Origin of the sequence: Isoptericola halotolerans (assembly GCF_003003075.1) — a bacterium.
Classification (GTDB): domain Bacteria; phylum Actinomycetota; class Actinomycetes; order Actinomycetales; family Cellulomonadaceae; genus Isoptericola; species Isoptericola halotolerans_A.
In genome coordinates, this window is record NZ_PVTX01000008.1 from 1 (window position 1) to 115,343 (window position 115,343).

Consider the following 115,343-nt stretch of genomic DNA (forward strand, 5'->3'; position numbering starts at 1 on the left):
CGTCACCATCCCCGACGGCACCCCCGAAGGTGACTACACCGCCGCGGGCATCGACGACACCACCGGTCAGGAAGCAGACGCACCCCTGACCATCGATGGCGGCCTGGGCGGTGAGGAGCCCGGCGAGGAGACCATCACCGTCGAGCCCGACACTGCCGGGCCCGGCGACGACGTGACGGTCGACGGCGAGCAGTGGCCGCCGAACACGACCGTGACGGTCGAGCTCGTCGATCCGGACGGCGACGTCGTCGTCACGGTCGAGGTCGAGACCGACGAGAACGGGGACTTCACCACCCCGATCACGGTGCCGGACGACGCCGAGGCCGGCGACTACGTCGTGGAGGCCAGCGACGAGAACGAGAACTCGGCGGAGGACGACCTCGTCATCGAGACCGACGGCGCCGGCGACGGGGCAGACCGCGAGCTGGCGGCGGAGTTCTCGAAGGACCAGGTCCAGCGTGGCGAGGAGCAGGTCTTCACCGCCTCGGGCTTCGAGCCCGGCGAGGAGGTCCAGGCACGGATCAACTCCGAGCCGCTCAACCTCACGGTTCAGACCGCCGACGACGACGGCACCGTCAGCTGGACCTTCGTCGTCCCGGCCGACTTCGAGGTGGGCCCGCACACCGGGACCGCCACGAGCGTCGACGTCGGCGACTCGGTCGTCGCCTCGTTCGAGGTCTACCTGACGACGACCGGCCAGGTCGGCGGCAGTGACGGTGGCGGTGACGGCGGCGACGACGGCACCGCCACCGGCGGCTCGCCCACCATGAGCGGTGGCGGCGGCACGCTGCCCCGCACCGGTTCGGAGATCGCGACGTACCTTGCGCTCGCCTTCCTCCTGACGGGTGCAGGCGCGGTCGCGCTGCGGGTGTCCCGACGGCGTCCGCAGTCGGTGATCAGCGAGGTCTGATCGCTCGGCACGACGCACGAAGACCCGGCGCGAGACATCTCGCGCCGGGTCTTCGTGCGTGTGGCGGGATGGTCAACCCATCAGCCGACGCGGTGCAACCAGCGAACCGGCGCCCCGGCGCCCGCGTAGCGGAAGGCCTCGAGCTCGTCGTCCCACGCACTGCCCAGCACCAGGTCCATCGCGGCGCGCAGGGCGTGGGGGTCGTGGATGGACTCCATCGCGTTCCGGACACGGTCTTCCGGTACGACGACGTTGCCGTGCACGTCCGTCATGGCGTGGAACAGGCCGAGGTCCGGTGTGTGCGACCACCGGGCGCCGTCGGCACCATGGCTGGCGTCCTCGGTCACCTCGTAGCGGAGGTGGTCCCACCCCCGCAGGGCAGAGGCCAGCCGGGCACCCGTCCCCTGAGTGCCCTGCCAGGGGTACTCAGCACGGTAGAGCCCCCTCGCCGCCGGCTGGGGTGACCAGTCGAGCGACACCTCTCCGCCCAGCACGTTGCCTGCCGCCCACTCGAGGTGGGGGCAGAGCGCGCGTGGCGCAGAGTGCACGAACAGCACGCCACGAGTGATTGCGCCAGCCATCTTGTCCTCCCTGGGTTTCGAGGTCCGTCTTCCCCTACGTCCTCGACCACCATGAAGTTCCTGGTCAGCGCGTTGCACCGGCGTGTCGCATTGCGTTCTGGGTCACAGTCTGCCGGACGGTCCCCGTCGGTGCGAGGGGAATCCAGACATTTGAGGCACCTCAGAGGCGCTCGCGCAGCTCCCGCATGGCCTTCTTCCGCGTGCCGCGCTCGAGACGGTCCAGGTACAGCTTGCCGTCGAGGTGGTCGCACTCGTGCTGCAGGCAGCGGGCCATGAGCTCGGTCCCCTCGACCACGACAGGCTCACCGTCCAGGTCGATCCCCTCGACCCGGGCGTACCAGGCGCGCTCGGTCGGGTAGTACAGGCCAGGCACCGACAGGCAGCCTTCGTCGCCGTCCTGCGTCTCCTCCGACAGGGCGACGATCCGCGGGTTGAGCACATAACCGATCTCGTCGTCCACGTTCCAGGAGAACGCCCGCAGGTTCACACCGATCTGGTTGGCGGCCAAGCCGGCGCGCCCGTCGGCGTCGACGGTCTCGAGGAGGTCGTCGACGAGCCCACGGACCCGGTCGTCGATCGTCGTGATCTCGTCGCACGCCGTGCGCAGCACGGGGTCGGGCACCACCCGGATCTCTCGCATCGCCATGGGCGCCATTCTTCCATGTCAACGCCGTGGCCCAGGGCACGCCGGCGCCCGACGGCGGCACCTCGCACCGGCGGGTCGGGCCCGTTCCGGTAGGCTCGCGCCGCGCCCTGTTAGCTCAGCTGGTCAGAGCAGTCGACTCATAATCGATCGGTCGCGGGTTCAAGTCCCGCACGGGGCACGACGCCGCCACCGTGGTATCAGGAGCGCGCTGCTGAGGCTCCCTCGGGGTATGGACATCGCACGCTCCGTGCTCGTCCTCGACGACACCATCGACCTCGCCGAGCTGCGGGAGAACGCCCGCTGGTTGGGCCGGCAGCGCGTCGACGACGTCAAGGTCCACCTGCATGTGCTGACCGCTGACGAGGCGGCCGTGGCCGCGCACCGGATCCGGCGCACCACCAACGACTGCGGGTGCCGGTGGGGCGAGAGCCTGCTGGCCCTGACGGCCCTCGCGCTCTGGCTGGTGCCGGTCGCCACGGACGTCACCCGACCCGGCGTCCTCGGGTCGATCCTGCTCCTGCTCACCGCCGCCGTGGGCGGCAAGCTGGCCGGCCTCGCCGCGAGCCGGGCCCGACTCCGCTCCGAGCTGCGGCGGCTCGGCGCCCTGACCGGTCGAGGTGAGCTCGATGGCAGAGATCTGCCGTGACATCGACGAGTGGATCGAGGAAGAGGTCTCCCGTCCGATCGAGGAGTGGGAGGAGCGGCAGGAGGAACGGTGCCGCGAGGAGGAGTGCAACTGGTGGACCCTCTGCCTGAACAAGCTCTTCTGCTGGCTGGTGACGGTGGTGGTCAAGGTCGTCCGCTGGGCCCTGGTCACCGTGGGGCGGTGGGTGACCCGCACCGTGTGCACCGTGATCGCCATCGTCGTCGACCTGGTGGTGGCGGTCCTGACCGGTCTGTGGGACGTCGTCGCGGGGATCTTCACCTGGGACTGGGAGCGCGTGTGGGACGGCCTGGTGTCGATCGTGGGTGGCGTGATCGTGGCCGTCCTCGGGCTGCTGCGGGTGGTCTTCCTGGTGGACACCGTCGACTTCGTGCGCGAGGAGATCCAGGAGTCGCAGCTCCGTGACCACGTCCGCGGACTGCTGGCCCGCCGGTTCGCCCGGGACCCCGAGGCGCTCGCCGCGGCTCGCCGCGCCACGGGCGTCGACCACGGGGCGTTCGGGCTGCGCCTCCAGGGCCGCGCCACGCGGACCTTCGTCCGCTCCGACCGCATCGGACCCGACAGCGGCGTGCCGGAGCTGGTGCGCTGGCACGAGGACCCGTCGCTGGACATCGACGTCCGCGTGCTCGCCGGGTACGACAGCGAGGACTTCTGGAAGCGCGGGCGGCCGCAGGTCGTCGGGGCCGACGAGGGTCAGGTCGACGCCTACCTGCGGGATCGCGGTGGCCGCAGCTTCCGCATCTACCCGATGAGCGAGAGCACCCTGCGGCACAAGCTCTCCGTCTGCGCCGAACGGTCGCGCGAGCTGGGACTCATCTATCGCTTCACGGTGGACGAGCGCGAGGTCACCGACCCGGCCTACGTCGTCCTCACCGCCGGCCAGGACGACTACGACATCGACGTGCTGGGCCGGGTCAACGAGCGCGTCGACCCGGTGGGTGCGCGTCAGGACCTGCCGACGCCGCACGCCGGGACGGTCTTCGCGTACGAGGGGTCGCTCATCGGGCTGAGTGCACACCTCGACGACGCCACCGGCGTCGACGGCACCCCGTTCCCCGGGAGCTTCACGTCGGGTGTTTCCGTCCGTGACCGGGTTCCCGATCTCATCTACGAGTACGTCCTCGCCCACGAGCTCGGGCACTACTTCGGGCTGACGCACGTCGACGGCTATCACCGGATCATGTACACGGCCAACCCTGCCGCCGGAACCAAGGCGATCCGCTGGTGGACGCTGCCCTCCCTGCTCGTCCTCGAGCAGCAGCCCAAGTTCGTGCTGGACGAGGCCAAGGCGGTGTGGGACTACGTCGTCGCGGGCTTCCCGACGGAGGCGCTCACGACGCGTGCCCACTGACACGCGTCATGAGCACTCCGGTCGCCACTACTTCCTGAAGGCGTCCCGGACGTCGTCGCCGGCCTGCTTGAGGTTGGCCTTGGACTGGTCGGCCTCGCCCTCGGCCTGCAGCTGCTCGTCGTCCGACGCCTTGCCGGCGCCTTCCTTGATCTTGCCGGCGGCTTCTTCCGCCGCGTGCTTGGCCTTGTCGCCGATTCCCATGAGCGACCTCCTTCGTCGGGGGCTCCGACCATACGAGCGTGCGGCGCACGACGCACCCGGGCCGGGCCGGGCCCGGCCCGGCCTTACGAGTTCATCGTCGTGACCTTGTAGACCTCGCCGCCGCGGTCGTAGGTGGTCCACTCCCCCACCTTGCGGCCGTGGTCGAAGTGCCCGGAGCGCATCCGCGTCCCGTCCACGCGGAACCACTCCCAGTAGCCGTGGAGCTCGCCGTCCAGGAACTGGCCGGTGCCCCGGACGCTGCCGTCGCGGTGGTACTCGGTGTGCTCGACGAGTCCCGGCGCATCCTTGTCCCCGGAATGTTGCGGTGCCATGGGTCCATCGTGCCGCAGGTCGACCCCGCCCGAGCGCTAGCGTGGCCTCATGTTCTCGCGCCGACGTCAGCTCACCCCCGCCGCCCGCCGCGCCGTCCCTCTCGCGGGCGGCGAACGCCACCTGGCGGCGGCCGAGCTCGCCGACGGCGGACACGCCGTCGCCACGACGGCCGGCCTGGCGGTGCTCACGGACGACGTCGCACCCCGGCTGGCGCTGCGCCGCCCGTGGTGCGACGTCGACCGCGCGGCGTTCGACCCGGAGCGGTCGGTGCTGACGGTCGAGTGGGTCGACGCCGAACCCGACCTGCACCTGCGTCTGACCGACCCCACCGCGACGAACCTCCCCGCCGCGCTGCACGAGCGCGTCCTGTGGTCCGTGCTGCTGGCCGAGACGGTCGACGTGCCCGGCGGCCGCGTGCGGGTCGCGGTACGCCGTCGCCTCGACGGCTCGCTGTTCTCTCAGGCGCTCGCCGAGGAGGGCGTGGACCTGGCCCGTCCGGACGTCGCCGACGTGGTGAACGCCACCGAGTCCAACCTCCGCGGGGCGTGCGGACTACCCCTGTGAACCTGGTATTGTTTTTTCCGGTTCGCCGGTCGGCAGGAACGTCCACCAGGACGATCATCGACTCGGACCACGCGATCCCGCGTAGCTCAGCTGGCAGAGCATCCGACTGTTAATCGGACGGTCACTGGTTCAAGTCCAGTCGCGGGAGCACGAAGAGAGGCCCTGTCACCCGCAACGGGTGACAGGGCCTCTGCTGTGGGAGCACATCCCGGCGCCGACCTCTCCCCCGCGGAATACGGCACCACCGTCCGGCACTTGCCAGTGACGTGGCCACCAACACCTCTGTCGGACTCCGTTCCGAGCGCGGACCGATCCTCCTCGCCCTCATGCTCTCCACGGCGCTGGTCGCCCTGGACGCGACGATCATCGCCACCGCGTCGGCGACCATCGCGCGGGACCTGGGCGGGTTCGAGCAGCTCCCGTGGCTCTTCTCCACCTATCTCCTCGCCCAGGCGGTCGGGACGCCGCTGTCCGGCCGCCTGGCGGACGTCCTCGGCCGCAAGCGCATGATGCTGGCCGGTGTCGCGCTGTTCTTCCTCGGCTCCGTCCTCTGTGGTGCGGCCTGGTCGATGGGCGCGCTCATCGTGGGACGCGTCCTCCAGGGGCTCGGTGCGGGTGCCGTCATGCCGGCGTCGCTCACCATCGCGTCGGACATCTACACGCTCGAGGAGCGGGCCAAGACCCAGGGATACCTCGCGTCGGTGTGGGCGATCTCGTCGGTCGTCGGTCCCACGCTCGGTGGGGTGTTCTCCGAGTTCGTGAGCTGGCGCTGGATCTTCTTCGTCAACATCCCGTTGTGCGCGTTCGCCGCCTGGATGCTGGTGCGTCGCTACCACGAGTCGCCTCGCGAGGGCGCCCGCGAACCCATCGACTACCTCGGTGCGGCACTGCTGGCGAGCGGCAGCACCCTCCTGCTCCTCGGCCTGCTCGAGGGCGGCAGCGCGTGGCCGTGGGACTCCCCCGCATCGGTGGCGATCTTCGCCGGTTCCGCCGGTCTGCTGACCGGGTTCGTCCTGCGGGTCCGCCGCGCGCGGCACCCCATCGTGGACCTGTCCATCCTGCGCCGGCGCGTCGTCGCCGTCCCGTCCGCCGTCTCGCTGATGGTCGGCGTCATCGTGCTGGCCCTGTCCACCTACATCCCGATCTACGCGCAGGGCGTGCTCGGCGTCGGACCGCTGGTCGCCGGCTTCACGCTGGCGGCGATGATGGTCGGGTGGCCGCTGGCCGCCACCAACGCGGGCAGCGTCTACCTGCGCATCGGCTTCCGGCTGACGGCGATGATCGGCTCGTCGCTGGTGCTCACCGGGCTCGCGCTCGCCCTGCTGCTCGGTGCCTCGACGGCGGTCGTCGCCGTCGCCGGCGTGTGCTTCCTCGTCGGCGTGGGGATGGGGCTCACCGCCGTGCCGACGCTCATCGCCGCCCAGTCGTCGGCGTCGTTCTCCGAGCGTGGGGCGGTGACGGGGACCAACATGTTCGCCCGGTCCCTGGGCTCCGCCGTCGGCGTCGCGGTGTGCGGCGCGATCGTCAACTCCCGCACCACGGTGGGGGCCGACGGCGTCCCGGAGGGGCCCGGGCTCATGTCCGCGATGCACGTCGTCTTCATCCTGCTCGCGGTGTGCGCCGCGGTCCTCGTGGTCCTGGCCACCCTCATGCCCACGGACCGCCGGCAGGCGCGCGAACGCCGCGCGGGTGCGGCGGCGGACGCGGCCGCTCCGACCCGCGCGGCGTAGGGCGTCGGGAGGTCAGCCCGCCTCACGGGCGGCGCGCGCCGCACCGAGCTCGGAGGTCTCTCCCTCCGTCGACAGCTTGCCGGTGGCCGACTCGAGGTGCGCCCGCACGAACCAGTGGAACTGCTCGAGCTCGCCCAGGTGGCCGATCAGCATGTCGTTGGTGACGTCGTCGAGCTCCTCGGTCGCCTTCGCGGCCTCTCGGTGGGCAGTGATGACGCCCTGGTACACCTCGTCGAGGGCGCCGAGGTGCTCGATGGCCGTCGCCCGGCCGAGGTGGTAGTCCTCCCAGGTCCGCGACGCCACGAGCGCTCCCGGCGTGCCCAGGGGCTCTGCGCCGAGCGTCGCGATCCGTTCCGCGGTGGCGTCCGTCATGAGGCGCACGGCGTCCACCTGCGGGTCGAGCATCTCGTGCACCGCGATGAAGTGCGGCCCCACCACGTTCCAGTGGACGTGCTTGAGGGTCAGGTGCAGGTCGGTGAGCGAGTTCAACCGGTCCTGAAGGATCTCGGCGACCTTCGCGCCGTCCTCGGCCGTCAGCGACGGCACCGTGTAGGTGGGCACGTGCTTGGCAGCAGACATCAGCAGCTCCTTCTGTCGGGCGGTGTCGGGTGCGCCCATCGTGCCCACGTGTCCCGGTCGCCGCGACCGCACGGGTCTCACGCGCTGTCGCGCAGCTCCCGACGCTCCTTCTCGATCGCGACGAGCCGCTCGAAGGCTGACCGGTAGGCGTCGGCGTCCGCGGCGGGGTCGAGCCGCTGGACGCGGCTCTTGGCGTCGGCGATGCGGCGGGTCAGGCCCAGGTCGATGACCTTGCGCACGACGTCGGCCACGTAGGCCGCGATGACGTTCTCCCGGTCCTCGGGCACGGGGGCCACGGAGAGCTCGGTGACGAGCGGGCCGACGGCGTCACCCGCCTCCTCCACCACCGTCTCGACCCAGCGGCTCCCCCCGAGACCTCGACCCGTCCCGACACCGCCGGCCGCCCGGATCGCCGCGTGCACGGCCCGCCAGGCGGGCGTGGCGAACGCGTCCTCGTCCAGCCCGTCGAACGTGCCGGGGACGTGCTGCGGGTACTGCAGCGCCACCACGAGGGCCAGTCGCTCGATGCGCGCCACGGGGTCGCGCGGGTCCGGCGCGGTCACCAGCGGTGCGGCCGGGCCCGGCGCCGTGCCCGACGCCGGCCCCCCGTCGCGGGAGCCCCGCACGTCGCGCTCGTCCCGCCGTCGGGCCGGTCCGGGCCGTCCGGAGGCGCTGGCCACCTCGCGGCGGACCTCGTCCGGGTCGAGACCGATCCAGCGCGCCAGCGACCGGCTGTAGCCGAGCTGCATCGAGCGGTCGCGGATGCCCGCCACGAGCGGTGCCGCGGCTCGCAGCGCGCCGACCCGGCCCTCGACCGTCTCCAGGTCGTAGCCGTCCAGCGTGGTACGGATGACGAACTCGAACAGCGGCACGCGGCCGTCCACGAGGGACTTGACCGCCTCGGGACCGCGGGCCATGCGCAGGTCGCAGGGGTCCATGCCGCTCGGCTCGACGGCGACGAACGTCTGGGCGTGGAAGCGCTGGTCCTCGCCGAAGGCTCGCATCGCCGCCTTCTGCCCGGCCGCGTCGCCGTCGAAGGTGAAGATGATCTCGCCGCCCAGGGAGGCGCCCGAGGCGAGCTGGAGCCCGCCGCCGGCCGTGGTGTCGCCCAGGAGGCGCCGCACCACCTTGGCGTGGTCGCCGCCGAACGCGGTGCCGCACGTGGCCACGGCGACCTCGACGCCGGACAGGTGGGCCGCCATGACGTCGGTGTACCCCTCCACGATGACCACGCGCTTGGACTGCGCGATCGCGCGCTTGGCCAGGTCGATGCCGTACAGCACGTGCGCCTTCTTGTAGAGGCTGGTCTCCGGGGTGTTCAGGTACTTCGGGCCCTGGTCCTCGTCGAAGAGCTTGCGCGCTCCGAACCCGATGACCGCGCCGGTCACGTCGCGGATCGGCCAGACGAGCCGGCCGCGGAACCGGTCGTAGACGCCGCGCTGGCCCTGGCTCACGAGGCCGGACGCGATCAGCTCCGGCTGGGTGAAGCCGCGGCCCTGCAGGTGCCGCATCAGCGCGTCCCAGCCGGTGGGGGCGAACCCCAGGCCGAACGTCTCGGCGTCGGCGCGGCCGAAGCTGCGCTCGGCGAGGAACGCCCGTGCCGCCTGCGCGCCGGGGGCGAAGAGCTGGTCGGCGTAGAACTCCGCGGCGACCCGGTGGGCCTCGATCAGTCGCTGCCGGCGGCCGGGCTCCTCCCGGGGGCCGCGCTGGGCGGCACCTCCCGTGCGCGAGTCCTCGTAGCGCAGCTGGACGCCGACCCGGTCGGCGAGGTGCTCGACGGCGTCGGTGAAGCCCATGCCGTCGATCTTCTGCACGAACGAGATGACGTCACCGCCCTCGCCGCACCCGAAGCAGTGCCAGCGTCCGACGCCGGGCCGCACGTGGAACGACGGCGTGCGCTCGTCGTGGAAGGGGCACAGGCCCTTCATCGAGCCGACGCCGGCGGACTTGAGGGTGACGTGCGCCGAGACGATCTCCTCGATCCGTGCGCGCTCGCGTACCGCCTCGACGTCCTCCCGCTTGATCAGCCCAGCCACGCAGGGAGTCTATGCCCGCGGCAGGGCATCATCCTGCGGCCGTGCACAGAGGCGCCCCGTGCCGCCGTCAGGGCTTGCGGACCAGGCGGGCGTGCAGCTGCATCGCGGAGACGTCGGTGAGCGAGGCCACCTGGTCGACGACGACGCGCAGCCGGGCGTCGTCGTCGGCCGCCTCGGCCCAGTCCGCGGCGAAGGCCGGCTCAAGGGCGACCGGAGCCCGGTCCGCGAGCGCCGTGACGAGGTCGGCGACGATCTCGCGCTGCGCCCCGTAGACGGGCTCGGCCTCGCGCGGCGCCATGACGTAGGTGACGGCGACGCCCTTGAGGGCGAGGATCTCGTCGGCCGTCTCGTCCGGCACGACCAGCCGGGCGGAGTACCGGGTGAGCGGGCCGTCGCCGTAGACGTCTCGCGTGGCGCGCTGCGCCGCGCCGCTGAACCGGCCGATGAGCTGGCTGGTGGCGTCCTTCAGCGCGGCGAGCGACCCGCGCGACCCGTCGAAGTCGGTGACCAGGTAGCCGGTGTCCCGCAGCCGGCACAGGGCGGCGTCCAGCGCGTCGGGGTCGTGCCAACCGCCGTACCAGGAGCGCACGTGCTCGACGACGCGGGCACGCTCGGCCTCGTCGTCGAGCAGGCGCAGGTCCACCCGGCCGCCGACGACGGCGTCCTCGACGTCGTGCACCGAGTAGCTGATGTCGTCGGCCAGGTCCATCACCTGGGCCTCCATGCACCGCACTCCCCCGCGCGGCGCCCCTTGGCGCAGCCACGCGAACACCGGGGCGTCGTCCGGGTACACGCCGAACTTGTGGGTGGACCGCCCGTCGGGGCGCGGTGGCCCCTCGCCGAGCCGCCACGGGTACTTGACGCTGGCGTCCAGCGAGGCGCGGGTCAGGTTCAGGCCGCGCGGGGCGCCGTCGTCCGCGATGATCTTGGGCTCGAGCCGCGTCAGCAGGCGCAGCGTCTGCGCGTTGCCCTCGAACCCGCCGATGCCGGCCGCGATGTCCGCGAGCGCCCGCTCGCCGTTGTGGCCGAACGGCGGGTGGCCGAGGTCGTGCGTCAGGCAGGCGGTGTCCACGAGGTCCGGGTCGCAGCCCAGCGCGCGGCCCATCTCGCGGCCCACCTGGGCGACCTCCAGGGAGTGCGTCAGCCGGGTGCGCACGAAGTCGTCGCTGCCGGGGGTGAGCACCTGGGTCTTGGCGCCGAGGCGGCGCAGCCCCGAGGAGTGCACCACCCGCGCCCGGTCCCGCTCGAAGGGTGTGCGGTGCTTGGACTTGGCCGGCTCGGCCGCCCACCGCTCGGTGTCGGCGTCGGTGTACGACGCCGTGCCCTCCTCGCCCGGGGCCGGGCGGGGCTCGGTCCCGACGACGGTCGGGTCGAACGCGTCCTGCGAGAACGTCTGCACGCAGGTCAGCCTACCGAGCGGGACCGACGGACCTCAGAGCGCCAGCTGGCGGTAGACGCCGGTGCGCAGCTCCCGCTCCCAGGCGTCGTACTGCGGCATGCCCACGTCGCGTGCGACGGCCAGCTCCGCGTCGACGTCGTAGGGCACGCGGACGTGCTGCAGCCCGAACGGTGCGGGGCCGTCGGCGTCGGGGTCGCCCTCGAGGATCGCGTACGCCGGCGTGGGCTCGTCGAGCGGGTTGCCGACGCTGCCGGTGTTGAACAGCGTGCGCCCGCGCCGGGTCCGCTGGTAGGCCGCGTGCACGTCGCCGTAGCCGACCATGACGGGCTCCGGCCCCGGCCCGGTGAGCTCGGTGGCGGCGAACATGCCGTCGAACTCCTCCCGCGTGTGGTCCACGTGCACCCGGACGTGGACGCTGGTCGCCGAGGCGTGGAACAACCGGATGCGGCGCCCGGAGAGCAGCAGGTCGTGGCACAGGGGCTTGGCGGCGATCCGTTCGCGCTGCGCGGGGCGCAGCTCGTCGCGCCACCACACCATCTCGGGCGCTCCGTCGTCGGCGGTCTGCGGCAGGAAGTCGTCCCAGTTGCCGCGGACGTCGGCCTCGCACACCGCGGCGAGCCGGTCGACGACGGCGCTGCCACGCGGACCCTTGCCGGCGTCGTCCCCGAGGTTGACGATGCTCTCGATCCCTCGCGCCGCGATGTCCGTCAGGACCGCCTCGAGCGCGGTGAGGTTGCCGTGGACGTCGGAGATGATCGCGATCTGCTCGGTGGCCACGCCCCGATGCTGCCACAGACCGAGCCGGCTACGTCCGGTCGCCGCGCTCGAGCACGCCGCGCACGTAGGCGATCTGCGCGGCGTGCTCCAGGGAGTCGACCGCGACGCTGACCAGCCGGGCGCCGAGCGTCACCGGCGGGTCCCACGCCCGGTCGACCACCGTGTCCAGGTCTGCGTCGCTCAGGTCGGTGAGCACGTCGAGGGACTCGTTCTGCACGTCGTCGACGTAGCCCAGCAGCAGCGCCGCCGGCACCCGGACCTGCGCGACGTCGTCGGGCGTGTGCCCGTAGCCGGAGTCGTCCGCGGCGAAGGGGAGCCCGAACCGGTCGTCCCAACCCGCCGCGGTCCACACCTGCCCGCGGCCCACGGCGGCCGCCACCTGGAGGTCCTGGCCGCGGGCCAGGTGCCAGGCGAGCCAGGCGATCGAGTTCGCCCCGGGGTCGAGGCGCGTCGTCAGGGCGTCGTCGGAGAGCCTCTCGACGCCCCGGCGGACCGTCGGGCCGATCCGGGAGTACAGGTCCTGGAGCACGGCGACGTCGTTCATCGGTTCCTCCGTCCGGTGGTGCTGCTCGGGTGCTTCAGGTCGAGTGCATCAGGTCCGGCCGGATCAGGCGAGCCGGTGGACGGCGACCCCGGGCCCGTCGCCCGGCACCACGATGCCGTCGGTGGTGACACGCAGGCCGAGGCCGCCGTACAGCCGCTCGGGAGACGCGCCCGGCGCCAGGAGGTGGTGCGGCAGCACGGCGCCCTCCCACGGGCCGCGCGCCAGGACGACGAGCACGCGCTCGGTGGTCGACTCGCGCAGGAACACCACCGCGTCGTCGGCCACCACGGCCCACCGCATGCCGCCGCCCCGCAGGGCGGACGAGCCCCGCCGCACGGCGGACAGCCGCCGGTAGACGTCCAGCGTGGCCGTGTCCCAGCGCGGCCCGCCGCCGCGAGCGCCCTGGTCCCAGGCCATGGTGGTCCGCGCGTGCTCGCCGTTGTCGCCGGTGGCGCCGACCTCGTCGCCGGCGAACACCACCGGGGTGCCCGGGTAGGTGAACAGCAGCGTCGCGGCCACCTCGGCCGCCTCCGCGGAGCCGACGACGGTGCGCAGCCGCGGCGTGTCGTGCGAGCCGAGCAGGTTCCACTGCCGAGCGGTCACGGTCCACGGCACCGCCGAGTCGAACTCGCGCATCGTGGCCACCATCGCGTGGCCGGGCCGGCGCACGGCACCGACGGGGAGCCCGTGGGCGCCGGCCGGCGAGCCGTCCACCGCCAGCCACGACCAGGCGGGGCGGGTGAAGCCGGTGTAGTTCATGTTGGCGTGCCAGCCGTCGCCCTGGAGGTCCGCGGTCGCGTCGTGGAAGTGCTCCGCCACGAGCGCGCCGTCGGGGCGTGCACCGACGACGGCGGCACGCAGCTCGCGCGCGACGGCGTGCGCCCGGTCCGCGCTCCCCCACCGGCCGGTCATGTTGGCCACGTCGACACGCCACCCGTCGAGCCCGAACGGCTCGCGCAGGTACCGGGTGATCGGCGCGCCGTCGCCCGTCACCATGCGCCGCCAGGTCTCCGGCGCGGACCAGTCGAGCTTGGGCAGGGACCCGAACCCGAGCCAGGCGGCGTACCCCGTCCCGTCCGGCGCCGTCGCCACGTCCGGCCCGCCCGGCGGCGCCCACACGTACATCTCGTGCTCCGGGGCGGAGGGGTCGGCGAGCGCCCGGGCGAACCACTCGTGGCCCTCGCCGGTGTGGTTGGTGGTGATGTCCCCCATCAACCGCATCCCCCGGGCGTGGACCGCACGCGCGAGCCGGGCGTAGGCCGCGTCCCCGCCGAGCAGCGGGTCCACGCGGTCGAACGTCGAGGCGTCGTAACGGTGATTGGACCGGCCGGGGAACACCGGGGTGAGGTAGACGGTGCCGACCCCGAGGTCCGCCAGGTGGTCGAGGTGCGCCACGATGCCGTCGAGGTCGCCGCCGTAGAGCTGGGTGCCGGCCAGCACCCCGTCGCCCGCGGGCTCGTCGTCCCAGGCGGCCGGGACGGCCCAGTCCGGCACCGGACGGGACGACGCCTCGCCCGAGCGGGCGAACCGGTCGGGGAAGATCTGGTAGACCGGGCCGTCGGCCAGCCAGGCCGGCGCCGGGGCGTGCGTCGTGAGGCGGAAGCTGCCGGCGTCCGGGACGTCGCGGTCGTGCACGCCACGACCGTCCAGCCAGCGGTAGCCGCCCGGGGCGTCGAGGAGGAACCGGTAGGGCGTGACGGGGTTGTGCACCACGACGTCGGCGACGTAGTAGTCCTCGCCCGCCGTGCCGCCGTCGTGCCGCGCGGGCGTGAGGCGAGGCTCGCCGTCGCGCACGGACCGCAGCCAGACGTCCCGCACCCCCGATGCCTGGGGCACGCGGAGCCGGACGGGCACGGTGTCGCCGACGGCGGGGGTGCCCTCGGGCACGTGCAGGGCCGACCCGTCGTGGTGCGGCAGGTCGAGCAGGTGGGAAGCGTGGGTCATGCCATCCTCTCGGTCGGGGCCTCGCCGCCGACCGAGCCGTTCGACCGCGACGCTCAGCGGCGGCGGCGGCCGATCGCCCACCCGGCGGCGAGCGCGATCGCGATCCCGACGGCCTGTCCGCCGAGGATCGCCTTGTTCAGGTCGAGCACGGGCTGCCAGCGGGCTCCCTCCGCCGAGACGACGTAGACGCCGAGCGGCTTGACCTGGAGACCGTAACCGCCGCCACCGCCACCGCCCTCGCCCGAGCCCTCGCCGTGGGTCTCGCCACGGATCTCGCCCTGGGCGTCACCCGAGGCGTCGCCGGCGTCGGAACCGTCGCCGTCGTCCCCCGCACCGGAGCTCTCGGGGCGGGTGCCACGCTGGAAGGAGCGGGACCATCCGGCGAGGTGGCCCGAGCCCTTGCCCGTGCCGGTCCCCTGCCCGGAGCCGTGACCGGCGCCCGTGCCGGCACCGCCCCCGGAGCCGGTGCCGATCCCGCCCCAGACCTTCGCGACGGGGATGATGAGGTGACCTTGGTGCTCGTAGGGCTCCCCGTACGCGCGGCGCACGGAGAACGAGTCGTCGGCGGCGTCGGTGAGCCGCCCGAGATCCGGGGTGAAGCTGCGCGTGTCATCCGTCATGTGCTCAGGCTAGGGCCGGGGTGTGACCCACGCCATAGCCCGGCCCGATGTTCGTCAGCCCTTCACCGACCCGGCGGTCAGCCCGCCGACGATGTACTTCTGCAGGAACATGAACAGCGCGAGGATCGGGATCGTCGAGATCACCGCGCCTGCGGCGAAGAGTCCCCAGTTGGCCTCGAGCAGGCTGGACACCCACGAGTAGAGACCGACGGCGAGGGTCCAGTTCGACTCGGACTGCAGCAGCACGCGCGCGATGACGAACTCGCCGAAGGTGGCGATGATCGACAGCAGCGCCACGACGGCCAGGATCGGGGTGACCAGGCGCAGGATGATGGTCCAGTAGGTCTGGGCGTGCGTGGCGCCGTCGATCTTCGCGGCCTCGTCCAGCTCGCGCGGGATGGTGTTGAAGAACCCGTACATCAGGAACGTGTTCACGCCCAGCGCCCCGCCCAGGTACACGCAGACCAGCGCCACCTTCGAGTTGAGGCCGAGGGCAGGCACCACCTCGCCCAGGCTGATCAGCAGCAGGAAGATCGCCACGAAGGCGAGCATCTGCGGGAACATCTGCACGATCAGGAGCGTCGTCAGTCCGGCCCGGCGGCCCTGGAACCGGAACCGGCTGAACGCGTACGCCGCGGCGGCACCCATCAGCACGGTGCCGATCGCCGTCACCACGGCGACCTGCACCGAGTTGGCGAACCACGACCAGAACGCCGTGTCGGCCAGGGCGGCGTAGTTCGTCCCGGAGATCGTGTCGAAGAGCTGGTTCGAGCCGGTCAGCGTGCCGCCCGCGGACAGCGACGCCGAGAGGACGTAGACGATCGGGAAGACGGCGTAGACGATGAACACGACGCCGACGACGTGCCGCCAGCCGGTGTCGGCGAACCAGCGGCCCGCGCTGCGACGGCGGGCGGGCGCGGGTGCGCGGCGATCGGCCGCGCGGCCCTCGGAGAGCGTGGTGGCGGTCATGTCAGTTGATCTCCTCGAGCGAGCGGGTCCGCTTGAAGGCGATGGCCGAGATCGTCGCGATGATCACGAAGATGACGATGGACAGCGCGCTGGCGAGACCGAAGTTCTTCGGTGCGGAGCCGTCGAGCCCGGCCACCGAGTAGACCATCGTGATGAGGATGTCGGTGTGGCCCAACGGGACGGAGGCGTCGGCGAACCTCGGACCTCCCCCGGTGAGCATGTAGATCAGCGCGAAGTTGTTGAAGTTGAACGCAAAGCTCGAGATGAGCAGCGGCGTGGTCGAGACCAGCAGCAGCGGCATGGTCACCGACCGCCAGGTGCGCAGGCGCCCGGCACCGTCGATCTTCGCGGCCTCCAGCACGTCCGTGGGCAGCGACTGCAGCGCGCCGGTGCAGATGAGGAACATGTAGGGGAACCCGAGCCACAGGTTGACCGCGATGATCGAGAACTTCGCCAGCCACGGGTCGGTGAGCCACGGGACCGCGGCACCGCCCAGGAGCACCTGGTTGACGAACCCGAAGCTGCGGTTGAGCAGGCCGGACCACAGCAGCGGCGCCACGAAGCCCGGGATGGCGTACGGCAGGATCAGCAGCGTGCGGTAGATCTTGCGCCCGCGCAGGTGCGGGGCGTTGAACACCGTCGCCAGGAACATGCCGAGCAGGAACGTGGTGGCCACGGACAGGAAGGCGAACACGAAGGTCCACACGACGACCTGGAAGAACGGGCCGGCGTACCGGGAGTCGCTGAACGCCGTCGTGAAGTTGTCGAACCCGACGAACACGCGCCAGCCCACCTGGAGCGTGGAGCCGTCGGCGGCCTCGAACTGTCCCTCGTCGTTGGGCGTGTAGACGGTCCCCGTCGTGGTGTCCGTCATCGTGTCGGCGGCCTCGTCGTAGACGAGCGTCGGGGTGAACACGTACCCCGTGCGGGCGTCCTGCGTCCGGACCGACCCGTCGTTCGGGTCGTCGGAGAGGGGTACCCGCAGGTTGGTGACCTCGCCCTGCCGCTCGAGGATCTCCTGGCGGTCCAGGACCTCCCAGCCGTCGACGGCGGCGATGCGCCCCTCGGTGACGGTCGCCTCGACGGGGGCGAGCGCGTCGTCGGCGTCGCCCACCGCCGTCGTGCCGTCGGGCCGGACGACGGCGAAACCGAGGGCGTCGCCGTCGGTGACGACCGTCAGGGGCAGGCTGGGCGAACCCTCGACGCGGCGCTCGTTCTGCGTCAGCAGCGCGCTGATCGCGTCGTCCTTGGTCGAGTTGTGGCCGTCGCCGTAGTTCGTGAAGGCCACCCACCCGGTGTACGCGATGGTGAAGATCTGGAAGGTGAACAGGAAGATCAGGCCGGGCAGCACGTACTTCAGCGGCACGGTGCGCCGGGAGAAGTACACCCAGTTGGCCACCGCGAGCATGGCGACCATCGCGCCGAGCACGACCCACGACTCGGCGACCCACGCCGACCAGACGACGTAGGCGCCGAAGGCGTCCACGACCGCCATGAGGGCCAGCTTGACGAGGAAGCCGGGGCCGTAGCGGCCGGCCGGGGACTCGTCGGGACGGACCCGACGCTCCCTCGGAGCCTTCGGGGGGGTCGCGGCGTCGGCGCCCGGGTCCGGGCGGTCGACGGTGGCGCTCGTGGCGCCCGGGTGCTGCAGATCGGTCATCGCTGTGCCTTCCGAGGTCGCACGACGGGCCGTGGCGCGGTGCCACGGCCCGTCGGGTGCTGGTACGTCAGGAGCCGAGGGCTCCCTCGATGTCCGAGATCATCTTGTCCCAGGCCTCGGCCGGCTCGGCCTTGCCGGAGATGATGCTGGCCTCGGTGACACCCCAGAAGGCCCAGACCGAGCCCATCTCGGGGATGGAGGGCATCGGCACGGCCTCGGCACCGACCTCGCGGAAGCCCGCGACGATCGGGTCGGACGACGCGGCGTCGGCGGCAGCGGTCAGGGCCGGCGGGCGGCCACCCGCCTCGAAGAGCGCCGTCTGGGCCTCCTCGGTGGACAGGTAGTTGACCAGGAAGTCGTTGGCGAGCAGCGTGTTCTCGCTCTGGGAGCTGACGTAGAAGCCCTGCACGCCCACGAACGGCTGGGCGGCCTCGTCACCGGGGGCCGGGACGGGGTCGATCGCCAGGTCGAGGTCGGCGAACTGCTCGAGCATCCACGGCCCGCCCACGATGAAGGGCGACTCGCCGTTGGCGAACGCCTCGACCGCGATGTCGTAGGAGGTGTCGATGGTCAGGTTGCCGGCCTCGCCCTGGTCGGCGAGCCACTGGGCGTAGGCCTCGCCGGCGTCGCCACCCATGGCGAGCTCGGGCGAGTACGACCCGTCGGCGTTCTGCTCGAACACCGGGGCGCCGAACGACGTCTGGAACGGGTAGTAGGTGTACGGGTCACCGTTCTCGCCGTCCGACTGGATGAGGAACGGGAACTTCGTCCCGGCCTTCTCCCCGGCGGCGATCGCGTCGTCCCACGTGGCCGGGGCGGAGTCGGCCAGCTCGGTGTTGCGGATCAGGGCGACGTTCTCGATCGCGTAGGGCAGGCCGTAGACCTGCTCGTCCGCGGTGAACGCCTGGACGGCGACCTCCTCGAACTCGGCGGCCTTGTCGCCGAGCTCGACGGGTGCGACGACGCCGTTGGTGATGAGCTCACCGAGCCAGTCGTGGGCGCCGACGGTGACGTCGGGGCCCTCGCCCGTGGGGACCTGCGCCACGAAGTCGGCGCGGATGTCCTCGAAGGGCTTCAGGACGAGCTCGACCTCGGCGCCCGTCTCGGCCTCGAAGTCCTCGGCGGCGGCCTCGACCGCTGCCTGGCGCGTCTCGTCGACCCAGACCGTCAGGGCACCGCCGGCTGCGGCGGTCTCCTCGGCGGCCGACTCCTCGGTGGTGCCCTCGGGCGCCTCGCCGGTGTCGTCGGTCCCGCCGCACGCCGACAGGGCGAGGGTGGTGACCAGGGCGGAGGCAAGAAGGATGCTCCGTCGCATCGTGGTACTCCCAGCATCAGAAGGATGGCCCGACGGCTTGCATGCCGGTGGGCCCTGCTGGCGGAGAATCTAGGAGGTTCAGTCGCCTTTTGCAAGATCTTGCAATAACGTTCCTGCAACACAACGTACGAACTGGCGTCCACACGATGGTCGTCGAAGGACGAGGAGGTCCGTTGTCACTTACGATCGGCGGCGTGCGAACCCGACTGAGCGACCTGGCCGAGCAGGCCGGCGTCTCCACGGCAACGGTTTCGCGCGTGCTCAACGGCAAGCCGGGAGTCGCCAGCTCGACCCGGCAGGCGGTCCTGGCCGCCCTCGACGTGCTCGGCTACGAGCGGCCCACCGCCCTGCGCGGTCGCTCGGCCGGCCTCGTCGGCCTCGTCGTGCCCGAGCTCACCAACCCCGTCTTCCCCGCGTTCGCCCAGGCCGTCGAGTCGATCCTGGCACAACGCGGGTACACGCCGCTGCTCTGCACCCAGGCCCCCGGCGGCACCACGGAGGACGAGTACGTCTCCACGCTCGTGGACCACTCGGTCGACGGCATCGTCTTCATCTCCGGCCTGCACGCCGACACTCGGGCGGACCACACCCGCTACGAGCTGCTGCGCGGCCAGGGCATCCCCATCGTGCTCGTCAACGGCTACGCACCGGGGATCGACGCCCCGTTCGTCTCGCCCGACGACGCCGCCAGCATCGACGTCGCGGTCCAGCACCTGGTCTCGCTCGGCCACCGCCGGATCGGCCTGGCGATCGGACCCGAGCGGTACGTGCCCGCCCAGCGCAAGGTCGCAGCGTTCACGGCCGCGCTCGTGCGGCACGGGCTGGCCGACGACGAGACCGAGGCGCGCCGGCACGTCACCAGCACGCTCTACACCCTGGAAGGCGGCCAGGCCGCGGCCGCCGAGCTCTTCGCCTCCGACCACACCGCCGTCGTGTGCGGCTCGGACCTGATGGCGCTGGGCGTCGTCCGGGCCGCCCGGTCCCGCGGCCTGCGCGTCCCGCAGGACGTGTCGGTCGTCGGCTACGACGACGCCCCCCTGATCGCCTTCACCGACCCCCCGCTGACGACCGTGCGTCAGCCGGTCGAGGCGATGGCGCACGCCGCGGTCAGCGCCCTGCTCACCGAGATCGGTGGGGACCTGGCGCCACGCACCGAGCTGCTGTTCGCCCCCGAGCTGGTGGTGCGCGGCTCCACGGGCGTCGCCCCGCGCGCCTGAGTTTGCGGCCCTCGCAGCCACCACGCAGGCTGGTCTGCGAGCGCGACACGCCCGGGCGTGCTCCCGGCCAGCGTTGAAAACCTTGCAGCAAGGCATACACTCGACCGCCGTACCTACCGCCGACTCCTCGAGGACCCCCATGGCCACCACCGAGCCGACCACTCCGACACCTGCGCCGCTCGCCGCCGACGGCACCGTGCACGTCGGTTCCGACGCCGCCCGCGAGTGGTGGCGTGACGCCGTGATCTACCAGGTCTACCCGCGCTCGTTCGCCGACGGCGACGGCGACGGCATCGGTGACATCCCCGGCATCACGTCCCGGCTCGACCACCTGAAGACCCTCGGCGTCGACGCCGTGTGGCTCTCGCCGTTCTACCGGTCGCCGCAGAAGGACGCGGGGTACGACGTCGCCGACTACCGCGACGTCGACCCGCTGTTCGGCACCCTCGCCGACTTCGACGCGATGCTCGCCGGCGCCCACGACCGCGGCATGCGGGTCATCGTGGACCTCGTCCCGAACCACACCTCGGACCAGCACGCCTGGTTCCAGGAGGCGCTGGCCGCCGGTCCCGGCTCGGCGGCGCGCGAACGCTACATGTTCCGTGACGGCCGCGGGCCGGACGGCACCGAGCCCCCCAACAACTGGCAGTCGATCTTCGGCGGCGCCGCCTGGACGCGGGTCGACGACGGCCAGTGGTACCTGCACCTGTTCGACGCGTCCCAGCCCGACCTCGACTGGAACCACCCCGAGGTCCGTGCCGAGTTCGAGGACGTGCTGCGGTTCTGGCTCGACAAGGGCGTGGACGGCTTCCGCATCGACGTCGCCCACGGCATGGTCAAGGCCGACGGCCTGCCGGACTGGCACGGCCACGTCTCCATGGTCGAGGGCAGCGCCACCGAGGACGACCAGCCGGTCGACCCCGGCGCACCCGAGGACGGCTCCACCGGCGCCGGCAACCAGGGCCCGATGTTCGACCAGGACGGTGTCCACGAGATCTACCGGTCCTGGCACCGCGTGCTGGCCGAGTACGACGGCGACCGCTGCCTCGTGGCCGAGGCCTGGGTGGAGCCGCTCTCCCGCCTCGCCCGCTACGTGCGCCCGGACGAGATGCACCAGGCGTTCAACTTCTCCTTCCTGACCACCGCGTGGGACGCCGCCGCGCTGCGCCGGGTGATCGCGGCGTCGTACCGCGCCAACGACGAGGTGGGCGCGCCCACCACGTGGGTGCTGTCGAACCACGACGTGGTGCGCCACGCCACCCGCCTCGGGCTCCCGGAGGTGGGCGTGCGGCCCAACGGCGTCTTCGCGACCGACCCGCAGCCCGACGAGGCGCTGGGCCTGCGCCGTGCACGCGCCGCCTCGCTGCTCATGCTCGGCATGCCGGGCTCGGCGTACCTCTACCAGGGCGAGGAGCTCGGGCTGCCCGAGCACACGACCCTGCCGAACGAGGTGCGGCAGGACCCCGGACACTTCCGCACGGGAGGCGCCGAGGCCGGCCGTGACGGCTGCCGCGTGCCGCTGCCGTGGGAGGCCGACGCCCCGGGGTACGGGTTCGGGCCGACCGGCAAGACGTGGCTGCCCCAGCCGGAGTCCTACGAGCGCTACGCCGCCGACGTCCAGTACGGCGTGGCCGGCTCCACGTTTGAGCTGTACCGGGCGGCGCTGGCGACCCGCAGCACCGAGGGTCTCGGTCACGGCGGGCTGACCTGGCTCGAGGCCTGGTCCGACGCCCCGGACGTCGTGGCGTTCGTCAACCGCGGCGTCGCCGTCGTCGCCAACCTGGGCTCGACCCCGGTCCCGCTGCCGGGCACCGAGGTGCTCCTGGCGTCCGGCGACCTGGACGACGGCGCGATCCCGGCCGACACGACGGTCTGGCTGCGCGCCTGACGCTTCGCCCCGCGAGGTAGTGGCCCGCCCGGCGAGGTAGTGGCCCGTCCGCCGAGGTAGTGGTGCGCCACTACCTCGGCGGGCGGGCCACTACCTCGCGTGGGCTTCAGCCGCCGGAGACGCTCAGCTCGGCCTCGCGCAGCTTCGCCTCGAACTCGGCGTCGAGCTCCCGGGAGTCCAGCCAGCCGTACGGCAGGTGCGGCTTCTTGGGCGAGCCGGCGCGACCGCGCGGCCCCTCGGCGTCGGCCCCCGGATACCCGATCGTGAGGTCGAGCGCGTCGAGGTGCGCCCGCAGCTCCTCGAGCGAGGAGACCATCGCCAGCGCGCGACGCGTCTCGCCACCGACGGCGTAGCCCTTGAGGTACCAGGCCATGTGCTTGCGCAGGTCGCGCATGCCCTTGGACTCGTCACCGTCGTAGTAGTCGATCATCAGCTCGCCGTGGCGGTAGATCGTCTCGGCGACCTCGCGCAGACCGGGGCGCACGCGCTGGTCGGACCCGTTGAAGGCGGCGGCGAGGTCGGCGAACAGCCACGGGCGGCCCTGGCAGCCCCGGCCGACCACGACGCCGTCGGCACCGGTCTCGCGGACCATGCGCAGCGCGTCCTCGGCGGCCCAGATGTCGCCGTTGCCGAGCACGGGGACCGTGGTCACGGCCTCCTTGAGGCGGGCGATGGCCGACCAGTCGGCCGTGCCGGAGTAGTGCTCGGCGGCCGTGCGGGCGTGCAGCGCGACGGCGGCCACCCCGAGGGACTCGGCCGTCCGGCCGGCGTCCAGGTACGTCAGGTGGTCGTCGTCGATCCCCTTGCGCATCTTGACCGTCACCGGGACGCCGTACGGTTCGGCGGCGTCGACGGCGGCGCGGACGATGTCGGTGAAGAGCTGCTTCTTCCAGGGCAGCGCGGACCCGCCGCCCTTGCGGGTGACCTTGGGCACCGGGCAGCCGAAGTTGAGGTCGACGTGGTCCGCACGGTCCTCGCCGGCGATGATCTTCACCGCGGCGCCGACGGTCGCGGGGTCGACCCCGTAGACCTGCGCCGAGCGGGGGGTCTCGTCCTCGCCGAAGGTCACGATCCGCAGCGCCTCGGTGTTGCGCTCCACGAGCGCGCGGCTCGTGACCATCTCGGCGACGTACAGGCCCGGGTCGAAGCCCGTGGAGCGCCCGGCCTCGCGGCACAGCGTGCGGAAGGCACGGTTGGTGACGCCGGCCATCGGTGCCAGCACCACGGGCGTGCCCACGGTGATCGGCCCGATCTGCAGCGGGGGCAGCACGCGCGTGCCCGACGACGGAGCCTCGGTCGCGGAGGTGGGCTGCGGCGTCGTCGTGCTGACAGGTTCGAGCGTGGAAGTCACATCCGCCATTGTCGCAAACGCCCCGGGCCGGTACCGAGGGCTACAGCTTCACGACCGGCGTGACTCCGGTCACCGTGCGTTCGTCCTCCCAGCACTCGATGCCCACGACGCCCGGCAGCCGGTCGCGCGTGAAGACCGGGTCGATCCCCGAGCGGCGCTGCTCGAGGTAGTCCCCCAGCAGCTTCCACACCAGCCCGGACAGCAGGGCGATGGCCACGAGGTTCACCAGCGCCATGAGGCCCATGATGCCGTCGGCGGTGTTCCAGATCAGGTCCGACGAGGCGACCGAGCCGCCGAGGATCGCCAGCACCACCAGGGTGCGGTAGCCCTGCAGCACGCGGCGGGACCCGGTGATGAACTCGATGTTGGACTCGCCGTAGTAGTAGTTGCCGAGGATCGAGCTGAACGCGAGCAGGAAGATGATCACGGTCAGCAGGCCGTTGGCCCAGGTACCGAGGCTGGCCACGAGCGCCTCCTGCGTCAGCGTGATGCCCGGGGCGGCGTTCGCCAGGTCCGGGTTGGTGACGAGGATGATGAACGCCGTCACCGAGCACACGACGAAGGTGTCGAAGTAGACGCCCAACGACTGCACCAGGCCCTGCTTCACCGGGTGGGTGACCGCCGCCGTCGCGCCGGCGTTCGGGGCGGAGCCGAGGCCCGCCTCGTTGGAGAACATGCCGCGCTTGACGCCCTGCATGATCACGGTGCCCAACGTGGCCCCGAGCACCTCGTTGAACCCGAACGCGTCGCTGACGATGGTCGCGACGACGTCCGGGACGCGATCGGCGTTCAGCGCGACCACCACCAGACCCGTGAGGAGGTAGAGCAGCGCCATCGCCGGCACCACCGCCTGCGTGACGTGCGCGATCCGGCGCACACCGCCGAAGATCACCAGGCCCGTGAGGATCGCCAGCACGATGCCGACGCCCCACGCGAGCGTGCCCCCGGACTCGACCCCGGCGGTGGAGGCCACCGTGGCGGTGATGGTGTTGGCCTGCAGGGACGAGAAGGCGAAGGGGAAGCAGAGGATCAGGATGACCGCGAACAGGATGCCCATCCAGCGGGCCCGGAGCCCGCGCTGCATGTAGTACGCCGGGCCGCCGCGGAAGCCGTCCGCGTCGCGCGTCTTGAAGAGCTGGGCCAGCGAGGACTCGACGAACGCCGACGCACCACCCATGAAGGCCATCAGCCACATCCAGAACACCGCGCCGGCACCACCCACGGCGATCGCCGTCCCGACGCCGGCGATGTTGCCGACCCCGACGCGGGAGGCCGCGGAGATCGTGAACGCGCCGAACGCGGAGACCGACTGCGACCGGCCGCTCTCGTCCTTCGGCGCCGGGTCCGTCAGGGTCCGGAACATCTCGGGCAGCAGGCGGACCTGCACCACCCCGCTGCGCACCGTGAAGTAGACACCGAGCACCGCCACGACGGGCAGCACGATCCAGGTCCAGAGCACGTCCCCGCCGGCGAGGATCCAGTCGTTGAGCACGTTCATCCGGACAGTCTGAGGTGTCGACGGACGGCTGACGAATCGAGGGCAGCCGTCAGACGGCGGCGGTCCCGGGGTGCCCGAGCGTGCCGCCGTCCGTCTCGACATGCCTGCACACCGATCCTGTGGCAGGTTCGGAACATGTCGCGACAAAACTGTCGCGACGGACGAAGGAGGTCGACATGCCCCTGTGGCTGATTCTGATCTTGATCGGCGTGGTGCTGGTCGTCCTCGGTGTTGCCACCGAGATCGGACAGTTCCTGCTCTGGATCGGCGTCATTGTCCTGGTGGTCAGCCTGGTGCTGGCACTGATGAGGCGCGCCAAGACCTGATCGTCGTCTCGACGTGACCCCGCCGACGAGCGGGAGCAGAACGGGGGCCGCCCTGCGGGGCGGCCCCCGTTCTGCTGCTCCGGCTGGTCGAGGTCAGACGCCGGGCATCCGCTGGGCGAGGTAGCCCGCGACCTGGTCCAGGGCGACGCGCTCCTGGGCCATGGTGTCGCGGTCCCGGATCGTGACGGCCTGGTCCTCGAGGGTGTCGAAGTCGACCGTCACGCAGTACGGCGTGCCGATCTCGTCCTGTCGGCGGTACCGCTTGCCGATGGCCTGGGTCACGTCGTGGTCCACGTTCCAGTGCTGGCGCAGCTCGGCGGCGAGCATGTCCGCGGTGGGCAGCAGGTCGGCGCTCTTCGACAGCGGCAGCACGGCGGCCTTGACCGGCGCGATCCGCTTGTCGAGGCGCAGCACGGTGCGCTTGTCGACGCCGCCCTTGGTGTTGGGTGCCTCGTCCTCGGCGTAGGCCTCGATGAGGAACGCCATGAGGGAGCGCGTCAGGCCGGCGGCCGGCTCGATGACGTACGGGAAGTACTTCTCGTTCGTCACCGGGTCGCGGTACATCAGGTCCTTGCCGGAGTGCTCCGCGTGCGTGCTGAGGTCGAAGTCGGTGCGGTTCGCGATGCCCTCGAGCTCGCCCCACTCGCTGCCGGTGAACCCGAAGCGGTACTCGATGTCCACGGTCCGGGTCGAGTAGTGCGAGAGCTTGTCCTCCGGGTGCTCGTACAGGCGCAGGTTCTCCGGGTCGATGCCCAGGTCGGTGTACCAGGCCATGCGGGTGTCGATCCAGTACTGGTGCCACTCGGCGTCCGAGCCGGGCTCGACGAAGAACTCCATCTCCATCTGCTCGAACTCGCGGGTGCGGAAGATGAAGTTGCCGGGCGTGATCTCGTTGCGGAACGACTTGCCGATCTGCGCGATGCCGAACGGCGGCTTCTGACGGGACGCGGCGGCCACGTTGGCGAAGTTCACGAAGATGCCCTGCGCCGTCTCCGGGCGCAGGTAGTGGCGGCCGGACTCGTCCTCGACCGGGCCGAGGTACGTCGAGAGCATCATGTTGAAGTCGCGCGGCTCGGTCCACTCACCGCGGGTGCCGCAGTTCGGGCAGGCGATCTCGGCGAGGCCGCCCTCGGGTGCACGGCCCTTGCGCTCGGTGAACTCCTCGATCATCTGGTCCTCGCGGTACCGCTTGTGGCAGCTCAGGCACTCGGTCAGCGGGTCCGTGAAGGCGCCGAGGTGACCGGAGGCCTTCCACACGGGCGTGGGCAGGATGACGGACGAGTCCAGGCCGACGACGTCGGGCCGGCGGGTCATCGCCTTCCACCACTGGCGCTTGATGTTGTCCTTGAGCTCCACGCCCAAGGGGCCGTAGTCCCACGCGGAGCGGGTCCCGCCGTAGATCTCGCCGGACTGGAAGACGAACCCCCGGCGCTTGGCGAGGGAGACGACGGCGTCGAGCTGGGCGGTCGCGGATGCAGCCACGGATCACTCCTGAGGTCGACCCCGCAGGTGGCTCCGGCGGGGCGGGTGTGCACGGTAGGACGGCGTCCGTCGAGGGACGGCGGGCGCCGGTCTGCCAGCCTACCGGGCGGGGCGAGGGCGCCCCGGGGAGACGGACACCGGATCAGGAGCGTGACCAACGCCGCAGCCTCGCTCTTTGACATCGGTTCTCACCAGGCCTGAGAATCGTTCTCATGACCCGACGCCTCGCACTGCCCGTCGCAGCCGCCCTCCCGCTCGCCCTCGTCCTGGCCGCCTGCGGCACCGATGGCGGCGGGGCCGGCGGGGCCGGCGACGACGACGGCACCGTCCAGGTGCTCGCCTCCTTCTACCCGCTGCAGTACGTGGCCGAGCAGGTCGGCGGCGACCTGGTGAGCGTCGACAACCTCACTCCCCCGGCCGCCGAGCCGCACGACCTCGAGCTCGCCCCGTCCCAGGTGCGCGAGGTCGGCGACGCCGACCTGGTCGTCTTCCAGTCCGGCTTCCAGCCGGCCGTCGACGAGGCGGTCGAGGCTCGTGCACCCGAGCACGTGGTCGACGCCGCCGAGATCGTCACGCTGGAGGAGAACCCCGGTTCCGCCGAGCACGCCGACGAGCACGAGGGCGAGACCGCCGAGGAGCACGCGGCGCACGCCGACGAGGACGAGGAGGCGGCCGGCGAGGGGCACGATCACGGCAACCTCGACCCGCACTTCTGGCTCGACCCCACCCTGCTGATCCCGGTCGCCGACGAGGTCGCCACCGAGCTCGGCGCCGCCGACCCGGACAACGCCGCCACCTACACGGCCAACGCCGAGGCGCTCACGGCGACCCTGGAGGACCTCGACGCCGAGTACGCCGCGGCGCTGGAGCCCTGCCAGGGTGAGACCCTCGTGACGAGCCACGCCGCGTTCGGCTACCTCGCCGAGCGGTACGGCCTGTCGCAGGTCGGCATCTCCGCCCTCGACCCCGAGGCCGAGCCGTCCCCGGCCCGTCTCCGCGAGATCGGCGCCGTCGTCGAGGACAACGACGTGCAGACCATCTTCACCGAGACACTCACCAGCCCGAAGGTCGCCGAGACCCTCGCAGCCGACCTCGGCGTGTCCACCGCCGTCCTCGACCCGCTGGAAGGCCTGTCCACCGACGCCGCGGAGAGCGGGTCGGACTACATTTCAGTCATGGATGCCAACCTCGCCGCCATCACCGAAGGACTGGGCTGCGCGTGACCTCCCCCGTCATCGACGCGCGCGGCGTGCACGTCCGCCTGGGCGCCAGCCACGTGCTGCGCGGCGTGGACCTGCGCGTCGACCCCGGCGAGGTCGTCGCTCTCCTGGGTGCCAACGGGTCCGGCAAGTCGACCCTCGTGCGCACCGTGGTCGGCGTGCTGACCCCGTCCCAGGGCGAGGTCAGCCTGCTCGGTCACCCGCTCGGCAACGGCGTGCCGTGGCACCGCGTCGGCTACGTCCCCCAGCGGGTCAGCGCTGCGGCAGGCGTCCCGTCGACCGCGGCCGAGGTGGTCGCCTCCGGCCTGCTGCACGGCCGCCGCCTCGCCCTCCCGCGGGGCTGGCGCGACCGGGCGCGCGAGGCGCTCGACCAGGTCGGGCTCGCCGACCGCGCCGACGACGCCACCAGCCAGCTCTCCGGCGGTCAGCAGCAGCGCGTCCTCATCGCCCGGGCACTGGTGCGCGAGCCCGAGGTGCTCGTCCTCGACGAGCCCGTGGCCGGCGTCGACCGTCCCAGCCAGGAAGCGTTCGCCGCGACCATGACACGACTGATCGGCAGCGGCCTGACGGTGCTCGTCGTCCTGCACGAGCTCGGCGAGCTCGCCGGCCTCGTCACCCGCGCCGTCGTGCTGCGGCACGGCAAGGTGGTGCACGACGGCGCCCCGCCCCGCCCGCACGGCGGCCACGACGCGACGGGTCACGAGCACGTGCACCCGCACACCTCGGAGCTCCCCGTGCTGACGACGGAGGTCGGCCTCACCGACGGCCCCCTCGGGACCGGCTCGACGGAGGTGGGACCGTGAGCGAGATCGGCTACATGCTCACCGACCCGCTCATGCAGCGGGCGCTCCTGGCGGCGCTCCTCGTCGGGGTGAGCGCCCCGGTGGTCGGCACCTACCTGGTCCAGCGCCGCCTCGCGCTGCTCGGCGACGGGATCGGGCACGTCGCCCTCACGGGCGTGGCGCTCGGCTGGCTGGTGGGCGCCGCCCTGGGCCTGGTGCCCGACGACGTCCTGGCCGTCCCGGGCGCGGTCGTGGCCGCCGTCGTCGGCTCCGTCCTCATCGAGGTGGTCCGGCGGCGCGGACGCACCTCCGGCGACCTGGCCCTGGCCATCATGTTCTACGGCGGCATCGCCGGCGGCGTGCTCATCATCGGTATCGCCGGCGGCTCCTCCGGCAACCTGATGGCCTACCTGTTCGGGTCGATCTCGACGGTGACCTCGACGGACCTCGTGCTCACCATCGTGCTGTGCACGCTCATCCTGATGGTCGGCGTCGGGCTGCGACCCGCACTGTTCTCCGTGAGCCACGACGAGGAGTTCGCGATCTCCTCCGGGCTGCCCGTCTGGGCGCTGAACATGGCCGTCGCCGTCCTGGCCGCCCTGACCGTCACCGTGGCGATGCGCGTCGTCGGGCTGCTGCTCGTCTCCGCCCTGATGATCGTGCCGGTGGCGATCGGCCAGCTCGTCACCCACTCGTTCCGGCGCACCATGGCGGTCGGCTCGGTGGTCGGGGTCGTCGTGTGCGTGGTCGGGCTGAGCATCACCTACTGGTACCCGGTCTCCCCCGGGGCCCTCATCGTGGTCCTCGCCATCGCCGTGTACGCCGTCGTGGCAGGCTTGCACCCGCTGCTGGCCCGCCGTCGGCCGGCGCGAGACCCGCACCCCGACATCCCCGACGACGTCGAGGTCGAGGTCGCCGCCACCAACACCGGCCCCGAAGGAGAGTGCGAGAGATGAACCAGCAGCTGCGCATGACCAAGCAGCGAGCCGCCGTGGCCGGCGCGCTGGACGCCACCGACGAGTTCCGCAGCGCCCAGCAGCTCCACGAGCAGCTCCGCGACCGCGGGGACGCCGTCGGGCTCGCCACCGTCTACCGGACGCTGCAGGCGCTCGCCGCCGGCGGTGAGGTCGACGTGCTGCGCACCGACGACGGCGAGGCCCTGTACCGCCGGTGCGCCCGGACCGAGCACCACCACCACCTGGTGTGCCGCTCGTGCGGCCGCGCGGTCGAGATCGACGGCCCCACCGTCGAGTCCTGGGCGGCGAGCGTCGGCGCGTCGCAGGGGTTCACGGAGATCGAGCACACCGTCGAGCTCTGGGGCACGTGCGCGGACTGCCGCGCGTCCGCGACGGCAGGTTAGGCCAGCCATACCTCAGCGAGGCATGATGGAGCCATGCTCGTCGCCCTGACCGTCGCCGCTGCGGCCGACGACGCCGGGCGCCACGGTGTCTTCACGCTCGACGGTTTCCCCTTCTGGGCCGTCTACGTCGTCGCGTTCTGCATCGTCATGGCGCGCGCCCAGGCGACCTACTGGCTCGGCCGCGGCGTCGCCCGCGGCATGGGGGGCACCCGTGTGGCCCGTCTGCTCACCTCCCCGCGCGCGGTCGAGGTGATCGACCGCATCCACCGGTGGGGGCCGCCGGCGGTGACGGTGTCGTTCCTCACCGTCGGCGTGCAGACGGTCGTCAACCTGGCGGCCGGCTACCTGCGCATGCCGTTCGGGCGCTACCTGGTGGCACTGACCTTCGGCTGCCTGATCTGGGCGGCCGTGTGGACCACCGTCGGCACCGCCGTCGTGTACGGCGCGATCCTGCTCTTCCTGCTCCACCCGGCCGCTCTGGCGGCCGCCGCCGCGCTCGTCGCCGGCCTCGCCGCCTGGCTGGTGCGACGCCGTCGGGCCCGGGTCCGCGCCGCGGAGTCCGCCGCCGACGCCGCCGAGGCGGCGACCGAGCAGGCCTGACCTCCCGCGGACCGGACGGTTGCGGAAGCACCCCGGGCCCTGTGTCAGACTTAGGCAATGCTTACCTCACCGCAGGTCACGTCCTCGGACGCGGCCCGTCAGGTGGGACAGCGGACCCGGCGCAAGATCGCGGCCTGCGCGATCGCCCTCGGGGCGCTGGCCCTCATCGTGGTCGCGAGCCTGGTGCTCGGCGTCCGCGACGTCTCGCTGCCCGTCGTCTGGGAGGCGCTCACCGCCCCCGTGGCCGGCGACGTGGACCACCAGGTCATCGTGGGGCAGCGCGTGCCGCGCGCACTCGTCGGGCTCGCCGCAGGCCTCGCCCTCGGCGTCGCCGGCGCGGTCATCCAGGGGATCACCCGCAACCCGATCGCCGACCCCGGGCTGCTCGGGCTCAACTCCGGCGCGTCGCTCGCCGTCGTCTGCGCGGTCTGGCTGCTCGGGCTGACGGCGCCCTCGCAGTTCGTGTGGTTCGCGTTCCTGGGGGCGGCCGCCGCAGCCGCCCTCGTGTTCTCCATCGGCTCCGGCCAACCGGTCCGGCTCGCCCTCGTCGGTGCCACCGTCACGGCGCTCATCACGCCGCTCATCACCCTCGTGCTGCTGCGCGACCCCCAGGCCTTCAACCTCTACCGGTTCTGGGCCGTCGGCTCGCTCACCGGCCGTGGCCTCGAGACCCTGACGGTCGTCGTCCCGTTCGTCGCCGTCGGGGCCGTGCTCGCCGCCGGGCTGGCGCAGCGCCTCAACATGCTCGCCCTCGGGGACGACGTCGCCCGCGGGCTCGGCCAACGCGTCGGCGTCACCCGGGCCGTCGCCGGGCTGACGATCGTGCTCCTCGCCGGCGCTGCGACGGCGCTCGCCGGACCTGTCGCACTGGTGGGCCTCGCCGTCCCGCACGCCGCCCGGCGCCTCGTCGGGACGGACTATCGCTGGGTCCTCGCGCTCTCCGCGCTGCTCGGCCCCGTCATGCTGCTCGGCGCCGACGTCATCGGCCGCCTGCTCCTGCCCGGCACGGAGCTGGAGGCCGGTGTGGTGGCGGCAGCCATCGGCGCCCCGGTCCTCGTCGCGGTCGCGCGCGGCCGCAAGGTCGCGGGGGTGTGAGATGACGACGCTGACAGCCGTGCAGTCCGTGCGCGCCCGCCGCAGCCGCCGCCGGGCCGCCGTGCTCGCCTCCCTCGCCGTGCTCGTCGTCGTGCTGGCCACCTTCGCCCTCACGATCGGCGCCGCGCCCCTTCCCCCCGGGCGCGCACTGCTCGCGCTGTTCGGGGTCGGCGACGCCGGTGACCTCTTCATCGTCCAGCGCCTGCGGCTCCCCCGGCTCGTCACCGCGCTGCTCGCCGGTGCCGCGTTCGGCCTCGCCGGTGCCCTGTTCCAGTCCACGCTGCGCAACCCGCTCGCCAGCCCGGACATCCTCGGGATCGCCAGCGGGGCCTCCGTCGGCGCCGTGACGGTGCTCCTCGTCCTCGGCATGACGGGGATGGCCGTCTCCGTGGGGGCCTTCCTCGGCGCCGGCACCATCGCCCTGCTCATCTGGTTCTTCGCCTGGCGCCAGGGTCTGCACTCGATCCGGTTCGTCCTGGTCGGCGTCGGGTTCGCGTACCTGGCGTCGTCGGTGCTGGCCTGGATGCTGGCGAGCGCCGACCAGCGCGACGCGGCCTCGGCCCTGGTCTGGACGGTGGGCAGCGTCGCGGACGTCCGGGGCGCCGAGCTGGCGGTCCTCTGCGGGGGGCTCGCCGTGCTGGCCCTCGCTGCCGCCGTCGTGTCCCGCTGGCAGCACCCCCTGGCCCTGGGGGACGACCACGCACGAGGCCTGGGCGTCGCCACCGACTCCGCCCGCGTCGTCACGCTCCTCGTGGCCGTCGCCCTCGTCGCCCTCGCCACCGCGACCGTCGGGCCGCTGGCCTTCGTCGCCCTCGTCGCACCGGCCATCGCCCGCCGCCTCACCGACGACGGCGGTGCCGCCCTGTCGGTCTCCGTCGGCACCGGTGCCACCCTGGTCCTGGCCGCCGACATCGTGGCCCAGCACGGCCTGCTCGGGGTCGCCGCCCCGACCGGCATCGTGACGGGACTCGTCGGCGCCCCCTACCTGCTGTGGCTGCTCGCCACCCACGAGAGAAGATCCCGCGCATGATCGACACACCGCACGCCCTCGACACGCCCCGCTCGGCCACGGGTGCCGGCGACCTCACGGCCCACGGTGTGGCCATCGGGTACGACGGTCGCCCGGTGATCGACGGCCTCGACCTCACCCTGCCGCAGGGCCGGATCACCGCCATCGTCGGGCCGAACGCCTGCGGCAAGTCCACGCTGCTGCGCGGGCTGGCGAGGCTGCACCCGCTGACGGCGGGGCGCGTCACGCTCGGGGACCGCGACGTGACGGGGATGCCCCGCAAGGAGCTGGCACGCCTCGTCGGGGTGCTGCCCCAGTCGTCGGTCGCCCCCGACGGCGTGCGGGTGGCCGAGCTCGTCGGCCGCGGCCGCTACCCGCACCAGGGATGGTTCGGGCGGCACACCAGCGACGACGACGTCGTGGTGCAGCGCTCGCTCGAGGCGACCGGCGTGGCGGACCTCGCCGACCGGCCGGTGGCCGAGCTGTCCGGCGGCCAGCGCCAGCGCGTCTGGATCGCGATGGTGCTCGCCCAGGAGACCGACGTGGTGCTGCTGGACGAGCCGACCACGTTCCTCGACGTCACCCACCAGGTCGAGCTGCTCGACCTGCTGCACGACCTCAACCGTGAGCGGGGCACCACGGTGGTCATGGTGCTCCACGAGCTCAACCTCGCCGCCCGCTACGCGGACCACCTCGTGGTCATGAGCGCGGGCCGCGTGGTGGCGCAGGGCGCTCCGGCGGACGTGCTGGACGAGGCGACGGTGCTGTCCGCGTTCGGCCTCGACGCCCGGGTGGTGCCCGATCCGGTGGCCGGCAGCCCGATGATCGTGCCCGTCGGTCGCCACCACCGACCGGACGGCACGCCGGCGCCCGACGGGTCCGCCGAGCCGTCGCCGTGAGCGACCTCACACCGCCGGGCGCTCACGGAGTGGTCACGGGGTTCCGCCGGGCCTCCGAGTGAGGTTAGCCTTGCCTCATTAGTCGTCCCGCGCTCCGAGCGCGTGCAACCGAGGAGTACCCGTGCGCCTTCCCCGTTCCCTGACCACCGCCGTCGGCCTCGCCGTCGTCAGCGCGCTCGCCCTGACCGCCTGTGCGCCCGAGACGACCGACGACGCGGGCACGGCCGAGGACACGGCCGCCACCGAGAGCGCCGACGGTGCCACCGACGAGTTCCCCGTCACGATCACCCACGCGCTGGGCGAGACCGTGATCGAGTCCGCGCCCGAGCGGGTGGCCACCTGGGGCTGGGGTTCCACCGAGGCCGCCCTCGCCGTCGGCGTCGAGCCGATCGGTGTGAGCGAGCAGATCTTCACCGTCGGCGAGCAGGCGCTGCTGCCGTGGGTCGAGGAGGAGTACGACGCGCTCGGCGCCGAGCACCCGGTCATCTTCACCGACGCCGAGGGCGGCGCCAGCGTCCCGTACGAGGAGTTCGTCGAGGCCGACCCGGACCTCATCCTCGCCCCGTACTCGGGCCTGACCCAGGAGCAGTACGACGTGCTCTCCGACATCGCACCGGTGGTGGCCTACCCCGAGTCCCCCTGGGTCACCCCCTGGGACGAGATCGTCACCATCACCGCGCAGGCCCTCGGCCGCTCGGAGGCCGGCGAGCAGGTCCTCGCCGACATCGACACCTACCTCACCGACCTCGCCGCCGAGATCCCCGAGGCCGAGGGCAAGACGTTCGCCGCCATCGTGGACTCGCCGTCCGAGGGCCTGGTGTACGTCTACACCCCGGCCGACCCGCGCGTGGCCGTCCTGGAGAACCTCGGCATCGCGTCGGCACCCTCCGTGGCCGAGCTCGACACCTCCGACGGCGGGTTCTTCTACACGCTGTCCTACGAGGAGCTGGACAAGCTCGAGTCGGACTTCGTCATCGCCTACACGTACACCGAGGAGGAGGCCGCGACCTTCGGCGAGAGCGACGAGCTCCAGGCGATCCCCGCCGTGGCCGCGGGCGACGTCGTCAAGGTCGTCGGCAACGTCGCGGTGTCGTCCGTGTCGCCTCCCACGGCGCTCTCGTACGACTGGCCCGACGGCGTACCGGCGATCGCCGACCAGCTCGCCGCGATCTACGGCGGCTGACCAGCGATCCCGTGCCGAATGTCCCAGTTCGGACCGGATAGCGACGTCTATCCGGTCCGAACCGGGACATTCGGCGTCTACGAGGTGGCGACGTCGACGGCTCCCCCGTACCGGCGGTCGCGCCGGGCGTACTCCTCGACCGCGCGCCACAGGTGCCGGCGGTCCACGTCCGGCCACGGCTCCGGCAGGAACACCATCTCGGCGTAGGCGGCCTGCCAGATCATGAAGTTGCTCGTGCGCTGCTCGCCCGAGGACCGCAGGAACAGGTCGACGTCGGGCAGGTCGGGCTCGTCGAGGTACTTCTGCACCGTCTTCTCGCTCACGCGGTCGGGGTTGAGCCGACCGGCGGCCGCCTCCCGCGCGATCGCGGCAGCGGCGTCCGCGATCTCGGCCCGCCCGCCGTAGTTGACGCACATCGTCAGCGTGCAGCGGTCGTTGGCACGGGTCATCTCCTCGGCGACCTGGAGCTCCTTGATCACGGACCCCCACAGCCTGGGCCGGCGCCCCGCCCAGCGGATCCGCACCCCCCACGACGACATCTCGTCCCGGCGTCGGCGGATGACGTCGCGGTTGAAGTTCATCAGGAACCGCACCTCGTCGGGCGACCGCTTCCAGTTCTCCGTGCTGAACGCGTACGCCGAGACGTGCTTGACGCCGATCTGCACGGCGCCCGCGACGACGTCGAGCAGCGACTTCTCCCCCTCCTTGTGCCCCTCGACGCGCGGCAGGCCGCGCGCGTTCGCCCACCGCCCGTTGCCGTCCATCACCACGGCGACGTGGTTCGGGACGAACTCGGCCGGGATGGCCGGCGGGGTCGCTCCGGACGGGTGCGGGTACGGCTCGGCGTACTGCTGCGGGGCGCGGGGCATCAGGCCTCTCTCTCGATCATGCGCAGGGAGCGCAGGGTGCGCTCGAGGTAGAACTGCGAGTAGGCGGCCACCAGCCCGGCCGCCTCGGAACGGTGCCGCCGGTCCGCGGCGTCGGCGACCTCCCAGTCCCCGGCGAGGAGGGCGGCCAGGAGCGTGAAGGTCTCGGGCGCGGGCGACGGCGAGCCGGGCGGGCGGCAGCGCAGGCAGACCGCCCCGCCCTGGGCGACGGCGAATGCGTGGTGCGGCCCCGGCTCGCCGCACCGGGCACAGTCCGCGAACGACGGCGCCCAACCGGCCACGGACAGCGCCCGCAGCAGGTAGGAGTCCAGCACGAGGCCCGGCGCGTGGGCGCGTCCGGCGAGGGCGCGCAGCCCGCCGGCCAGCAGCCAGTACTGCTGGACGGCGGGCTCGTGCTCGGCAGCCACCAGCCGGTCCGCAGCCTCGAGCATCGCGGCGCCCGCGGTGTACATCCCGTAGTCCGCGCTGATCTGGCCGGCGTACGCCCCGAGGGTCTCGACCTGGGTGACCGAGTCGAGGTTGCGGCCCGTGTGGAGCTGGACGTCGACCGCCATGAAGGGCTCGAGGCGCGCGCCGAACCGCGAGGACGTACGGCGCACCCCCCGGCCGACGGCCCGCACCTTGCCGTGCTCCCGCGTCAGGAGCGTGATGATGCGGTCGGCCTCACCCAGCTTGTGGGTGCGCAGCACGATCGCGTCGTCTCGGTACAGGGGCACCGTGCCATTGTCCCAGGTGCGGCCGACACGCAGGGCTCAGCGACGCTCGGCGCGGTTGACGGCGGAGATGATCGCCTTGAGCGACGCGGTGGTGATCGACGGGTCGACGCCGACGCCCCAGAGCACGTCGTCGCCGACGGCGCACTCGACGTAGGCCGCGGCCGAGGCGTCCCCGCCCTCCGACAGCGCGTGCTCCGCGTAGTCCAGCACCTGGACGTCGAGGCCCACGTGCGCGATCGCGTCGACGAACGCCGCGAGCGGACCGTTGCCGGTACCGGTCAGGGTGTGCTCCTCGCCCCGGTCGACCACGTCGACCTCGAGCAGGGTGGCGCCGTCCTCCGCCGACGAGGTCCGCGTGCGCCGCAGGCGCAGCCGGCCCCACGGCTCCAGGCCCGAGGACGGGTCGACGGGCAGGTACTCGTCCGAGAAGATCCGCCAGATGTCCTCGCCCGTGACCTCCTTGCCCGCCGTGTCGGTGTGCCGCTGCACGGCGGCCGAGAACTCGATCTGCAGGCGCCGCGGCAGCTCGAGGTGGTGCTCGGTCTTGAGCAGGTAGGCGACGCCCCCCTTGCCGGACTGGCTGTTGACGCGGATCACGGCCTCGTAGGAGCGACCCAGGTCCTTCGGGTCGATCGGCAGGTACGGCACGCCCCACGTGAGGTCGTCGACGTCCTTGCCCTCGGCCCGGGCACGGGCCGCCATGTGGTCGAACCCCTTGTTGATCGCGTCCTGGTGCGAGCCGGAGAACGCCGTGAAGACCAGGTCGCCCACGTACGGGTGCCGTTCGTGGACGGGCAGCTGGTTGCAGTACTCCACCGTGCGGCGGATCGCGTCGATGCCGCCGCCCACGGTGAAGTCGATCTGCGGGTCGATGCCCTGGCCGAACAGGTTCATGCCGAGCGTGACCAGGTCGACGTTGCCGGTGCGCTCGCCGTTGCCGAACAGGCACCCCTCGATGCGGTCGGCGCCGGCCTGGTACCCGAGCTCGGCGGCGGCGACCGCCGTGCCGCGGTCGTTGTGCGGGTGCAGCGACAGCACCACGTGCTCGCGGTACTTCAGGTGCCGGCTCATCCACTCGATGGAGTCGGCGTAGACGTTCGGGGTGGCCATCTCGACCGTGGCCGGCAGGTTGACGATGACCGGCCGGTCCGCCGTCGGCTCCAGCACGTCGAGGACCTCGTTGGAGATCCGTGCGGCGAACTCGAGCTCCGTGCCCGTGTAGGACTCGGGCGAGTACTCGTAGTAGACCGTGGTCTCCGGGACCGTCTCCTCGAGCTTGCGGCACAGCCGGGCGCCCTGCAGCGCGATGTCCACGATGCCGTCCATGTCGGAGCGGAACACGACCTCCCGCTGCAGGATCGACGTCGAGTTGTAGATGTGCACGATCGCCTGCTTCGCGCCGCGGATCGCGTCGTAGGTGCGCTCGATGAGGTGGTCGCGGCACTGGGTCAGCACCTGGATCACGACGTCGTCGGGGATCCGGTCGGACTCGATGAGGGTCCGCACGAAGTCGAAGTCGGTCTGCGAGGCCGACGGGAACCCGACCTCGATCTCCTTGTAGCCCATCCGCACGAGCAGCTCGAACATGCGCAGCTTGCGCTCGGCGTCCATGGGCTCGATGAGCGCCTGGTTGCCGTCACGCAGGTCGACCGCGCACCAGCGCGGCGCCTTCTCGATCCGGCGGTCGGGCCACGTGCGGTCCGGCAGCTCGACGGTGATCTGCTCGTGGAACGGCACGTAGCGGTGGTACGGCATCCCGGAGGGGCGCTGCGGGTTGGCGGCGGCGATCCCGGTGGTGGAGGGTTCGGCGGTCTGCATCAGGGGTGTCCTTCGGTGTGGGGCTCACGATCGGCCGGCGCACCAGGATCCACCGCGGCGAGGATCCGGCCTCTTAGTAGGCCTCGCCGCGGCACCGAAGGAGGAGGCTCACCACGTGCTGCACAGACACACCGTACACCGTGCGTGCGATACGTCACGTCGGCGCCCGCCGACCGCGGAGCGGTCACCGACGGGTGCGCAGCGCGGCGTCGACGGCCGGGTCGCCCAGGGCGCCGAGCCAGTCCAGGAGCGCCGGGTACGTCGACGGGTTCGCCGCCACGTGGGGACGCAGGTGGGGCGCCTCCTGGACGATCTGGGCAAGGTCCGCCAACGGCGTCGTGGGGTCGAGCGCCTGCTCCGGCGTCCACCGGGAGCCCGGCACGTCCGCCACCGGCTGGAGCACCTGGGTCTGGTCCGGGCGCTGGGCCGGCCGGTCGTCGGCAGCCGCCGGCGCGGCCTCGACGGGCGCCATCTGCTGGGTCGCGTCGGTCCCTGCCGCCCAGGTGCCGCGCCAGCGCGAACCCGCCTCGGCCGCCGGCGCGACGACCGGCTGCTGCACCGCCGTCTCCTCGACGGCGGCGCGGTCGTCCACGGGCTGCGCGGAGCTCGGCCGCTGGTACGTCTCCTGCTCGTACGTCTCCTGCTGGTACGCCGGCTCCTGGGCGCCGGCGGGCCGCTGGGTGGGCGCCGCCACCTGGCCGACGGAGACGGGCGACGTCGAGGGATCGGCCGCCGGCCATCCTCCCGTCGGGGTACCGCCGGCCGGTGTGGTCGCGGTCGTGCTGCCGGAGCCGACGAGCGCGCGCACCGACGGCGGCACGAGCAGCGCGACGAGCACCACGCCGGGCAGCGCGAGAGCCAGCAGCAGCTCCTCGACGTGGGACCGGGTCCCGACGCCGGCGCGCGCCACCAGGATCACGAGGCCCAGCACCACGATCACGCAGGCGGCGCCGACGGCGGTGGCGTGCGCCGTGCGCGCGTCGCGCACCAGGGCACGTCGCGCCAGGAACGCCATGACGATCACGAGCACGCCGACGATCAGTCGCAGGACGGGCTCCACACCGAACCCGAAGCCCGGGAGATCGGCCGTCGCCGCGGCGACGAGCCGCACGACGGCCACCAGCGCGACGAACGCGGCCACGACGATCACCAGGTCCAGCGCCCGCACCGCGACGCGGACCCAGCGGGCCGCACCCACCTCCGCCGGCTCGCCGACCCACGTCGACGCCCGCTCGAGCACGGCCGGCACCGCGAAGGCCGCGACCACCGGCAGCAGGAGCAGGCCGTAGCGGTCGGCGTGCAGCGACTCCACCCAGCCGTGCTGCGCGCCGCCGCCCAGCAGCGCGAGCTCGAGCGCCACCGCGCCGCCGACCGCGAGGAGCACCATGCCCGCGGCGTCGTCGTGGCGGCGCAGGAACGCCCCGGCGGTCAGCCACAGGATGCCGATCACGAGCAACGCCGCCAGGATCGCCCCGACGACGACCGGCCAGGGCAGCCCCGCCACGGCCGTGGTCAACGGGGTCGCCACCGCGACCACGGCCACCAGCACCGACGACGCGACCATGCCGCGCGTCGTCGGCAGCGCCGCGGCCAGGACCGCACCCGACATGCCCAGGGCGAGGCCCGCACCGATCCCGCCGTCACCCACCGCGAGCAGGTCGAGCACGACGTAGAGGAGCGCCACGAGCGCATAGGGTGCGAGGCCGACCAGGCGTGCGCGCGGTGTCGCGACCCGCGCCCAGCCCTCCGGCACGAGGCCGGCGCGCTGCGCGTACGGCGCGGCGACGGTCAGGAGGGCGACGACGGTCGTCAGCACCACCCACAGCAGGTCGCTCCCGCGCAGCGTCGCGTCCCAGGGCAGCGGGAGCGCCACGAGGAGCGCGACGGCGCCGACGACGTCACGCACGATGTCGCGGGTCGGGACGCCCGCGAACGGGGACCGGTGATGAGCGACGTCGGACATGGGTGCTGACTCCCTGCATGAGTGGACGACCGAAAGGACCGGTCGGGTCGTTTCTACCCGACGCGACCCCCTCGCGTCAGGTCGGGCGCGGCGGCGCGTCAGATGCCGAGCTGGTAGACGCCCCAGTACGCGAGCGTGAGCAGCAGCGACACCGACCCGGCGACGACGCACCACAGCACGATGCCGGCCGGTACGCCACGGGCCACGACGACGTCGCCACCCGCCCGCCGTGCCGAGCGTACGTCGGCGACACGCTGCAGCAGAACCGCCGCCGCCACGGCGGTGAGGACACCCAGCAGCCGGACGGTCACCCAGCCGCCCTGGACGATCACGTCGTTGCGCTGGTAGTCGAACGCCAGGCGCGCGACGAGCAGCAGGTACACGGCGAGCGCCCCGGTCGTGGCGACCGCGCCGGCTCCGAGCGCCACGAGCGCGGGGCCCACCCCCGGCGCGAACGGCGGTGCCGGGCCGTCGCGGCGCCGTCGGACCAGCGGCACCACCAGCGCCACGACGCCCCATGCCACGAGAGCCAGCAGGACCAGGCCCGTCCCGCCGAGCACCGCGGCGACGACCACGTCGCCGTTCCCCCACCAGCGGGGCTGCGGCACGGGGACGGCGAGGAAGAGCTGTTCGGGGGTGGCCCCCGCGACCTGCGGCGCCGCGTCCGCCGTGCCCGGCTGGCCCTGGACCCACGCCGCGAGGTCGGGCACGAAGTCGGGGTGCAGCGGAGCCGTGGCCCCCTCGGGCGTGCCCTCGCGCACCCGGATCCCGTGGTCGGCACCCGCGTAGTAGCGGACGGTGACGGGAGCCTCGCCGGGCGCGGCGCCGGTCTCCGTCAGGATGATCCGGGCGCCCTGCTCGATGGGCATCGAGGCGTCGGCGGTGCCGTACACCACCAGCACCGGCGCCGTCTGGGCCGCGAGCCACGGCCGCACGTCGAAGTCGGCGTAGGTGAATCCGCCACCGGGGAACTGCATCCCGACCGCGCGCGGGATGGCACGGAACACCTGGTCGGGCACGCCCGTGTGCCGCAGGTAGCTGTCGGCGGCGAACGCCGCCTGCTCGCGCGGCGGCACCACCGGTGCCGACGTCAGGATCGTGAACGCGATCGTGGGGTCGTCGGCCTGCAGGACGGGGACGATCCAGGTGCCCTCCGACTCGCCGTAGAGCCCCACCCGCGCAGGGTCCACCCCGTCGACGGTGCGGAGCAGGTCGACCGACCGGTCGTAGTCGAGCGCCATGGCCTCGTAGTCCCGCTCGCGCAGGGAGTAGGTGTCCAGCCGCTTGTCCGGCACGAGGGTCACCACCCCGGCGCTGGCCAGGTCCGCCGCGGTGCGCGCGAAGGCCTCCACGGCCTTGCCGGTGCCCGCCCCGTGGACGAACACGACGCCCGGCCGCCCCGTCATCAGGCTGCCGTCGGCCTCCAGGGGCCGGCGCAGCAGGCCGCCGATCGTGGCCCCCTCCAGCTGGATGGTCACCGGCTCGGCGAGCACCTCGTGGTCGCCCACCTCGCCGATCTCGCCGGCGGCGACGGCGGCCGGGTCCACCCCGCCGATCGTCGTGTCCTGCGTGGCAGGCACGACGTGCTCGGTGACCGGCTGCGGGTGCCACTGCGGCCCGGCGACGGCACCGGCGACGGCCAGGCCGACCAGCAGTGCCGCGCTCGTCGCGATCGTCCGGAACACCACTCGTCGGATGCTACTCGCCGGACCTGCGCGGCGGGCGGTCCCCGCCCGCCGGCGAGGTCAGAAGCCCATGCGCTGGAGCTGCTTCGGGTCCCGCTGCCAGTCCTTCGCCACCTTGACGTGCAGGTCGAGGTAGATGCGCGCACCCAGCAGCTTCTCGATGCCCTCGCGCGCCGCCGTGCCGACCTCCCGCAGGCGTGCGCCCCCGCGACCGATGATGATGCCCTTCTGGCTCTGGCGCTCCACGAACAGCGTGACACGCACGTCCAGCAACGGCGGACGACCGGACGTGTCGTTCCCGCTGCCCTCGCGCGCGACGATCTCCTCGACCGAGACGGCCAGGGAGTGCGGCAGCTCGTCGCGCACGCCCTCCAGGGCGGCCTCGCGCACGAGCTCGGCGATCATCACCTCCTCGGGCTCGTCCGTGAGCTCACCGTCCGGGTACAGGTCCGGACCCTCCGGCAGGTGGGCGGCCAGGACCTCGGTGAGCTCCTCCACCTGGAACCCGCCCCGGGCGGACACCGGCACGATCGCCGACCAGTCGAGGTCCATCGACCGGGCGAGCTGGTCGACCGCCATCAGGTGCTCGGCCAACCGGGCCCGGTCGACCAGGTCCGACTTGGTGACGACGGCGACGACGGGCACGGGCCGGCGCCCCTGCATCAGCGGAGCGAGCTTGCCGGCGATGTACTTGTCGCCCGGCCCGATCTTCTGGTCCGCCGGCAGGCAGAACGCCACGACGTCGACCTCGCTCAGCGTGTCCTGCACCAGGGTGTTGAGCCGCTCGCCCAGCAGGGTGCGCGGCCGGTGCAGGCCGGGGGTGTCGACCAGCACCAGCTGGAAGTCCTCGCGGTGGACGATCCCGCGGATGGTGTGCCGCGTCGTCTGCGGCCGCGCCGACATGATCGCGACCTTCTCCCCCACCAACGCGTTGGTGAGGGTCGACTTGCCGACGTTGGGCCGGCCGACCAGGCAGGCGAAGCCTGACCGGTGGGGTGTCTCGTGCGTCATGCGGGGACGTCCTTCTGATCGTGCGGCACGACGTCGTCGTCCGCTGCTTCGGGGGTGCTCCTGCGCACCAGGATGCTGGCGAGCTGCTTGCGGCGCCCCTCGACCCGCTCGGCCTCGAGCCGCAGGGGGCCGACCTCGGCACGGGCCCCGGCGAGGGGCACCTTGCCGAGCGCCTTGGCGAGCAGACCGCCCGCGGTGTCCACGTCGTCGTCGTCGAGCCGCAGGTCGAACAGGTCGCCGAGCTCGTCGACGGGCAGCCGTGCGGGGACCCGCCACAGCCCGTCGCCGAGGTCCTCCGGCTCCGGCTCCGGTGCGGTGTCGTGCTCGTCGGTGAGCTCGCCGACGAGCTCCTCGATGACGTCCTCGACCGTGACGAGACCGGCCACGCCGCCGTACTCGTCGACGACGATCGCGATGTGCGACCGACGCGCCTGCATCTCTCGCAGCAGGTCGTCCGCCGGCTTGGACTCGGGGACGAACACCGGCGCGCGGACGTGGTCGATGACCCGTCGCTCCTCGGCCGACGGGTCGGCGTCCAGCAGCCGGGCGACGTCCTTGAGGTAGACGACGCCGAGCAGGTCGTCGACGGTGCGCCCCACCACGGGCACCCGGGAGAATCCGGACCGCAGGAACAGGCGCATCGCCTTGCGCAGCGACGTGTCCTCGCTCGTCGTCACCATGTCGGTGCGCGGCACCATCACCTCGCGTGCCAGCGTGCCACCGAGCTCCAGGGCGGAGCGGAGCAGCTCGCGCTCCTCGGCCTCGATGGCCTCGTTCTCGCGCACCCGGTCGGCCATGTCGCGCAGCTCGTCGGCCTCGGGGACGGACGCCTCGCCCGGGGCGCGGCGCCGCGGGACCCACGCCACGGCGTTGTGCACCGTGCCGAGCAGGGCGGACAGCGCGATGAGCGCCCGTGCCGGGTGGTGGTGCGCCCACGTCCGTGGGCTGAAGCGCAGCAGCAGCACACCGGCCGCCAGGCCGGCGACCGCGACGCCCAGGAGCGCCTCCCACCAGCCGCCGAGCCAGTCGGACAGCAGGAGGGTGAGCGAACCCACCGCGACGGCCTCCGCGAGGACCCCGACCAGGGCCAGCGACACCGGCACCCCCGGGTCCGCGGCGAGCTGCTGAGCACGCCGGATCCGGCGGGTGCGGGCCGGTGGCGCCGCACCGTCCTCGTCCCCCGCGAGCGCCTCGGCGAGGGCGTCGCCGAGCGACGCCCTGGTCACCCGCTGCACGGCCGTGCGCCCGGCGCTGAGCAGGGCGGAGAGCGTCAGCGCGACGGCCAGGATCGTCCCAAGAACGACGTCGGGGGCGTCCACCGCGCCCGTCACCGTCCGGCGAGGAAGGTGAGCAGGAGGCGCCGCTGCAGCGCGAACATCTCCTTCTCCTCCTCCGGCTCGGCGTGGTCGTACCCCAGCAGGTGCAGGATGCCGTGGGTGGTGAGCAGGAGCAGCTCCTCCACCGTGGAGTGGCCCGCCGCCTTCGCCTGCTGCACCGCGACGTCCGGGCACAGCACGATGTCACCGAGCGTGCCCGGCGGGGTCTCCTCGTCCTGGCGTCCCGGACGCAGCTCGTCCATCGGGAAGGAGAGGACGTCGGTGGGGCCCGGCTCGTCCATCCACTGCACATGGAGGTCCGTCATGGTGGCCGTGTCGACGAACAGGATCGACAGCTCGCTGGCGGGGTGCACGTGCAGGCTGTCGAGAGCGAACCGGGCCAGCGCGGCGAACTCGGCCTCGTCGACCTCGTGCCCCGACTCGTTGTTGACCTCGATGCTCACCGGCGTCCCCCTCGGTCGTGACGGTTACCGCGGCCGGGGCCGTCGTCCTGCGGCCGGGCCGTGTCCCACCGCGCGTAGGCGTCGATGATGTCGCTCACGAGGCGGTGCCGCACGACGTCGGAGCTGGTCAGCCGGCAGAACTCGACGTCGTCGACGCCGGTGAGGATGTCCTCGACGACCCGGAGTCCCGACGTCGTGCCGCCCGGCAGGTCGACCTGGGTGGCGTCACCGGTGATGACCATGGTGGAGCCGAACCCGAGCCGGGTGAGGAACATCTTCATCTGCTCGGCCGAGGTGTTCTGCGCCTCGTCGAGCACGATGAACGAGTCGTTGAGCGAGCGCCCCCGCATGTAGGCGAGCGGGGCGACCTCGATCGTCGCGGACTCGATGAGCTTGGGGATCGAGTCGGGGTCGACCATGTCGTGCAGCGCGTCGTACAGCGGGCGCAGGTACGGGTCGATCTTCTCGCTGAGCGAGCCGGGCAGGTAGCCCAGCTTCTCCCCGGCCTCCACGGCCGGTCGCGTCAGGATGATCCGGTTGACCTGCTTCGCCTGCAGGGCCTGGACCGCCTTGGCCATCGCGAGGTACGTCTTGCCGGTGCCGGCCGGCCCGATGCCGAACGTGATCGTGTTCGCGTCGATGGCCTCGACGTAGCGCTTCTGCCCGACGGTCTTGGGCCGGATCGTCCGGCCCCGGCTGGACAGGATGTCGAAGGTCAGCACCTCGGACGGCAGCTGGACGGTCTGGGCGGTGAGCATCGCCACCGACCGCGAGACCACCTCCGGCGTGAGCGGCGTCCCGGACTCCACCACCTCGACGAGCTCGTCGAGCAGGCGGGAGACGACGGCGACCTCGGCCGCCGGGCCGTGCACCGAGATCTCGTTGCCCCGCGCGTGGACGTCGACGCCGGGGAACCCGTCCTCGACCGCCCGCAGGACGGAGTCACGGCTGCCCAGCAGGGCGACCATCGGCACGTGGGTGGGGACGACGACGCGGTGCTCGGCGGTGTGCCCGGCGTTGCGCCCGGCGGGGTGCCGGCCCACGGGCCGGTCGGAGGCAGCAGAGGTCGACATGCTCAGGCGGGGCTCCATCCGAGCTGGGTTCCGGCGATGACGTGCCCGTGCACGTGGAAGACGCTCTGACCCGCGCGCGGGCCGGAGTTGAAGATGAACCGGTACTGCCCGTCCGCGAGGTCGTGCGCCACGGTGTCGGCGACCTCGACCACCTCCGCGAGCAGTCCCGGGTCGGCGGCCGCGAGCACGGAGACGTCCCCGTGGTGCTCCTTGGGGACGACGAGGACGTGCACGGGGGCCTGCGGGTCGATGTCCCGGAACGCGACGACGCGCTCGGTGGTCTCCACGACGTCGGCAGGCAGCTCCCCGGCGACGATCCTGCAGAACAGGCACTCGGGGTCGGTGGTGTCGTTCATACCGTCCACGCTACCGCCACCGGCCCAGACGTTCGCTCAGGAGCGCCACGGCGACCGGCCCGGCGGTCGAGGTGCGCAGCACGTGCGGCCCGAGGCGCGCCGCCGTCACCCCCGCGTCGGCGAGGGACGCGAGCTCGGCCTCGCCGATGCCGCCCTCCGGCCCCACGACCACGAGCAGCTCCGGTGCGGCAGCCGGCGAGCCCGCCTCCGGGGCGGGCAGCGCGACCTCCGCGAGCGCCGTCGTCGCCTCCTCGTGGAGGACGACGACGACTCCCCCGGCCCCGACGACCTCCCGAGTCCGTGCCGCGAGCTGCTTGGTGGTGACGTGCTCGGACACGGCGGGCAGCCAGGCCCGGCGCGCCTGCTTCACGGCGGAGCGCACGGTCGACTCCCACCGCGCCCGGGACTTCGCGGCCCGCGGCCCGCGCCAGACGACGACGGACCGGTCCGCCTGCCACGGCACGACGGCGTCCACCCCGACCTCCACGGCGGCCTCGACCGCGAGGTGGTCGCGGTCGCCCTTGGCGAGCGCCTGCACGAGGGTGAGCACGACGGCGGGCGCGGGCTCGGTGACGCGCTCGGCGACCCGCAGCCGGACGTCGGTGCCCTCGACGGAGTCGACGACGGCGCGCAGCCGGGTGCCGGCGCCGTCGACCACGTCGAGGCTCTCGCCGGGGCCCCGCCGCTGGACGACCCCGGCGTGGCGGCCCTCGTCGCCGCCCAGCACGAAGACCTCGCCCGGGGCGACCCGGCTCAGGTCGTCCGCCGAGAGGAAGACGGGCGCGCTCACGCCGCACACCTCTCACGTGACCACTGCGGTGCCTCGCTCCGCCACACCTCGTACCTCGGCGTACCTCCGCGGGGGCTCCTCGCGCTCACGTCGCACACCTCTCAAGTGACCACTGCGGTGCCTCGCTCCGCCACACCTCGTACCTCGGCGTACCTCCGCGGGGGCTCCTCGCGCTCACGTCAGCGGCCGCTCAGCTTGTCCTTGAGGCGCGAGAAGACGCCGGGGTGCGCTGCCACGAGCCGCGGCTCGGGCCGCTCCTCCCCCCGCAGGCCGGCGAGCTGGTGCAGCAGGGTGGTCTGCTCCTCGTCCAGCTCGGTGGGCACCTGCACCTCGACGTGGATGTTCAGGTCGCCGCGACCGTTGCCGTGCAGGTGCCCGACGCCGAGGCCCTTGAGGGTGAGGATCTGGCCCGGCTGGGTGCCGGGGCGCAGGTCGATCTCCTCGACGCCGTCGAGGGTGTCCAGCTCGAGCACGGTCCCGAGCGCCGCGGCCGTCATGGGCACCGGGAGGGTGCAGTGCAGGTCGTCGCCGCGGCGCACGAAGACGTCGTGGGCCTTCTCGCGGATCTCGACGTACAGGTCCCCGGCGGGGCCGCCGCCCGGGCCGACCTCGCCCTGCGAGGTCAGCTTGATCCGGGTGCCGGTGTCGACGCCGGCCGGGACGTTGACCGTCAGGCTCCGGCGGGAGCGGACGCGGCCGTCGCCGGAGCACTCCGCGCACGGCTCCGGGATGACCGTGCCGAAGCCCTGGCACGCGGCGCACGGGGCCGTCGTCATGACCTGTCCGAGGAACGAGCGGGCGACGCGCTGGACGTTGCCGCGGCCGTGGCAGACGTCGCAGGTGCGCACGTCGGTGCCGGGCCGGCACCCGTTGCCGCCGCAGGTGCCGCACACCACCGCGGTGTCGACCTGCAGCTCGCGCTTGGCGCCGAACGTGGCCTCGACGAGGTCGATGTCCATGCGCACGAGCGCGTCCTGGCCCCGTCGGGCGCGCGGCACGGGCCCGGAGGCCTGGCCGCCGCCGAAGAACGTCTCGAAGATGTCCTGGAAGCCGAAGCCCTGGCCGAAGCCGCCGCCGGCGCCCCCGCCCGGTGCCGTCGGGTCGACACCGTGGTCGTACTGCTCGCGCTTCTCGCGGTTCGACAGCACCTCGTAGGCGCGGGCGACGTCCTTGAACTTCTCCTCACCGGCAGCCCCGGCGACGTCCGGGTGCAGCTCGCGGGCGAGCTTGCGGTATGCCTTCTTGATCTGCTCGGGCGAGGCGTCGCGCTGGACGCCCAGGGTCTCGTAGTAGTCGGTCACAGTTCTCTCTTCGGTGACGTACGCAGTCTGGTCAGGGTTTCCGCGTGGCTCAGCTCGGCAGCACGCGGGAGAGGTAGCGGGCCACGGCATGCACCGAGGCGATGGTGCCGGGGTAGTCCATCCGGGTGGGCCCGATCGAGCCGAGGGTCGCGACGGGGTCGCCGCCGGACCCGTAGTCGGAGACGACGACCGAGGCCTCGGTGAGGCCGTCGAGCCGGTTCTCGTGACCGATCCGCACGCCCACGCCGTCGCTCGACATCTCGGTCAGCAGACCCAGCAGGATGACCTGTTCCTCGAGCGCCTCCAGCACCGGGCTGAGCCCCTGCTCGAAGGTGGACTCGGAACGGGCGAGGTTGGCCGTGCCCGCGAGCACGATCCGTTCCTCGTTCTCCTGGCCGAGGGTGTCGACCACCAGGTCCGCCACGGCGCCGGCGACACCCGCCAGGTCCGGGCCGACGGCCTCCACCACGGCGGCGAAGGCGACGGGCAGCTCCGCGAGCCGCTTGCCGGCGGCGGCGGCGTTGAAGCGGGCACGCAGCTCGGCCAGGGTGACCTCGTCGAGAGCGCTGACGCCGTCGGCGGTGCCGGGCAGCTCGCAGAAGCGCTGCTCGACCCGCCCCGTGTCGGTGATGACGACGACGAGCAGGCGGTCGCGGGCCACCGGGACGATCTCGAGGTGGCGCAGCCCGGACCGTCGCAGCGACGGGTACTGCACCACGGCCACCTGGCCGGTGAGCTGGGCGATCAGCCGGCCCGCCCGGACCAGGACGTCGTCCAGGTCGACGGCCTCGGACAGGAACGTCTCGATGGCCCGCTTCTGCGGGATCGTCAGGGGCCGCACCTCGGCGAGACGGTCGACGAAGAGCCGGTAGCCGGCGTCGGTGGGCACCCGCCCGGCCGACGTGTGCGGCTGGGCGATGTATCCCTCCTCCTCGAGCGCCGCCATGTCGTTGCGGATCGTGGCGGGCGAGACACCGAGGCGGTGCCGCTCGGTCAGGACGCGCGAGCCCACGGGCTCCCGGGTGGTGACGTAGTCCTCCACGATGGCGCGCAGCACCTCGAGACGACGTTCCTCGCTCACTCCTGCGCCTCCCTCCACCGAGCACATCTGGCTGTCGTTCGCGCGGCCGTACCTTTAGCACTCTCGATCGCTGAGTGCCATCCTACGCGTCTCCACGGACACCGACACGGACCCGGCCCCCGTGCCGGCGTGAGGTACCTCAGGGGCAGCGACGGCCCGGCAGGTCGCGAGAGACGAGGCGGCTGCCCGATGCCGACGCCTGCCTCAGACGCCCAGGCTCGTCGTACGGAGGGCCGAGCGGCGGCCCGCCTTGACCACGGAGGCGACCATGCACCCCCTCGAGCACCACACGCTCCACCGTCTGCAGGAGTCGGAGCAGGTCCGGCGCGCTGAGCGGGTGCGGCAGGCCAGGGAGCGCGATGCAGCCGGTCCCCGTGTCCCGGCGACGGCAGGCCCGTCGTGGCTCCGGCTCCCCCGCCTCGCCGTGCGGGGGCGCCGGCCGGCATGAGCACGACCCTGCGACCGGACCTGCGCCCGGACCTGCGCCCGGACCTCCGCGGCAGGATCACCTGGCACGATGGCAGTGTGCCACTCGATGCCTCCCCGCTGGTCGGGCGCGCCGGCCAGCTCACGACCCTCCGCGACACCCTGGCGGCGGCCGTGCACGGCCACGGCGACACCGTGCTGCTGTCCGGCGAGGCCGGGATCGGCAAGACCCGGCTCGTCACCGAGCTCCTCGCCGCGGTCGACGACGACGTCCTCGTCGTCCGCGGCCAGTGCGCGGACTCGGGGTCCGGCCCCGTGCCGTACGCCGGGGTGGAGGGGGTGCTGCGCGACGTCGTCGCAGCCCTCGGCACCGCCGACGCCCTCGCGGCCGCGGGGCCCGCCGCGGACGCGCTCGGCGCCGTCGTGCCCGGGCTCGTCGACGTCCGGCCCGACGTCGGCGCCGGCCGCGCCCCCGACGTCCTGGCCGACCTCCTCGCCACGCTCGCCACCGAGCGGCCGCTCCTGGTGGTGATCGAGGACCTGCACTGGTCCGACGACGTCGCCCGCGCCGTCCTGGCGCGCCTCGCCCGCGCAGCACGCACCACCGCCCTGTGCGTCGTGGCCACCTACCGCAGCGACGACGTCGGTCGGCGGCACCCGCTGCGCGCGACGCTCGCCGAGCTCGACCGCGCCCGGCTCGTCACCCGCGTCGAGGTGCCGCGCCTCGGCGAGGCCGAGGTCGCCGAGCTCGCCCGCGCCGTGCTCGACGACGGGGACGCCGAGATCCTCGACGGCACGGACCTGGCCGACCTCGTCGAACGCTCCGAAGGGGTGCCGTTCTACGTCGAGGAGCTCGCGTCGTGCCTGGACGAGGACATGCCGACCTCGCTGCGTGACGTGCTGCTCCTGCGCTACTCCCAGCTCTCGGCCGACGCCCAGACGTTCTGCCGCCTCGTGGCCGCCGGGGGCGCCCGCGCCACCCACGACGTGCTCGAGGCCGTGCTGGGCGGAGACGCGCTCGCCGCCGCCGAGCCGGCCGCCCGCGAGGCCGTCGACGCCCTCGTGCTCGTCGTCGAGCCGGACGGCTACCGGTTCCGGCACGCCCTGATGCAGGAGGCGGTCGACGCCGAGCTGCTGCCCACGGAGAGCCGCCGCCTGCACACGGCGTACGCCGAGGCGCTCTCGACCGGCCCGGCCACGGTGGCCCGGCTGGCCGAGGTCGCCGACCACTGGTGGCGGGCGCGCGTGCTCGACCGGGCGCTGGCCACGGCCGTCGCGGCCCAGGCGGCGGCCGGCGACGACGCGGCGGTGTCCACGGCCGTGGCGCTCGGCGAGCGCGCCCTCGAGCTGTGGGAGACCGTCGACGACGCCGCCTCGGTGGCGGGGACCACGCACCACGAGCTGCTCCTGCGCGTCGCCGACGCGCAGAAGGACGCGACGCGGATGGACCGAGCGCGGACGTTGGCCCGCCAGGCCCACGCCGAGTGGCCGGCCGACGACCCCGCCGGCCGCGCGTGGTCGCTGGCGGTCGCCGCGACGTACGCGCTGCGCACGGGCGACGTGGCCGGCGAGGAGATGCTGCGCGACGCGTTGGCCATCGCGCCGACGGACGACCCGGCGGCGCTGGCGGCGATGCTCCGCCTCCAGGCCCGGGCGGCGATGCTCGCCGGTCGGACCGACGAGGCGGTGCGCGCGGCCACGGCCGGCATCGAGGCCGCGACGGCGGCCGGGGACACCTCGACGCTCTCCGCGCTCGTCAACGCCCGCGCCCTGGCCCGGATCAACGCCGGCGACCTCGACGCCGTCGGCGACCTCCAGGAGAGCCGGCGGCTGGCCGGCGACGACTGGCCCTCGCTCGCCCGGTACTTCACCAACGCCTCGGACACGCGGATCAAGCTCGGGCACTTCGACGAGGCACGCCGCATCGCCCAGGAGGGCGCCGACCGGGCCCGGGCGCGCGGGGCCGGCCGGGTGAGCTTCGCCATGCTCGAGGGCAACGTCACCGAGGCGCTGATCTCCCTGGGCCGCTGGGACGAGGCGGCCGCCTGGTACGAACGCGCCACGACGCTCGTCGAGCCCAGCACCTATGCGGTCTACCTCGCGGAACGGTGGACCTGGCTCACGCTGTGGCGTGGCGACGTCGACCGCGCCGTGACGATGGCCCGGCGGCACCGCGCCGTGTGGCTGAAGCACGAACGCCTGGAGTTGCAGGTGCGGTCGCGCGTGCGCAGCACGCTCGCCGAGATCGCGCTGGCCCGTGACGACCTCGACGACGCCCTCGAGCTGGTCTCCCCGGTCACCGCACCCGCGTGGCTCTCCGGTGCGTACGCCCTGCCGGTCCTCGCCGTCGCCGCCCGCGCCGTCGCCCGGGCCAGGGAGGCCGGTCGCGAGACCAACACCGCGCCGTTCCGTGCCGCCCTGGAGCGCGCGTCGTTCTGGCCCACCCACCCCGTGTGGTCGGCGGTGTTCGACGCCGAGCTCGGCGAGGGGCCATGGGCCGCCGTCGCGCGCCTGAGCCCCGACGACGGCGCGCCGGCACACCTGCGGCCCTACGCCCTGTGGCGCGACGGCCGGCAGCGGCTCGAGACCGGCGACAAGGCCGAGGCCCGCACCCTGCTGACCCGCGCCGTCGAGGCGGCCGGAGCCATCGGCGCGGGTTACGTGCGGGACCGTGCGGCAGCCCTCCTCGACGACGCCGGTCCCGCGGTCCCCCGCCGGGCCCCGCACCAGGACGTCCGGACGGGGATCGGCGGGCTCACCGACCGCGAGCGCCAGGTGCTCGAGCTCGTGGCCGCGGGCCTGACGAACGGCCAGATCGCCGAGCGGCTGTACATCTCGCGCAAGACGGCGTCCGTGCACGTCTCGGCGATCCTGCGCAAGCTCGGCGTCGCCTCCCGCACCGAGGCGGCCGTGGTCGCCCGCACGGCGGTCGGCGGGTAGCCCGCCGGCCCGCCGCGGTGGCGAGCGTGTCGGTCACCGCGGTCCGCGCCGTCGCTGCCTAGGCTCACCCGCGTGCACGACCGCTACGGATCCGACGTCCTCGCCGCCGCCTCGAACCGCGCCCCGGGCGCCCCGGACGGGTCGGCGCACCACCGCCGTCGCCCCTCGTCCCGGCCGCAGCCCGCCGAGCACGGCCTCGTGGTCGAGGAGGTGCAGACCGGCTGGGTGGGCGCCGTCGTCCGCGTGGAGAAGTCGGGCGGGATGCACCTGGTGGTGCTCGAGGACCGGCGCGGCAGGACGCGCTCGTTCCCCCTGGGCCCGGGCTTCTGGGTCGACGGGCAGCCGGTCGAGCTCACCGCACCCGTGACGTCGCGTGCCCCCGCGGCGCCGACCCGGACCGCCTCCGGCTCGGTCGCCGTCCACGGCGCGCGCGCCCGGGTGGCCCGCGGCTCGCGCATCTGGGTGGAGGGCAAGCACGACGCGGAGCTCGTCGAGAAGGTGTGGGGCGACGACCTGCGCGTCGAGGGCGTGGTCGTGGAGATGCTGGACGGGGTCGACAACCTCGCCGACGCCCTGGCGGACTTCGCCCCCACGCCCGAGCGTCGGGTCGGGGTGCTGGTGGACCACCTGGTGCCCGGGGCCAAGGAGCAGCGCCTGGCCGACGCCGCGCTGCGCACCGTCCCCGCCGGCACGGTGCTCGTGCTGGGTCATCCCTACGTCGACGTCTGGCAGGCGGTGCGGCCGGCCCGGGTCGGGCTGCCGGCGTGGCCCACGATCGACCGCGGCACCGAGTGGAAGATCGGCATCCTGCGTGAGCTCGGGTGGCCGGCGTCCGGCCCCGCGGACGTGGGCCGGGCCTGGCAGCGGATCCTCGCCTCGGTCCGGGACTTCCGAGACCTCGACCCGGCCCTGCTGGGCCGGGTCGAGGAGCTCATCGACTTCGTGACGGCGTGATCAGAGCATCCCGTCGCGACGGGCGTAGTGGTTGACCTTCTCGGAGATCGACACCACGGCGAGGTAGAACTCGAGCGTGATGCGGGCGATCGCCAGGTAGACGAGCGCGATGATCCAGCCGAAGAGCAGGAACCCGATACCGGCCCAGACGCTGTTGGAGAACGCCGCGACGAGGGCCACCAACCAGCCCAGGGCGATGAGCACCGTGACGATGACGTAGACGATCTTGACGACCTTGGGCGTCACGTAGTTCAGGAACGAGTAGTCGAACAGCGCACCGAAGAAGCCCTTGGTGTCGTTGCGCGCCACGTCCGCCGCCGACGACGCCGCCCCCGCGTAGAACGACGGCTCGCCTGCGGGCGGCTCGCCCACCGGTCGCTCGCCGATCGGCTGCTGGTACGGCTGGGCGGGCTGCTGGGAGGGCTCCCGCTGGTACGGCTGCTGGGGGTAGGGCTCCTGCGGCGGCGGTCCTGGGGACGGCGGCGGGTTGTAGGGGTCCTCCGGCTCGCCCGGCGGCCTCGGCGTGCTCTCGCTCATGATTCCTCCTCATCGGTGGGCCGAGACCACTCTCCGGTGCTCCGCCAGGACGCGCCACCGGAGCGCCCGAATCGTCCGACATCTGGGAACGCGCACCGTCCTCTGCCAGGATGGATGCATGACCCACACACCGCCGCCGCCGCCCGAGCAGCCCTACGGGCCCAGGCCGCTGTCGCAGTCCGACGAGCGCACGTGGGCGATCCTCGCCCACATCGGCCCCCTCCTGGTGGCGGCCGTGACCGGCGGGACGCTCGGGCTGCTGGCCCCGCTGATCATCTGGCTCGTGCTGCGCGACCGCAGCGCCTTCGTCGCCGACCAGGCCAAGGAGGCGCTGAACTTCCAGATCACGCTGCTCATCGTGGTCATCGTCGGATGGATCACCACCCTGATCCTCATCGGCTGGCTGATCCTCGTCGCCGCCTGGATCACCGGACTGGTCCTGGCCATCATCGCGGCCATCACCGTCAACCGGTACGAGGCCTACCGCTACCCGCTCACCCTGCGTCTCGTGAAGTGACGGCCCGCCGAGCGGGTGAAATGACCTCAACTCCGGGTCAAGTCACCCCTCGGCCTCGCTGCGCCCGGCTAGCGTGCCTGCGGACATTCCACGCATGACGACGCACGACGGAGGATCTCGTTGACCGAGCCGACACCGCCCCAGCAGCCTCAGCAGCCCCATCCCCACCCCCATTCCCACCAGCCGCCCCCTGCCCAGTACGCCGCCGTCCCGCCGGCCCCGGTCGCACCGGCCGACGAGCGGACCTGGTCGGTCGTCGCGCACGCCGGCGGGATCGTCACGTCGTTCGTCGTCCCGCTCGTCGTGTGGCTGATCTACAAGGACCGCAGCCGGCGCCTGGACGACCAGGGCAAGGAAGCACTCAACTTCCAGCTCACCCTGCTGCTCGCCTACGTCGGCATCCCGATCGTGTCCACCGTGATCGCGGTCATCCCGATCATCGGGCTGCTCAGCGTCTTCGGGATGTTCCTGGTGTTCGTCGCGTGGGTCGGCGCGGTCGTCTTCGGGATCCTCGGAGCGATGGCCGCCTCGCGGGACGAGTGGTACCGCTACCCGTTGACCATCCGCTTCATCAGGTAGCGGTCAGCCGACGCCGGCGGTCAGCTCGCGCACCACGGTGTCGGCGAGCAGCCGCCCCCGGCGCGTGAGCACCGCGCGCCCCCGCACGGCCGCCGTACCGTCCAGCAGCTCCCGGGCCACGAGCCCGGCGACGGCGCGGCGGCCGCCCGCGTCCAGGACCGTGAGGTCCAGCCCCTCGGCCAGCCGCACCCCGAGCATGACACGTTCCAGGTGCGCCTCGTCCCGGCTGAGCAGCTCGCGTCCGGCACCCGGCGACCCGCCGGCCTCGAGCGCGGCGGCGTAGCGCCGCGGGTGCTTGACGTTCCACCAGCGCACGCCGGCGTGCTCCCCGGCCGCGGCACCGCCGTCGGGCCCGGCACGTCCGCCGACGTAGGAGTGCGCCCCCGGGCCGATGCCCCACCAGTCGTCGCCCCGCCAGTAGGCGAGGTTGTGCCGGCAGGCATGCTCGGGCCCGCGGGACCAGTTGCTCACCTCGTACCAGCCGAGACCCGCCGCGGTGAGCAGGTCGTCCGCGATCTCGTACTTGACGGCCTGGTCGTCCTCGTCCGGCAGGCGGACCTCGCCGCGGCGTACCTGAGCGGCCATCTTGGTGCCCGCCTCGACCACGAGCGCGTACGCCGAGACGTGGTCGACGCCCGTGGCCAGCGCGGCCTCCACCGAGGTCCGCCAGTCGTCGGTGGACTCCCCCGGCGTGCCGTAGATGAGGTCGAGCGAGACGTCCAGGCCCGCCTCCCGCGCCCAGCGCACCACGTCGGGGACGCGGGCGGGATCGTGCGTGCGCTCGAGCGTGGCCAGCACGTGCGGCACCGCGGACTGCATCCCGAACGAGACGCGCGTGAACCCCGCCTCGGCAAGCACGGCCAGGGACTCCGGGGTCACGGAGTCGGGGTTGGCCTCCGTCGAGACCTCGGCGTCCGGCGCCAGGCCCCACGCGTCGCGCACGCCGGTCAGGACGCGGGCGAGATCCGTGGCCGGCAGCATGGTCGGGGTACCCCCGCCGAAGAACACGGTCGACACCGGCCGGTCACCCAGGCCCGCGCGGTCCAGGACGCGAGCGGCCAGGTCGACCTCCCGCAACGCCGTCGTCGCGTAGGCGAGCTGCGAGGCGCCACCACCCAGCTCCGAGGCCGTGTAGGTGTTGAAGTCGCAGTACCCGCACCGCACCGAGCAGAACGGCACGTGCACGTACACGCCGAACCGGCCGGCGTCGTGCGCCCCGTGCCGAGCCACGAAGGAGGGCAGCGCGCCGTCGGCCGGGACGGCCTCGCCGTCGGGAAGGGCCGGCACGCTACTTCTTCTTGTCCTTGGTCTCCTTGCCGCCCGCGCCGTCGGAGGACAGGGCGGCGATGAACGCGTCCTTCGGGACCTCGACCGACCCGATGTTCTTCATGCGCTTCTTGCCCTCCTTCTGCTTCTCGAGCAGCTTGCGCTTGCGGGAGATGTCACCGCCGTAGCACTTGGCGAGCACGTCCTTGCGGATCGCGCGCACCGTCTCGCGGGCGATGACGCGAGCGCCGACGGCGGCCTGGATGGGCACCTCGAACTGCTGGCGCGGGATGATCTCCTTGAGCTTGGCGGTCATCTTCACGCCGTACTCGTAGGCCGCGTCCTTGTGCACGATGGCGCTGAACGCGTCCACCTGGTCGCCCTGCAGCAGGATGTCCACCTTGACGAGGTCCGCGGCCTGGTCGCCGACGGGCTCGTAGTCCAGGGACGCGTAACCCCGCGTGCGGGACTTCAGGGCGTCGAAGAAGTCGAACACGATCTCCGCCAGGGGCAGCGTGTAGCGCAGCTCGACCCGGTCCTCGGACAGGTAGTCCATGCCCTGCATGGTGCCGCGCCGGTCGGTGCACAGGCCCATGACGGTGCCGACGAACTCGCTGGGGGCCAGGACCGTGGCCTTGACCACGGGCTCGCGGACCTCCTTGATCTTCCCGCCCGGGAACTCGGACGGGTTGGTCACCTTGACCTCGGTGCCGTCCTCCATCGTCACGTCGTACACGACGTTCGGGGCGGTCGAGATGAGGTCGAGGTCGAACTCGCGCTCCAGGCGCTCGCGCACGATCTCGAGGTGCAGCAGGCCGAGGAACCCGACGCGGAACCCGAAACCGAGCGCCACGGACGTCTCCGGCTCGTAGTTCAGCGCGGCGTCGTTGAGCTTGAGCTTGTCGAGCGCGTCGCGCAGCGTCGGGTAGTCGGAGCCGTCGACCGGGTAGAGGCCCGAGAAGACCATCGGCTTCGGCTCGGCATACCCGCCGAGGGCCTGGGTCGCCGGCTTGTTGGCGGTCGTGACCGTGTCACCCACCTTGGACTGACGGACGTCCTTCACACCGGTGATGAGGTAGCCCACCTCCCCCACCCCGAGGCCGTTGGTCTTGATGGGCTCGGGCGAGATGACCCCGATCTCGAGCAGCTCGTGCGTGGCCCGGGTCGACATCATCTGGATGCGCTCGCGCGGGTTCAGGTCGCCGTCGATGGCGCGGACGTACGTCACCACACCGCGGTAGGTGTCGTAGACCGAGTCGAAGATCATCGCCCGGGCGGGGGCGTCGGGGTCGCCCACGGGCGCGGGGACGCGCTCGACGATGCGGTCCAGCAGCGGCTCGACACCCTCGCCCGTCTTGCCCGAGACCTTGAGGACGTCCGCCGGGTCGCCGCCGACGAGGTTGGCGAGCTCCTCGGCGTACCGCTCCGGCTGGGCGGCCGGCAGGTCGATCTTGTTCAGGACCGGGACGATCTCCAGGTCGTTCTCCATCGCCAGGTACAGGTTGGCGAGCGTCTGCGCCTCGATGCCCTGGGCGGCGTCGACCAGGAGCACGGCGCCCTCGCACGCGGCGAGCGAGCGGGAGACCTCGTAGGTGAAGTCGACGTGGCCCGGGGTGTCGATCATGTTCAGCGCGTACGGCTCGTCGCCGAGCTGCCACGGCATGCGCACGGCCTGGGACTTGATCGTGATGCCGCGCTCGCGCTCGATGTCCATCCGGTCGAGGTACTGCGCGCGTGCGTCGCGCGGCTGCACCACACCGGTGAGCTGCAGCATGCGGTCCGCGAGCGTCGACTTGCCGTGGTCGATGTGCGCGATGATGCAGAAGTTGCGGATCAGCTCGGGCGCGGTGGCGTTGGGCTGGATGCGCTCGCTCAGCGCGGGGGACGGGATGGGCAACGCGTCTCGCTCCGTCGGGTCGGGCCGGTCGGGATGGGCCTGGTCATTCTCCCATGCCACCGGCGGTCCGGTTGGCAGCACCTCGACGCCACGTGGCAGGCGCCGGCCTTCAGCACCGTCCCGCCGCCCTCTACCGTGACGGCATGACCACGCCCGCCCCCGCCGTCGACCCGTCCTCCGGCCGCCGCACCGACGGTGCGGCCGACCTCGACCGGCTGGCGCTGCTGGGACGGCTGCAAGAGGCCTTCGCCGCGGACGTCGACGGCGCAGACCCTGCCGCCCCGGTCCCGGCGTGCGGGCGCTGGCGGGTCCGGAACCTCGTGACTCACCTGGGCCGCATCCACCACTGGGCCGCCGGTCAGGCGCGCCGGGTCCAGGAGACCCCGCTCGGGCGCGGCCCGTTCGACCTCGCCCCGTTCTACGCCGAGCAGGCGGCGGAGGTCCGGGACACGCTGGCCGCGCTCGGTCCCGACGCGACCTCGTGGACGCTGCTCGGCAACGGCCCCGCCTCGTTCTGGCGGCGTCGGCAGGCCCACGAGACGCTCGTGCACCTGCACGACCTGCGGGCCGCACGCCTGGGCTCGGCCACCGCCGTCGGCCGCGAGGAACCCGTCGACGTCCCGGCGCCGGTCTGGGCCGACGCCGTGGACGAGGTCGTGCACCTGTTCGCGCCACGACAGGTCCGGCTGGGGCGGATGGACCCGCTGACCGCCGCCGTCGGGCTGGAGGCCACGGACCTGGGCTGGTCGTGGACCCTCGGCGACGGCGACCCTGCCGTCGTCGCCCGTGGGCCGTCGCGCGAGCTCGCCCTGGTCCTCTGGCGGCGCCTCACGCCGTCCGAGGCGGAGGTCGAGGTACTGGGTGACGCCGCGACGCTGCACACCACCCTGGCCGCACCGATCGTGCCCTGAGACACGGTCTCCCTCGCCAGCGGACCGCGGCCCCTGGTTGACTGACGGCCGACCGGACCGCCCGCCACCTCCACCCGCCGCGTCCCGCCCGTGAGGAGCACCCCCGTGCCGCACACCGTCACCGTCGAGCGCGACGACGCCGTCGCCGTCGTCACCCTGCAGCGGCCCGAGGCCCGTAACGCGCTCGACCTGGCACTCAAGGAGGACCTGCTCGCCGCGCTCGAGGAGGTGGGGGCGGACACCACGGTCCGGGCGGTGGTCCTGACCGGGGCGGGCCCGGCCTTCTGCGTCGGCCAGGACCTGCGCGAGCACGTCGCGTCGCTGGAGTCGGGAGCCTGGGCCACCCAGCGCACGGTCGAACGCCACTACGGCCCCCTCGCCGAGGCGCTGACCACGATGCCCAAGCCCGTGATCGCCGCCGTGCGGGGCGCGTGCGTCGGAGCCGGCCTCGGGATCGCGCTGGCGTGCGACCTGCGGGTGCTCGCCGACGACGCGGTGCTCGGCACCGCGTTCGGCGGCGTCGGCCTGACGTTCGACACGGGGCTGTCGGCCACGCTCACCTGGGCCGTGGGCGCGGCTCGCGCTCGCGAGCTCGTCCTGCTCGGGGAGACGTTCGACGCCGAGAGCGCCGTCGGGTGGGGCATCGGCGGCCGCGTCGTACCGGCCGCGGACGTCCTGCCGACGGCCCGCGAGCTCGCCCGCCGTCTCGCCGCCGGCCCGACGCTCGCCCACGCGGCCTCCAAGCGCCTCGTCGCGGCCGCGACGACCCGGCCGCTGACGGAGACGCTGGCCGCGGAGGCCGCGGAGCAGGACGCGCTCGGGCGCAGCGCGGACCACCGTGAAGCCGTCGACGCGTTCCTCGCCCGGCGCAGCCCGACGTTCACCGCACGGTGAGCTCGCGGGCGCACGGGTCCGCCACCGCCGTACGCTGACACCCGTGAGAACGCCTCGCTGGACGACGACGCTGCTGCGCGCCGCACGAGCCCTCGGCTCCCTGACCGGCGCCCGGCCACGGGGCGGGCGCCCCAAGGTCGGCACCTCGACCCGGACGCCCGGGGCTCCGCCGCCCCGCGCGACGACGTACCCGGGCGACTTCGTCGGGACGGTCCGCACGAGGTACTCCCCGCGCCCCGACGGCGCCCCGGACCCGGGCGAGATCGTCTGGACGTGGGTGCCGTTCGAGGAGGACGCCACGCGGGGCAAGGACCGGCCGGTCCTCCTGGTGGGGCGCGACGGGCCGTGGCTGCTCGGCCTGCAGCTCACGAGCCGGGACCACGACCTCGACGCCGAACGGGAGGCGCGGTACGGCCGGTACTGGATGGACATCGGCAGCGGTCCCTGGGACCGGCAGGGCCGGGCGAGCGAGGTCCGTCTGGACCGCGTGATCCGCGTGGACCCGGGTGCCGTCCGGCGGGAGGGCGCGGTGCTCGAGCGTCGCGCCTTCGACCGCGTGGCCGAGGCGATGGCGCGAAGGGTCTGAGGCTGGTAATCTAGTGCGCTGCGTGTCCGCCCAGGTCGGCGGGCACAGTCACAGCTCCTCTCCACGGGTTCCCCACCCCAGTCCCGGAGCTGCGGCCGCCCTCTACGACCTATCCGCTCGCCGACAGGCGAACACACCAGGAAGTACTCCAGTGGCAAACATCAAGTCCCAGATCAAGCGCATCAAGACGAACGAGAAGGCTCGTCTGCGCAACAAGACCGTCAAGTCGGAGCTGAAGACGCACATCCGCAAGGTTCGTGCCGCCGTCGCCGCCGGTGACAAGGAGGCCGCCACGGCTGCCCTGCAGACCGCGACGCGCAAGCTCGACAAGGCCGCGTCGAAGGGCGTCATCCACGCCAACCAGGCGGCCAACCGCAAGTCGGCCATCGCGAAGGCCGTCGACTCGCTCTGAGCTGACGCACAGCTGGTGCCGGAGGGCGCCGTTCCCCGTCGGGAACGGCGCCCTCTCGCTCGTGCGGCGCGGTCCGGGGCGAGCTGCCCGAGCCGAACGAGCGGCCCGAGCCGTCAGCGCACGCTGCGCGCGCGGGCGATCGTCAGGACGGCCTTCTCGACCGCATAGACCGGGTCGCGGCCACCACCCTTGACGTCGGCGTCGGCCTGGGCGACAGCCCCGATCGCCGCGGCCAGCCCCTCCGGCGTCCACCGGGCGAGGTCGCGGTTCGCGTTGCGCACCTGCCAGTCCTGGAGCCCCTGCTCCCGTGCGGTCGTCGCCCCGCCCCGGATGGCAGCGACCCGCGCCAGGGTGCGCAGCCGCAGGGCGAGGGCGGCCACGACGGGTACCGGGTCCGCACCGGTGTCCAACGCGTGCCGCAGGAGCGCCACCGCCGAGCCGGCATCCCCGGCGACGGCGGCATCGGCCACCTTGAACCCTGTCGCCTCGACGCGCCCGCCGTAGTAGCGGTCGACGGTCGCCTCCCCGATCGTGCCCGTGGTGTCGGCGACGAGCTGGGCGCACGCCGAGGCGAGCTCGCGCAGGTCGTTGCCCAGCGCGTCCACCAGCGCGCGCACCGCGGCAGGCTCGGCCCGGCGCCGGGCCGCCCGCAGCTCGCCGGAGACGAACGCCACCTTGTCGGCGTCGCGGCCGATGGCGTCGCACTGCAGCACCGGCGCTCCCGACGCCAGGATCGCGTCGAGCATCCGCTTGCCACGGTTGCCGCCGGCGTGCACGACGACGACCACGCCCTCCGGGTCCGGGGCCGCGACGTAGTCGACCACGTCGGCGACCAGGTCCTCCGTGCACGCCTCCGCACCGCGGACGACCACGACCTTGGCCTCGCCGAACAACGACGGGCTCGCGGCGACCGTCAGCTCGCCACCCACGTACGCGGCGGCCTCGAGCTCGACCTTCTCGACCTCCGGGTCGCGTGCCCGCGCCAGCTCCACCACGCCGTCGACGGCCCGCTCCGCGAGAAGCCCCTCGGGGCCGCGCACGAGCACGACCGGGGCGAGGGTCGGGTCGTCCCAGGGCCGGGCGTTCGCCGGGGCCTTCGGGCGACGCGCGGAGCGGGAGCGCGAGGAGGTCGGTGGCACGGGTCCAGCCTGCCAGACCGCACCGACACCTCGCGGCCGCCCCCGGTAGCCTGAGCCGGTGCCTCGGACCCTCGTCGTCACGAACGACTTCCCACCCCGGCAGGGCGGCATCGAGACGTTCGTCCATGCGATGACCTCCCGGTTCGACCCTGCCGAGGTCATCGTCCACACCTCCTCGACGCCCGGGCAGGAGGCGTTCGACCGCAACCTGCCCTACCCGGTGGTGCGCGCCGACACCCGCATGCTCCTGCCGACGCCGGCCCGCACGCGGCAGGTCGTGCGGCTCGTCGAGGAGCACGGCTGCGACAGCGTGTGGTTCGGAGCCGCCGCGCCGCTGGGCCTGATGGCCGCCGCGCTGCGCCGCCGCACCTCCGTGCGTCGCATCGTCGCCACCACCCACGGGCACGAGCTGTGGTGGGCGCGCGTGCCGGGCACCCGCGCAGCGCTGCGACGCATCGGCCGGGACGTGGACCACCTCACCTACCTCTCCGACCGCACGGTCGGCACGCTGGCGGACGCCGTCGGTCCCGAAGCCGCGGCCCGAGCGGTGCGCCTCTCCCCCGGCGTCGATCCCGAGACGTTCGCGGGCACCGACCCGGCCGGCGGCCGGGAGGTGCGCGCGCGCTACGGGATCCCGCCGGACGCCCCGGTCGTGCTGTGCGCCGCCCGGCTCGTGGAGCGCAAGGGGCAGGACACGCTCGTCCGCGCGCTGCCCGCGGTCCTGCGGGACGTGCCCGACGCGCGGCTGCTGATCGTCGGCGACGGGCCCGACGCCGGTCGGCTGCGCCGCCTGGTCTCCGACCGCGACCTGGCCGACCGCGTGGTGCTGGCCGGCGGGCACCCCCACACCGCGATGCCGGCGTTCTACGCGGCGGCCGACGTCTTCGCCATGCCGTCGCGCAGCCGGCGCGGCGGGCTCGAGGTCGAAGGGCTCGGGATCGTCTACCTCGAGGCCCAGGCCGCGGGGCTCCCCGTGGTCGTGGGCAGCTCCGGCGGCGCGCCCGACGCGGTGCGCGACGGCGGTACCGGGTTCGTCGTGGACGGCACCGACCCGGACGACGTCGCCCGACGCCTGGTCGAGCTGCTCGCCGATCCTGCCCGGTGCCGCCGCATGGGGGCCGACGGGCCGGCCTGGGTACGAGGCGCCTGGACGTGGGACCAGCGGTTCGACACCCTGCGCCGGCTGCTCGCCGGCTGACGCCGTGGACCACTGTGCGCCCGAGCCCTTGCCGGCTCCCGCTGCTGCTGCCCGGCGCACGTGGTTGCATGAACCGGTGGACCGCAGCCCGACCGACGCGCCGACCTTCGCCGCACGCCGCACGCGACTGCTGGGCCGCGAGCAGGAGGTCCAGGCGGTCCTCGACGCCGTCGACGCGGCCAGCCAGTCCGTCGTGACCATCACGGGCGTGGGCGGGTCCGGCAAGACGTCGCTCGCCGTAGAGGTCGGTCACCGCCTCGTCGGTCAGTTCGGGCGCCGCTGGTTCGTGGACCTCACCGTCGTCGACCATCCCGAGGACGTGGTGGTGCACGTGCTGCACGAGGTCGGCCTGCGTTCCTCCCTGGGCGACCCGCACGACGTCCTCGCCGCGGAGCTCCGCCGCGGGCCGGCCCTGATCGTCCTCGACAACTGCGAGCACGTCCTCGACGCCGCTGCCCACCTGGTGGCCGTCGTCGCGGCGGCCTGCCCCGAGCTGACGCTCGTCGCGACGAGCCGACGCCCCCTGGACGTCCCCGGCGAGCGCCGTCTCAGCCTCGGGCCGCTGCCCCTGACCGACGACGGCGCGCCGGGCCCGGCGGTGCGGTTGCTGACCGCACGGGCGAACGCGCTCGGCGCCCACGTGGACCCGACAGGACCGGAGGGCGCTGCGCTGCTCTCCGTGTGCCGACGGCTCGACGGCCTGCCGCTGCCCCTGGTCCTGGCCGCCACCCAGCTGCGCTCGGTGACCCCGGCCGAGCTCGACGCCCGGCTCGCCGAGGGCCTGCGACTGCCCGCGATGCGTGGCGGCACGGCCCACCAGCGCACGATGACCGCCTCGCTCGACTGGAGCCTGGACCTCCTGACCCCCACGGGCGCCGACCTCTACCGCCGGCTCGGAGCGTTCGTGGGAGGTTTCGACGCCGCGCTGGCCCGCGACGTCTGTGCGCCCGGCACCCCGCCGGTCCAGGTCACGCAGGCGCTGGGGGAGCTCGTCGACCACTCGCTGCTGGCCGTCGACACCGCCGGCGTCGCGACGAGGTACCGGATGCTCGCCGTCGTCCGCGAGCACGCCCGCGCCCACCTCGACGACGAGGCCCGCACCGAGGTGACCGCCGCCCACCGACGCGCCGTGCTGGCCCGGATCAGCGCGCAGCGCGACCGCGACCGCTACTTCTCCCCCGACCAGATCCGCGAGCTCGAAGAGCTGCACGACGACGTCGTCGCGGCCATCGACAGCGCCATCGCCGCACGCGACGCACCCACCCTCGTCGCCCTGCTCACCGGCACCATCCGGTTCTGGCGGGTCACGGGCCGCATCCGGTTCGGGCTGGACCGCAGCAAGGCCGCCATCGCCGTCCTCGAGGGCTCCGGCCGCGCGGTGCTCGAGTACATGCTCGCCGACCAGGAGCGCATCCTCGGCCTGCTCGACGACGCGGCCGAGCACGCGCACGACGCCCTCGAGAGGATCCGCCGCGGCGAGCCGGCCGCGTGGTTGCCCTTCGCCATCGCGGTCACCGGTGACGTCGCGGCGGCCCAGGGACGGTTCGACGACGCCCGCGACGCCTATCGGCAGGTGCGCGCGCTGTACGACCCGCAGACCGACCCCCGCCTGCACGCTCTGTGGTGCGCCAACCTGGGCGGGATCGAGCTGGAGGCCGGCCAGGACGCCGCCGCCGAGCAGCTCCTCGAGGAGGCACGCGAGATCTTCGCGGTCCATCCGCCGGTGTGGCTGGCCGGCCGGGTGCAGGGCCATCTCGGTGTCCTGGCGCGCCGCCGCGGTGACTTCGGCTCCGCGGCGACGCTCCTCCTCGGAGGGCTCGACGACCTCGCGCCGTACAACGCGCTCGCCGAGGCCGCCCCGCTGGTCGACGAGCTCGCCCTCGTCCTGGCGGCCACCGGCCGGGCGCAGGACGCCGCCGACTGCCACCGCGCCGCCGCGGAGATGCGGCGACGCATGGGGTCTCCGGAACCGGAGGACACGGAGACCATGGGCGGCCAGCCGGCCCTGTCCATCGCCGAGGTGGTGGCCCTGGGGCGGCGGACGGCGTTCCACCGGCACGGCACCGACCTGCTCACGCCGCGCGAGCTGGAGGTGGCCGAGCTCGTGGCCGACGGCCTGACGAACCCGCAGATCGCCGAGCGGCTCGTGATCTCTCCGGGCACGGCCCGCACCCACGTGGAACGCATCCGCACCAAGCTGGGTGTCGGCTCCCGCGTGCAGGTGGCCCGGTGGGTGCTCGAAGAATACGTCGAACGACAGACGCGCTGAGCACCCCCGACGGCGCACGATGGACCGGCTCGGGCACGGCGATCGAGACGCCGTGCCCGAGACGATGTGAGCCGTTCCCCCGGCGGCTCACCGTGACGCGTCGGTGGCGCCGGCCGTGCCGGTGCCACCGATGTCACGAGCGACGTGCGCAGGTGAGCTCCAGGCCGCCCTCGCGGACCGTCAGCGCCGACGTCCCGCACTCGTCCGTCCGCACGATGCGCGAGCCCACCGCCGCGTACAGGGCGAGCGCCGAGCTGGTGGGGTGGCCGTAGTCGTTCTCCCCGACCGGCACCAGCGTGACGCGGGGGGCGAGGAGCCGGGCGAGGTCGGCGGACTGCGACGCCGAGCCGTGATGGGCCATCTTGAGCACCTCGACCGGTCCGTCGGGCAGCCCCGACGGAGCGAGCAGCCTCACCAGGCGCTCCTGACCCGGCTCCTCCAGGTCGCCGAGGGCGACGACGTCGATCCCGCTCCCCGTCCGCAGGGCCAGCGCCACGCTCGCATCGTTCGCCGCGCCCGCGCCGCCGCCGGGCGCCGGGTCGGCCGCCAGCACCTGGTAGGTCACCGTGCCCGCGGCACCTCGCTGCCCGGTGGTCCCCGCGGAGACCGGCACGCCGGCGTCGGCCAGCGCGCCCCGTGCCCGACCTGCGGGCGCCGCCGGGTCGTCCAGCGGTGAGACGACGGCGGCACGCACCGTGCGTCCGGCCAGCACGGCGTCCAGGCCGCCGACGTGATCGGTGTGGAAGTGGCTCAGCACGAGCAGGTCGATGCGCTCCACGCCCAGCCGCTCGAGGCACCGCGCTGCCGCGTCACCCGGCGGACCGACATCGACGACGACGGCGGCGCGCGCTCCGCTGCGGATCGCCAGGGTGTCGCCCTGGCCCACGTCGCACGCCACCACCTGCCAGTCGTCCGGGATGTCGCCGGGCACCAGCCCCGGTGCCAGCCGGGGCCAGGCCGAGACGAGCAGCGCGGTCCCGGCGAGCAGGACCACGCTCAGCGCCCCGACCACCAGACCGCGTGCCGGGCGCGCGCGACGGCAGGAGGCGGCGGCACGGCGCCACACTGCCGCCAGCAGGACCCCGGGGGCACGCCCGGCGGCACGCACCGGGCCGCGCGCCGGGGGCCTGCGCAGGGCGACCCACAGCACCGCCGTCGTGCCTGCCGCCAGCAGCAGCGCACCACCGACACCGCCCGGCCACGGCAGGCTCGCCCCCGGGAGGGCCGCGAAGGACCGGGCCACCGCCGCGATCCACGCCGTCGCGACGCCGGCGACCCACGCCACCGCGCCGGCCACCGCGGGCGCCCAGGGCGCCAGGAGCGTCGCCACGAGACCGAGCACGGTGGCGGGCACGAGCGCGGGCGCCGCGAGCAGGTTGGCGGGCACCGCCGTCGCCGGGAGGGCCGGGTCGAGGAGGACGAGCAGCGGACCGCAGGCCGCCTGCGCCGCGAGCGGTACCGCGACGGCGAACGCGAGGACGCGCCCGCACCACGGGTCCAGGCGCCGGGCGATCGGGCCCGTGAGCAGGATGATGCCCGCCGTCGCGGCGCACGACAGGGCGAACCCGAAGGACCGCGACATCCACGGGTCGACGACGAGCAGCACGGTAGAGGCGACCGCGAGCGCCGGCGGCCCGGCGGCGGGCCGTCCGAGCGCCAGGGCGAGCAGGGTGACGGAGCAGGTCCAGGCCGCGCGGAGCACGCTGGGCTCGGGCCGCACCAGCAGCACGAACCCGACCGCGCCGACGACGAGGAGCACCACCCGCGCGGCGCGGGGCAGGCGCAGGCCCGCGCAGGCGACGGCGAGCGTCGCCACCACGATCGCGAAGTGGCTGCCGGACACCGCGGTGACGTGGGTCAGCCCGGTGGTCCGCATGGCCTCGTCCAGGTCGTCGGGGAGCCGGGTGGTGTCGCCGACCGCCGCGCCCGGTACGAGGCCCCGCGCCTGCGGCGACAGCCCCTCGGTGACCTCCAGCAGCTCCGCGCGCAGGACTGTCGTCGCCCGCAGCACGGGACCGGGCGGAGCGGTGACCCGCACCGCCGTCGCGCTCGCCGAGGCGGCCGTGCCCGCGCCGATCCCCGGCGGGCCGAGACGCACGTCGGCGACCACCACCGCCCCGTACCGCGGCGGCGGCCCCGGCGCGGTCACCTCGACATGGCCGCGTGCCGACGACCCCGTGCCTCGCGCCCAGACCTGCGTCACGGCGACCTGCCACCGGTGGCCGTCGCCGAACGTCGCCGGACGCGGCTCGGTCACGACCGTGCCGCGGAGCGTGGCGACGGCGCCGTCGGCGGCGAGCTGCGGCAGCGGTGCGCGTGCCGCGGCCTGGCCGTGCACCGAGCCGGCGAGCGTGACGAGGCAGGCGCCCACGAGCAGCAGATGGGCCACGACGGCACGCCCGGAGCGACGCAGGACGACCAGACTCCCGAGCGCCACGACGGCACCGCCGACCCCGACGGAGAGCACCACCACGCCGTCGGTCGCCGCCCCGCTGAGGCACCATGCCGCGGCCCAGACGACGAGCGCCGCCGGGGCCAGCCGCAGGTCCTGCGTCACAGCACGACGAGGTCGCGCACGTCCGCCAGCAGTGCGGGTCCGATCCCGGAGACCTCCGCCAGCTCGTCCACGCGCGTGAACGGGCCGTTCTCCTCGCGCCAGGCCACGATGCGCTCTGCGATCACCGGACCGACGCCGGGCAGCGCCGTCAGGGCGTCGGCGCCGGCGGTGTTCAGCGCCACCGGAGCGGCGTCGGCGGCGGGTTCGCCGGGCGTGCCGTCAGGTGTGCCGCCCGGCAGAGCGACGGGCGGGTCCTCCCCCGGCGCCGGGACACGGACCTGCTCCCCGTCCACGACGGCGCGGGCGAGGTTGAGCGCAGCCAGGTCCGCCTCGTCGGTCGCGCCGCCCGCGGCCTCCACGGCGTCGGCCACCCGGGAACCGGCCGGCAGGTGGACCAGACCCGGGTCGGCGACCTGCCCGGTGACGTGGACGACGACGCCCGGGGGCGACGTCGTGGTACCCACCTCCGTCGCCGGGTCGGTCGCTGGGTCGGCCACCGGGTCGGTCGCCTCCTCGGGCCCTGCCGGGGCGAGCGGGTCGGTCGCCGCGTCGCCCGGCGCCTCCGCCCGGAGGGGCACCCCCTGCGAGGACTCCTCGACCGCGACACCGAGGTCCTCGGTGCTCCCGCCGGAGAAGTGGGCGACGGCGGCGACGGTCAGCCCCAGGACCAGGACCACGGCGCAGGCGGCGACGGCGGCCGGGCCGGACAGGGCCCAGCGGCGACGTGTCGCCCCGTCGTCCGGCGCCACCGGGTGGCCGTGCGCCGCGCCGTACGCGGCGGCCACGTGCCCGGCGGACCGCCGGGCACGCAGCCGCTCCACCAGCTCAGGGTCGGGCCCGACGCCCGGCCCCCCACCGCCCGCTCCCGGCACGGATGCCCGGTCAGGTGCGGGCGGTCCCGGGACCGACTCGTCGAGGGCTGCCCGCAGGGCGTCGAGTCGTGCGGCGGCGTCGGTCGTGCGCGGCGTGGCGGAGGTGGTCACGGCCCGAGGCTAGGGACGGTGCCGCGCCGTGTACCGCCCTCGGACGAGCGCTGTGGACACGCACTCCCTGAGGGTGGGGTCCGCCGGCTCGGCCTACCAGGGACCGCCCGGCTCGAGGTCGTGGACGTGCCCGCCGCGGTCGACGACCATGACCGCCAGCGCCCCCGGCCCGACGTGCGCCCCCAGCACGGCGCTGACCGGGGTCACGACGGGCTGCAGCCCGAGCCGGTCGGCCAGCACGTCGGCCACCTCGGCAGCCCGTTCGGGTGCACCGAGGTGGTGCACGGCGACGGCAGGCCGGGTGGCCCGGCGCGCTCGCTCGACGGCGATCGTCACGAGGCGGGACACGGCGGCCCGGCGGGTCCGCACCCGCTGGACCAGCTCCACGTGGCCGTCCCGCACCCCGAGGATCGGCCGGACGCCGAGCGCGGTGCCGAGGGCCGCCGCCGGGGCGGAGAGGCGCCCGCCACGGCGCAGGTGCTCCAGCGAGTCCACCAGGAACACCGCCTCCGCCGAACCGGCGACCTCGCGGGCTCGACGCGCGACGTGCTCGGTGTCGCAGCCGGCCGCAGCACACCGGGCCGCCTCGACGGCCGCGAACCCGAGGGCCATGGCGGCGGTCCGCGAGTCGACGGCACGCACCGGGATCATCGCCCGGTGCCCGGCACGCTCCGCGGCGGCGAAGGTGCCCGACAGCTCACCGGACAGGTGCACGGAGACCACCGAGCGGGCGCCGTCCGCGACGAGCTCCCGGTACGCGTCCGAGAGCTCGGCCGTCGCCGGCTGCGAGGTCGTCAGACGCTCGCCGCCGGCGATGCGGGCGGCGACGTCCTGCGGACTGACGTCCACCCCCTCGCGCAGCGTGCCGTCCTGGGTGACGACGTGCAGCGGGACCACGAGCGGGCCGTGCCCGAGCCCGTCCCAGAGGTCGGCGTGCGCCGCGCCGTCGGGCGCGGGCAGGCAGGCGGTCGAGTCGGTCACGACGCGCACGGCGGCAGTATCAGGCATCGCTGCCGAGTGTAGGCGAGGGGCGCCGCGGCGGACGCGCCGCGACCGCGCACCCCGTCTCCACCGCGCGCGGATCGCGCCCGGTCGCGTTAGCGTGCACGACATGCCCGACGACGCCGAGCCCGCCGCCCACGCCGCGGTCCGGGCCGTCGGAGGCGCCGTCGTACGCCCCGACCGGGCACGCACGACCGTCGGCGAAGCCGATGCTCCGGAGGAAGGAAGGCGCGCAGCAGGGCGTGCCCGACACCACCGTCCGGGCCTCGGCGGCCGGCACCGTCCCTGAGACAGGGGGAGGTCACGTCGTCGGGTGCCGGAGCCACCGGCACCCGACGACGGCGTCCTACGACGTGGGCAGCACGTCGGCGTGCCAGACGCGTTCCATGTAGTCCCGCATCGAGCGGTCCGAGGAGAAGAAACCCGACCGCGCCACGTTGAGCACCGCGGACCGGCTCCACGCGTCCGGGTCGCGGTAGGCCGCCTCGACCCGGTCCTGGACGTCCAGGTACGACTGGAAGTCGGCCAGGACCATGAAACGGTCCTCTCCCAGGAGGTTGGACACCACCGGTTCGAAGGTCGTCCGGTCTCCCCCGGAGAACTCCCCGTGCGCCACGAGGTCGAGCGCCCGGCGCAGCGCCGGGTTGGACTCGTAGTACGACGACGGCCGGTAGCCCGCCTCCTGCATCGCGGCGGCCTCGGGCTCGGTCAGCCCGAACAGGAAGAAGTGGTCGTCGCCCACGAGCTGGCGGATCTCGACGTTGGCGCCGTCGTCCGTCCCCACGGTCAGCGCACCGTTGAGGGCGAACTTCATGTTCCCCGTGCCGGACGCCTCCTTGCCCGCCAGCGAGATCTGCTCGGACAGGTCGGCGGCCGGGATGAGCGTCTCGGCGACCGTGACGTTGTAGTTGGCCGGGAACGCGACCCGCAGCACCTTCGAGACCTCGGGGTGAGCCCCCACCACGGCGCCGACGTGGTTGATCAGCGCGATGATCTCCTTGGCCATGGCGTAGCCGGGCGCCGCCTTCGCACCGAAGACGACGGTGCGCGGCACCAGGTCGTCCGGGTCGACCTCGCCCGAGACGATGCGGTCGTACACGTTGATCACGTGCAGGATCTTGAGCGTCTGCCGCTTGTACTCGTGCAGGCGCTTGACCATCACGTCGAGCATCGTCGACGGGTCGATCTCGATCCCGTCCCGACGTGCCAGGAGATCCACGAGCCGGTCCTTGCCGGCCGCCTTGACCTCCCGGAAGCGCCGGCGGAACTCGGCGTCGTCGGCCAGCGGCTCCAGATCACGCAGCCGGTCGAGGTCGGTCACCCAGCCGTCCCCGATGGCCTCGGTGATCAGCCCGGACAGCCCCGGGTTGGCGAGCCGGACGAACCGGCGCGGGGTGACGCCGTTCGTGACGTTGGTGAACTTCTCGGGCCACAGGTGGGCGAAGTCGGCCAGGACCTTGTCCCGCAGCAGCTGGGAGTGCAGCTCGGCGACACCGTTGACCTTGACGGCGGCGACCGTGGCCAGGTGGGCCATGCGCACGTTCCGGGAGGGCTGCTCGCCGATGATCGACATCCGCCGCACCAGCAGCTCGTCGTCGCCCGACTGCTCCCGGACCCCCGCCAGGAACTCGTCGTTGATCCGGTAGATGATCTCCAGGTGGCGCGGCAGGAGACGTCCGAGCAGGTCGACGGGCCAGACCTCCAGCGCCTCGGGGAGCAGGGTGTGGCACGTGTAGGCGAAGCAGCCCCGGGTGACCTCCCAGGCCTCGTCCCAGTCGAACCCGTTCTCGTCGACGAGGATGCGCATCAGCTCGGGCACCGCGATGACCGGGTGGGTGTCGTTGAGCTGGAAGCAGATGCGCTCCGGCAGCCGGTGCAGGTCGAAGCCCTCCGGGAGCAGCTGGTCGATGAAGTCCCGCAGCGAGCAGGCGACGAAGAAGTACTGCTGCTGCAGCCGCAGCTCCTTGCCCTGGGGCGTGGAGTCCTCCGGGTACAGCACCTTGGAGATGTTCTCCGCGAACGTCCGCGACCGCACCGCCTCGGCGTAGTCGCCGTGGTTGAAGATCTTCAGGTCGAACGCGTGGGTGGCGCGCGAGCTCCACAGCCGCAGGGTGTTGACCTGCCCGTTGCGGTACCCGGGGACCATGTAGTTGTACGGGACGCCGAGCACCTGCCAGCCGGGCACCCAGCGCGTGAGCTCGCGCGCGTCGTCGCCCTCGCCCTCGGTGTACGTCTCGGTGTGGCCGCCGAAGCTGACCGTCACCTCGTGCTCCGGGTGCGCGAACTCCCACGGCGACCCGCCCGACAACCAGTCGTCCGGCTCCTCGACCTGCCGGCCGTCGACGAACGTCTGGCGGAAGATCCCGTACTCGTAGCGGATGCCGTAACCGATCGCCGGGACGGACATCGTCGCCAGGGAGTCGACGAAGCAGGCCGCCAGCCGGCCGAGGCCGCCGTTGCCGAGGCCAGGCTCGACCTCGGCCTCGCGCAGCTCGGCGAGGTCGATGCCCAGCGAGGCGAGGGCCTCCGCGGCGATCTCCTCGAGGTCCGCGGCGACGAGCGCGTTGTCGAGCTGTCGGCCGAGCAGGAACTCGGCGGACAGGTAGGCCACCGCCTTGGGCTGGCGGCGGTAGTGCTCGGTGGTCGTGGTGATCCACCGGGCCATGAGGTAGTGGCGCACGGTGCGCGCCAGGGCGAGGTACTGGTCGTTGACGCTCGCGCGTTCCAGGATGGTGCCCTGGGCGAAGTTCAGCTCGCGCAGGTACTCGCGGACGAAGCCCTCGACGGTGTGCTCCGGCGTGGCGATCAGGGGGGTCGATTCGGTCACGTGCTCGACACTACCCACGGGCGGGGTCCGTGTCGTCGCACGACCCCCGGCCGACTCCGGACCGACACCCGCCCGTATCCCGACCGTCACACGGCCGCCCCGCCGGCCGGCGGCTCAGACCCCGACGAGCGTCACCAGCCGCGACCGCCCCGCGGCGTCCTTGACCGCCTGCAGCACCACGTCGACGTGCGGTTCGAGCGCACTGACCTTGTCCAGCGGAGCGCCGATGACAAGCTGGAAGCCCAGCCCGCGCCACGCACCCACGGCTCGCCCGGCGAACCGGGCGTCGGCCTTGATGAACGCCTCGTCGAGGAACACCGGCGCGTACCGCGGGCGCTCCGCCCCGGCGTCACCGAGCTGGTAGCGCAGCGCCGCCCCGACGATGAACGCCACGAGCTCCTGCGACTCGCCGCCGGACTTGCCCGCGATGTGGTCGTACACGCTCACGTGGTGGCCGTCGAGGTCGACGCACTCGGCGCTGATGCGCACGTGCTCGCGCACGTCCACCAGCCGGCGCCGCTCCGGGGAGTCCGGGCGGATCCGGTCGACGAGCCGCGCCATGCGCTCGTACCGCCGCTGGCGCTCCGCGGCCGTCTGCTCCCCCGGGTCGGCGGCGAGGTCGCGCAGCTGACGGCGGAACGAGGCCACGTCGCGCGCCTCGGTCACCTGGGCGGTGATGCGCAACCGGTGGGCGTCGTCGCGGAACGGGAGCGTGGCCAGGATCGCGTTGACCGGTTCCATGCGCTCGCGGATCTCCGCGACCGACCGGTTCATGACGTTGCCGAGCAGCGTCAGGTCGTGGCCGCTCAGCCGGCCCAGGGTCCGTGACCAGCGCTCGGTGAGCTGGTAGAGGCGCTGGTCCTCGATCTCGTCGAGGATCCGCGCGAAGTCGTCGTAGGACTCCTCGGGGTCCGTGCCCAGGTTGGGGTTGGGCCACGCGTCGCAGAAGCGCTCGAACACGCTGCGCAGCGCGGCCCGCGCGGTGCGACCGGCCTCCAGCGCCTCCTCGCGGTCGCGCACGAGCTCGCGCACCACGGCGGTGGTCGCCTGCTCGAGCGCGGCGAGCGACAACGACTCCGGGTCCGACGGCGCCACGGCGGCCAGCGCGGCGTCCAGGCGTTCGCGCTGCGCGGCCGACGGCGCCACCTCGGCCCGCTCGGCCCGCTCGACGGCATCGGTCACCCGGTCCACGAGGTCGGTGATCGTCGCCCAGTGCTCGCCGAGCTCGCGCACGCGGTTCTCGGCGTCGGCGCGCTCGCGGTAGAGCTCGGTGAGGCGCGAGCGCAGGCGCTGCTCGTCCTCGGCGAGCCCGCGGACCGCGTCGGACCCGTCCCGCAACGCCTCGAGCCGCTCCGTCCGGTCGGCCACGGCCTGCTCGGCGGCGGCGACGTCGACGTCCTCCCAGGAGAGCCGCAGGACCTGGCTGGCTGCCACGAACTCGTCGGTGTGCGCCGCCTGCCGCAACCGGGCCCCCTCCAGGGCCGCACCGGCGTCGCGCAGCGTCGCCCGGGCTTCCTCGACGTCGGCCTCGATGCGGGTGCGCCGACGGGTGTTCGAGAAGCCGAGCACCGAGGCTCGCCCCGCGCCGCCGTGCGCGCCGCGGGACCCGTCGGACATCTGTCCGGTGCGTGTCAGGGCGCGCCGGTGGGCACGCAGCTCGGTGGGGTCGTCCACGCAGACGTAGGCGAACTGCTCGGCCAGGCGCCGGGCGAGCCAGCCGCCGAACGGGCCGGCCTTGACCTCGAGCCGGCCCGGCAGCGTCGAGGGGTCGGCGTCGTCGTCGAGCGGCAGGCCGGTCGGCACCCCCTCGAAACGGACGCGCCGGCGCAGCGGCACCCCGTCGATCGCGGCCCGGAAGTCCGCCAGCCGCTCGGCGTCGACGAGCAGGGTGGTGGCGAACCCGCCGAGCGCGACCGAGACGGCGTCGCGCCACGGCTCGTACTCGCCGCGCACCTCGAGCAGCTCGCCGACGAACGGCAGCTCGTCCGCGTCGAGACCCGCCGCCTCGGCCAGCGCCAGCCGCGCCGCGTGCTCCTCCGCCGGGACGTTGCCGCGCCGTCCGGACAGCGACGCCCGCTCCTGCTCGAGCCGTGCGAGCCGCTTCTCGGCGTCGGCGACCGCCTGCCGCGCGGCGAAGACCTCCTCCTCGTGCTCGCCGGCGCGGCGCGTGCGCTCCTCCACCAGGTCGCGAGCGCGCCGCAGCACCCGGTCGAAGTCCCGCCGCGACGCGACCTGCTCCTGCAGGACCGCGAGGTGCGTCTCGAGGCCCGCGCGCGCCGTGCGGGTGTCCTCCAGGGCCTCCGTCCGACGGCGGATCTCCCGTTCCGTGGACTCGATCGCGTCGCCGCCCTGGCTGCGCAGGGACGCGCGCACCTCCTCGAGGTCGGCCTCGGCCGACGCGATCCGCGCGGCGGCGGCGGCGCGACGCTCCTCCGCGGCGCGGTGCGCCACCCGGTTCGCCTCCTCCTCCGCCCGGACCAGCGCCAGCCGACGGCCGTCACGCCACGCACCGAACGCCGTGGAACCCGCGGTCTCGCCCCGTCCGCCGCCGTCGGGCACCCCGAGGGTGTCCAGCAGCGCGACCGAGCGCCGGGCCGCCTCGACCTGCTCGCGCAGGGTCCGCATCGGGCGCAGCACCTCGACCTGCCGGGTCGCGGTCAGCATCTCGGTGCGCACGGCGCTGAGCTCGTCGAAGTGCTCGACGGCGCGGTCGGCGACCTCCAGCGTCTCGGGCTCGGTGAGCACCATCGCCTTGTACAGCGCGTCGACGGTGGTGATCGCCTGGCCCGCCTGGATGCGGCCCAGCAGCTGCATCGCCTTGTGCCCGTCGCCCGCGGCACCGATGCCGAGCGCCGCGTGCAGGCGCGTGGCGAACGCGACGTCCGTGTCGTACAGCGCGAGCCCCGCCTCCGTCAGCCCCGGGCGGGCGAACCGTCCCGCCGCCAGCGGTTCCAGGTCACGCAGGTCGAAGTCGCCGTCGGCCGTGGCGCGCACGACGACGCACTCCTCGTTGCGCGTCGCGCCGCGCGGCACGTACCAGGCACGCAGCGCCGTCAGGCCGCCGCCGGACTGGTCGGACCACGACATCGCGATCGCCGTCCACGTGTCCGCGCCGTCGCCGCGCAGCACCTGCTCGCGACTGGTGGTGCCGTCCGCGCGGGACTCGTCGAGCTTGCCGCGCGCGTACGACAGCACGTTGCGCTGCTCGCGACCGCGTGCCCGGCCCGCCGCGGCACCGTTCGACGCCCCGTTGAACGGTGTGGTGTGGCTCATCATCAACGCGATGTACGCGTCCAGCAAGGTCGACTTGCCGGACCCTGACGCTCCCGACAGCAGGGTGGCCGCCGCCGAGAAGCGCACCTCGTGATGACCGTGGTAGCCGCCCCAGTTCACCAGCTGCATCGAGCGGGCCGTCCACTGCCGCCCGTCGGACGCGGCGGGGATCAGCCCGAACAGCGAGTCGTTCATCCTGGTCGCGGCCGGTGTGGTCACGCTCATGCGTCCGTCTCCTCGGGGCTCGCGGCGGTGTCGTCGTCCGGCAGCGCGTGCGGCGCGGGGTGCTCGGCAGGTGCGGCGGAGTCCCCCCGCAGCCAGTGGGTCAGCTCGCGCAGCCGGTCCACCGGCAGGAGGATCTCCACGACCGGCAGGATCCGGTACCGACCGGTGGCGACCTCGTCCAGCACGCGTTCGCGTGCCAGGGCGGCGACCGCGTTGTCGATCTCCCGACGGCGGGCGGCCAGGTTGGTCTCGTCGTGCGCCAGGAAGCCGAGCGCGTAGTCGGCCATCTCCTCGGTGTCGACGTAGGCGGCGGCCTGACCGGCGCCCTGCTCCTGACGGAACCGGTTGCGCACGAACAGCATGAGCAGCGTCTCGACGCGCTTGTACGGCTCGTCCTTCAGCAGCACCGGGACGGACAGCCCGTCAGGACGGACCTGCCGCTTGAAGGCGATCTCGTAGTCGCGGTCCACGATCAGCTCGACGAACAGGTCGTGCAGGCGCGAGGAGATCACCTGCTGGTGGGTCAGCAACGACGTCCACTCGGCGGGGTGGTCGGCCGCGGCGAGGTAGCGGCGCTGCAGGAGCAGCGCCAGCACGCGGCGCGCCTCGAAGGGCAGCACGCCGGTGTCGCCGGGGAACAGCCCGGGCTCGTCGTCCTCCAGCGCCGGAGCCTCCACGAAGGTGCCGGCGGGACCAACAGGTTCGCCGGCCTCGCCCGGGCCGGCCGGGGCTGCCGTCGTCCGGTCCTCGACCGTGTCCAGCTCAGTCATCCGTCCTCCTGATCGGGGTGCGGGGCAGCACGAAGTCGCGGACCGTCCCGTCGGCGCGCGTCGCGGTGACCCGCTCCAGGCCTGTCGCGGGGACGTCGCCGGACGTGCCGCCGTCGGCATCGCTGACGGCCACGTCGAGGTAGCCGAGCAGCTCGACCGGGCGGCGCAGGAACGCGGGCCCGGCGGCGAACGCGCGACCGATGCTCGTCGGTCCGGCCAGCGTGCCCAGGTGGGCCAGGATCTCGGCGTGCTGCGGGCCGCCCATCGCCCGCAGGTCCGCGATCTCGTCGCCCGGGGAGTGGTCGTGGGTCCACTCCTCCAGGTCGTCCGGCGGCGTCTCCGGACGCAGGTCGTGCAGCGCGGTGCGCAGGCGTCCGGGCCGGGCGCGCTCGAACCACCGCAACGGTTCCACGCGCGCCGCGCGGCCGGAGGCGGGGAACCACTCGGCCATGGCGGCGGTCGCCTCGCGCAGCGCGTCGTCGAGCTCGCGGTCGCGCAACGGGTTGTGGTGGCGGATCTGCGCGGTGACCGTGCGCGAGGCGCGTGCCTGCGCGGCGAGGACCACCTCGATCGCCCCGACGAGCTGGGCCCGCAGGGTCTGCAGCACCGCACGGTGGTCCGCCGGCAGCTCCGCGGCGAACGGGTGCTCGAGGATCGAGCGGACCCGCTGCTCGAGACCGTCAAGCAGGTCCGGGTCGCCGAGGAGCTCCATCGCCCCGGCGAAGGCCCGGCCCTCCGGCGTCCGCTCCAGGAGGTTCTCCGAGGCGTCGAGGTAGTCGGCGACCACCACGCCGGTGGTGCGCTCGTCCTGGCGCAGCCGGGTCACCATGTCGCGCTGCAGGGCCGAGATCGACTCGGCGACGCGGGCGAAGTCGGTCGGCAGCTCGCGCACCAGGGACAGCACGTGGTCGTACTGCTCGGTGAGCCGCGCGGGCTCGACCGACTCCACCTCTCCCCCGGCCTCGAGCCGCCCGAGCTCGGCCTGCGCCTCGTCGATGCGCGAGCGCAGCTCCTGCATCCGCGACTCCCGGTCCGGGTGGGCGTCCCGCGCCAGGTCCTCGACCGTCACGAGGAGGGTACGGATCCGGGACTCGCTCACCAGGCCGCGGGTGCCCTGGGTCCGGGAGACGACGTCGAGCGCCTCGGCCGCGTAGCTGGACAGCCGGTACCGCTCGGCACCGGCGTCGTCGAGCGACCGCACCAGCCAGCGTTCACGCACCCAGCGCGTGCACAGCACGCGGGCGGGCTCGTCGGGCACGCCCGGCACGCGCCCTGCGGACGCCGCGCCCGCGGGCACGGCCGTCCGGAGCTCGCCGAGCAGGTCGTCGAGCTCCACGTGCAGCTGCTCGGTGGCGACCGTGGGACGGTCCGGGGTGAACACGCACCGCAGGACCGCCACCACCAACGGCGCCTCCGCCTTGTGCAGCAGGCCGAGCGTCGGCGCGGCGAAGGCGCGCTCGACCCCGGCGAGCGCCGTCGCCAGCCGTGCGCTCGTCGCGCCACGACGACCCGGTGCGTCAGCAGCACCACGATCGTCCGAGCCTGCGGCTCCGCGACGGCCGAGTGCCTCGCTGCGCTCGGCCCTCACCCTCCGCTGCGCCTCCGGCTCAGACGACAATGTTCACGAGCTTCGGCGCCCGCACGATCACCTTGCGGATCTCGGCGCCGTCGATCGCGCGCTGCACGTTGGGCTCGTCCAGCGCGGCAGCCTGCAGGTCCGCCTCGGAGATGTCCGGCGCCACCTCGAGGCGGCCCCGCACCTTGCCCTTGACCTGCACGACACAGGTCACGGTCTCCGCCACCAGGTACTGCTCGTCCGCGACGGGGAACGGCTCGCGGGCCAGGGACTCGTCGTGGCCGAGCCGCTCCCACAGCTCCTCGGCGATGTGCGGCGCGATCGGCGCCACCATCTGCACGAGCGGCTCGACGGCGCTGCGCGGGACCGACTCCAGGCCCGTGAGGTGGTTGTTGTAGGTGATGAGCTTGGCGATCGCCGTGTTGGGTCGCATCTGCTCCATCTCGACGCGGACGTCGGCGATGGTGCGGTGCAGGGCGCGGAGGGTGGCGGCGTCCGGCTCGGCGTCGGTCACCACCGGGCGTCCCGTGTCCTCGTCGACCACGTTGCGCCACAGCCGCTGCAGGAACCGCTGCGAACCGACCACGTCACGGGTGTTCCACGGGCGCGAGAGGTCCAGCGGGCCCATCGCCATCTCGTAGACGCGGAACGTGTCCGCGCCGTACTCGGCGTACATGTCGTCCGGCGTGACGACGTTCTTCAGCGACTTGCCCATCTTGCCGTACTCGCGCTCGACGGGTGCGCCGTCGTACGTCCAGCCCGTCTGCTCGTCGCCGGCGACCTCGGCAGCGGGCACGTAGGTGCCCCGCTCGTCGGTGAAGGCGTACGCCTGGATGTATCCCTGGTTGAACAGCTTGCCGAAGGGCTCGCGGGAGCTGACGTGGCCCAGGTCGTAGAGCACCTTGTGCCAGAACCGGGCGTACAGCAGGTGCAGCACGGCGTGCTCGACGCCCCCGACGTAGAGGTCGACGCCGCCGGCCGGGCCGGAGGTGTCGTTGTGGTGCGGGCCCATCCAGTACCGCTCCAGCTCCGGGTCGACCACGGGGAGGGTGCCGGACGCGTCACCGGCGCCGTCGGAGCCCCAGGTGGGGTCGAGGTAGCGCAGGTAGTACCAGCACGACCCGGCCCAGTTGGGCATCGTGTTGGTGTCGCGGCGGTACCTCTGGGGACCGTCGCCCAGGTCCAGGGTGACGTCGACCCAGTCCTCGTTACGGCCCAGGGGCGCCTCCGGCTCGGAGTCGGCGTCGTCGGGGTCGAACGTGCGCGGGGAGTAGTCCGGTACCTCGGGCAGGTCGACCGGCAGCTGGTCGCCCGGGACGGCGACGGGGCGTCCGTCGGCGTCCCACAGGATGGGGAACGGCTCGCCCCAGTAGCGCTGGCGGCTGAACAGCCAGTCGTTGAGCCGGTACGTGGTGGTGCCCTCGCCGGCACCCTTCTCCTGGAGCCAGCCGATGATCTTCGCCTTGGCGTCCGCGACGCCGAGCCCGTCCAGCGAGACCTCGTCGTTGGACGAGTTCACGGTCACGCCGTCGCCGGTCCACGCGCCCACGTGGCCCTCCGGCAGCCCGTCGGCGGGCTCGACGGTGTGCACGACGGGCAGCTCGAAGGCCTCGGCGAACGCGAAGTCGCGCTCGTCCCCGCCCGGCACGGCCATGATCGCGCCGGTGCCGTAGCCCATCAGGACGTAGTCCGCGGTGAACACCGGCACCGTGGCGCCGTTGACGGGGTTGACCGCCAGGTGACCCGTGAACACACCGGTCTTCTTCCCGGCGTCGGCCTGCCGCTCCACCGCGGTCTTGGCCGCGGCCTCCTGGCGGTAGGCGGCGACGGCGTCGACCGGGGTGGCGTGCCCGCCCGTCCACGCGTCGCGGGTCCCGTCGGGCCACGAGGCCGGCACCTCGTCCAGCAGGGGGTGCTCCGGGGAGACCACCATGAACGTCGCGCCGAACAGCGTGTCGGGACGCGTGGTGAAGACCTCGATCTCTCCGCCGGCGCCCGCGGGGTCGACCGCGGCGTCGCCGGAGCCGACCACGTGGAAGCGCACGGTGGCGCCGGTGGAACGACCGATCCAGTTGCGCTGCATCGCCTTGACCTTGTCCGGCCAGTCGATGAGGTCCAGGTCGTCCGTCAGTCGGTCGGCGTAGGCGGTGATGCGCATCTTCCACTGGCGCAGGTTCTTGGTGAAGACCGGCATGTTGCCACGCTCGGAGCGCCCGTCGGAGGTGACCTCCTCGTTGGCCAGGACGGTGCCCAGGCCGGGGGCCCAGTTGACCGGCGAGGAGTCGACGTAGGCCAGTCGCTGGGAGTCCAGCACGTCGCGCCGCTCGCCCTCGCTCAGCGCGGCCCAGACCGCACCGCCGGTGTTGTCGCCGCCGTGCTTCTCGCCCCAAGGGCCGGGCACCTGGCGCACACCGGCGGCCAGCTCGTCGCGCAGCTCGCCGATGCGCCGGGCCCTGCCGCGTTGGGTCGTCGGGCTGCCGCCGGCCGGCTCCCCGGCCGGCTCGGCGTCGGCGTCGTACCAGGAGTCGAAGATCTCCAGGAAGATCCACTGCGTCCAGCGCACGTAGTCGGAGTCGATGGTGGCGAAGGAGCGCCGCGGGTCGTGGGCCAGCCCCATACGCCGCAGCTGGCGCTTGTAGACCGTCATGTTGCGCTCGGTGACGCCGCGGGGGTGCTCGCCCGTCTGGACGGCGTACTGCTCGGCGGGCAGGCCGAACGCGTCGAACCCCATGGCGTGCAGCACGTTGTCGCCGCACATCATGCGGAACCGCCCCACCACGTCGGTAGCGATGAAGCCGAGCGGGTGCCCCACGTGCAGGCCGGCGCCCGAGGGGTACGGGAACATGTCCATGATGAAGAACGGCTTGCCGTCCCCCGCGTGCTCGCCGTCGCCGCCCGTGAGTCCGCCCGTGGGGTTCGCGGCGTAGAACGTGCCGCGCTCGTCCCAGCGGTCCTGCCAGCGCTCCTCGATCTCCTGCGCGAGGGCGGGGGTGTACCGGTGGGCGGGCTCGGAGGGGCGGTGCTGCGTCTCGGTCTCTGGCGTGCTCACGCCGGCGAGTCTACCGGCCGGTCACCGGACGACCGGCCGGATTTCCGCGGCTCAGAACGAGGCGACGAGTGCCGGTCCGACGCTGAGGAGCAGCCAGGCGACGGCCACGACGTAGCCGATGGCGAGGATGACCCAACGGTTGCCCACGACGGCGCGCCGCAGACCCTCGCTGGCCGGGAGATGACCCGTCTGGACGGCACGCACGACCTGCACCCACAGCAGCGGCCACATGATGGTCCACACGACCATGCAGGCGGGGCACAGCGCGACGAGCACGTAGAAGCTGGTCCACATCAGGAAGAAGATCAGCACCTGGCCCAGCACCGTGCCGGCCAGGAGGCTCAGCATGTACCAGCGCGGCAGGCGCGCGCCGACGAGCAGCACGACGCCGGTGGTGATCACCACGGGGAAGGCGGCCACCCCGATGAACGGGTTGGGGAAGCCCAGGACCGCTCCCTGCCACGAGCCCATCGCGACGCCGCAGTCGAGGAACACGTTGATGCTGCACGACGTGACCCGGTCCGGGTCCTGCAGCTTGAGGATCTTCTCGATCGCCAGCCACAACGAGCCGCCGAACCCTACCCCGCCGAGGACGACCAGCAGCGAGCCGAAGGCCCGGGTGGACAAGGTGCGCAGGCCGGCTGTGGTCTCCGCGATGTCGAGGTCGTCAGGGCTCCCGTGGGAGCCGTCGGTGCTCACCGTCGTGTCGGTCACGCGGGTGACGGTACCGCACGGTCCTGGGACGGCGCTGGGAAGGCGCGGTCAGGCGACCGCGCCCACCGGACCAGCGTTCCGGGACCGCCGCGCCCCGCGCGGCCTGGCCGAGACGAGTACGATCGCCAGGCCCACGAGCGTCAGCGCCAGGCCCGTCCAGGCGGGGGCGACGTACCCGTAGCCGGCGGCGATGACCAGGCCGCCGAAGAACGCACCGCCCGCGTTGGCCAGGTTGAGAGCCGAGTGGCACAGCGCGGCGCCGAGGGACTCCGCCCGCGGCGAGAGGTCCATGAGGCGCGTCTGCATGGCCAGCCCCAGGACCTGGGAGGTGACGCCCAGCAGGAAGAGCCCGGCCAGGGCACCGGCCACCGACCCGGCCGTCAGCGCGAACAGCACGAGGGAGGCCGCGGTGGTGAGGAACCCGCCGACGACGGTACCGAGCACCGAGCGGTCGGCGAGCCGCCCGCCCACGAGCGTCCCGACCGTCATCCCGACGCCCATCACCGCCAGCACCCACGGCACGGCACCCTCGCTCATGCCCGTCACCTGCGTGATGGTCGGGGCGACGTAGGTGTAGACGGCGAACAACCCGCCGAAGCCGATGGCACCGGCCACGAACGCCACCCACATCGGCCCGTTCGCCAGGGCCCCGAGCTCGTTCCGCACGCTCGACTCCACCGGACCGCGCTCGGGGACGAACCGCCAGAGACCGAGCAGCGCGGCACCCCCGAGGACACCGATGAGCACGAACGCCAGGCGCCAGCCGAAGGCCTGGCCGACGGCGGTGGACAGCGGCACGCCGACCACGTTGGCGACGGTGAGCCCGGTCATCATCACGGCCACGGCGTGGCCGCGCCGACCCGGCCCGGCCACGGAGGCGCCCACCGCGGCCCCGACGCCGAAGAAGGCTCCGTGCGGCAGGCCGGCGAGGAACCGACCGGCCACCAGCCACTCGATGCTCGGCGCGGCGGCCGAGAGCACGTTGGCCACGGTGTAGGCCCCCATGAGCCACAGCAGCAGCCGACGGCGGGGCATCCGCGCGGCGGCGACGGTCAGCAGGGGGGCGCCCACGACGACGCCGACGGCGTAGGCCGTCACGGCGTGCCCGGCCACCGGGTCGCTGACGCCGAGGTCCGCGCCGAACTGCGGGAGCATGCCCATGGTCGCGAACTCGGTGGTGCCGATCGTGAAGCCGCCGAGCGCCAGGGCGAAGAGGGCCCAGGACGCCGGGGTGAGTCGCGGGGCAGGACGGGAGGGAGCCAGGGTCACGGGGGTCCTCTTGCTTCAGGATCGAAACGATTCGACGGCGCGTCGCGAAGATCGCGAGCACGCCGTCGGGGATGCGCCCAGCCTACGCGGGGACGACCCGGATGCGCGAGGCCGCCAGGTGGCCGAGGTCCACGGACACCGGACCCTCCGCCCCCGCCCACGCGACCGACAGGGTGCCGGCGTAGTCCCGGCGACGCACGACGGTGACCTCGACGTCCAGCTCCAGTCCGAGCCCCGCGAGGTACCGCAGCGCCTCCGGGTCGGCGTCGGAGATCCGCGCGACGACGCCACGCTGCCCCGCGGCGAGGTCGCCGAGCAGGACCGCGTCGGGCCGCACGACGCGACCGTCCGCCGTCGGGATCGGGTCACCGTGCGGGTCGCGGACCGGGTGGCCCAGCCGCGCGTCGATCCGGGCCACCAGGCGGTCGGAGACGGCGTGCTCCAGGACCTCGGCCTCGTCGTGCACCTCGTCCCAGGTGTAGCCGAGCTCGCGCACCAACCAGGTCTCGATCAGCCGGTGCCGGCGGACCATCGTCAGCGCATGCCGGCGCCCGAGGTCGGTCAGCCAGACCCCGCCGTAGGGCTCGTGCCCGAGCAGCCCCTGCGCCGTCAGCCGCCGCACCGTCTCGGAGACCGTCGAGGGGCCCACCCCGAGCCGGTCGGCGAGGAGGCCCGTGGTGACCTTCTCGTCGCTCCACTCCTGGGCGGACCAGATGGTCTTGAGGTAGTCCTGCGCCACGGGAGTGAGGTCCGCCGGCTGCGAGGTGTCGGTGTCGGTCACGCCAGAGAGCCTACGCGGGCCGCGAGCTCGCCAGCGGGCTCAGGGCGCGAGGGGGCCGTCGACCGCCGGGGACTCCGAGGGGGAGATCGTCTCGGCCGGCTCGTCCGGGCCGGGCGGCGAGACGAGCGGCGCCGGGTCGTCCAGCTCCCCCACCGGGGGCACGACGGCGGGCATCGGCACGCGGTCGTAGACCGTCGCCTCGCCGGCCGGCGTCACCTCGATCAGCTGGGTGTCCAGCCACTCACGGGCCTCCGGGTCGAACCGCAGCAACGTCATCTCGGCGGTGCCGCGGAGCGGGCCCACGGTGGGCTGCCCCGAGGCGGCACCGGCGGTGCTCGCCGAGACGTACCGGAGACCGCGTCCCACCTGCAGCGGACCGGAGCGCTGGTGCGTGTGGCCGGAGACCTGCAACGGCACGCACCCCGACTCCAGGGCAGGCAGCCCCACCACGGGGGTGTGGATCAGCAGCAGGTCGACGTCGTCCTCGCAGGCCGTGGCGGCGAGGGCCGCCGCCTGCTCCTCCGGGGTCTGCTCACGGGCCGCCTGCGTCCCCTCGCCGATGCGCGTCTCGAGCGAGTCCCGGTCACCGAGGATGCGCACGCCGGCCACCTCGACGACCTCGCCGTCCAGGATGACCTGGCCGTGCGCGGCCTCCTGCTCGGACGTCAGGACGGAGTCGTGGTTGCCGTCGGCGACGACCATCTCGGCGCCGTCGGGCACCGCGGCGGCGAACGCGTCCACGCAGACCTTCTCGACGGCGGTGCCGTTCATCGTGGTGTCGCCGGCGTTGAGCACCACCTCGGCACCCGACCGCTCGGCGACCTCCTCGATCACCGTCGACATGCCGGTGTTGCAGTGCAGGTCGGACACGACGAGCAACGACACGACGCCCTCGTCGTCGGGCGGCTGCTCCGCGAGCGCCGTCCGGACGGCCTGCCGGATCTCCCAGGCGTTCCAGGCGCTGCCCACCTCGTCGCGCGCCGCCTCGTAGAACGCCTCGTTCTGGTCGTACAGCTCGACCAGCTGCCCGCCGTAGGTGTCGATGACGCCGGCGAGCCGCCCGGTGATGCGGGCGCCCTCCAGCGCCGTGCCGTCGAACACGGCCGAGGCCGGCCGACCCGGACGGGGCACGCCGACGTCGGAGGAGACGAGCGACGTACCGACGAACGTGACCACCAGGACGCCCGCGGTGAGCTGCCACGTCCGCGGGGCGAGGACACGTCCGAGCTCACGCCGTCGGTCCGCGCCGAGCAGCGCCCGCACGCCCCAGCCGGACAGGACGAGCAGCGCGAGCGCGAGCAGCGTGCGACGCGCCGCGTCGGTGAGCAGCGCCGCCGTCGCCGCGTCGATCGTCACCTGCGGGCTGTCGTAGAACTGCAGATAGCTGTCGAGGTCGCCCACGAGCCGGTCCAGGGTCGACGACGCGCCGACGGCGGAGAGGTCCGCGGGGATCTCCTTGACCGTGATGTCGGCGCCGAGCCCGAGCGGCAGGGGCGAGTCGATCTCGAGCGTGCCGAGCGGCCCGAGGTCCACGACGACGAGCCCGTCGGTGTCCACCGCGTACTCCGCCTCGTGGGGGCCGAGGCTGAGCGTCGCGCTCGCGGTCGTCACCCCGAGGCCGACGCACAGGGCGACGGCGGCGACGGCGACGAGCGTCCAGCGCAGCCAGCGGGGTGGCGTGGGTCTGTCGTGCATGGTGGACCCACGATCACCGACGGAGGGCCCCACCCACAACTCGGCGCGCTCAGCGACGCGGGTCGCGCAGGGTGAGCAACGCGACACCGGCAGCGACCACCATGAGCACGACCCCGATCGCCGCCGTGAGCCCGACCCCGCCGGCGAACGCCTGCTGGGCGGACTCGGTCAGGGCCTGCGCCGTGGCGGCCGGCAACCCGGAGGCCACCTCGGCCGCACCACCGAGCGTCTCGGCCGCAGCGGCGGCGTCCGACGGCGGCACGTCGGCGGGAACCACCACGGAGGCCGCGTAGCTCGCGGTCAGGATGCTGCCCAGCACGGCCGTGCCGAGCACCGCGCCCAGCTCGTACGCCGTCTCCGAGATCGCCGAGGCGGCGCCGGCCTTCGCGGCGGGAACGCTGGACACGATGAGGTCGTTGCTGACCGTCTCCGCGGCGCCGATGCCGAGCGAGAGCACGACGAAGGCGACGACCAGCGGGGCGAGCAGGCCCGATCCCCCGAACAGCGCGACCAGCAGGTATCCGAGCGACGAGACCAGCAGGGCCGTCGCCACGACGCGCTCCGCCGGGAGCCGGCGCACGATGCGCACCACGGCCAGCCCTGCGACCACCATCGCGACGGTGCCGGGCAGCAGCGCCAGGCCTGCCTGCACCGGGGAGAGACCGTGCACCAGCTGCAGGTCCTGGGCGACGAAGAACAGGAAGCCCACGAGCGAGAACACGCTGAGCAGGTTGACCACCACGCCGCCGCTGAACGCCGGCACCCGGAAGAGCCGGACGTCGAGCATCGGCACCGGTCGCCGCAGCTGGCGGCGCACGAAGGCGGTGCCGCTCGCGAGACCGACCGCGGCCGCGGCGAGCGCCGCCGGGGTGACGCCGTCGGCGGCGATCTCCTTGATGGACCAGACCAGCGGGGTCATGGTGACCAGGGCGAGCGCGACCGAGACCAGGTCGAGCGGGCCGGGTTCCGGGTCCTTGGACTCGGGCAGCACGGTCGGCGCGAGCACGAGGAAGACCACCAGGACGGGCACGGCCAGCAGGAACACCGATCCCCACCAGAAGTGCTGGAGCAGCAGCCCGCCCACGATGGGGCCGAGGGCGCTGCCTGCCGCCCAGCCGGTGGCCCAGATCGCGATCGCCAGGCGCCGCTCCTCCCGGTCGACGAACACGTTGCGCAGCAGCGACAGCGTCGAGGGCATGAGCATCGCCCCGAAGAACCCGAGGGCGGCACGGGTCGCCACGAGCGTGCCGGCGGTGGGCGCGAACGCGGCGACGGCGGAGACGACGGCGAAGCCGACGGAACCGACGAGGAGCAGCCTGCGGCGGCCGATGCGGTCGGCCAGGGAGCCCATCGGCACGAGCAGGCCGGCGAGGACCAGGGGGTAGACGTCCACGATCCACAGGAGCTGGGTGCCGGTCGGCCGCAGGTCCGCCGAGATCTGGGGCAGGGCAAAGCTGAGGACGGTGTTGTCCACGGACACGAGCAGCACGGGCAGCATGAGTGCGACGAGGGCGACCCAGCGACGGGGATGGAGCGCGGGTGCCGGGGGCTGCGGTGTCGTCACCGAGATGGTGGTCACGACGTTCCTCTCACGACGAGCGACGGTCAGGGCGACGCCTCGCGCCGAACTTCTGTACCGTCCAGACGGTACAGTAACGCGCCGAGCGGTAGGCTGGCAACCATGCCTCCCGCCCCCGCTGCCCGGGCCAAGGTGCTGCACGCCTTCGCCGAGCTCCTCGTGACGTCGGGCGAGCGCTCCGCCACGCTCGACGCGATCGCCGACAGCGCCGGCGTCTCCAAGGGCGGCCTGCTGTACCACTTCCCCACCCGCGACGCGCTGGTCGACGGCCTCGTCGAGCACCTGCACGCTCTCATCGCCGCCGACGTCGCCACCATGGAGTCCGCCCCGGAGGGACCCGTGGCGTACCTGCTACGGAGCTCGCTGGACGTGGGCGGCGAGCTCGACCTCGCCTTCCGGGGGGTGTCGCAGCTCGCGCAGGGCTCGGCGCCGCACGCCCGCAGCGCCCTGGACACGGCGCACGACACCTGGACCCGGGCCATCGCGACCCAGGTCGAGGACCCGGCGACGGCGCACGCGATCATGCTGATCAGCGACGGCCTCTACCACCGCAGCTCGATCGGGGCCCAGTCCCCCGACCTCGACGAGCTGCTGCGGATCGTGGACCGCCTCGTCGCGACCCAGCCCAGCCGCGCCCGCTGAGGCAGGCCCGTCCCGGCCGGCGCCTCAGCCCGTCTTGCGCTGCGACGACTTCGACGACGAACCGGCCTTCGACGGCTTCGACCTCGCCTTCGAGGACTCCACCGACCGCTTCAGGGCCTCCATGAGGTCCACGACCTCGGCGCCCTCGCCCTCCTCCTTCTCGCCGAAGGTCTCGGCCGGGTCGAGGGTGTCGCCCTTCTCGATCTTGGCCTCGATGAGCTGGCGCAGCTGTGCCTGGTACTCGTCGGTGTAGTCCTCGGGAGTGAAGTCGGACTCGTAGCTCGACACCAGCTGGGCGGACATCGCCAGCTCCTTGTCGGAGACCGACGTCGAACCGTCCAGGGACGGGAACTCCGCCTCCCGGATCTCGTCGGCCCACAGCAGCGTCTGCAGGGTCAGCACGTCCTCGCGGACCCGGAGCGCGGCCAGGCGGGTGCGCTGACGCAGCGCGAACTTCACGATCGCGGTGCGGTCCGTGTCCTCCAGCGTGCGCCGCAGCAGCACGTAGGCCTTCGGGCTCTTGGAGTCCGGCTCGAGGTAGTAGGTCCGGTCCAGCAGCACGGGATCGACCTGGTCGCTGGGTACGAACTCCACGACCTCGATCTCGCGGTTCGTCTCGGCCGGCAGCGCCGCGAAGTCCTCCTTGGTCAGCACCACCACGTGCTCACCGTCGTCGTACGCCTTGTCGATGTGCTCGTACGGCACCGTCTCGCCGTCGAGCTCGCAGACCCGCCGGTAGCGGATCCGGCCGCCGTCGGCGTCGTGCACCTGGTGCAGCGAGACGTCGTGGTCCTCCGTCGCGCTGTACAGCTTCACCGGGACGTTGACGAGACCGAACGTCACGGCACCCTTCCAGATGGCCCTCATGACCCCATGGTCACGCGCAACGCGCGTCCGCGCAGCACGTCGGGGACGGGTCAGCCCACCAGGCCGAGGACTCCCACGACTCCCACCAGGACGGCGAGCACGACCGAGACGCCGACGAGCACCGCGTGCACGGTGTAGAAGCGGGTGGGCCGGCCGGCCTCGTCGCGGGCGCGAGGGTCCTTGGTCACGCGCCGCCAGAACTGGGGCCAGACCACGAGATTCCACACGGCGGCGACGACGAGGACGAGGGACCAGGCGACGGGAAGCTGCACACGGCGAGTATCCCACCGGCTCGCGACCGACGAGGCGGGGCGGAACTGCGCGCCGCGCCGGTGCGAGGCAGCATGAACCCATGGCAGCAGCCGACGCCCCGCGGAGCCGGTCCCAGACGGTCTCGGTCGAGGGCCACCGGCTGCAGCTGACCAACCTCGACAAGGTGCTCTACCCCGCGACCGGCACCACCAAGGGCGAGGTGCTGCGCTACCTCGCGCAGGTCGCGCCCGCGCTCGTGGCGCACGCCGCGCACCGGCCGGCCACCCGCAAGCGCTGGCCGAACGGCGTGACCGGGCAGATGTTCTTCCAGAAGAACCTCGACGCCTCGACGCCCGAGTGGGTCCCACGGCGCACCATCCGGCACACGTCGTCCACCAACGACTACGTCCTGGTCGACGATCTCGCCACGCTGACGTGGCTGGGCCAGACCGCCACCCTCGAGATCCACACCCCGCAGTGGCAGTTCGGCCGCACCGGCACACCGCTCGCACCGGACCGTCTGGTCCTCGATCTCGATCCCGGCCCCGGTGCGGGCCTCGCCGAGTGCGCCGAGGTCGCGCGGTTGGCCCGCGACATCCTCGTCGGCATGAACCTCGAGCCGCTGCCCGTGACCAGCGGCTCCAAGGGCATCCACCTGTACGCCGCGCTCACCGCGGCGCACGGCGAGCTGACGTCCGACGACGTCTCCGCCGTCGCCAAGGAGCTTGCCCGGCATCTGGAGTCGGCCCGGCCCGGCCTGGTGGTCAGCGACATGAAGAAGTCGCTCCGGCAGGGCAAGGTGCTGGTCGACTGGTCGCAGAACAACGGGTCCAAGACCACCATCGCGCCGTACTCCCTCCGCGGCCGCGAGGAACCCACCGTCGCCGCTCCGCGGACGTGGGACGAGCTCGAGGACCCGGACCTGCGCCAGCTGGGGTACGCCGAGGTCCTCGAGCGGCTCGAGGAGGACGGCGACCTGCTGGCTCCGCTGCTCACCGGCCATCTGTCCCGGCTCGAGCCGACGCCGGAGCGGCTCGCCTCGTTCCAGCGGCTCGGGACGTACCGCTCCAAGCGCGACCCGGGCCGGACCCCGGAACCGTTCGGCCCGGTCACCGGCAGCGCGGACCCGCGACCGGAGGGGTCGACCGGGTCTGCCGGCTCCTCGCCCCGGCCGCGCGACGAGGCCCGCCCGTCGTTCGTCGTCCAGGAGCACCACGCCCGCCGCCTGCACTGGGACTTTCGCCTGGAGCACGACGGCGTGCTGGTGAGCTGGGCCCTGCCCAAGGGGGAGCCGACGGACCCGGCCCACAACCACCTGGCGGTACAGACCGAGGACCACCCGCTGGAGTACGGGAGCTTCGAGGGCACGATCCCGGCCGGCGAGTACGGCGCCGGCGAGGTGACGATCTGGGACGCCGGCACCTACGAGCTGGAGAAGTGGCGCGAGGGCAAGGAGGTCATCGTCACGCTGGACAGCCCGCGCCGCGGACGGCGCAGGCTCGCCCTCATCCAGACGGGCGGCCGGGACGGCAGCGAGAGCTCGTGGCTGATCCACCGCACCAAGGCGCAGCCCGACGGCGCGAGCGCGCCGACCGAGGAGGCCGGAGATCCCGGCACGCCGGTCGCGCAGCCCGCCGACCGGCCGGACGCGACCGAGCGCACGGAGCCCTCGCCGTCGTCCACCGTGCAGCAGAGCCCGCCGGGCGCTGCGCCCCGCCCGATGCTCGCGACGACCGCCGCGCCTGCCGAGCTGGCCCGGATGACGGCCGACGACTGGGCGTTCGAGGCCAAGTGGGACGGGTTCCGGGCGATCGTCGAGGTGCTGGACGACGCACGGGTGCGCCTCACGTCGCGTTCGGGCCGGGACCTGACCGCCACCTTCCCCGAGCTCGCTGAGCTCGGCGGGATGGTCCCCGCAGACGAGCTGCCGCTGGTGCTGGACGGCGAGATCGTGGCGCTCGACGCGCAGGGGCGGCCGAGCTTCCGTCGTCTGCAGCAGCGGGCCAACCTGGCCCGGCCGCGCGACGTCGAGCGCGCACGCCGAGCCGTGGGCGTCGACCTCGTGCTCTTCGACGTGCTGCGCGTGGCCGGCGTGGACGTCACCGACCACCCGTACGACGAGCGCCGCAGGATCCTGGCCCGCGTCGTCGACGCCCGCCGGCCGGTGCACGTGCCGGAGCCCCTGCCCGGGGACGCGACCGAGGCCATGGCGGAGTCGCGGCGGCTGGGGCTGGAGGGTCTGGTGGCGAAGCGGCGCCGCTCCGGCTACGCCGTCGGCCGCCGGTCGCGCGACTGGCTCCGGGCCAAGCACGTCGCCATGCAGGAGGCCGTGGTGGTGGGGTGGCGCCCCCTGCGCAGCGGCACGCCGACGGAGGATCCCCGGTCCGTCGGGGGCCTGCTGCTCGCGGTGCCCGACGACGCGGGCGACCTGCGGTTCGTCGGACGGGTGGGCACCGGGCTCAGCGACGCCGAGCGGCGGCGGCTCGCCGCAGCGCTCGTCAAGCTCGAGCAGGACGAGCCGCCCGTCCCCGAGGTCCCCGCCCTCGACGCCGCGGGGGCGCGCTGGGTGCGGCCCACCGAGGTCGTCGAGGTGTCGCACGCCGGATGGACCGACGGCACACCGGGAGGCGGCAGCCTCCGTCACGCCGTGTGGCGCGGGCGGCGGACGGACAAGCGGCCGCAGGACATCCGCGTCGAGTGATCGACGAGGGCTCGCGTCGTCACACCTCGTGGGCGTAGACGACCGTGTTGTCCTCGTAGTGGCCGACGCTCGCGTCCCACGCCCCGCCGCACGTGATGACGCGCAGCTCGGGCCCGTCGGTGTTGGCGTAGACCCGACGGGTGGGGAACTCGTCCTTGGGATACGACTCGACGCGGTCCACCTCGAATGTGACGGTGGTGCCGTCGCCCCGGTCCACGTGCACCTTCTGCCCCGGCTCCAGCGTGGCCAGGTCGTAGAAGACCGACTCGCCGTTCGGGCTGTCGACGTGTCCCTCGATGACCGCCGGGCCCTGGTCGCCGGGCCGCGGCGACCCGTCGAACCACGCCGCACGGTCGATGTCGTCCCCGGCCGGGACCTCGATGGTGCCGTCGTCGTTCAGGCCCAGGTGCAGCAGCCGCGAGTCGACGTCGATCGCCGGGATCCGCACCCGCCGCGGCAGGGCGCTGCGCTCCTCCGCCGGCGGCTCGGCGGACGCTGCGGCCGACGGCGCGCCGGCCTCGGCGGTACGGCTCGGCCCGGGCAGCGCCTCGGTCGGTGGCGACGGCGCGGTGGACGAGGACCGGGGCGGGCTGGTCTCCTCCACCGGCGCGGGCGCCGGTTCCTGCGTGCCCAGCCCGACGGCGACCGCCGTCCCGCCGCCGAGCACCAGCCCGGCGGCGAGGACGGCGGCCACGCGTCGGCCGACCATCAGGAGTCCTGGCCCACGGTCCGACGGCGCGCGACGAGCCCGGCGGTCAGGCCCGCACCCGCGAGGAGCGCCACGCCGCCACCGGCGATCAGACCGAGGTTCTCGGTCCCGGCGGTGCCACCGGTACCGGTCTGCACGCCACCGGCCGGCATCTCGTCCATCTGCGAGGCGGCGAGGATGCCGCACAGCGCCGGGTCGGTGGCCTCGGCGGGCAGCGACGGGTCGAGGTCCGACTCCGTGTCGCCGTCGTAGGCGCCGCTGCCGTCGTGGTCCACGCCGTGCACGACGAGCGCGACGTCACCGGCGAGGATGTCGTCCGCGAGGTCCTGAGAGACCTCGATCTCGCCGCGCTGGTAGTCGATCTCGCCACCCTCGGCCGTGTCGAACCGGTCGACGGCGAGCGCCGAGTCGCCCGAGGTGTCGCCCTCCGTGGTCAGCGAGACCTGGACCGACCCGTAGGACGGGACGCCCTCGGAGGTGGTGATCGTGCCCGAGCCGTCGGCGTCGTCGCCCTCGACGGGGCACTGGTTCTTGGCGTCCTCGCCGTAGTGCAGGTGGGCGGCGTGCGGGCTGCCGGCGAGCAGGCCGGACGCCGCGAACTCCACCGTGAGGGTCGTGCCCTCGACCCAGACCATCGCCTCGCCGCTGCCGTCCACGCCGTTGAGCGGGACGGGCGTGAGGTCACCCTGGGCGGTACCGTCCGCGGCCGAGGCCGGGCCGGTGACGGCGAGCAGTCCGGCGAGCGAGAGGGCCGGCGCGACGAGCGCGGCGCGGGTGCGTGCCTTCATGATCGATCCCTTCGTTCCAGGCCACGACGTTCGCGACCTGTCGGGGGTTCGGAGTCCTGCGGCCCCCGGATGGGTCCGGATCGAGATCGGTGACGACGGCGGTGGGAAGGGCGCTCGGAATGGCCCGGCCGGGTCGTCGGTTGCCCCTGGCATGCGAGCAATCACCTACAGCCAGTACGGCGACGCCGACGTCCTCGAGCTCACCGAGCAGCCCGACCCCCATCCCGGAGCGGACGCCGTGGTGGTCCGCGTCCGCGCCGCCTCCGTGAACCCGGTCGACTGGAAGGTCCGCCAGGGCTACCTGGACGGGCTGATGGACGCCCACTTCCCCGTGGTCCCGGGCTGGGACGTCGCGGGCGTCGTCGAACAGGTGGGACTGGACACCCCCGAGTACGCGGTGGGCGACGAGGTGTACGGGTACGTGCGCACCGACGTCGTGCACGGCGGCACGTTCGCCGAGCTGGTGGCCGCTCCCGTGCGCACCCTGGCGCGCAAGCCGCGCTCCCTGACGTTCGAGGAGGCGGCGGCCGTCCCGCTGGCGGGCCTCACCGCGCTCCAGACGATCCGCCGCTCGGGCGTGCGGGACGGGCACACCGTGCTCGTGCACGCCGCGGCAGGCGGGGTGGGCGCCTTCGCGGTGCAGATCGCCCGCTCGCTCGGCGCCCGCGTCCTCGGGACGGCGAGCGAGGCGAACCACGAGTTCCTGCGGTCCCTCGGCGCCGAGCCGGTGACCTACGGCGACGGCCTCGCCGAGCGGGTGCGCGAGCTGGCTCCCGACGGCGTCGACGTGGCGCTCGACTACGTGGGCGGCGACGCCGTGGCGACCTCCGCCGCGGTGCTGGCCGACGGCGGGACGATCACCTCGATCACCGACCCGGCCGCGCGGGACGAGCACGGCGGGCAGTACGTGTGGGTGCGCCCGTCGACCAGCGACCTGGACGACCTCGCCGCGATGTTCGACGCCGGCACCCTGCGTGTCGAGGTCGCCGAGACCTACGAGCTCGCGGACACCGCCGCGGCGCACCGCGCCAGCGAGGGCGGGCACGTGCGCGGCAAGATCGTCGTGCGGGTCTGAACGACGAGGGCCGGGCCGGTCAGCCCGCGGCGGGCTTCCCGTGGCGCCAGTAACCCAGGAACGTGATGTGCGCCTTGGGCATGCCCGCGGCCACGAGGTGCCGGCGCACGCCGGTGGCCAGCCCGGCCTCGCCCGCCGCGTAGGCGGACCCGACGCCGTCGGGCAGCGTGAGCCGGCGGACCTCGGCGAGCGCGGCCTGCCCCGGTACCGCGTCCGCACCGGTGGTCTCGTCCCGGGCGACCCAGCGCACCTCCACGCCGGACGGTGCGCGGAAGTCCTGCTGGTCGTCCGCCGTGGGCACCTCGACGACGGCGATGCCGCGGGCGTCGGCGGGCAGCGACTCGCAGATGCCGGCCACGGCGGGCAGCGCCGTCTCGTCGCCGACGAGCAACGTCCAGTCGTGGGGGTGCTGCGGGTCGTAGGTGGCCCCCTGGTCGAGGAGCCCGACCGTGTCGCCCGTCCGCGCCGTCGTCGCGAAGTCGGCCGCCGGACCCGAGCTCCCCTCCGCGTCGGCGTGGATGACGAAGTCGACATCGATCTCGCCCAGGTCGGGCCGGGCGGCACGGACGGTGTAGTTGCGCACCCACGGCCGCCGTGACCTCGGCGTGGCGAGGTACTGCAGGTACCAGCCCCACTCGGACGACCGGGTCGGCGGGCGCAGCATGTCCTGCCCGGAACGCTGCAGGAACAGCCGGAACCACTGGTCGAACCCGAGCGGGGTGAAGCGGTCGAGCCCGCCCAGCGTCACGCGCATCATGTGCGGCGTGACCTGCTTGGTGGTCACGACCTCGGCGACGACGACCTGTGGATCGACCGGCTTGCGACCGTGGTGAGACGACATGCGGATAAGGTTAGGCGAACCTCACCCACGTGTGAAGGGGTGTCCCGGCACGCGGACACCACCGACCTGCCGGGCGCGCACCGGACGACCGCGGTCGGGCACGATGGGCGCGTGTGCCGCCTCCCGCTCCTCACCGTCGTCGTCGCCTGCAGCCTGCTCGGCGCCTGCACGGCGCAGCCCGACGCACCGGCACCCGCGCCGTCGGCCTCGGCGTCGGCTGCTGCCGCGCCGCCCAGCGATCGCCCGGCACCGGAACCCTCCGACGCCGCCGTGACGGAGGTGTCCTCGGGCGGCACCACCCTCACCGTCTCGGTGCCCACGGGTGGCGGCGCCCGCGCCGTGGAGGTCGTGCCCGCGGACGGCACGGTCACGGTCCGCGTCGGCACCGCTCCGGAGGCACCGGCCACGATCACGCTGACCTCCGCCGGGAGCCTCGAGGTGAACGTCGACTCGAGCGTGACGATCCTGGACGACGGCGGCACCCCGGTCGCGGGCCTCTCCCCCGTCGCCGGCGGCGCCGTCGTCACCGCGGTCGACACGACGAGCGTGCGCCTCGACCCGCCCCCGGAGGCGAGCACCGCCGAGACGGTGCTGGGCACCGAGGCGGTCGAGAGCGCCGACTGGGGCGAGCGCGAGGGCGGTCGGTCGCTCGCCGTCGACCCCACCGCCTGGGCCCGGTCCGGCGGCGAGGCCGGCACGGACCTCGTGTGGGCCGAGCTCGTCGCGTCCGATCCCGAGGTGGACACCCCCGTCATGCACGACCAGCTCGTCTGCCACTCGATCGGCGCACCCGAGAAGGACACGTGGAACCTCGAGCCGTGGCGACCCGACGTCGGGCTCGTCGCCGTCCTCACGGACCGGTGCAACCCCACCGAGTAGTCACGCGAGCGCGGCCGGGCTCGCAGGTCGCGGCGACCACCTAGCATCGAGGCGTGAACGACGCCTCGACCCCTGCTCCCGGCACGCTCCGCCTCGCGTTCCGCACCGCCGTGCGCGACGACCTCGAACGGATCGTCGAGCTCATCGCCGACGACACGGTCGCGGCCCGGCGCACCGGCAGCTTCGGTCCCGCCCACGTCGCGGGGTTCGAGGCCATCTCCGCCAGCCCGCACGACGAGCTGGTCGTGGCAGAGCTCGACGGCGCGGTCGTGGGCGTCATGCAGCTGACGGCGATCCCCGGCATCTCGCGCAACGGCGCGACGCGGCTGCAGGTCGAGGCCGTCCGGGTCGACGCCCGGCTCCGTGGCCGCGGTATCGGGCGCCGCCTGATGGAGCACGCCCACGACTGGGGGCGAGCACGGGGCTGCACGCTCGCCCAGCTCACCTCGGACAAGCAGCGTCCCGACGCCCACCGGTTCTACGCCTCGGTGGGCTACGCGGCGTCGCACGAGGGCTTCAAGCTGACTCTGTGAGCTGGTCAGCCCGCGGGCGCGGTCTCCCGTGGCCGGTCCCGGATCCCGGCCATGCTCACCAGTCCGCCCACCACGAGCAGCACAGCCGTCACCACCAGGGCCCGGTGGAAGGACTCGACGTCGAGCACCCCGCCGAGGATGACGCCCGCGAACGCGATGACCACGAGGCCCGCCACCCGGGACACGGCGTTGTTGACCGCCGAGGCGATCCCGGCGTCGGACGGCGGCACGGCACCGAGGATGGCGGACGTCAGGGGCGCGACCGTGATCGCCAGCCCGAGCCCGAAGACCAGGACACCCGGCAGCACCTCGGTGACGTAGCTCGCGTCGGCGTCCATGGTGAGCATCAGCAGGAACCCGCACGCGGCGACCACCGGGCCGACGGTCATGAACCATCGCGCCCCGTGACGGCCCGCGAGCGTCCCGAACCGGGTGGACAGCGCCAGCATCGCGAACGTGATGGGCAGCTGCGCCACCCCCGCGGCCGTCGCGGAGTAGCCGGCGACCTGCTGCAGGAACAGCGTCAGGACGAACCCGCCGAACGCCAGCGCACCGTAGACCGCCGCGGTGGCGACGTTGCCCCACGCGAAGTTCCGCACCGCGAAGAGCCGCATCGGCAGCATCGGGTCAGGGGCCCGGCGCTCGTAGAGGACGAACGCCACCAGCAGCGCGAGCCCGACGCCGACGAGCGGCCACACCTGCTCGATGAGGCCGAACACCGTCGTGCCGAGCCCGACGGCCGCGAGCACCGCGCCCGGGACGTCGATGCGCCGCCCGCTCGTGGCCCCCGACGGCGGCACTCCCCGCAGCAGGTAGAGGGTCACCGCGACCACGGGGACGTTGATCCAGAACACCCCGCGCCAGGAGACGAGGTCGACCAGCCCGCCCCCGACGAACGGCCCGACGATCATGGCGGTGCCGGTCCACGCGGTCCAGGTGCCGATGGCCCGGGACTGAGCCGGCCCCTCGAACGTCGAGATGATGAGCGCCAACGAGCTGGGCACGAGCAGCGCCCCGGCGACGCCCTGGAGCAGGCGTGCGACGACGAGCACGGCGCCGGTGGGGGCCACGGCGCACAGCACCGACGTCGCGGCGAACCCCAGCAGCCCGACGAACAGCACCTGGCGGCGACCGTAGACGTCCGAGAGCGAGCCGGCGGCGAGGATGAGGGCGCCGAGCGTGACGAGATAGCCGTCGACCACCCACTGCTGGAGCGTCAGGCCGGCCTCGCCCGGCCCGCCGAGCTCGTCGGCGATCGCGGGCAGGGCCACGTTGACGACGGTCCCGTCGAGGAACGACACGAACGACGCGAGGATCGCGACGAGCAGCACACGCCGCTGCGTGGAGGTGGTGGCCACGCGCCTCACGCTACGGCCGGTCGGCGACTCCGACCAGCCGCACCGCGCCGGCGTGCCGCAGCGGGCCCGGAGTCAGTAGCGTGTGGCCATGGACCTGGTCATCCGCCGGTCGGTCGTCGCCGACGTCCCCGCCGCACGACGTCTCGGCGACGAGGCGTTCGGCGCTCCCGCGACGCCCCGGCCGGCCCCCGAGCCCGGCACCTGGCCGTCGGCGAACGTCCGCCCGTGGTCGGCGTACGACGGCGAGGAGCTCGTCGCCACGCTGGGCGTGCGCCGGTTCACCTCCTGGTTCCACGGCGCGGCCGTCCCGACCGCCGGGTTCGCGGGGGTGACGGTCGCCGCGGAGCGGCGCGGCGAGGGCGTGCTCCGGCCGCTGTTCGACGCGGCGCTCGCCGAGGCACGCGAGCAGGGCGAGGTGATCTCGACCCTCTACCCGAGCGCGGCCGGGATCTACCGCAGCCTCGGCTACGAGGTGATCGGCTCCTACGACGAGGCACGCCTGCCGATGGCGGCGCTCGCCACGGTCCGTCCGCCGGCGGGCGGGGTGCGTACCCGGCGCGCCGCTCCTGCCGACGTCGAGGCGATCCGCGCCGTCTACCGCACGTGGGCGGCCGCGCAGAACGGCCCGCTCACGCGCACCGAGAAGCCGTTCCTGCCCGAGCCCGACGAGCTGTTCGGACTCGAGTCGGGCTATACCGGCATCAGCCTGGCCGTCGGTCCGGACGACGAGGTCCTGGGCTTCGCGAGCTGGAACCGGGGCTCGGGGTACGACGGGACGGGCACGATCGAGGTCGACGACCTGGTCGCGCTCACCCCGGACGCCGCCCGGGCGCTGTGGCGCGTGCTGGGGTCGTTCGGCACGGTGGCCGGCTCGGTGCGGCTCTCGACGTCGGGCGCGTGGACCGGGTCCGACCCGAGCCGCCTGGTGCTTCCCGACCACACGGTCACCACCACGAGCCGCCCGTACATGCTGCGGCTGCTGGACGTCCCGGCCGCCCTCGGGACCGCCTGCCTGCCGCCACTGAGTGCTCGCGTGCCGTTCTCCGTCGTCGATCCGCGGACCCCCGACGTCGAGGGCTCCTGGACGCTTCTGGTGCACGACGGCGTGGCCCAGGTCCACCCGGACGCCCCGTCCGTCCCGGCGGCAGGGCGGGAGCCCGACCGGTTGACGTTCACCTCGTCCGGCATCGCGCTGAGCTACGCAGGAGCGGCCTCGACCGCGAACCTCCGCCTCGCGGGCCACGTGCGCGGGCCGTCGACCCACGACCGGCTGTGGGACGCCCTGTGGCACGGTCGGGACGTCCACGTGCGCGACTACTTCTGAACGGCTCAGCAGGTTCTGGACGACTCAGCAGGACGCCGCGACGTCCGTGCGGTAGCCGAGCGCCCAGCACAGGGTGCCGACGTCCTGCCGGATCGTGTCCACGGCGGTTCGGAGGCCGGCGACGTCCTGGCGCAACGCGTCGACGTCGGCGGCGCTGGCGGCGTCCGGCCGGGTCTGCAGGTCGTCGCGGACCGTCGCCAGGTCGTTGCGGACGGTCCCGAGCCCGTTCTGGAGGTTGGACTCCAGGCTGTCGATGCCGTTCGACACCTCGAGCAGGCGCGTCTGCAGGTCGTCCATCCCCCCGGAGCCCTCGGCGGGGAACCCGGTCCAGTCCTCGACGCTCTGCACCCTGCCGGTCAGGGCGTCGACGGTCGCGGCGTCCGGCGCGGCCGCGAGCTCGGCGCGGAGGCGGGCGGACTCCGCCTGGGCGCTCTCGGCCTGGGTGACGGCCGTCTGCACCTCGCCCGCCAGCTTCCGGTTGGCCGACCAGAGCACGGCGACGCCGACCGTCGCGACGAGCGCGAGGACCACGGCCGCGGCGAGGACCGCGGTCTGCACGCCCCGGGACTCGAGGCGCGGCACCAGGCCGCGCCCCGGGCCGGCGGGCAGGTCCGGTTCCGCCGGGAACAGGGTGGCGATCGACGCGACCTGGCCGGTGTCCGGCCGCCGGGCGATCCGCCCACCGGACGAGACCCGTCCCGACGGTGCTGCTGGATCGTGGCTCATCTCGCTCCTCCTGCTCGCCGCCGTGGCTCGGGTCACATCCTGGCGTCCCGACCGCCCCGCCACAACCGCCCGGACGTGGACGCCATACCTAGAGGTAGGTACAGTGCACCCGTGCCAACTCCCGCCACCCGCGACCGGCTCGTCGCCGCCGCCCAGGAGCTGTTCGCCGCTCAGGGGGTCGGGGCCACCAGCCCGCGCCAGGTCCTCGCTGCGAGCGGCGTCGGGCAGGGCAGCCTGTACCACCACTTCCCCGCCAAGCACGACCTGGCCGTCGCCGCCGTGAGTGCCACCGCCGACCAGGCGCTGGCAGCGGCGCTGCAGGAGCTGTCGGGAGACTCCCCCGCCCTGGGCCGCGTCCTGGCATACCTCGAACGCCCCCGTGACGCGCTGGCCGGGTGCCGGGTGGGCCGCCTCACGAGCGACCAGGCCGTCATGGATGACGACGACCTGCGCGCCACCGTCCGGACCTTCTTCGACCGGCTCGTCGCCACCGTCGCCGAGGTGCTCACCGAGGCCGGCGTCCCGCCCGACGACGCGACGGACCGGGCGCACGCCGCCGTCGCCGTGGTGCAGGGCGGCTACGTGCTCGCCCGCGCCACGGGCGACCCGCAGGCGATGCGCGCCGCCGTGCGCGGCTTCGTGACGCTGCTCGACCCGACCACCCGTGACCGTCCCGACGACGAGGAGTCCCTGTGACGACCTTCCGCGAGCGCCTGCGCGCGCTGCCCGTGCTCCCCGACGGCCTGCCGGGCTGGGAGATCGCCGACCTGGACGCGCTGCCGGCGACGCCCCACCAGCTCTTCGAGACCTGGTTCGACGAGACCGTCGCAGCCGGTGCGACCGGTCCGCACGCGATGACCCTGTCGACCTCGGACGGTCACGGCGCGGTGCGCGCCCGGACCGTGATCCTCAAGGACCTCACCGCCGACGGGTGGTGGTTCGCCGGGCACTCGACGAGCCCGAAGGGCCGGGACCTGGCGACGGAGCCACGGGCCGCCCTGACGTTCCTGTGGCGCGAGACGGGTCGCCAGGTGCGCGTCACGGGCGCCGTCACGTCGCACCCCGAGGTCGGGGCGGCGGACTTCCTCGCCCGTCCGGACGCCTCGCGCGCCGCCGGGCTGGTGGACCACCAGAGCGAGGTCCTGGGCGACCTGGCCGAGCACCGCAAGGCCTGGGCCGACGCCCTGGACCGGGTGCGCGCCGACCCCCGGCTGATCGCGCCGGCCTGGACGGCCTGGTGCCTCACCCCGTACGAGGTGGAGTTCTGGCAGTCCGGGACGGGCACCGGCCAGACCCGCCTGCGATACCGTCCCGACGCCACCATGGGCGCGCCGCGCGCCGCCTGGACCAAGGAGCTGCTGTGGCCCTGACCGTCGACCACGACCGCCTCGAGCACGCACGAGCCGACGCCGACCGGGCGCTGGGCGACCTGCTGGCCCGGGTACGCGACCTCCCCGCCGGTGCGACGGCGGAGCCCTCCGCGCTGCCCGGCTGGTCGCGGGGCCACGTGCTCGCCCACGTCGCGAACGTGGCCGCCGCGCTCGCCCGACAGGCCGAGCACGCCGCCCGTGGGCTGACGATCGAGCCGTACGACGGTGGAGCCGCCGGCCGCGCCGCCGGCATCGAGGCCGCGTCCTCGCGCTCCGTCGACGAGCACGTCGCAGCGCTCACCGCCGTCCGTGCCCGACTCGTCGACGCCTGGCCCCCGCCCGGGGACGCGGGCTGGGCCGCGCCGGTCGCGTACCGCGACGGGGTCGTCGCGGGCGTCCTGCTGGCCTGGTGGCGCGAGGTGCGCATCCACGCCGTCGACGCCCTCGTCGGGATGACCGACGACTCCTGGGACGCGGCGCTCTGCGCCCACCTGCAGGACTTTCTCGCGGTCCGGCTGCCCGACGGCGGTCCCCCACCGCAGATCGAGGGCTCAGCAGCGCACGTCGCGGCCTGGCTGGCGGGCCGTGAACCGTCCGGGCCGGTCGTCGCGCGCCGTGGCGGCGGCGTCGTCGCCCTGCCGGAGCTCGGCCCGTGGCCCTCCGCGCAGCGCTGACCGGCGAGGCCCACGAGGCCCGGATGTGACCCACATCACTGCAGGTCAGCCGCTTGTGACCTTGCTCTCATTCTTTGTGACACTTTTCACCAGCGTCGTAGCATGGCGAGGTGACTACGCGCGAAACGGCCTCCCGCAACGGCTCCTCCGACGCCGTCGACGTCGTCCTCATCGGCGGCGGCATCATGAGCGCCACCCTCGGCACGCTGATCCAGCAGCTCGAGCCGACGTGGTCGATCCGTATCATCGAGCGCCTCGACGAGGTCGCGCTCGAGTCGTCCAGTCCGTGGAACAACGCCGGCACCGGTCACGCCGCGCTGTGCGAGCTGAACTACACGCCGGAGAAGGCGGACGGCACCATCGACATCTCCAAGGCGGTGGCGATCAACGAGCAGTTCCACACCTCGCGGGAGCTGTGGCACCACCTGCTGGCCACCGGCCGCCTCGCGGACTCCTCGTTCGTCAGCCGCACCCCGCACATGACGTTCGTGCGCGGCGCCAAGAACGTGGACTACCTGCGCCGTCGGCACCAGACACTCAGCGACCACCCGCTCTTCCGTGACCTGGAGTTCTCCACCGACCGCGCCGAGATCGAGCGGTGGGCTCCGCTGCTCACCGCCGAGCGCGACGCGGACGAGCCGATCGCCGCGACCCGGTCCGTCGCCGGCACGGACGTCGACTTCGGCAACCTCACCCGCCAGCTCGTCGACGGGCTCGTGGCCCACGGTGCCCAGCTCCAGCTCCAGCACGAGGTCCGCTCGCTCAAGCGCACCCGCGACGGCGGCTGGCGCCTGCGCGTCAAGGACCGCTCGTGGAACGCACCCCAGCGGACGTCCACCGTCACGGCGCGCTTCGTCTTCGTCGGCGCCGGCGGCGGCGCCCTGCCGCTGCTGCAGTCCGCCGGCATCCCCGAGATCAAGGGCTTCGGTGGGTTCCCGATCTCCGGAGAGTTCCTGCGCACCGACAACCCGGAGGTCGTGGCGCAGCACCAGGCCAAGGTCTACGGCAAGGCCGACGTCGGCGCTCCGCCGATGTCCGTCCCCCACCTGGACACCCGTGTGGTCGACGGCAAGAGCTACCTCATGTTCGGCCCCTACGCCGGGTTCAGCCCCAAGTACCTCAAGAAGGGCAAGTACCTGGGACTGGTGACGTCGCTGCGTGCCCACAACCTGACGTCGATGATCGGCGCCGGCCTCAAGAACCTCGACCTCACGCAGTACCTGGTGGGCCAGCTCGTCGCCGCGCCCGAGACGAAGTTCCACGCGCTGCAGCAGTTCATGCCGACCGCCCACCCCAAGGACTGGGAGACGATCACCGCCGGGCAGCGCGTGCAGGTGATCAAGCGTGACGCCGACGGCAAGGGCGTCCTGCAGTTCGGCACGGAGATCGTCTCCGCCGCGGACGGGTCGATCGCCGGCCTCCTCGGCGCCTCGCCGGGCGCCTCGACCGCGGTCTCGGCGATGGTGGACCTGCTCGGCCGCTGCTTCCCCACCGAGTTCGCCGGCTGGCGCCCCCGTCTCGCCGCGATGATGCCGAGCCTCGACGGCATGCCCGCCGACGCCCGCGAGATCGACACCACGACGGACGCGGCGTCCGAGCTGTCCGCCACCGAGCTCGCCGCGCAGAACGGTGGCGTGCTGCCCGCCAGCGTCTACGAGTCCCGGGCCGACTCCCGCTTCTGAACGCGGCCGGGAACGGTCAGCCGACCCTGCGAGCGAGCTGGGCCACGACCCGCTCGATCGTCGGGGTCGGCACCGACCGTGCGGCACCGCGCCGTGCGACCGCCCCGCCGATCGCGTCGAGCTCGCCCGTGCGACCGGCGGCCAGGTCGGCCTGCAACGACGACCGCATCGTCGGCGGGAACCCTCGCAGGATCGTGCGCAGGTCCTCGGCCGTCGTGGTGACGCCCTCGGCCGCGGCGACCGCCGCCACCTCACCGAGGACGCCGTCGGTGAGCACCGGGTCGGCGTCCAAGGCCGCACCCACCCCGGTCCGGTGCACGGACGTCAGCAGGGCCAGCGGCGCGAGGAAGCGCAGCTTGGACCACAGCACCTCGGTCTCGCTGCCCGCCGTCACGACCTCGATCTCCGTGTCGCGCAAGGCCTGGACCACCTCGAGGTCACCGGCCTCGGCGGGCACGGTGATCCGCAGCAGCTCACCGCGGTGGCGTACCGTCAGGGCCGTGTCCGGGCCCGACCCGGTGCGCAAGGTCTCGCCGGCGTAGGACGCCCCGACCACGACGCTCTCGTACGCGGCCGGGCCGCCGGGCCCCGCGAGGGCAGCCCGCAAGGACTCCATGTGATCGATCCCGTTGAGGAGCGAGACGACCTCGGGAGGCCGACCGGCAGCGATCGTCCCGGCGACCTCGGCGACGCCCTCGGCCTTGACCGCCACGAGCACCCGGGCGCCGCGCGGCACCCACGTCGTCGCCCGCAGCGGGGCGTGCCAGGCACCGAACCGGTCGGTGACGATCTCGAGCCCGTGCTCGGTCACCCGCCGGGCCGTGCCCGGGCGTCCGACGAGGACGACGTCGTGCCGGGCCCGCTGCAGCAGGGCGGCCACCAGTCCGCCCACAGCCCCCGGGCCGACGACGGCGATCAGGGGCCGGTGCAGATCGTTCGCGCTGGTCATCGCCCGAGCGTAGCGCTCACAGCGACTGGATGATCCGCTCCACCTGCTCCTTCGCGTCGCCGAAGACCATCGCCGTGTTCTCGCGGAAGAACAACGGGTTCTGCACACCGGCGTACCCGGTGGCCATCGAGCGTTTGAACACCACGACGTCGCGCGCGCGCCACACCTCCAGCACCGGCATCCCGGCGATGGGTGAGCCGGGGTCCTCCTGGGCGGCAGGGTTCACGGTGTCGTTCGCGCCGATGACGAGGACGACGTCCGTCGACCCGAAGTCGCCGTTGATCTCGTCCATGCCCAGCACGACGTCGTAGGGCACCTTGGCCTCCGCCAGCAGCACGTTCATGTGGCCCGGCAGCCGGCCCGCGACGGGGTGCACACCGAAGCGGACGTCCACGCCGCGAGCGCGGAGCTTCTCGGTGAGGTCGGCCACGGGATGCTGTGCCTTCGCGACCGCCATGCCGTAGCCCGGCACGATGATGACCGACCTCGCGGACGTCAGCTGTTCGGCGACGTCGGCGGCGAAGGTCTCCCGGTGCTCGCCCGACACGCCCGCCGCGACGGTGCCGGGCTCCGTCCCGAACCCGCCGAGGATGACCGAGACGAACGAGCGGTTCATCGCCCGGCACATGATGTACGACAGGATCGCGCCGGAGGACCCCACGAGGGCGCCGGTGATGATGAGCAGGTCGTTGCCGAGCATGAAGCCCGCGGCCGCGGCGGCCCATCCCGAGTACGAGTTCAGCATGGAGACGACCACCGGCATGTCGCCACCGCCGATGGAGGCGACGAGGTGCCAGCCGAGCGCCAGCGCGACGACGGCGGCAAGGACCAGCGCCGTGAGCGCGACGGCGTCCGACCCGGCGCTCGCCGCCGCGAGGAACCAGGCCAGCAGCCCGGCCGACGCGACGACGAGGCCCAGGTTGATCGCGTTGCGACCCGGCAGGTTGAGCGGTGCGGACCTGATCCTCGCCGCCAGCTTGAGGTTGGCGACGATCGACCCGGTGAAGGTCACGGCGCCGATGAGGATCCCGAGGAAGACCTCGACCAGGTGCACGGTGCCCGCGTGCTGCTCGGTCAGGTACGACCCGAACCCGACCAGCACGGCCGCGAGCCCGACGAACGAGTGCAGGAGCGCGATCAGCTCGGGCATCTGCGTCATCTCGATCTTGCGGACCCGCCAGGTGCCGACCGTCGCACCCACGACGAGCACCAGGAGGATCAGACCGGCGGTCACCGGCCACGGCCGCTCGGACTGTTCGAGAGCCAGGGCGACGGTGGCCACGAGTGCCAACGCCATACCGAGCATGCCGAGCACGTTGCCGCGACGGGCCGACTCCTGCTTGGACAGCCCGGCCAGCGAGCCGATGAAGAGGACGCCCGAGACCACGTAGGTGGCCTGGACCACGGACAGCACCGTCATCGGGCCACCTCCGACGTCACGGGGGCGCCCGACGGCGAACCCTTGCGGAACATGCGGATCATGCGGTTCGCGACGAGGAACCCACCGAACACGTTGATCGACGCCAGGGTGGCGGCGACGACGGCCAGGGACGTGACCAGCCAGTCGTCGACGCCGATCTGCAGCAGCGCGCCGACCAGGATGATGCCGCTGATCGCGTTGGTCTGGGCCATCAACGGCGTGTGCAGGGCGTGCGTGACGGCCGAGATGACGTAGTAGCCCACGACGACGGCGAGGGCGAACACCGTGAAGTGGCCGACGGCGTCCGGCGGCGACACCGCGACCGCGAGACCTGCGAGGAGCGCGGCGAGCACCGTGAGCACCCCGTTCCGCCGCGACCTGCTCCGCCGTGCGGCGGCCTCCGCGGCGGGGTCCGTGCTGCTGGGTGCCGGCTCGGGGGGCGGCGCTGTCGGTGCCGGTGCCGCGGAGACCTGCACCGGCGGCGGCGGCCAGAGCACCTCGCCGTCGCGGGTGAGCGTCATGCCGCGCACCACCACGTCGTCGAGGTCGATCACCAGGCTGCCGTCCCGGGCCGGTGTCAGGAGCGTGACCAGGTTGACCACGTTGGTGCCGAACAGCTGGGAGGTGTGCTGCGGCATGCGCCCCGGCAGGTCGGTGTACCCGAGCACGATCACGCCGCCGTCGCTCACCACCCGCTCGCCCGGGACCGTCAGCTCGCAGTTGCCTCCGCCGGCGGCGGCGAGGTCGACGATCACCGACCCCGGACGCATCGCGGCCACCATCTCGGCCGTGATGGTGGTGGGGGCGGTGCCCCGGACGAGCGCCGTGGTGATCACGACGTCCGCCCCCGCGGACTCGGCGGCGTAGGTCCGGCGCGTCGCCGCCTCCTGGTCGCCGGTCAGGGCGCTGGCGTAGCCGTCGGCGCTGACCTCCTGGGAGGCGCCCTCGGCCCGGACGGCGGTCGCGCCCAGCGACTCGATCTGCTCGGCCGCCTCGGGGCGGACGTCGAACGCCCGCACCTTCGCACCCAACGAGGAGGCGGTGCCGATCGCCGCGAGCCCCGCGACACCCGCACCGATCACGAACACGGTGGCGGGCGGCGTCGTCCCGGCAGCGGTCACCTGCCCCGTGAACATGCCACCGAACTCGTCCGCGGCCTCGATCACCGCGCGGTACCCCGCCACGTTGGACTGCGCCGACAGCACGTCGAGCGCCTGGGCCCGCGAGATCCGCGGGACCGCGTCGAGCGCCAGCGCCGTGACCCGACGCTCGGCCAGGGCGTCGACCAGCTCCGGTCGTGCCGCGGGGGCGAGCTGCGAGATGAGCGTGCTCCCCGGCGTGAGCAGGTCCAGCTCCGCCGGGGAGGGAGCGTTGACGCTCGTCACGACGTCGCACGCCCAGACGTCGGCACGCTCGCCGATCCGGGCACCGGCCTCGACGTAGGCCTTGTTCGGCAGGTTCGCGCGCTCCCCCGCGCCGGCCTCGACGACGACGTCGTAGCCGAGCGCGGTGAGCTGGCGCACGGTGGCGGGCGTCGCGGCGACGAGCCGCTCGCCCTGGCGCGACTCGAGCGGGATACCGATCTGCACGGGCTCTGACCTCCTTCGGTCGGAAACCCCTGCAACCTACCCGGTCCGCACGGCGAAGACGAGACCGGGTCGCACAGCGAGACGAGGTATCAGCGCGTGGCCCCCACCAGGTCGTCGGGCTCCGCGGCCGGTGCCGGCCGCGCGCCACGCCGGGGCTTGGTCCGGTAGTGCGTCGTGTAGAGCATGAGGCCGACGAACGTCAGCCCACCGACGAGGTTGCCGATCACCGTCGGGATCTCGTTCCAGACGAGGTAGTCGACGACGGTGAAGCTGCCACCCATGAGGAGCCCGGCCGGGAACAGGAACATGTTGACGATCGAGTGCTCGAACCCCATGTAGAAGAACAGCATGATGGGCATCCACATGCCGACCACCTTGCCGATCACGCTCCGGGACATCATCGCGGCGACGACCCCGGTCGAGACCATCCAGTTGCACATGACGCCGCGGACGAACAGCGTGAGCATCCCGCCGGCGCCGTGCTCGGCGTAGCCGACCGTCCGACCCTCACCGATGTGACCGATCGCCTGCCCGACCTCGCTGGGCTCCGTGGACCACCCGTAGGTGAAGTAGATCGTCATGAAGACGGCGACCATGAAGGCACCGGCGAAGTTCCCCACGAAGACCAGGCCCCAGTTGCGCAGCACGGCCCCCACCGTCACGCCCGGCCGCTTGTCGAGCCAGGCCAGCGGGGCGAGCGTGAACACCCCGGTGAGCAGGTCGTACCCGAGCAGGTAGAGCAGGCAGAAGCCGACGGGGAAGAGGATCGCACCCAGGAGCGGGTTGCCGGTCTGGACCGACACCGTGACGGCGAAGGCTGCGGCGACCGTCAGCAGGGCCGCCCCCATGAACGCCCGGATGAGCGTGTCCCGCGTGGACAGGTGGACCTTGGACTCGCCAGCGTCGATCATCTGCGTGACGAGCTCGTTCGGCTTCACGTACGGCACGGCGGCTCCTTTCGTCGAGGGGCGGCTCCCGGGCGTCGGTGTCCCGGAGCCTGACCCGCACCAGGGTTCCCGCCGGGTCTTGCCGCTGGAGATCGTCGGTGTTACGGCTCTGGCGCGACTTCCTCACCGCACGCCGGGCGCTGCCGTGAGGGGGCGTGCAAGGAGGACGCCGGGCGAGACACAGTCACGGCATGAGGACTGCTGCCGTCACCGGCCTGGGCGTCGTCGTCGCACTCGGCCTCGCGGCGTGCGTCGGGGACCCCGCCGGCGGGCCGCCACCCGCCGTCGTCCCGACGCCGAGCGCGACCCAGGTGCACGGTCGCTGGCCGGACTCCGACGACACCGCACAGCCGCCGCCCTTCGAGGTGCGGACGGGGCACGACGCCCTGCTGCTGTACCCGTTCACCTACTGCTACCGCCAGGGGTGCGCGGACGGCGTCGACGACGACCCGCCCTCCGTCGGGAACCCACCCGAGATGTTCGTGCACGTGCCGGTGGCAGAGTTCGACGAGCTGACCGTCAGCCTGACGCCCGACGCCGACGATGCCGCGCGGCCTGTCCCGGCGAACGTCGCGGAGCTCGGCGACGGCTGGTGGAGAGTCACGCTCCGCGGGCTGGCGGGCGACCACCGCCTCACTCTCTTCGCCGTGGGCGACGGCGCGGGCGACATGGTCGCGGACGTCCGCTGGGGCACCACCGACGACGGGCCCACCGGGACCGCGACGCCCTGAGCCACAGTGACCGAGGTCAGCCCCGGCGCGGGCCCACCCACACCTGCTGGGCGTTGACGAACTCGCGGATGCCGTGCGGTCCGAGCTCGCGGCCGTAGCCGGAGCGCTTGATCCCCCCGCTGGGCAACCGCGGATCGGTCTTGACGATGCCGTTCACCGCGACCTGCCCGGCTGCGATCCGCGGGGCCATCGCCTCGCCCCGTTCGGGCGTCGACCACACGCTGGCCGCCAGCCCGTAGTCGGTCCGGTTCGCCATGGCGATCGCCTCCTCGGCGTCGGCGGCCTCCATGACCACCATGACCGGGCCGAACGTCTCCTCCCGGCACGCCGTCATGCCCTCCGTGACGTCGGCCAGCAGCGTGACCGGATAGAAGTAGCCGGGCCCGGACGGCACCTCGCCGCCGAGGAGCAGGCGCGCTCCGGCGTCGACCGTCTCGCTGACCTGGCGGTGGAGCCCGTCGCGCAGGTCCTCGCGCGCGATGGGGCCGACGTCGGTCCCCTCCGCGCGAGGATCCCCGACGGTCAGCTTCTCGAGCCGCAGGCGCAGCCGCTCGACCATGTCGGCGTAGACCGCCGACTCGACGATGATCCGCTTCGCGGCGATGCACGACTGGCCGGCGTTGATGATGCGGGACAGGGTGATCGTGTCCGCCGCGGCGTCCAGGTCGGCGTCGGCCAGCACCAGGCACGGGTCCGACCCGCCCAGCTCCAGCACGGTGGGCTTGATCTCCCCCGCCGCCAGGCTCGCGACGGCGGCGCCGCCCTTCGCGGACCCCGTGAAGGACACCGCGTCCACGCGCCGGTCGCGGATGACGTCGGCGACCGCGGGCGTCTCCAGCGGCAGGTTGCCGAAGACGCCGGCCGGTGCACCGGCCGCGGACAGCTCGGCCGCGACGACCTGCGCGATCGCCCGTGCACACCCGGGCACGTGCGGGTCGTGCTTCATCAGGCACGTGTTGCCCGCCATCAGGGCGGGGGCCGCGAACCGCGCGGCGAGCCAGAACGGCGCGTTCCAGGGCAGGACGCCCAGGACGGTCCCCAGCGGCAGGTGCTGCACGTAGCTGTGGGTGGCATCCGAGTCGATGGTCTCCGGCGCCAGGTACCCGGCCCCGTGGTCGGCGTAGTGCTCGAAGCACCACGCCGCCTTCTCCACCTCGCCGCGCGCCTCACCGATCGGCTTGCCCATCTCCTCGGTCATCAGCGGGGCGAACTCCTCGACCTGCGCCCGCAGCCGGGCAGCCACCCCGCGGAGCACCTCTGCCCGTCCGTCGAGCCCGCGGGCCGCCCAGTCGGCCCGCGCGGCTTCCGCGGCGGCGAGCAGGGACTCCACCTCCGCAGCGCCGGACGGGGCTACCTCTCGCACGACCTGTCCGGTGCTGGGGTCGATCGCAGTCAGCATGGATGCTCCTCTCAGGCGACTTCGGGACGGATGGGCGTGGCACCCTCGTGCGGCACGGAGCTCGCCGCGTGCTCCGGCTTGACGGTGAAGTCCTTGTCGAGCGTGAAGAAGGACTCGCAGCCGTCCGCCGTGACGTGGACGGTGTCGGAGATGCCGACGGTCTTGTCACCGTCGACGCCCCACATCCACGGCAGGATGTGGAACGTCATCCCCTCGCGCAGGATGGCAGGGTTGCCCTGGTTGAGGCTCACGATGTAGCCCTCGTCCCAGCTCGGCGGGAACGCGATGCCGATCGAGTACCCCGACCGCGTGACGAGCCGGGCGCCCACGCGGTTCTCGCTGATGATGCTGCGCACGATGTTGTCGGCGTCGGACACGGTCAGGCCCGGCCGGATCGCCGCCTCCACCTCGGAGAGCGCGAGCTTCATCCGTTCCTGTGCCTCGAGCATCGAGTCCGAGAGGTCGTCGAGGACGGCGGTGCGCATCATGGCCGTGTGATAGCGGCGGAAGCATCCCCCCACCTCGAGGAACACGTGCTCGCCGGGCTGGACGGTCCGGCCCTCCCAGGTCGCGTGACCGATCATGCTCCGTGGCCCCGACGTCACGTAGGGCATCACGGCGGGGAACTCACCGCCGGCGCGGAACATGGCCGAGCTGATCTCCGCGGCGATGTCGTTCTCCGTCACGCCGGCGACGCAGGCCTCCAGGCCCGCGCGCATCCCGGCCTCGGTCGCCTGGGCGGCCTTGCGCATGACCTCGATCTCCACGGCGGACTTGCACACCCGGCCCTCCTCGACGATGCCGAAGCAGTCGAGCAGCCGGCCCTCCGTGAAGCTCGCGTGGATGTAGTCCTGGTGGTACGCGGGGAAGTAGTAGCTGTTGCGCTCGTAGCCGACCTCCTTGGTGTGCAGGCCGAACTCGCGCATCGCCTGGACGAGCCCCTGGATCGCGTCGCCGGTGTCGGGGTACGGGCGCGTCGTCTCGACCCAGGTCCGGGCATGGACGTTCGACTCCTCCATGGCACGGGTGATCATGAACGGTTCGCCGTCCAGCGGCACCACCAGCGCCTGGAAGAAGGAGTAGCCCGTCGTCTGGTAGTCCGTGAGATACATCAGGTTCTCCGGATCGGTGATCACCACCGCGTCCAGCAGCCTGTCGGCCATGCGCCGGCGCAGCTCGCCCACGCGCCTCTCGTACTCCTCGAACGGGAACGTCATGTCCTCGCGTGGGTTCATCCCGGTCTCCTGTCGGTCAGGTCTCAGATGGCACGTCGCACGGCCTTGTCGAGGATCTGCAGCCCTTCCTCGAGGTCCTCCTCGGGGATGGTCAACGGGGGGATCAGCTTCAGCACGCGGCCGCCGCTGCCGCACGCGCCGATCAGCATGCCCGAGGCGAAGCAGTCGGCGACGACGGCCTTGCCCCGCGCACCGTCGCCGACGTCGAGGCCCTGGACCATCCCGCGGCCACGGACGTCGAGCCCGGCGTCGACGTCGTCGGCGAGCGAGCGCAGCGACCGGGCCATGGTCTCGCCCTTGGCCCGCACCTCGTCCATGAGCGCGTCGTCGTCGAAGTACGTGAGCGCCTCGCGGCCGGCCACGAAGGACAGCCCCTGGCCCCGGAACGTCCCCGTGTGCTCGCCGGGCGACCAATGGGCGTCGTGCTCCGGCTTCGCGAGGTTCATCGCCAACGGCGTCCCGAACCCGCCGATGCCCTTGGCGAGGCAGATGATGTCCGGGTCCAGCCCCATCCCGTCGAAGCTGAAGTAGCTTCCCGTCCGGCCGCAGCCGACCTGGATGTCGTCGATGATGAACAGCGCACCCACCTCGTGCGCCAGGTCCTGGACCGCGCGCAGCCACTCGGCGCTCGCGACGTTCACGCCACCCTCGGCCTGGATCGTCTCCACCAGGAACGCCGCGGGCGGGACGAACCCGCTCGAGGCGTCGGCGAGGAGCGCGCGGAAGTCCTCGATCGCCCGGACGCCTCCCCCGGGCGCGGTGTCGAAGGGCAGCCGCACCACGTTGTCCAGCGGCACACCTGCCGCGTTGCGGAAGTAGTCGTTGGCGGTGGCCGCGAGCGCACCGAGGGTCATGCCGTGGAATCCGTGGGTGAAGGCCACGACGTCACGGCGGCCGGTGACCCGCCGGGCGAGCTTGAGCGCCGCCTCCACGGCGTTGGTGCCCGTCGGCCCCATGAACTGCATCTTCATGGTCATGTCGCGGGGAGCCAGCACGGTCTCGGCGAACTTCTCGATGAAGTCGCGCTTCGTGGTGGTCGCCATGTCCAGGCTGTGCGCCACGCCGTCGGCCTCGAGGAACTCGATCATCGCGCGCTTCATGCGCGGGTTGTTGTGACCGAAGTTCAGGACTCCTGCGCCGGCGAAGAAGTCCACATAGCTGCGTCCGGCCTCATCGACCTGCCGGGCGTTGGATGCCGACGCGAAGACCGTCGGGTACGTGCGGCTGTAGCCGCGGATCTCGGATTCCCACTTCTCGAACGCCTCCATTGACCACTTCTACGTGTCCCCTCCAGGGCTGTCAACAGGTGCGGCCGAGGGTTTACCGCGGGGACATCTCCCCAGCACGGCGGCGCGGCTGTCGCGCCAGCAGGACCGATGAGGGCCGACCAGGACCAGCGGCCCGTCGACGAACACGAGAGACGACGAAGGCCCCGCCTCACGGCAGGGCCTTCGTCGTCTCTTCGGTGGAGCTGAGGGGACTCGAACCCCTGACCCTCTGCATGCCATGCAGATGCGCTACCAGCTGCGCCACAGCCCCGTGAACCTGACGCGGACGCCGGATTCGGGATGTTCGTGCACTTCCTGCGGGCTTGCGCCCCTCGGGAACGGAGATATCTTAGGCAGACTTGGGCTCAGGCTCCAAATCCGCGTGCGGACCCGCCTGCCAGCGGTCCAGCGGGTACCCGGCACCCACGTTGTGCGCCACCAGCCGCCAGCCGGGCACCGCCCCGGGGGCGGATCGGTGCAGGTGGGACCAGTGGACGTTGTTGACGCCGGAGATGCCGCGCCAGCCCCCGGCGTCGAGCCCGAGCAGCCCGGTGATCGCCAGGGAGATCGCCGCCCCGTGCGAGACGACGACGAGACACTCGTCACTGCCCAACGGTTCGGCGTGCTCCAGGACCGCCGTCACCATCCGGTCGGCCACGGCGACCTTCGTCTCCGCCCCGATGCCCTGCGGCTCGCCGCCGCGCCGCCACTCCTCGCGCTCCGCCGGCCAGCCTGCGGCCATCTCCGGGGGCGTGAGCCCTTCCCAGTCGCCGAACGCCCGCTCCCGGAGCCGCGCGTCGGTCTCGACCGCGGCCCCGACGAGCGCCGCATAGGCGTTGGCGGTGTCCACGGCACGCACGAGGTCGGACGAGACGATCCGCGCCGCCCGGTGGGAGGCGATGAGCGCGGAGGCACCCTCCGCCGCCTGCCAGCGGCCCACCTCGTCGAGCGGGATGTCGATCTGCCCCTGCAGCCGCATCGCGGCGTTGTAGGCCGTGCGCCCGTGGCGCAGCAGCACGATGGTCCCCGCCGTCACGACCGCTTCACAGCCCGCCGGACAGTCGGATCGTCCCGTCGGGCGGGGTGTCGCCGAACTCCTCGCGGGCCGCCGCACCGTCGCCGCCACGGGCGTCGTCGGGCAGGTCGATCGCCGGGCAGTCCTTCCAGAGCCGTTCGAGGGCGTAGTAGACGCGGTCCTCGGCGTGCTGCACGTGCACGACGACGTCGCCGAAGTCGAGCAGGACCCAGCGCGCCTCGGCCTTGCCCTCGCGGCGGATCGCCTTGGCGCCGGCGGCGAACATCGCCTCCTCGACGGCGTCGACGACGGCGCCGACCTGGCGCTCGTTCGTGCCCGACGCGATGAGG

General features: G+C 73.3%; 100 protein-coding genes, 3 tRNA genes and 1 pseudogene (1 of these 104 running past the window's edge). 40 read left to right on the plus strand and 64 right to left on the minus strand.

Annotated features, from left to right (window positions below; genetic code table 11):
• Positions 1-910 (plus strand): annotated as a pseudogene (locus BCL65_RS18005) (hypothetical protein); the annotation flags it as partial.
• 80 nt (positions 911-990) lie between these two features.
• Here BCL65_RS18005 and BCL65_RS11955 read toward each other — a convergent pair.
• On the minus strand, positions 991-1,491 hold the full coding sequence (locus BCL65_RS11955; RefSeq protein WP_106268335.1) for a DUF3145 domain-containing protein: 501 nt from the start codon (positions 1,489-1,491) through the stop codon (positions 991-993).
• Positions 1,492-1,651: 160 nt separating this feature from the next.
• Complete coding sequence (gene def / locus BCL65_RS11960) at positions 1,652-2,137, minus strand: peptide deformylase (RefSeq protein WP_106268337.1); 486 nt, start codon at positions 2,135-2,137, stop codon at positions 1,652-1,654.
• A gap of 104 nt (positions 2,138-2,241) precedes the next feature.
• Here def and BCL65_RS11965 point away from each other — a divergent pair.
• From BCL65_RS11965 to BCL65_RS11975, 3 genes are all read left to right on the plus strand, one after another.
• Positions 2,242-2,315 (plus strand) — tRNA-Ile (locus BCL65_RS11965).
• Between the two features lie 51 nt (positions 2,316-2,366).
• Positions 2,367-2,783, plus strand: coding sequence for a hypothetical protein (locus tag BCL65_RS11970; protein ID WP_106268339.1), 417 nt, complete (start codon positions 2,367-2,369; stop codon positions 2,781-2,783).
• Positions 2,764-4,152 (plus strand): hypothetical protein, encoded by a 1,389-nt coding sequence (locus BCL65_RS11975; protein WP_106268340.1) that lies wholly within the window; start codon positions 2,764-2,766, stop codon positions 4,150-4,152. The genes BCL65_RS11970 and BCL65_RS11975 overlap by 20 nt, the downstream gene beginning before the upstream one ends.
• Positions 4,153-4,179: 27 nt before the next feature.
• On the opposite strand, the gene BCL65_RS11980 is transcribed toward BCL65_RS11975, so the two are convergent.
• Both BCL65_RS11980 and BCL65_RS11985 read right to left on the minus strand, forming a co-directional pair.
• Positions 4,180-4,353 carry a CsbD family protein gene (locus BCL65_RS11980; RefSeq protein ID WP_106268342.1) on the minus strand — a complete coding sequence of 58 codons (174 nt, stop codon included), beginning with the start codon at positions 4,351-4,353 and terminating at the stop codon, positions 4,180-4,182.
• Between the two features lie 83 nt (positions 4,354-4,436).
• Entirely contained in the window at positions 4,437-4,685 is a 249-nt protein-coding gene (locus tag BCL65_RS11985) for a toxin-antitoxin system YwqK family antitoxin (RefSeq protein ID WP_106268344.1), read from the minus strand.
• 49 nt (positions 4,686-4,734) lie between these two features.
• Between BCL65_RS11985 and BCL65_RS11990 the strand changes: the two genes are divergently transcribed.
• From BCL65_RS11990 to BCL65_RS12000, 3 genes are all read left to right on the plus strand, one after another.
• Positions 4,735-5,250: a hypothetical protein gene (locus BCL65_RS11990; protein ID WP_106268346.1), complete on the plus strand. Its 516-nt coding sequence runs from the start codon at positions 4,735-4,737 to the stop codon at positions 5,248-5,250.
• A gap of 75 nt (positions 5,251-5,325) precedes the next feature.
• A tRNA-Asn gene (locus BCL65_RS11995) sits at positions 5,326-5,398 on the plus strand.
• A gap of 178 nt (positions 5,399-5,576) precedes the next feature.
• A complete protein-coding gene (locus BCL65_RS12000) occupies positions 5,577-6,980 on the plus strand; it encodes an MFS transporter (RefSeq protein ID WP_181340738.1) in 1,404 nt (467 codons plus the stop codon).
• A 12-nt stretch (positions 6,981-6,992) separates the two neighbouring features.
• Here the strand turns inward: BCL65_RS12000 and BCL65_RS12005 are convergent, their stop codons facing one another.
• The 10 genes from BCL65_RS12005 to BCL65_RS12050 all read right to left on the minus strand — a co-directional run bounded on the left by BCL65_RS12005 (position 6,993) and on the right by BCL65_RS12050 (position 18,823).
• Positions 6,993-7,559 carry a Dps family protein gene (locus BCL65_RS12005; RefSeq protein ID WP_106268700.1) on the minus strand — a complete coding sequence of 189 codons (567 nt, stop codon included), beginning with the start codon at positions 7,557-7,559 and terminating at the stop codon, positions 6,993-6,995.
• A gap of 77 nt (positions 7,560-7,636) precedes the next feature.
• On the minus strand, positions 7,637-9,595 hold the full coding sequence (gene dnaG, locus BCL65_RS12010) for a DNA primase (protein ID WP_106268350.1): 1,959 nt from the start codon (positions 9,593-9,595) through the stop codon (positions 7,637-7,639).
• A 67-nt stretch (positions 9,596-9,662) separates the two neighbouring features.
• Positions 9,663-10,994 (minus strand): deoxyguanosinetriphosphate triphosphohydrolase, encoded by a 1,332-nt coding sequence (locus BCL65_RS12015; RefSeq protein ID WP_106268352.1) that lies wholly within the window; start codon positions 10,992-10,994, stop codon positions 9,663-9,665.
• A gap of 33 nt (positions 10,995-11,027) precedes the next feature.
• The gene (locus BCL65_RS12020; protein ID WP_106268354.1) at positions 11,028-11,771 is read right to left on the minus strand and encodes a metallophosphoesterase family protein; all 744 of its coding nucleotides are present in this window, start codon (positions 11,769-11,771) and stop codon (positions 11,028-11,030) included.
• Positions 11,772-11,799: 28 nt separating this feature from the next.
• Complete coding sequence (locus tag BCL65_RS12025) at positions 11,800-12,315, minus strand: mycothiol transferase (RefSeq protein WP_106268356.1); 516 nt, start codon at positions 12,313-12,315, stop codon at positions 11,800-11,802.
• Positions 12,316-12,378: 63 nt separating this feature from the next.
• Positions 12,379-14,259 carry a glycoside hydrolase family 13 protein gene (locus tag BCL65_RS12030; protein WP_106268358.1) on the minus strand — a complete coding sequence of 627 codons (1,881 nt, stop codon included), beginning with the start codon at positions 14,257-14,259 and terminating at the stop codon, positions 12,379-12,381.
• A gap of 53 nt (positions 14,260-14,312) precedes the next feature.
• Entirely contained in the window at positions 14,313-14,879 is a 567-nt protein-coding gene (locus BCL65_RS12035) for a hypothetical protein (protein ID WP_106268360.1), read from the minus strand.
• Positions 14,880-14,933: 54 nt separating this feature from the next.
• Positions 14,934-15,848 (minus strand): sugar ABC transporter permease, encoded by a 915-nt coding sequence (locus BCL65_RS12040; RefSeq protein ID WP_106268362.1) that lies wholly within the window; start codon positions 15,846-15,848, stop codon positions 14,934-14,936.
• 1 nt (position 15,849) lies between these two features.
• Entirely contained in the window at positions 15,850-17,508 is a 1,659-nt protein-coding gene (locus tag BCL65_RS12045) for an ABC transporter permease subunit (protein ID WP_106268364.1), read from the minus strand.
• Between the two features lie 67 nt (positions 17,509-17,575).
• Positions 17,576-18,823 (minus strand): sugar ABC transporter substrate-binding protein, encoded by a 1,248-nt coding sequence (locus BCL65_RS12050; RefSeq protein WP_106268366.1) that lies wholly within the window; start codon positions 18,821-18,823, stop codon positions 17,576-17,578.
• Positions 18,824-18,969: 146 nt separating this feature from the next.
• On the opposite strand from BCL65_RS12050, the gene BCL65_RS12055 reads away from it, so the two are divergent.
• On the plus strand, positions 18,970-20,040 hold the full coding sequence (locus BCL65_RS12055) for a LacI family DNA-binding transcriptional regulator (protein WP_106268368.1): 1,071 nt from the start codon (positions 18,970-18,972) through the stop codon (positions 20,038-20,040).
• A 139-nt stretch (positions 20,041-20,179) separates the two neighbouring features.
• Positions 20,180-21,928 (plus strand): glycoside hydrolase family 13 protein, encoded by a 1,749-nt coding sequence (locus BCL65_RS12060; RefSeq protein WP_106268370.1) that lies wholly within the window; start codon positions 20,180-20,182, stop codon positions 21,926-21,928.
• Positions 21,929-22,034: 106 nt separating this feature from the next.
• Here the strand turns inward: BCL65_RS12060 and dusB are convergent, their stop codons facing one another.
• A complete protein-coding gene (gene dusB / locus BCL65_RS12065; RefSeq protein WP_106268371.1) occupies positions 22,035-23,288 on the minus strand; it encodes a tRNA dihydrouridine synthase DusB in 1,254 nt (417 codons plus the stop codon).
• A gap of 31 nt (positions 23,289-23,319) precedes the next feature.
• Complete coding sequence (locus tag BCL65_RS12070; RefSeq protein WP_106268373.1) at positions 23,320-24,777, minus strand: alanine/glycine:cation symporter family protein; 1,458 nt, start codon at positions 24,775-24,777, stop codon at positions 23,320-23,322.
• 176 nt (positions 24,778-24,953) lie between these two features.
• On the opposite strand from BCL65_RS12070, the gene BCL65_RS18010 reads away from it, so the two are divergent.
• Complete coding sequence (locus tag BCL65_RS18010) at positions 24,954-25,103, plus strand: hypothetical protein (protein WP_165800011.1); 150 nt, start codon at positions 24,954-24,956, stop codon at positions 25,101-25,103.
• A gap of 93 nt (positions 25,104-25,196) precedes the next feature.
• On the opposite strand, the gene BCL65_RS12075 is transcribed toward BCL65_RS18010, so the two are convergent.
• The gene (locus tag BCL65_RS12075) at positions 25,197-26,585 is read right to left on the minus strand and encodes a glycine--tRNA ligase (RefSeq protein ID WP_106268375.1); all 1,389 of its coding nucleotides are present in this window, start codon (positions 26,583-26,585) and stop codon (positions 25,197-25,199) included.
• Positions 26,586-26,797: 212 nt separating this feature from the next.
• Here BCL65_RS12075 and BCL65_RS12080 point away from each other — a divergent pair, with 212 nt between their 5' ends.
• The 9 genes from BCL65_RS12080 to BCL65_RS12120 all read left to right on the plus strand — a co-directional run bounded on the left by BCL65_RS12080 (position 26,798) and on the right by BCL65_RS12120 (position 34,733).
• Positions 26,798-27,808 carry a metal ABC transporter solute-binding protein, Zn/Mn family gene (locus BCL65_RS12080; protein ID WP_106268376.1) on the plus strand — a complete coding sequence of 337 codons (1,011 nt, stop codon included), beginning with the start codon at positions 26,798-26,800 and terminating at the stop codon, positions 27,806-27,808.
• The gene (locus tag BCL65_RS12085; protein WP_243401031.1) at positions 27,805-28,608 is read left to right on the plus strand and encodes a metal ABC transporter ATP-binding protein; all 804 of its coding nucleotides are present in this window, start codon (positions 27,805-27,807) and stop codon (positions 28,606-28,608) included. The genes BCL65_RS12080 and BCL65_RS12085 overlap by 4 nt, the downstream gene beginning before the upstream one ends.
• Positions 28,609-28,622: 14 nt before the next feature.
• A complete protein-coding gene (locus BCL65_RS12090) occupies positions 28,623-29,543 on the plus strand; it encodes a metal ABC transporter permease (RefSeq protein ID WP_106268702.1) in 921 nt (306 codons plus the stop codon).
• Complete coding sequence (locus BCL65_RS12095) at positions 29,540-29,947, plus strand: Fur family transcriptional regulator (protein ID WP_106268380.1); 408 nt, start codon at positions 29,540-29,542, stop codon at positions 29,945-29,947. Before BCL65_RS12090 ends, BCL65_RS12095 begins: the two co-directional genes overlap by 4 nt.
• Before the next feature lie 33 nt (positions 29,948-29,980).
• Positions 29,981-30,547, plus strand: a complete 567-nt coding sequence (locus BCL65_RS12100) for a DedA family protein (protein WP_106268382.1) — start codon at positions 29,981-29,983, stop codon at positions 30,545-30,547.
• Positions 30,548-30,604: 57 nt separating this feature from the next.
• A complete protein-coding gene (locus tag BCL65_RS12105; protein WP_106268383.1) occupies positions 30,605-31,642 on the plus strand; it encodes a FecCD family ABC transporter permease in 1,038 nt (345 codons plus the stop codon).
• A gap of 1 nt (position 31,643) precedes the next feature.
• Positions 31,644-32,672: a FecCD family ABC transporter permease gene (locus BCL65_RS12110; RefSeq protein ID WP_106268385.1), complete on the plus strand. Its 1,029-nt coding sequence runs from the start codon at positions 31,644-31,646 to the stop codon at positions 32,670-32,672.
• The gene (locus BCL65_RS12115; RefSeq protein ID WP_106268387.1) at positions 32,669-33,550 is read left to right on the plus strand and encodes an ABC transporter ATP-binding protein; all 882 of its coding nucleotides are present in this window, start codon (positions 32,669-32,671) and stop codon (positions 33,548-33,550) included. Before BCL65_RS12110 ends, BCL65_RS12115 begins: the two co-directional genes overlap by 4 nt.
• 121 nt (positions 33,551-33,671) lie before the next feature.
• Complete coding sequence (locus tag BCL65_RS12120) at positions 33,672-34,733, plus strand: iron-siderophore ABC transporter substrate-binding protein (protein ID WP_106268389.1); 1,062 nt, start codon at positions 33,672-33,674, stop codon at positions 34,731-34,733.
• A 77-nt stretch (positions 34,734-34,810) separates the two neighbouring features.
• On the opposite strand, the gene BCL65_RS12125 is transcribed toward BCL65_RS12120, so the two are convergent.
• The 13 genes from BCL65_RS12125 to hrcA all read right to left on the minus strand — a co-directional run bounded on the left by BCL65_RS12125 (position 34,811) and on the right by hrcA (position 49,194).
• Positions 34,811-35,602, minus strand: a complete 792-nt coding sequence (locus BCL65_RS12125) for an isoprenyl transferase (RefSeq protein WP_106268391.1) — start codon at positions 35,600-35,602, stop codon at positions 34,811-34,813.
• A complete protein-coding gene (gene recO / locus BCL65_RS12130; RefSeq protein WP_106268393.1) occupies positions 35,602-36,336 on the minus strand; it encodes a DNA repair protein RecO in 735 nt (244 codons plus the stop codon). The genes BCL65_RS12125 and recO overlap by 1 nt, the downstream gene beginning before the upstream one ends.
• Before the next feature lie 36 nt (positions 36,337-36,372).
• On the minus strand, positions 36,373-38,154 hold the full coding sequence (gene leuA, locus BCL65_RS12135; protein WP_106268395.1) for a 2-isopropylmalate synthase: 1,782 nt from the start codon (positions 38,152-38,154) through the stop codon (positions 36,373-36,375).
• A 184-nt stretch (positions 38,155-38,338) separates the two neighbouring features.
• Positions 38,339-40,117, minus strand: a complete 1,779-nt coding sequence (locus BCL65_RS12140; protein ID WP_106268397.1) for a DUF7937 domain-containing protein — start codon at positions 40,115-40,117, stop codon at positions 38,339-38,341.
• A gap of 98 nt (positions 40,118-40,215) precedes the next feature.
• On the minus strand, positions 40,216-41,805 hold the full coding sequence (locus BCL65_RS12145; RefSeq protein ID WP_106268398.1) for an alpha/beta hydrolase family protein: 1,590 nt from the start codon (positions 41,803-41,805) through the stop codon (positions 40,216-40,218).
• Positions 41,806-41,862: 57 nt separating this feature from the next.
• Entirely contained in the window at positions 41,863-42,813 is a 951-nt protein-coding gene (gene era / locus BCL65_RS12150) for a GTPase Era (protein WP_106268400.1), read from the minus strand.
• Positions 42,810-44,132 (minus strand): hemolysin family protein, encoded by a 1,323-nt coding sequence (locus BCL65_RS12155; RefSeq protein WP_106268704.1) that lies wholly within the window; start codon positions 44,130-44,132, stop codon positions 42,810-42,812. Before BCL65_RS12155 ends, era begins: the two co-directional genes overlap by 4 nt.
• Before the next feature lie 8 nt (positions 44,133-44,140).
• Positions 44,141-44,593: an rRNA maturation RNase YbeY gene (ybeY, locus tag BCL65_RS12160; protein WP_106268402.1), complete on the minus strand. Its 453-nt coding sequence runs from the start codon at positions 44,591-44,593 to the stop codon at positions 44,141-44,143.
• Complete coding sequence (locus tag BCL65_RS12165) at positions 44,590-45,666, minus strand: PhoH family protein (protein ID WP_207767714.1); 1,077 nt, start codon at positions 45,664-45,666, stop codon at positions 44,590-44,592. Before BCL65_RS12165 ends, ybeY begins: the two co-directional genes overlap by 4 nt.
• Positions 45,667-45,668: 2 nt before the next feature.
• On the minus strand, positions 45,669-46,022 hold the full coding sequence (locus BCL65_RS12170; protein ID WP_106268705.1) for an HIT domain-containing protein: 354 nt from the start codon (positions 46,020-46,022) through the stop codon (positions 45,669-45,671).
• A gap of 10 nt (positions 46,023-46,032) precedes the next feature.
• The gene (locus tag BCL65_RS12175) at positions 46,033-46,812 is read right to left on the minus strand and encodes a 16S rRNA (uracil(1498)-N(3))-methyltransferase (RefSeq protein WP_106268405.1); all 780 of its coding nucleotides are present in this window, start codon (positions 46,810-46,812) and stop codon (positions 46,033-46,035) included.
• A 179-nt stretch (positions 46,813-46,991) separates the two neighbouring features.
• Positions 46,992-48,113 (minus strand): molecular chaperone DnaJ, encoded by a 1,122-nt coding sequence (gene dnaJ, locus BCL65_RS12180; RefSeq protein WP_106268407.1) that lies wholly within the window; start codon positions 48,111-48,113, stop codon positions 46,992-46,994.
• Between the two features lie 49 nt (positions 48,114-48,162).
• Positions 48,163-49,194, minus strand: a complete 1,032-nt coding sequence (gene hrcA, locus BCL65_RS12185; RefSeq protein WP_106268409.1) for a heat-inducible transcriptional repressor HrcA — start codon at positions 49,192-49,194, stop codon at positions 48,163-48,165.
• Between the two features lie 525 nt (positions 49,195-49,719).
• Between hrcA and BCL65_RS18455 the strand changes: the two genes are divergently transcribed.
• Together BCL65_RS18455 and BCL65_RS12195 are read left to right on the plus strand one after the other, a co-directional pair.
• Complete coding sequence (locus BCL65_RS18455) at positions 49,720-52,560, plus strand: ATP-binding protein (RefSeq protein ID WP_165800012.1); 2,841 nt, start codon at positions 49,720-49,722, stop codon at positions 52,558-52,560.
• Positions 52,561-52,632: 72 nt separating this feature from the next.
• Complete coding sequence (locus tag BCL65_RS12195) at positions 52,633-53,514, plus strand: DUF3097 domain-containing protein (RefSeq protein ID WP_106268413.1); 882 nt, start codon at positions 52,633-52,635, stop codon at positions 53,512-53,514.
• Here BCL65_RS12195 and BCL65_RS12200 read toward each other — a convergent pair whose 3' ends face one another.
• Positions 53,515-54,051 carry a DUF4282 domain-containing protein gene (locus BCL65_RS12200; protein ID WP_106268415.1) on the minus strand — a complete coding sequence of 179 codons (537 nt, stop codon included), beginning with the start codon at positions 54,049-54,051 and terminating at the stop codon, positions 53,515-53,517.
• A gap of 118 nt (positions 54,052-54,169) precedes the next feature.
• Here BCL65_RS12200 and BCL65_RS12205 point away from each other — a divergent pair, with 118 nt between their 5' ends.
• Both BCL65_RS12205 and BCL65_RS12210 read left to right on the plus strand, forming a co-directional pair.
• A complete protein-coding gene (locus BCL65_RS12205; protein ID WP_106268417.1) occupies positions 54,170-54,568 on the plus strand; it encodes a DUF4870 domain-containing protein in 399 nt (132 codons plus the stop codon).
• A 120-nt stretch (positions 54,569-54,688) separates the two neighbouring features.
• Positions 54,689-55,147: a DUF4870 domain-containing protein gene (locus BCL65_RS12210; protein ID WP_106268419.1), complete on the plus strand. Its 459-nt coding sequence runs from the start codon at positions 54,689-54,691 to the stop codon at positions 55,145-55,147.
• Between the two features lie 3 nt (positions 55,148-55,150).
• On the opposite strand, the gene hemW is transcribed toward BCL65_RS12210, so the two are convergent.
• Positions 55,151-56,434: a radical SAM family heme chaperone HemW gene (gene hemW, locus BCL65_RS12215; protein ID WP_106268421.1), complete on the minus strand. Its 1,284-nt coding sequence runs from the start codon at positions 56,432-56,434 to the stop codon at positions 55,151-55,153.
• 1 nt (position 56,435) lies between these two features.
• A complete protein-coding gene (gene lepA, locus BCL65_RS12220) occupies positions 56,436-58,310 on the minus strand; it encodes a translation elongation factor 4 (protein ID WP_106268423.1) in 1,875 nt (624 codons plus the stop codon).
• 143 nt (positions 58,311-58,453) lie between these two features.
• Between lepA and BCL65_RS12225 the strand changes: the two genes are divergently transcribed.
• The 4 genes from BCL65_RS12225 (at position 58,454) to rpsT (ending at position 61,113) form a co-directional block, all read left to right on the plus strand.
• On the plus strand, positions 58,454-59,221 hold the full coding sequence (locus BCL65_RS12225; RefSeq protein ID WP_106268707.1) for a maleylpyruvate isomerase N-terminal domain-containing protein: 768 nt from the start codon (positions 58,454-58,456) through the stop codon (positions 59,219-59,221).
• Between the two features lie 105 nt (positions 59,222-59,326).
• On the plus strand, positions 59,327-60,115 hold the full coding sequence (locus BCL65_RS12230) for an enoyl-CoA hydratase/isomerase family protein (RefSeq protein WP_106268425.1): 789 nt from the start codon (positions 59,327-59,329) through the stop codon (positions 60,113-60,115).
• A gap of 43 nt (positions 60,116-60,158) precedes the next feature.
• Positions 60,159-60,701 carry a type II toxin-antitoxin system PemK/MazF family toxin gene (locus BCL65_RS12235; RefSeq protein WP_165800013.1) on the plus strand — a complete coding sequence of 181 codons (543 nt, stop codon included), beginning with the start codon at positions 60,159-60,161 and terminating at the stop codon, positions 60,699-60,701.
• 151 nt (positions 60,702-60,852) lie between these two features.
• On the plus strand, positions 60,853-61,113 hold the full coding sequence (gene rpsT / locus BCL65_RS12240) for a 30S ribosomal protein S20 (RefSeq protein WP_106268427.1): 261 nt from the start codon (positions 60,853-60,855) through the stop codon (positions 61,111-61,113).
• A gap of 113 nt (positions 61,114-61,226) precedes the next feature.
• Here rpsT and holA read toward each other — a convergent pair whose 3' ends face one another.
• The gene (holA, locus tag BCL65_RS12245) at positions 61,227-62,252 is read right to left on the minus strand and encodes a DNA polymerase III subunit delta (RefSeq protein WP_243401033.1); all 1,026 of its coding nucleotides are present in this window, start codon (positions 62,250-62,252) and stop codon (positions 61,227-61,229) included.
• Between the two features lie 58 nt (positions 62,253-62,310).
• Between holA and BCL65_RS12250 the strand changes: the two genes are divergently transcribed.
• Together BCL65_RS12250 and BCL65_RS18340 are read left to right on the plus strand one after the other, a co-directional pair.
• Positions 62,311-63,450, plus strand: coding sequence for a glycosyltransferase family 4 protein (locus BCL65_RS12250; RefSeq protein WP_106268429.1), 1,140 nt, complete (start codon positions 62,311-62,313; stop codon positions 63,448-63,450).
• A gap of 76 nt (positions 63,451-63,526) precedes the next feature.
• Positions 63,527-65,719, plus strand: coding sequence for an ATP-binding protein (locus BCL65_RS18340; protein ID WP_106268431.1), 2,193 nt, complete (start codon positions 63,527-63,529; stop codon positions 65,717-65,719).
• 133 nt (positions 65,720-65,852) lie between these two features.
• On the opposite strand, the gene BCL65_RS12260 is transcribed toward BCL65_RS18340, so the two are convergent.
• The 13 genes from BCL65_RS12260 to BCL65_RS12325 form a co-directional block, all read right to left on the minus strand.
• Positions 65,853-68,276: a ComEC/Rec2 family competence protein gene (locus BCL65_RS12260; RefSeq protein ID WP_106268433.1), complete on the minus strand. Its 2,424-nt coding sequence runs from the start codon at positions 68,274-68,276 to the stop codon at positions 65,853-65,855.
• Positions 68,273-69,259: a ComEA family DNA-binding protein gene (locus BCL65_RS18345; protein WP_106268435.1), complete on the minus strand. Its 987-nt coding sequence runs from the start codon at positions 69,257-69,259 to the stop codon at positions 68,273-68,275. Before BCL65_RS18345 ends, BCL65_RS12260 begins: the two co-directional genes overlap by 4 nt.
• A gap of 93 nt (positions 69,260-69,352) precedes the next feature.
• Complete coding sequence (locus BCL65_RS12270; protein WP_106268437.1) at positions 69,353-70,267, minus strand: DegV family protein; 915 nt, start codon at positions 70,265-70,267, stop codon at positions 69,353-69,355.
• A gap of 340 nt (positions 70,268-70,607) precedes the next feature.
• Positions 70,608-73,088 carry a glycogen/starch/alpha-glucan phosphorylase gene (locus BCL65_RS12280; protein WP_106268441.1) on the minus strand — a complete coding sequence of 827 codons (2,481 nt, stop codon included), beginning with the start codon at positions 73,086-73,088 and terminating at the stop codon, positions 70,608-70,610.
• Positions 73,089-73,202: 114 nt separating this feature from the next.
• Positions 73,203-76,586: an ATP-binding protein gene (locus BCL65_RS12285; protein WP_106268443.1), complete on the minus strand. Its 3,384-nt coding sequence runs from the start codon at positions 76,584-76,586 to the stop codon at positions 73,203-73,205.
• Positions 76,583-77,356 (minus strand): DUF4194 domain-containing protein, encoded by a 774-nt coding sequence (locus tag BCL65_RS12290; protein ID WP_106268445.1) that lies wholly within the window; start codon positions 77,354-77,356, stop codon positions 76,583-76,585. Before BCL65_RS12290 ends, BCL65_RS12285 begins: the two co-directional genes overlap by 4 nt.
• Positions 77,349-78,944, minus strand: coding sequence for a DUF3375 domain-containing protein (locus BCL65_RS12295; RefSeq protein WP_165800014.1), 1,596 nt, complete (start codon positions 78,942-78,944; stop codon positions 77,349-77,351). The genes BCL65_RS12290 and BCL65_RS12295 overlap by 8 nt, the downstream gene beginning before the upstream one ends.
• Before the next feature lie 19 nt (positions 78,945-78,963).
• Entirely contained in the window at positions 78,964-81,981 is a 3,018-nt protein-coding gene (leuS, locus tag BCL65_RS12300) for a leucine--tRNA ligase (RefSeq protein ID WP_106268449.1), read from the minus strand.
• A 51-nt stretch (positions 81,982-82,032) separates the two neighbouring features.
• Positions 82,033-82,695 (minus strand): vitamin K epoxide reductase family protein, encoded by a 663-nt coding sequence (locus tag BCL65_RS12305; RefSeq protein ID WP_106268451.1) that lies wholly within the window; start codon positions 82,693-82,695, stop codon positions 82,033-82,035.
• A 48-nt stretch (positions 82,696-82,743) separates the two neighbouring features.
• Entirely contained in the window at positions 82,744-83,964 is a 1,221-nt protein-coding gene (locus BCL65_RS12310) for an MFS transporter (protein WP_106268453.1), read from the minus strand.
• 82 nt (positions 83,965-84,046) lie between these two features.
• Positions 84,047-84,745 carry a metal-dependent transcriptional regulator gene (locus BCL65_RS12315; RefSeq protein ID WP_106268454.1) on the minus strand — a complete coding sequence of 233 codons (699 nt, stop codon included), beginning with the start codon at positions 84,743-84,745 and terminating at the stop codon, positions 84,047-84,049.
• A gap of 39 nt (positions 84,746-84,784) precedes the next feature.
• Entirely contained in the window at positions 84,785-86,440 is a 1,656-nt protein-coding gene (locus tag BCL65_RS12320; protein ID WP_106268456.1) for a metallophosphoesterase family protein, read from the minus strand.
• Positions 86,441-86,489: 49 nt separating this feature from the next.
• The gene (locus BCL65_RS12325) at positions 86,490-88,019 is read right to left on the minus strand and encodes an MFS transporter (RefSeq protein WP_243401034.1); all 1,530 of its coding nucleotides are present in this window, start codon (positions 88,017-88,019) and stop codon (positions 86,490-86,492) included.
• A 102-nt stretch (positions 88,020-88,121) separates the two neighbouring features.
• Here BCL65_RS12325 and BCL65_RS12330 point away from each other — a divergent pair, with 102 nt between their 5' ends.
• Positions 88,122-88,661 carry a TetR/AcrR family transcriptional regulator gene (locus BCL65_RS12330; protein ID WP_106268458.1) on the plus strand — a complete coding sequence of 180 codons (540 nt, stop codon included), beginning with the start codon at positions 88,122-88,124 and terminating at the stop codon, positions 88,659-88,661.
• 24 nt (positions 88,662-88,685) lie between these two features.
• Here the strand turns inward: BCL65_RS12330 and ku are convergent, their stop codons facing one another.
• Both ku and BCL65_RS12340 read right to left on the minus strand, forming a co-directional pair.
• Complete coding sequence (ku, locus tag BCL65_RS12335; RefSeq protein ID WP_106268460.1) at positions 88,686-89,528, minus strand: non-homologous end joining protein Ku; 843 nt, start codon at positions 89,526-89,528, stop codon at positions 88,686-88,688.
• 50 nt (positions 89,529-89,578) lie between these two features.
• Positions 89,579-89,800, minus strand: coding sequence for an SCO4848 family membrane protein (locus BCL65_RS12340; RefSeq protein WP_106268461.1), 222 nt, complete (start codon positions 89,798-89,800; stop codon positions 89,579-89,581).
• An 80-nt stretch (positions 89,801-89,880) separates the two neighbouring features.
• On the opposite strand from BCL65_RS12340, the gene BCL65_RS12345 reads away from it, so the two are divergent.
• Positions 89,881-92,481, plus strand: coding sequence for an ATP-dependent DNA ligase (locus BCL65_RS12345; protein WP_106268463.1), 2,601 nt, complete (start codon positions 89,881-89,883; stop codon positions 92,479-92,481).
• A 19-nt stretch (positions 92,482-92,500) separates the two neighbouring features.
• Here the strand turns inward: BCL65_RS12345 and BCL65_RS12350 are convergent, their stop codons facing one another.
• Both BCL65_RS12350 and BCL65_RS12355 read right to left on the minus strand, forming a co-directional pair.
• Entirely contained in the window at positions 92,501-93,190 is a 690-nt protein-coding gene (locus BCL65_RS12350) for a class F sortase (RefSeq protein WP_106268465.1), read from the minus strand.
• Positions 93,190-93,978: a hypothetical protein gene (locus tag BCL65_RS12355; protein WP_106268467.1), complete on the minus strand. Its 789-nt coding sequence runs from the start codon at positions 93,976-93,978 to the stop codon at positions 93,190-93,192. Before BCL65_RS12355 ends, BCL65_RS12350 begins: the two co-directional genes overlap by 1 nt.
• Before the next feature lie 151 nt (positions 93,979-94,129).
• On the opposite strand from BCL65_RS12355, the gene BCL65_RS12360 reads away from it, so the two are divergent.
• Positions 94,130-95,053: an NADP-dependent oxidoreductase gene (locus BCL65_RS12360; RefSeq protein WP_106268469.1), complete on the plus strand. Its 924-nt coding sequence runs from the start codon at positions 94,130-94,132 to the stop codon at positions 95,051-95,053.
• Positions 95,054-95,072: 19 nt separating this feature from the next.
• Here BCL65_RS12360 and BCL65_RS12365 read toward each other — a convergent pair whose 3' ends face one another.
• Positions 95,073-95,894 (minus strand): siderophore-interacting protein, encoded by an 822-nt coding sequence (locus BCL65_RS12365; protein WP_106268470.1) that lies wholly within the window; start codon positions 95,892-95,894, stop codon positions 95,073-95,075.
• Positions 95,895-96,005: 111 nt separating this feature from the next.
• Between BCL65_RS12365 and BCL65_RS18015 the strand changes: the two genes are divergently transcribed.
• Positions 96,006-96,773, plus strand: coding sequence for a DUF2599 domain-containing protein (locus tag BCL65_RS18015; protein WP_165800015.1), 768 nt, complete (start codon positions 96,006-96,008; stop codon positions 96,771-96,773).
• A gap of 53 nt (positions 96,774-96,826) precedes the next feature.
• Positions 96,827-97,306, plus strand: coding sequence for a GNAT family N-acetyltransferase (locus tag BCL65_RS12375; RefSeq protein WP_106268472.1), 480 nt, complete (start codon positions 96,827-96,829; stop codon positions 97,304-97,306).
• A gap of 5 nt (positions 97,307-97,311) precedes the next feature.
• Here BCL65_RS12375 and BCL65_RS12380 read toward each other — a convergent pair whose 3' ends face one another.
• Entirely contained in the window at positions 97,312-98,664 is a 1,353-nt protein-coding gene (locus BCL65_RS12380; protein WP_106268474.1) for an MFS transporter, read from the minus strand.
• An 88-nt stretch (positions 98,665-98,752) separates the two neighbouring features.
• Here BCL65_RS12380 and BCL65_RS12385 point away from each other — a divergent pair, with 88 nt between their 5' ends.
• The gene (locus BCL65_RS12385) at positions 98,753-99,988 is read left to right on the plus strand and encodes a GNAT family N-acetyltransferase (RefSeq protein ID WP_106268476.1); all 1,236 of its coding nucleotides are present in this window, start codon (positions 98,753-98,755) and stop codon (positions 99,986-99,988) included.
• A gap of 24 nt (positions 99,989-100,012) precedes the next feature.
• On the opposite strand, the gene BCL65_RS12390 is transcribed toward BCL65_RS12385, so the two are convergent.
• Positions 100,013-100,714, minus strand: coding sequence for a hypothetical protein (locus BCL65_RS12390; protein ID WP_106268477.1), 702 nt, complete (start codon positions 100,712-100,714; stop codon positions 100,013-100,015).
• 111 nt (positions 100,715-100,825) lie between these two features.
• Between BCL65_RS12390 and BCL65_RS12395 the strand changes: the two genes are divergently transcribed.
• The 4 genes from BCL65_RS12395 to mqo all read left to right on the plus strand — a co-directional run bounded on the left by BCL65_RS12395 (position 100,826) and on the right by mqo (position 104,440).
• Positions 100,826-101,410, plus strand: coding sequence for a TetR/AcrR family transcriptional regulator (locus BCL65_RS12395; protein WP_207767716.1), 585 nt, complete (start codon positions 100,826-100,828; stop codon positions 101,408-101,410).
• Positions 101,407-102,084, plus strand: coding sequence for a pyridoxine/pyridoxamine 5'-phosphate oxidase (locus tag BCL65_RS12400; RefSeq protein ID WP_106268479.1), 678 nt, complete (start codon positions 101,407-101,409; stop codon positions 102,082-102,084). The genes BCL65_RS12395 and BCL65_RS12400 overlap by 4 nt, the downstream gene beginning before the upstream one ends.
• Positions 102,075-102,758: a maleylpyruvate isomerase family mycothiol-dependent enzyme gene (locus BCL65_RS12405; protein ID WP_243401035.1), complete on the plus strand. Its 684-nt coding sequence runs from the start codon at positions 102,075-102,077 to the stop codon at positions 102,756-102,758. The genes BCL65_RS12400 and BCL65_RS12405 overlap by 10 nt, the downstream gene beginning before the upstream one ends.
• Positions 102,759-102,943: 185 nt before the next feature.
• Positions 102,944-104,440 carry a malate dehydrogenase (quinone) gene (gene mqo / locus BCL65_RS12410; RefSeq protein ID WP_106268720.1) on the plus strand — a complete coding sequence of 499 codons (1,497 nt, stop codon included), beginning with the start codon at positions 102,944-102,946 and terminating at the stop codon, positions 104,438-104,440.
• A gap of 16 nt (positions 104,441-104,456) precedes the next feature.
• Here mqo and BCL65_RS12415 read toward each other — a convergent pair whose 3' ends face one another.
• The 4 genes from BCL65_RS12415 to BCL65_RS12430 form a co-directional block, all read right to left on the minus strand.
• Positions 104,457-105,389 carry a ketopantoate reductase family protein gene (locus tag BCL65_RS12415; protein ID WP_106268481.1) on the minus strand — a complete coding sequence of 311 codons (933 nt, stop codon included), beginning with the start codon at positions 105,387-105,389 and terminating at the stop codon, positions 104,457-104,459.
• A gap of 16 nt (positions 105,390-105,405) precedes the next feature.
• Entirely contained in the window at positions 105,406-106,809 is a 1,404-nt protein-coding gene (gene pntB, locus BCL65_RS12420) for a Re/Si-specific NAD(P)(+) transhydrogenase subunit beta (protein ID WP_106268483.1), read from the minus strand.
• Positions 106,806-108,398, minus strand: a complete 1,593-nt coding sequence (locus BCL65_RS12425) for a Re/Si-specific NAD(P)(+) transhydrogenase subunit alpha (protein WP_106268485.1) — start codon at positions 108,396-108,398, stop codon at positions 106,806-106,808. Before BCL65_RS12425 ends, pntB begins: the two co-directional genes overlap by 4 nt.
• Before the next feature lie 89 nt (positions 108,399-108,487).
• Positions 108,488-109,345, minus strand: a complete 858-nt coding sequence (locus BCL65_RS12430; protein ID WP_106268487.1) for a formate/nitrite transporter family protein — start codon at positions 109,343-109,345, stop codon at positions 108,488-108,490.
• A 191-nt stretch (positions 109,346-109,536) separates the two neighbouring features.
• Here BCL65_RS12430 and BCL65_RS12435 point away from each other — a divergent pair, with 191 nt between their 5' ends.
• Complete coding sequence (locus tag BCL65_RS12435; RefSeq protein WP_106268489.1) at positions 109,537-110,076, plus strand: hypothetical protein; 540 nt, start codon at positions 109,537-109,539, stop codon at positions 110,074-110,076.
• A 16-nt stretch (positions 110,077-110,092) separates the two neighbouring features.
• Here the strand turns inward: BCL65_RS12435 and BCL65_RS12440 are convergent, their stop codons facing one another.
• The 6 genes from BCL65_RS12440 to rsfS all read right to left on the minus strand — a co-directional run.
• The gene (locus tag BCL65_RS12440; RefSeq protein WP_106268491.1) at positions 110,093-111,475 is read right to left on the minus strand and encodes an aldehyde dehydrogenase family protein; all 1,383 of its coding nucleotides are present in this window, start codon (positions 111,473-111,475) and stop codon (positions 110,093-110,095) included.
• Between the two features lie 11 nt (positions 111,476-111,486).
• On the minus strand, positions 111,487-112,710 hold the full coding sequence (gene doeA, locus BCL65_RS12445; RefSeq protein ID WP_106268493.1) for an ectoine hydrolase: 1,224 nt from the start codon (positions 112,708-112,710) through the stop codon (positions 111,487-111,489).
• A 23-nt stretch (positions 112,711-112,733) separates the two neighbouring features.
• Positions 112,734-113,978: an aspartate aminotransferase family protein gene (locus BCL65_RS12450; protein ID WP_106268495.1), complete on the minus strand. Its 1,245-nt coding sequence runs from the start codon at positions 113,976-113,978 to the stop codon at positions 112,734-112,736.
• Between the two features lie 198 nt (positions 113,979-114,176).
• Positions 114,177-114,249: transfer RNA gene (locus tag BCL65_RS12455), tRNA-Ala, on the minus strand.
• A gap of 78 nt (positions 114,250-114,327) precedes the next feature.
• Positions 114,328-115,014 carry a histidine phosphatase family protein gene (locus BCL65_RS12460; protein WP_106268497.1) on the minus strand — a complete coding sequence of 229 codons (687 nt, stop codon included), beginning with the start codon at positions 115,012-115,014 and terminating at the stop codon, positions 114,328-114,330.
• A 7-nt stretch (positions 115,015-115,021) separates the two neighbouring features.
• Positions 115,022-115,343, minus strand: the 3' portion of a protein-coding gene (rsfS, locus tag BCL65_RS12465) for a ribosome silencing factor (RefSeq protein WP_106268499.1). Its footprint extends 122 nt past the window's final position; 322 of the gene's 444 nt are visible here — the last part of the coding sequence; its start codon lies beyond the right edge, outside the window; the stop codon is at positions 115,022-115,024.

Bases quoted from the DNA above. Each gene is read 5' to 3' on its own strand.
- BCL65_RS11955 (WP_106268335.1), bottom strand. From the start codon at position 1,491: ATGGCTGGCGCAATCACTCGTGGCGTGCTGTTCGTGCACTCTGCGCCA.
- def (WP_106268337.1), bottom strand. From the start codon at position 2,137: ATGGCGATGCGAGAGATCCGGGTGGTGCCCGACCCCGTGCTGCGCACG.
- BCL65_RS11970 (WP_106268339.1), top strand. From the start codon at position 2,367: ATGGACATCGCACGCTCCGTGCTCGTCCTCGACGACACCATCGACCTC.
- BCL65_RS11975 (WP_106268340.1), top strand. From the start codon at position 2,764: ATGGCAGAGATCTGCCGTGACATCGACGAGTGGATCGAGGAAGAGGTC.
- BCL65_RS11980 (WP_106268342.1), bottom strand. From the start codon at position 4,353: ATGGGAATCGGCGACAAGGCCAAGCACGCGGCGGAAGAAGCCGCCGGC.
- BCL65_RS11985 (WP_106268344.1), bottom strand. From the start codon at position 4,685: ATGGCACCGCAACATTCCGGGGACAAGGATGCGCCGGGACTCGTCGAG.
- BCL65_RS11990 (WP_106268346.1), top strand. From the start codon at position 4,735: ATGTTCTCGCGCCGACGTCAGCTCACCCCCGCCGCCCGCCGCGCCGTC.
- BCL65_RS12000 (WP_181340738.1), top strand. From the start codon at position 5,577: ATGCTCTCCACGGCGCTGGTCGCCCTGGACGCGACGATCATCGCCACC.
- BCL65_RS12005 (WP_106268700.1), bottom strand. From the start codon at position 7,559: ATGTCTGCTGCCAAGCACGTGCCCACCTACACGGTGCCGTCGCTGACG.
- BCL65_RS12025 (WP_106268356.1), bottom strand. From the start codon at position 12,315: ATGAACGACGTCGCCGTGCTCCAGGACCTGTACTCCCGGATCGGCCCG.
- BCL65_RS12030 (WP_106268358.1), bottom strand. From the start codon at position 14,259: ATGACCCACGCTTCCCACCTGCTCGACCTGCCGCACCACGACGGGTCG.
- BCL65_RS12035 (WP_106268360.1), bottom strand. From the start codon at position 14,879: ATGACGGATGACACGCGCAGCTTCACCCCGGATCTCGGGCGGCTCACC.
- BCL65_RS12040 (WP_106268362.1), bottom strand. From the start codon at position 15,848: ATGACCGCCACCACGCTCTCCGAGGGCCGCGCGGCCGATCGCCGCGCA.
- BCL65_RS12045 (WP_106268364.1), bottom strand. From the start codon at position 17,508: ATGACCGATCTGCAGCACCCGGGCGCCACGAGCGCCACCGTCGACCGC.
- BCL65_RS12050 (WP_106268366.1), bottom strand. From the start codon at position 18,823: ATGCGACGGAGCATCCTTCTTGCCTCCGCCCTGGTCACCACCCTCGCC.
- BCL65_RS12055 (WP_106268368.1), top strand. From the start codon at position 18,970: ATGGTCGTCGAAGGACGAGGAGGTCCGTTGTCACTTACGATCGGCGGC.
- BCL65_RS12060 (WP_106268370.1), top strand. From the start codon at position 20,180: ATGGCCACCACCGAGCCGACCACTCCGACACCTGCGCCGCTCGCCGCC.
- dusB (WP_106268371.1), bottom strand. From the start codon at position 23,288: ATGGCGGATGTGACTTCCACGCTCGAACCTGTCAGCACGACGACGCCG.
- BCL65_RS12070 (WP_106268373.1), bottom strand. From the start codon at position 24,777: ATGAACGTGCTCAACGACTGGATCCTCGCCGGCGGGGACGTGCTCTGG.
- BCL65_RS18010 (WP_165800011.1), top strand. From the start codon at position 24,954: ATGCCCCTGTGGCTGATTCTGATCTTGATCGGCGTGGTGCTGGTCGTC.
- BCL65_RS12080 (WP_106268376.1), top strand. From the start codon at position 26,798: ATGACCCGACGCCTCGCACTGCCCGTCGCAGCCGCCCTCCCGCTCGCC.
- BCL65_RS12090 (WP_106268702.1), top strand. From the start codon at position 28,623: ATGCTCACCGACCCGCTCATGCAGCGGGCGCTCCTGGCGGCGCTCCTC.
- BCL65_RS12095 (WP_106268380.1), top strand. From the start codon at position 29,540: ATGAACCAGCAGCTGCGCATGACCAAGCAGCGAGCCGCCGTGGCCGGC.
- BCL65_RS12100 (WP_106268382.1), top strand. From the start codon at position 29,981: ATGCTCGTCGCCCTGACCGTCGCCGCTGCGGCCGACGACGCCGGGCGC.
- BCL65_RS12105 (WP_106268383.1), top strand. From the start codon at position 30,605: ATGCTTACCTCACCGCAGGTCACGTCCTCGGACGCGGCCCGTCAGGTG.
- BCL65_RS12110 (WP_106268385.1), top strand. From the start codon at position 31,644: ATGACGACGCTGACAGCCGTGCAGTCCGTGCGCGCCCGCCGCAGCCGC.
- BCL65_RS12115 (WP_106268387.1), top strand. From the start codon at position 32,669: ATGATCGACACACCGCACGCCCTCGACACGCCCCGCTCGGCCACGGGT.
- BCL65_RS12125 (WP_106268391.1), bottom strand. From the start codon at position 35,602: ATGCCCCGCGCCCCGCAGCAGTACGCCGAGCCGTACCCGCACCCGTCC.
- leuA (WP_106268395.1), bottom strand. From the start codon at position 38,154: ATGCAGACCGCCGAACCCTCCACCACCGGGATCGCCGCCGCCAACCCG.
- BCL65_RS12140 (WP_106268397.1), bottom strand. From the start codon at position 40,117: ATGTCCGACGTCGCTCATCACCGGTCCCCGTTCGCGGGCGTCCCGACC.
- era (WP_106268400.1), bottom strand. From the start codon at position 42,813: ATGACGCACGAGACACCCCACCGGTCAGGCTTCGCCTGCCTGGTCGGC.
- BCL65_RS12165 (WP_207767714.1), bottom strand. From the start codon at position 45,666: ATGTCGACCTCTGCTGCCTCCGACCGGCCCGTGGGCCGGCACCCCGCC.
- BCL65_RS12170 (WP_106268705.1), bottom strand. From the start codon at position 46,022: ATGAACGACACCACCGACCCCGAGTGCCTGTTCTGCAGGATCGTCGCC.
- BCL65_RS12200 (WP_106268415.1), bottom strand. From the start codon at position 54,051: ATGAGCGAGAGCACGCCGAGGCCGCCGGGCGAGCCGGAGGACCCCTAC.
- BCL65_RS12205 (WP_106268417.1), top strand. From the start codon at position 54,170: ATGACCCACACACCGCCGCCGCCGCCCGAGCAGCCCTACGGGCCCAGG.
- BCL65_RS12225 (WP_106268707.1), top strand. From the start codon at position 58,454: ATGACCACGCCCGCCCCCGCCGTCGACCCGTCCTCCGGCCGCCGCACC.
- BCL65_RS12270 (WP_106268437.1), bottom strand. From the start codon at position 70,267: ATGCCTGATACTGCCGCCGTGCGCGTCGTGACCGACTCGACCGCCTGC.
- BCL65_RS12285 (WP_106268443.1), bottom strand. From the start codon at position 76,586: ATGAGCGTGACCACACCGGCCGCGACCAGGATGAACGACTCGCTGTTC.
- BCL65_RS12290 (WP_106268445.1), bottom strand. From the start codon at position 77,356: ATGACTGAGCTGGACACGGTCGAGGACCGGACGACGGCAGCCCCGGCC.
- BCL65_RS12320 (WP_106268456.1), bottom strand. From the start codon at position 86,440: ATGCACGACAGACCCACGCCACCCCGCTGGCTGCGCTGGACGCTCGTC.
- BCL65_RS12330 (WP_106268458.1), top strand. From the start codon at position 88,122: ATGCCTCCCGCCCCCGCTGCCCGGGCCAAGGTGCTGCACGCCTTCGCC.
- ku (WP_106268460.1), bottom strand. From the start codon at position 89,528: ATGAGGGCCATCTGGAAGGGTGCCGTGACGTTCGGTCTCGTCAACGTC.
- BCL65_RS12345 (WP_106268463.1), top strand. From the start codon at position 89,881: ATGGCAGCAGCCGACGCCCCGCGGAGCCGGTCCCAGACGGTCTCGGTC.
- BCL65_RS12350 (WP_106268465.1), bottom strand. From the start codon at position 93,190: ATGGTCGGCCGACGCGTGGCCGCCGTCCTCGCCGCCGGGCTGGTGCTC.
- BCL65_RS12355 (WP_106268467.1), bottom strand. From the start codon at position 93,978: ATGAAGGCACGCACCCGCGCCGCGCTCGTCGCGCCGGCCCTCTCGCTC.
- BCL65_RS12360 (WP_106268469.1), top strand. From the start codon at position 94,130: ATGCGAGCAATCACCTACAGCCAGTACGGCGACGCCGACGTCCTCGAG.
- BCL65_RS12365 (WP_106268470.1), bottom strand. From the start codon at position 95,894: ATGTCGTCTCACCACGGTCGCAAGCCGGTCGATCCACAGGTCGTCGTC.
- BCL65_RS12385 (WP_106268476.1), top strand. From the start codon at position 98,753: ATGGACCTGGTCATCCGCCGGTCGGTCGTCGCCGACGTCCCCGCCGCA.
- BCL65_RS12390 (WP_106268477.1), bottom strand. From the start codon at position 100,714: ATGAGCCACGATCCAGCAGCACCGTCGGGACGGGTCTCGTCCGGTGGG.
- mqo (WP_106268720.1), top strand. From the start codon at position 102,944: ATGAGCGCCACCCTCGGCACGCTGATCCAGCAGCTCGAGCCGACGTGG.
- BCL65_RS12415 (WP_106268481.1), bottom strand. From the start codon at position 105,389: ATGACCAGCGCGAACGATCTGCACCGGCCCCTGATCGCCGTCGTCGGC.
- pntB (WP_106268483.1), bottom strand. From the start codon at position 106,809: ATGACGGTGCTGTCCGTGGTCCAGGCCACCTACGTGGTCTCGGGCGTC.
- BCL65_RS12435 (WP_106268489.1), top strand. From the start codon at position 109,537: ATGAGGACTGCTGCCGTCACCGGCCTGGGCGTCGTCGTCGCACTCGGC.
- BCL65_RS12440 (WP_106268491.1), bottom strand. From the start codon at position 111,475: ATGCTGACTGCGATCGACCCCAGCACCGGACAGGTCGTGCGAGAGGTA.
- doeA (WP_106268493.1), bottom strand. From the start codon at position 112,710: ATGAACCCACGCGAGGACATGACGTTCCCGTTCGAGGAGTACGAGAGG.
- BCL65_RS12450 (WP_106268495.1), bottom strand. From the start codon at position 113,978: ATGGAGGCGTTCGAGAAGTGGGAATCCGAGATCCGCGGCTACAGCCGC.